This window comes from Ruegeria sp. A4, assembly GCF_056543025.1.
Map to the genome: position 1 here is coordinate 343,242 of NZ_JBQGAW010000002.1, position 111,092 is coordinate 454,333.

Below are 111,092 nucleotides of genomic sequence, written 5' to 3' on the forward strand. Positions count from 1 at the left end.
ATTGCGGTGAAAGGCGGTGTCGAAACAGGCGATCTGAACCGCATTCGGAAAACGTTCCATCGCGGCCCTTGCTCCGGCCAGATTGTGCGGCTGATGCAAAGGCGCGAACGGCGACAGCTTGTCCAGCTCTTGAATAGACGCCTTGGTCAATGGCACCGGAGCGTCGATGTCAGGTCCACCATGGACAACACGATGCCCGACCGCAGTCACGTCGCTGTTTGGAAATGAGCGCGCAAGCAGGTTCAAAACCCAGTCCAGCGCTGTGGCGTGATCGCGTATTTCTCCGGCGGTGCCGCTGGCAAGGACACTTCCGTCGGAAGACTTTGCCTTGACAAGCGGCTCTGGCTCTCCAATCCGCTCGACCGCGCCGGTGCACACCATGATCGGATCGTCATCGGTCAGCTCGAACAGACCAAATTTCATGGAAGACGATCCAGCGTTCAGTGTCACGACATGTGTCATGCGGGTGCTCCGGTGCGCGGTAAGGAAAAGGCTTCGTGCAGTGCCGCCACGGCACAGGACGCCAGCCGGGCTTTGTCGTCATCGGCGCGGCTGGTCAAAATGATCGGAGCTTTGGCCCCCATGACCAGACCGGCCCCTTCTGCATTGGCGATATAGGTCAGCTGCTTGGCCATCATGTTCCCGGCATCCAGATTTGGCACCACCAGAATATCGGTTTTGCCCGCGACATCCGACACAATCCCCTTGGAACGCGCAGCCGCAAGGCTGACGGCATTGTCCATGGCAAGGGGTCCGTCAACAAGCCCGCCCGTGATCTGACCGCGTTCCGCCATTTTCGACAGCAAAGCCGCGTCAACCGAGGATCGGATCGCCGGATTGACGGTTTCGATGGCAGACAGAACACCCGCTCTGGGGTTTTCGATCCCCAGAGACAGGGCCAGGTCGATTGCGTTCTGGACAATATCAATCTTGGTTTCCAGGTCCGGCTCGATATTGATCGCTGCATCCGTCACCAACAAAGGTCTGGGTTGTCCGGGCACGTCCATGAGAAAGACATGGGTAAAGCGGCGGCCGGTGCGCAGGCCGTTTTCACGCCTGAGCGCAGCCTTCAGCAATTCATCCGTATGCAGATGCCCTTTCATCAGCGCTTTCGCTCGACCTTCTGCAGCCAGATCGACCGCTGCATGGGCCGCATTGACGTGATCGCTCTGCGGTATGATTTCAATCCCATTCAACGACGCTCCGATTTCGGCGGCCGCGTTCGCGATTTTGTCCGGGTCACCGATCAGAATGGGTGTGATGATCGTCTCATGTGCGGCCAGCAGCGCCCCACCCAAGGCGTTGGGCTCTTCCGGGGCCACAACGGCAGTCGGCATGGGCGGCAGCGGGCGCACCTTTTCCAGCATGGCATCAAAGTGACGATGACGTTTCACCACCAGCCCGGGCAGATCCAACTCGGCGAACACCATCTCTTTCTCCGGCGCGATCACGACGGCCTGCCCGCTCACGATCACGGCACCGTCCGATGGGCGCGTAACGACCGTGTCAAAGACAACTTCCCGGTTCGGTCGCTTTTCCAGTACGGTGACTTTGGATACCAGCTCATCACCGGCATGCGCCCTTTCCACAAAATCAAATCGCTGCGATTTATAGAGCGTCCCTGCCCCCGGCAGAACGTTCCCCAAAACGGCCGAGATCAGGGCCCCCACGAACATGGCAGGGGCAACCGCTTCGTTGACGTGGTCGCCATCGCCGTCTTCGCTGGCCAGATGAAGCGGATTGTGGTTACCGGAATTGTTGGCGAACACATAGAAATCATCGACCGAGCACGTGCGGGCCAGCTCGGCAGTATCACCGACCTGAAGCTTGTTGTAAGGCTTGTTGTGGTACTGCATGAACTATCGTTTCCATTTCGATCCGATTGGCGGCGCTGCGAACTCTCTTGCTGATACCCAGTTCAGCGCGCAATGAAAACAACGCATGCCAGCTGCCCGTATCGGTCTGCACGCTATTTCCAGCGGGTAACGCCTTCATGTCGTTACGCCCGGATAATGTGCAGATTGCAGATCAGGCGCGCCGCTTTCCGCCGCCGCCCTGTTTGCGCATCGAAAGCCCGATCCGTTTTCTGGGTACATCCACCTCGACAACGCGCACTTTCACGACTTGCCCGGCCTTGACGACCTCGTGCGGGTCCTTGACGAAGCGGTCGGCCAACTGGCTGACGTGAACCAGACCGTCCTGATGAACGCCCACATCCACAAAGGCCCCAAAGGCCGCCACGTTTGTCACGGTGCCCTCAAGAACCATTCCGGGCTTCAGATCAGTTATCTCTTCGATGCCATCCGCGAAAGTGGCCGTGACAAAGCTGGGCCGGGGGTCTCGTCCGGGTTTCTCAAGCTCGGCAAAGATATCCAGAACCGTGGGCAGGCCGAAATCTTCGGTTACGAATTGTTGTGCCCGCAAGCCTTTCAAGGCCCTCTCATGGCCCATGATGTGCCTGATATCCCGCCCGCAGGCCGACACGACGCGGCGGGCGACTTCATAGGCTTCGGGGTGCACCGACGACGCATCAAGCGGTTCGGCGCCGTCCCTTATGCGAAGAAACCCGGCGCATTGCTCAAAAGCACGCGGACCCAGCCCGGCAACGGACAACAGGTCCTTGCGTGATTGGAACGGCCCGTTCAGATCGCGATGGGCGACGATGGCTTCGGCTTGCGCGGCGCCCAGCCCCGACACGCGCGCAAGCAAAGGTGCAGAGGCCGTGTTCAGGTCAACCCCGACCGCGTTCACGACATCCTCGATCGCGGAATCCAGGGATTGCGACAGGCGGTGCTGGTCAACGTCATGCTGATATTGCCCGACGCCGATGGATTTCGGTTCGATTTTGACCAGTTCTGCCAAAGGGTCCTGCAATCGCCGGGCGATGGACACCGCCCCACGCAGCGAAACGTCCAGATCGGGAAACTCTCGTGCTGCCAGCTCCGACGCGGAATAGACCGAAGCCCCCGCTTCGGACACTACCACCTTGGTCGGTGCTTTTACCGCCTTGGGGAGCAGAGCCAGCGTATCCGCAACCAACCGTTCGGTTTCGCGGCTCGCTGTTCCGTTTCCGATTGCGATCAGTTCGATCTGATGGGCCGAGATCAGATTCAGGATGGCAGCCTGCGCGCCGCGCAAATCGTTTTTGGGTTGAAAGGGATACAGCGTGTCAGTGGCCACGACCTTGCCCGTTGCGTCAACCACCGCCGCTTTCACGCCGGTGCGGATGCCGGGATCAAGACCCAAAGTGGCCTTGGCACCCGCCGGAGCAGCAAACAGCAAGTCCTTGAGGTTGCGTGAAAAGACCTGAATTGCCTCATCCTGTGCCCGACTGCGCAGTTCGGCCATCAGTTCGACCATCATCGACAGCGAAAGCTTGACTCGCCATGTCCACCCGGCAACCTTGCGCAACCAGGCATCACCCGGTCCTTGGCCACGGGTCTGCAAATGCGCGGCCACGATGGATTCGGCCCGAGCTGCCCCGAACTCTGGTTCCGGCGCGATATCAAGTGAAACAATGTCCTCTTTTGACGCCCGCAGCATTGCCAATGCCCTATGCGACGGAACATCCGCCCATCGTTCGGAATGGTCAAAATAATCACTGAACTTGGCGCCTTCCTTTTCTTTCCCGTCGACAACCCTTGCACTGAGCAGCGCCTCGCGCTGCATGAAGGCCCGCAACTCACCCAGCAGGGTCGCATTTTCCGTCAATCGTTCAGTCAGAATGTCCCGCGCGCCGTTCAGCGCGTCACGAGGGGTGGCAACGGCCTCGCTCAGGAATGCCCCGGCCAGTGTTTCCGGGTCCGCATCGCGATCGGCCAGAATGGCTTCGACCAGGGGTTCCAGCCCGTTTTCACGCGCGATCATCGCCTTGGTGCGCCGCTTGGGCTTGTAAGGAAGATAGATGTCTTCCAGCTGTGCCTTGGTTTCTGCCCGAGCTATCGATTTATTCAGATCTTCGGTCAGCTTCCCCTGTTCTTTTATCGACTTCAGGATGGTTTCCCGCCGTGCCTCAAGCTCACGCAGATAGGTCAAACGCTCGGACAGAAGGCGCAATTGGGTGTCGTCCAACCCACCGGTTGCTTCTTTCCGATAGCGGGCGACAAAGGGAACCGTGGCCCCGTCATCCAATAGATTGATCGCAGCACCGACCTGATCGGGACGTGCATTGATCTCGGTGGCTATGGTGCGGGCGATACGGTCCAAGGGGGCCTCCTGAAACGGCAATGGAAGGGCTTCTTAACCAGCCGTTTCAGCAAGGGAAAGTCCCATGTGCCGGTCCGTCGAAAAGCATCGGCAAGCAGCGACTGTTTTCGCGGCTATTCGACATGTCTGAGCCATTGGACGAAAACACGAGCCTGCAAGGGCCTCAGCCCCACGGCATCAGCCCGCAATACCCTGTGCGCGCGCCTACATTGTGCGCCATTTGCGCCAGCGTCGTTAGGTCAAAGACCGGCAGTTTCAGGTCTTCCTGAATGCGTTTTGCATAAGGCGGAAGATCCGTGCATTCCAATACCACAGAGCGTATTTCAGGTGTTTCGCGCTTCAGCCTGCGTGCAGCGTCCAGCACTTCGGCCTCGATCAGATCTGTGTCCATACGGGTGCGCGCGTTGCGCAGGATGACTTCGGCAAACTCACTGGTGTGTTCCAGACCCTGTACGGCCACCGGAACGCCCCCCGCTCCAACGCCTTCAAAATGGCGTTGCGTCAGCGCTGACGAATCCGCTGTAATCACCCCGACCGGTGCGCTGGCCCCGGTCATGTGAAAGGCCAACGGCACCTGTATCAGGCTCGAAGCGAAGACAGGCACCGATACGGCCGCGGCCAGCTCTTTTTGGAACAGGGCGAGAAACCCGCAACTTCCGGTGATGGCGCGCACGCCTTCAGCCTCAAGCCGTTGCGCGCCTTTTATGAATGGGTTCAGCAGATCAGGCGTCGGATTGTGCAGCAGCGTTGGCACCGTGACGCCATCTATCATCTCGTACAGCACCGGGAACGGCAGGCTGGAAGGGTTCTTGATATGACCGGGAGGTTTCGGAAAATAGCTTTCCAGACACAAAACCCCGATAGCGGCTCCGCAAATATTCTGTCCACCCTGGTAGATCGGCATGATGGGGTAATCCTTCTTCGAAACGGTGGTTGTTGCGCGTCAAAATCGCGACAAGGCGAATGAATCCAATGGGATGTTGAGGCGTTGCCCCGACACCAGGTCAGCCACCAGCTCACCTGTTTTGGGGGCCATCATCAAACCGTAATGGGAATGACCAAAGGCGGTGAACAGGCCCTTGTGTCCTTCAACCGGACCGATCGCAGGCAAACTGTCGGGAAAAGACGGGCGTCGGCCCATCCAGAACTGTGTATCCGAGGTGTTCAGATCCGGCATCATTGCGCGGGCCTGTGCGGTCAGAAGCGACTGTTTGCGTGGATCCGGCGGCGCGTCGATGCTGCCGAATTCGGCCGTGCCGGCCACACGCAGACCGTCCTGCATTGAACTGGCCACCACCTTGGCGTCCACGTCCATCACCGAGTTTCGCAGGCTGGCAGAGGGGGTCGGGAATTGGACATGGTATCCACGCTCGGCCACCAGTGGCACGGGCAAACCCAAAGGTTTCAGCAACCCGGCAGACCAAACCCCGGCGGCCAGCACGACAGTATCGGCGTGAAGCGCGCCGGCCGGCGAGGTCAAATGCCATTGTCCGTCTTCCATGCGCTTTAGTTCTTTGACTTCTGTCCGCACGAACTCGGCGCCTTGTTGACGGGCCTTGTCGGCCAAAACCGCACCGACCCGGCCAGGAGACATGACCCGCGCCTGTCCCTTGATCAGGATCGCAGCCTTGAAATCTCGGGATAACGCAGGTTCGATCCGGCGCAATTCCGGTCCGTCGATCCGCTCTAGATGTCCGCCTTTTTCCTGCCGGATCAGATATCCCAATTCTTTCAGGTCAGCCTGATCGGGGTTGCGAAACGCGTGGATATAGTTGGAATCAACAATAAGGTCTTCGCGCCCGGTATTTTGCAGATGTCTTCGGTACAGATCTATCGACGGGCGGCACAGCACCTCCATTGCGTCCGAGATATTGCGTACGGATTTCACGCTTGAATTCTTCAGGAACCTCAGGCCCCAGGGTATCATCCTTGGCCAGAACGCAGGTCTGACGGTCAACGCGCTTTTCGGGTCCAACAGCATCCCGGGGATCGTTTTCCAGATACCCGGCGTGGCCTGTGGAATGACCGACCAAGGCGAGACGACACCGGCATTGCCGAACGATGTCTCCTGCCCCGGGTCTCCACGGTCGATCAGACGCACGGCAATACCGCGCTCCTGCAACGAAAGCGCACAGCACAGACCGACGATCCCGGCGCCGATGATGGTCACTTGTTCGGGCATGTCAGACCGTTGCTTGAATTCGGCTGCGGGCGATCACCTGTGTGACGATGACAGGAGACGCCACCGCCAATGCGATCAGGTCAGCCGTCAGCGTGGGCGCCACGAAGATAATCCCGGCAATGGCCATCAGGATGCGCGACACGAGGTTGAGTGGCTGCAACCAATACCCCACGACCGCTGCCGAAAGGGCGATGACGCCGGCAATACAGCTGGCGGCGGTATAGGTGAATTCCCAAAGATCGAACCCGGTGGAAGACACGAACAGCAAAACCGGCGCATAAACGAACGCCATTGGCGCGATGACCTTGCCCAGTCCCAGCGTAAAGGCGGACAGCCCGGTGCGGAACGGGTTGGAATTCGCAATCGCTGCCGCCGCATAGGCCGACGTACAGACCGGAGGTGTGATCTCGGAGACCACGCCGTAATACAGCACGAACAGATGGCTGGCGATGGGTGGAACCCCCAACTGCGCCAGCGCAGGCTGCGCGACCGAGACGAGCATGATGTACAGCGCCGTGGTCGGGATGCCGGCACCCATCAGGATGCAGACGATGGCAATGAAGACCAGCGAGATGAACAATTGCAGGTCTTCCATCGCAAACAGTTGGAAACTGCCGAACGAGATCATGTTGTACAGATCGGATGCCAGATTGCCCGCGCCCTGCGTAACCATGAAGCCGATGCGAAAGCCGATGCCAGTGGTGTTGATGACACCCACCACGATACCCACTGCGGCGGCAGCGGCCCCCACGGCCAGCGAGTACTTTACCCCAAGTTCGACTGCGGCCAACATCTCGGGCACTTCGATCCGTTTCTGGGGGTTCAGCGTGGCAATCACCGACAATCCGCACAGAATCGCGGTCATGGACAGGTCGAACCCACCGTCGGAGAACTTCCAAAGCACGAACGCAAGAAACGCCGCTGCATAGATCAGTGTTGGCGGCTGCTTGATCCGTGACATGCCCGCAATCACCGCCAGCGATATGCCGCAGAAGGCCGACATGAAGGGCGTGTATCCAGTGAACAAAACCACCAGCAATCCGATCAGAGGCACAATATTGGCCCAGCCCTCGGCCCAGACGGCCTTGAGCTGTGGCAATTGCTCTTTCGCCAGGCCTTGCAGGTTCAGCTTGCGCGCCATCAGGTGCACCACGGCAAAGACACCGACATAGTGCAGGATCGCCGGAAAGATCGCTGCGATCACGATTGTGGTATAGGGCACCTCGAGGAACTCGGCCATGATGAAGGCCGCAGCGCCCATGATGGGCGGAGTGATCTGACCACCGGCCGAAGACGCGGCCTCGACCCCGCCTGCAAAGTGACCGGGGTATCCAAGGCGCTTCATGTTGGGAATTGTCAGCGCGCCGGTCGAAACGGTGTTGGCCACCGAAGAGCCCGAGATCGTGCCGAAGAAGGCCGAGGATACCACCGACACTTTTGCCGGACCGCCCGTATAACGGCCCGCCAAAATCGTTGCGTTGTCAATGAAAAGCTGTCCCAACCCCGTTCGCTGAGCGATCACGCCGAACAGGACAAAGTGGAACACGATGGTCGAAACGACCCAAAGCGTCACGCCATAGATTCCTTCCTGCGGGAAGTACATCGACGATACGAAGGTTTTGAAGTTCACGCCCGGATGTTGCAACAATCCGGGAAAATAGGGACCCATCAGCGCGTATGAGATGAATACGCAGATGATCAGCGGCAGCACCCAACCAAGCGTACGGCGCGCAATGTCCAATACCAGAAGGATGATGATGACACCCAGGATCACATCATAGCTGTTTGGATTGCCCATGCGAAAGGTTTGTTCCTCGATCCCCAGGAACGGGATGCCGCGCCAGGCGAAACCCACGTAAAGTGCGGCGATGATGCCAAGCGCCATGAACACCAGATCATAAAGAGGGACGTTGCCGATGCGGAAGCGACTGACTTTGAGTGCATAGAGGCTTTTGGCCCCGACAATCGGGATCGTGGCGTAGACCAGAATGAACAGCAGAGCCAGATAGATGCCCATATGCCAGTGGTCGGCAGGCAGACCGAACCCAGCCGTGAAGAATTCGTAGAATGCAAAGATCAGGGCGACGACACGCAACACCTTGCCTGCCGTGGGCGTGACCTGCCGGACAGCGGCGCCTTCGTCGAACTGTTCTTCGATGGCCGCCAGTTCCTCGGCCGTCAGTTCGTGGTCATCAAGTTTCTGGGTCTCGGACATTATGGCCCCCCGATTTCGCATAATTCCAGAGTGCGGTGCCCCAAGAAGGGGCACCGACGACAGGTTTCAGTCAGGTGTGGTTATTGAAGAAGACCGGCTTCTTTATAGAATTTCTCGGCACCCGGATGCAGCGGAACACCCAGCGCCTCGACGCCGTCGAGCGCAGTGTCAGGCGTGATCTGCTTGCCCTTTGCGTGGCCGTTGTCCAGCAGCTTGCGCGTGTTGTCGTTCCACAGGGCCTTGGTCAGCTGATAGACCAGATCTTCGGACAGATCCGATGAAACAACCAGCATCGCGCTTACCGCGGGGGTCTTGGTTTCGGAATCGATGCCCTCATATACACCGCCCGGGATAGCGGACGGGATATAGGCAGGAATGATCTCGTTGATCTTTGCCAAATCTTCATCGCTGAAGGAATGCAGGTTCATGCCCTTGGTCGAAGACAGCTGCACCATTGCGGCAACCGGCCATCCTGCTGCGTAGAAATAGGCGTCCAGTTGGCCATCGGCCAGACGTTCGGCACTCTGGCTGTTGTTCAACTCGGCCTCATCCATGTTGTCACGGTTGACGCCCCAGGCTTCCAGCATTTGCAACACGGCCACCTGCGTGCCGGAACCAGCCTGAGCAATACCAACGCGCTTGCCTTTGAGATCACTCAGATCGTTGATCGTCTGGCCTGCGGGAAGAACCAGGTGCAGGTCTTCCGGGAACAGGTTTGCGACGATGCGCAGTTTCGGGTGGGGCTTGCCTTCAAACTTGCCCTCACCCAGATACATCGAACGGGTTACATCTGCCGCGGCCAGGCCGGCCTCAAGCTCGCCGTTTTGCACGGCGGCATTGTTGAAGACTGACGCCGTTGTCGACTGTGCAATCGCGATCAACCCGGGCACGCCGCATTGGCCGCCCTCTTCGCAGGGGCGTGAGCCCGGAGGGGCCGAAATTCCGTTGGCGATGGTGCCGCCGATCGGGAAATACGTGCCGCCTGCACCGCCGGTGCCGATGCGGAAAAAGGTTGGGTCCTGTGCAAGCGCCGGTGCAGCCAATGCACCCGCCAAAGCCAAACCCGTCAGGCATTTCATCAATCTCATCGTAAGCTCCCAGTTGTGGATCATTGGATTCGGTTTGTTCGAATTCTGATCCGTTCAGCCTATGGAGTTTTAGCATAAATACAAATTTGTTATATTTAACAAAACGAAAGTTTAGCTTATATATTAGACATGAACCTTGCTCAATTGACCGTTTTTCGTGAGGTGATGGAAACCGGGTCCATCTCTCAAACCGCAAAGAAGCTGAACCGGACACAGCCCGCGATCAGCCTGGCAATCAAGAACCTGGAAAGAAGTCTTGGACTGACCCTGTTCGAACGAAAAGGCCGGCGTCTGATCCCAGTGCCAGAGGCGCATTACCTGTTGGCCGAGACCACCGGAATACTGGACAGATTATCTACGGTTTCCAGCACGATGCACGGGCTTCTTAAAGGAAGTTCGGGCAATCTGAACATTGCGGCAATGCCGGGGCCGTCCATTTTTGCCTTCCCGAATTTCATCAGCCGTTCCGTTGGCGGGAACCCGGACATCCGGGTTACGCTGTCAACCCGCAGTTCGCCCCAGATTATGGAACTTGCAGGCACTCAGAACATTGATTTCGGGTTTGCTGATTTCGAACACCCGGTCGGAAAGAAGCCGCAATTCACGGCAGAGATCATCAGCGGAGACTGCTTTTGCGCAATGGATCGGGACAATCCGCTGGCGCAAGAAAAGGCCGTGACGATTTCGGATCTCGATGATGTGCCAATGGGTGGACTTTACGACACCCACCCTTTTCAGAAGAAAGTGCAACGCGCTTTTCAGATGGTCGCCGCCACTTACAAACCAAGTGTGACGTGCCAGTATTTTCTTCCGCTCATTCCGTTTGTTGGATCGGGGCAGTGCTGCTCGATTGTCGATCCGTTGACCGTTGCAACCGAACGGAAGCTGAATATCTCGCATGGCCGTGTGGTATTCCTGCCTTTCAAGGACCCTCTCAGATATGAATACGCCATCCTGTCGCCGGATCACCGCCCCCCGTCGCAATTGTCGCTTAAAATAAAAGCGGGGTGGAAGGCGGAAGTTGTGTCGATGCTGGATCAGACCAACGCCAACCCGCGGACGGAAGACTTCTGAAAGACACCCGACCGCACTGCGAAATGGGTCACAACCGGAAGAACTCAGATGCCGCGCGCAACAGAGGCCTCCAGCGTCGATTTGAGCAGTTGCGGATCTATCGGTTTGTAAAACAGCGGCAGATTTGCTTGTTTGCACTGCTGGACAAGCTCTTGTGATCGATTGGCTGAGATAATACAGCCGGGCAAATGCCCGAATTCATCCGTCAGGGCGCGCATGGCGTCCGTGCCTGTTTTTCCGTTGTTCAATTGATAGTCGGCAACGACAAAGTCTGGCAAGATGCCAATTTCGCGCAGAAGGCCAATCGCTTCGCTTTCGCTTTCGCATTCCAGAACCTCGACGCCCCAGGATTCGATGGTCATGGTCAACGCCCCGCGCAGGTTTTCATCGTTTTCGATCAACAGGGCGACGGTGTTGCCCAGCACATTCGAGTTTGGTTTTTGTACCACTGAGGAGCAGAGAGAAACCTCTGGTTTCGCCCGGGCCAAAGGTATTTCGACCGAAAACCCCGTGCCCTTTCCAACTTCGGAAAACAGGTGGATGGGGTGTTGAAGCAATCCGCAGGCCCGCTCGACAATCGCAAGACCCAACCCCATGCCTTCGGCGGCGCTGGCATCTGAATGCAAACGCTGAAATTCCTGAAACACGATATCTCTTTGATCTGATGCTATGCCGATGCCCGTGTCCCAGACTTCCAAAGCAATTGCGTTCTTGCGATGCCTGACACCAACAAGAACTTTCCCGGTCTCGGTATACCGGATCGCGTTTGACAGCAGATTCTGCAATATACGCCGAAGGTAACTGGCATCGCTTGTGACCAGAGCCTTTGTGTCAACAAAACGCAGTTTCAGACCTTTGGCCTGGGCGACGGGATTGAATGCGTCTTCCATCTGCAAGAAAAGCTCGCCCACCGACACCGTGGACAGATGCGCCTTGGCCCGCCCGGAATCCAGCTTTGAGATGTCCAGCAGGGCTTCGAGAATGTGTTCGACACTGTTCAGGGCGCTTTCTGCTTTTGCTGCAACGGTCTGCGCGGTGTCAGTGTCCAAACCGCTGCCCAGTGACGCAACATAGAGCTTTGCAGCAGACAGAGGTTGCAACAGGTCATGGCTGGCGGCGGCCACAAAACGCGATTTTGACGCGTTCGCCCGTTCAGCCTCGTTCAGCGCGTCCGCAAGTTCCATTGTGCGTGACGCCACACGTTGTTCCAAAAGTTCCTTGGCTTCATACAAGGCCTGCGCAGACCTCCGTTCCGCAGTTACATCGGTAAAGGAAATCACAAAGCCCCGATCGGGCATTTCCTGGGCAAAGACCGACAGGATTTTCGATCGCCCCCGATGCATCTGGAACTGAAGAGGGCGGCGATAGGTTGGTCGGCTGACCCAATCCAGCAGATCCGCCTCGGTTATGCCTTTCTGAAAGCTGATGTTGTCGCCCAAGCGATTAGACAGGGTTTCAAACCGCGTGCCCATCTGAAACTGAGTGATCGGTATTGCCAAAAGCTCGCTTGCGCGGGTGTTCCACCCGATCATGCGGTGCTTGTTGTCAAAGATGCAGACGCCCTGATCGATATGTTCAAGCGTAGCGCGGATCAGCCGCGCCTTATCGTCAAGAATGCGATCCCTTTCTTGCCGTTCGATCCGCATGATGTCTGTTACGTCAGTTTGCAGGATCACGGTGCCCCCGTCTGGGGTGCGGTGTTCTGACACTTGCGTCCACCGATTGCCCGAAAGACGAACATTGAACACCACGTGATCATCTGCGTGACGATCCAGGCGGCTTCTGGCCCAATCCTCTGGGGTCATTGTCTCCGGCAAGGACAGGAACCCGGATTGGCTGACCAGTTCCACGTAGTCGGCAAAGCGCAAGCCGGGGTTCAGCTGTTCCTGAATGTCGGGCATATGCATCCCGAACCGGCTGTTGCACAGCACCAGTTCTTCGTCACGATTGAACAGGGCAAAGCCTTCCTGCACAGTTTCGATCGCATTTGCCAAATCTGCGCGCGCTGCTTCGGTTTCCTTGTTGGCCTGCGCCAACCTGGCGTTGGAGTCATTCAGAAGCTCAAGCGCGCGCTCAAGGTCATCCGTTCGGGCGCGGACCTCTTGTTCAAGCACCGCCGCCCGTTGGAACTGAGCATAAGCCGCGCCAGAGGCATTGGTGGATTCTTCGACCCGCCGCATCAGGGCTTCGGCGATTTTCCTAAGCTTCTCGTTCTGACGACCAAGTGAGTCCGAGGGGTCTGTGAGATGCTCGATCATACCTTACTCTTTCTCGGGCGGGTATATCGCCACGCCGGTCAGGGTCTGGTTCACATGGATCGAATTGAATTGCTCTCCATAGGTCGAGAAACCGACCACGTTATGGCGGGACAGGATGTCCGAGATCGCGCGCGTCTTCTGCTTTTGATGGGCCTCCAGCCGACGAAGGATGCAGTCACAACCCAGAATGGTGTCGGGTTGCTGCTTCTCGGTCAACAGGCTGATTTCTTCCTGTAGATGTTCAACCATGTCCCGAGGTTCTGCCAGCGTCAGGACCAAGCCTTCGTCAATCGCCGAAAAAAAGACGAGATCGCCATTTCCCGCCACCTGCTGGATCGCGCGGACATGGTGTTGCCCGCCTATTTGCACAACGACGGGATGGGCTGCGAATGTGAATGTGGTGAGCTGTTCAGGGTCTTTCCCGAGAATACGGGCGTATTCGCGGGCAGCGGGTTCGGCATTGATTTCCTGAACGATGCGTTTTGCCGGGTCTGCCTTGGTCACGACCATGCGATGGGCGGTGGGCAGAAGGTGATCGGTCTTGAACACCTTGATCGGACACCGCGTGCGAACCTGCGTGAGCACGGCTGCGTTGCTTCTTGCCTGCCCCTGATACAGAACATATGTGCGCCCGAATTTGGTTCCATCCCCCGCCGAACCGCCGAACAATGGCACCGGCCCCAGCCCCACAGCCAATTCCGACGCCAGTTCATCTTCTTTTGTCGACAGCCCGTCAATCATCAGGAACGTGAATTCATGGCTCCAGTCGGGTGCGTTCGCCATCATCGCATTTCTGTTGTGGATCATCTCTTTGATGATGCTGTCGGAATCGAATTCGTTCAGATCCGGAACAAGAACCGTGCGTATGTCGAAATGGGATTGCGGCAGGCCGATCGCGACGATCTGATCATCGCAATACCCACTATCCGCCAGCTCTCCGGCGGTGGTGCAACCAACAATCGGGGTCGGCGCAAAGGCGCGTTCGGCATCCGCGATCACCACGGATGCATCGGCGTTCGGGCTGACAAAAAGAATGACAAGCGCAAGTGGGTCATCACCCAACTGACGTCTGAGTGTCTCGATCGACTGCCCGGTGTCGTGTCGTACAAAAGCCGTTTTGACGATGCCTGGCGTACGGGCCCGGGCTGTCGCCCGCCCGACTGCTTGGTCCATCGTGCCTCCTCCCTAAAAGCGCGACGATGACGTGAGAGTATGACGCTTAGCCTTGGTCTTGCAAGACACTGGCAAAGGACGCTTTCTTGACGATCAGAACCGCCTGCGTACGACTTTGAACACCCAGTTTTCGCATTATTGCCGTCACATGCGCTTTGACCGTCGTTTCCGCAATCGACAAGTCATAGGCGATTTGCTTGTTCAGTTTACCTTCGCAGATCAGTTGCAGGATGCGCGCCTGCTGATTTGTCAGTGTCGCCAGTCGCTTTACGGCTTCGCCGTGTTCGTCCTCTTCCTCTGTGTCAATCAAAACGCAGCCCTCCGGCACGAAAACGTCACCGGCATGCACTGTTTCGAATGCAGTGCGGAACACGTCGCGCTGGCTGTGCTTGGGGACATAGCCTGATGCGCCGGCCCGTATCACCTTGCTGACAACGCGGTTGTCCGTCAGCGACGACACCACGATCACCGGTGCGCTTGCGGCAGCCTTCAAGCGGATCAGACCTTCCAGGCCGTCCACATCCGGCAAATTGAGATCCAGCATGACCGCATCGGGTTTCAGCCCTTTTGCCAGCAGATCCAACGCGACCTCCAGCCGGTCTGCCGTATGGACTTCCCGGATCTGAGCCACACTTTGCAGGGTCATCGACAAGGCGTCGCAAAACAATGGATGGTCATCAACGATCAGCACGTTTTCGAAATCACTGCGCGCGGCGGACTCAGCAAGCATTTGGTATAGCCTTTTGCATTCAAATGGTCTCCAGCCTAACCAATCCTAGCAACGAATGAAAACCACGCATACTGGCGGAAGGTCGTATAGCACCGCGCACCCCGGATCAGGATCAGAAGCGTGTGACATGTTCTGTAACTGAACCGGATCAGCCCGCCGTTCTCTTGCCCGGGTTGCAGGCTGCCCGGCGATGCCCGAGCATGTCAGGAACGACCAAGTATTCTCCTCCGTCTTGGTCGCCCAGCGAAGTGAATGCACTATCCGACGTCCTGGATATCAGAACTGCTGGCGACCTGAGCCAATATCAGTCGCGTTTCAATTTTCGGTTACGCAGCTATGATGCTGGTGTTTCCAAATCAGCGATGTCGCAGGAAGGGCGTATCGCGGAAATCTTCAAACGTCGCGGCCTTACACATTCACCCCCTGCCCTGCGGTGACTACACCCAAGGTCTTATAGGCAAGGCTGCGAACACCGCGTAGCGTAACAAAAATATACTTGGAGAAGTGACATGGAACTCAATGACAGCCGCGTCATCGCCGCGCCGCGATCCAAAGTCTGGGCCTCGCTCTTGTCGGCTGAAGTTCTGAAGGAATGCGTGCCGGGATGTCAGGAGATGACAGGCTCGATCGAAGACGGGTTCGAGGCCACCGTCGTGCAAAAAGTAGGCCCGGTCAAAGCGACGTTCAAAGGCTCTGTAACCCTTTCTGATCTCGTGGAGCTTGAAAGCGTGAAGTTATCGGGTGAAGGTAAGGGAGGAGCCGCCGGATTTGCCAAAGGCGCGGCCGACGTCACCTTGTCGGATGCCCCCGAAGGCACATTGCTGACCTACGCGGTAGATGCACGCGTCGGTGGCAAACTGGCTCAGTTGGGGGGGCGCGTGATCGATGGGGTTGCCAGAAAAATGGCCGACCAGTTCTTTGAGAACTTTCAGAATGCGGTCGAACCTCAGGATGCGCCCGAGCCCGAAACCTCGGAAGAAGGCGAGACCGGGGAAGAAAAGAAAGGTTGGATCAAGCGCGTGTTAGGCGGTTGATCCTTTGGAATTCAGGGAGGAGAAAGTCATGAAAATTTCCATGACCGTGAACGGCAAAGCCGTAAGCGGAGACGTCGAGGGCCGGACATTGCTGTCCGGTTTCCTGCGCGATCATCTGTCTTTGACGGGCACGCATGTGGGGTGCGACACTGCGCAATGCGGCGCTTGCGTGGTGCATGTGAATGGCGAAGCGGTGAAATCGTGCAACATGCTGGCTGCCGAAGCAGATGGGGCTGATGTCGGCACGATCGAAGGCCAGGCAACAGCGGATGGGTCGTTGAACGTGATCCAGCAGGCGTTTCAGGATCACCACGGTCTGCAATGCGGATTCTGCACTCCGGGCATGGTGATGAGCGCCGCCGCGCTGCTGAAAGACAACCCGCGCCCGACCGAAGCCGAAATCCGGAAGTATCTGGAGGGCAACCTGTGCCGCTGTACCGGGTATCACAACATCGTCAAAGCGATCATGGCCGCATCCGGCCAGGACGTGGGCAGCATCGCTGCGGAATGATGCCGCTGCGGGCGTCGGAAGCACGCCCGTGGGATGAGTGAGGGATGCAGCAGCATCCGTTTATGGGAGGAGAACAAGCAATGCCCAAAGACAGTGGCATCGGAGCCAGTTCCAAGCGGCGCGAGGACGTACGCTTTCTGACCGGAGCAGGCAATTATACCGACGACATCAACGTGCATGGCCAGGCCTATGTGCATTTTCTGCGGTCCGACATCGCGCATGGCCGGATCAAATCCGTGGACACTTCGGCGGCCGAAGGCATGCCGGGCGTGGTCAAGGTGTTTACCGGCAAGGATTTCGAAGGCGTGGGCGGTATGCCCTGCGGCTGGGAAGTCACCGACAAGCACGGCGCGCCGATGCAAGAGCCGCCGCACCCCATTCTGGCGCAAGGCAAAGTGCGTCATGTGGGCGACCCGATCGCAGCCGTTGTGGCCGACAGTCTTGAGCAGGCCCGCGACGCGGCTGAGGCCATCGAAGTGGATATCGAGGAACTGCCCGCGGTGATCGACATGAAGGCAGCCGCGCAGGATGGCGCGACGCTGGTCCATGACGATCTGAAGAACAACATCTGCTATGACTGGCAGCTGGGTGAGGCGGACGATGCCAAGGTGAACGAGGTGTTTGCCAACGCCGCTCATGTCACCACGCTGGAGCTTGTGAACAACCGTCTGGTCGCCAACCCGATGGAACCGCGCGTGGCCGTGGCGGAATACAGCCGGGGCACGGATGAGTATACGCTTTATACCACGTCGCAGAACCCGCATGTGATCCGGCTGCTGATGTGCGCCTTCGTGCTCGGCCTGCCCGAGCACAAGGTCCGCGTCGTGGCGCCGGATGTGGGCGGCGGTTTCGGCACCAAGATTTTCCACTATGCGGAAGAGGCATTCTGTACCTTTGCCGCCAAGGCCTGCAACCGCCCGGTCAAGTGGACGGCCAGCCGGTCCGAGGCGTTCATGTCGGATGCACAGGGCCGCGACCATGTCAGCAAGATCGAGCTGGCGCTGGATGCCGACAACAATTTCGTCGGCCTGCGCACCAACACATACGCCAATCTGGGCGCGTATCTGTCGACGTTTTCCAGCTCGGTCCCGACCTGGCTGCACGGGACGCTGATGGCGGGCAACTACAAGACGCCGGTCATTCAGGTGAACGTGAAGGCAATGTTCACCAATACGGTGCCGGTGGACGCCTATCGCGGCGCAGGCCGCCCCGAGGCGACGTACCAGCTGGAACGTGTGATCGACAAAGCCGCGCGCGAACTGGGTGCCGATCCGATCGCCCTGCGTCGACAGAACTTCATCACGCAGTTCCCCTACGACACGCCGGTGGCGCTGACCTATGACACCGGGGACTACAACGGAACGATGGACAAGCTTGAGGCCGCCGCCGATCTGGCAGGTTTTGCAGCGCGGCGCGCGCAAAGTGAAGCCAACGGCAAGCTTCGGGGTTTGGGCATCAACTGCTATATCGAGGCCTGCGGCATCGCGCCTTCCAACATTGTCGGAATGCTCGGGGCCCGAGCGGGCCTCTATGATGCAGCAACTGTTCGGGTTAATGCGACAGGCTCCATCAGCGTCATGGTCGGCGCGCACAGCCATGGACAGGGACACGAGACGGCCTTTCCGCAGGTGGTGGCCGACATGATCGGTATCGACGAGTCGATGGTCGAGATCGTGCATGGCGACACTTCGAAGATTCCGTTCGGCATGGGCACCTATGGCTCGCGCTCGCTGGCGGTCTGTGGCTCGGCTATGGTCAAGGCGACCGAAAAGGTGATCGACAAGGCCAAGAAGATCGCCGCCCACCTGCTGGAGGCATCCGAGGCCGATATCGAGCTCAAGGACGGTCAGTTCAGCGTTGCGGGTACTGATAAGTCAGTGGCCTGGGGCGATGTGACCCTGACGGCCTATGTCCCGCACAACTATCCGCTGGAAGTGGAGCCCGGATTGGAGGAAACCGCTTTCTATGACCCGGCCAATTTTACCTTCCCGGCAGGCGCCTATGCCTGCGAGGTCGAGGTCGATCCGGAAACCGGTCAGGTCAGTATCGAGAAATTCACTGCGGCGGATGATTTCGGCAACATCATCAATCCAATGATCGTGGATGGTCAGGTCCATGGCGGTATCGGTCAGGGCATCGGGCAGGCGCTGCTTGAGAACTGTGCCTATGACGAAAACGGCCAGCTGCTGAGTGCGTCCTTCATGGACTATGCGATGCCGCGTGCGGATGACGTGCCATTCTACGGCGTAGATCATTCCAGCCAGACGCCATGTACGCACAATCCCCTGGGCGTAAAGGGCTGTGGCGAAGCCGGTGCGATCGGGTCGCCACCTGCGGTCGTCAACGCGGTTCTTGACGCGCTGAATTCGGGCGGCAAGGCGGTGGACCATATCGACATGCCGGTCAGCCCGTCGCGCGTCTGGGCGGCGATGAACAGCTGAGTGGAGAGGTTGGTGTGCGAGGGGCCAGCCCCTCGCGCTCCCCGGGATATTTACAGCCAGATGAAGGGCGGTTCCGCGCCTTTCGGAAAGGAAGAGCGAAATGTACAATTTCGAGTTTGAGAAACCCTCGACCATTGCTGATGCGGTTGCTGCACTGGCCGCCGAGGATGCGCAGGCGTTGGGGGGCGGACAGACGCTGATCCCAACATTGAAGCAACGGTTGGCGGCCCCGTCCAAGTTGGTGTCGGTCAGCGGAATTCCCGAGATGCAAGGCGTTTGCATCGAGGATGACGGATCGGTGTCGATCGGTGGCGCGACGCCCCACGCTGTCGTCGCCCGCGAGGCCGCAGGGTCGTATCCAGCGCTTGCAGCGCTGGCCGGTCAGATTGGCGATCCGGCAGTCCGCAACCGCGGGACGATTGGCGGCTCGGTTGCCAACAATGACCCTGCGGCCTGCTATCCGGCAGGCGTATTGGGATCAGGGGCGACTATCGTGACCAATACGCGCCAGATTGCCGCCGATGACTTTTTCCAGGGAATGTTCACGACAGCACTGGATGAGGGTGAAATCATCACATCAATCCGTTTCCCGGTACCGCAAGCCGCGAGCTACCGGAAATTCCTTCAGCCAGCGTCGCGTTTTGCGCTTGTTGGGGTCTACCTGGCTCGCTTTGCGGACGGCGTACGCGTCGCGGTTACCGGCGCGAGCGAGGACGGCGTTTTCCGGTGGTCCGAGGCTGAACAGGCGCTGAACAAGGAGTTTCGCCCTGATGCCCTTATGGACCTGCGTGTAAACCCGGCAAACATGATTGCGGATCTGCATGGGAGCAAGGCGTATCGGGCGCATCTTGTTTCGGTCATGACCAAACGCGCGGTTGAAGACTGCTTGTAAAGAATTGGTCGGGAAAATCGAAAAGTCCCGGTGTTAACCGGGGCTTTTTATCCTTGCAGCGTCACCACTTTCCCATTGGGGCGTACACAGATCGCGATGCGCTCGCCGGCTGCCCGCGCAAGGGTCGCTGCTATTTCAGCCTCAGAAGCATGACAGAATGCCGTTGAAAGCGCGTCTGCCGTTGTAGCATCCGGTGCCTGGACACTGACCGTTGACCAAAGCGGAGCGTTTTCGCCCATCGGGTCGATTACGTGAGCACTGCCGGACCGCAGACGCATGGCGCCGGGACTGGACGTAGCGATAGCGCGGTCTTTCAAATGCGTGACTTCGACAGGTCCGTACACTGGCTCCGAGACACCCAGCAGCCACTGATGGCTACTTGCATAATACTCTCCGATATTGACCAAAACCTTGCCCCACCCAGCCTTGCGCAAGGCGCGAACGACCAGATCGGTGGCGAAACTTTGAGCGATGCCGTTCAAGGTAAGCGCTAGTCCTTGCCCATAGCACTAAGGCGGCCCTGCAACCTAAGTTGCAACCGCAAGGAAATCGAACTTGGCGGGTGTAGCTGGCGGGTGATTCGGCCCTCGCCGGTCCGGTGTGCAAAATGTCACCACGTCAGCCAAGGGCGACGGACGTACGGGGTATTCGGCCGATCGACAGGGGGCAGGTTTGGTTCGCCGATCAGTGCGGCTTTGGCCTCGGGGTGATATTGGGGTTTTTCACGTCAAAGGCGACGCTTTGCCAAATAAGAACAGGCCGCCCAGATGGGGCGGCCTGACCAGGTTTTATTTCTTTTGCCTACGCGTTACTCGGCTGCCTGCGTGCTGCTGGCAGAGTGCTTGTCACGCTGACTGTCGCGGAACAGCGCCTTGGCCAGCGATACGCACATCAGGCCCATCACCATGGTGAACGGAAGCGCACCGATGATCATGGCATTGCGCAGCGCGTCCATAGGGTTGTTTTCACCCGCCGCCAGGATCAGCGCACCGATCACTGCCGTCAGGATCACACCCCAGATGATGCGGTGCTTGATACCGGTTTCCTGGCTACCACCTGACATGATGGTGTTCATCACCAGAATACCCGAGTCCGCCGAGGTCACCAGGAAGGTCATGATCAGGATCACGCACATGACGTTCAGCATGGACAATAGCCCACCGTCGATCATGTAGGACAGTGTGGTGAACAGCTTGTTGGTGTTCGATGCACCGATGATCGCACCTTCTGCCGCGCCTGCCAGTTCCAGATCGATCGCTGTGCCGCCGAGAACGGTCATCCAGGCAAAACACACCAGCGCAGGTGCGAACACGCAGCCCAAGATGAACTCGCGAACGGTGCGACCTTTGGAGATGCGCGCCAGGAACAGACCCACGAACGGCGAGAACGCGATCCACCATGCCCAATAGAAGGTGGTCCAGCCTGCCTGCCAGCCGAATTGACGACCTTGCTCACCCGCAGCATAAGCGGCGGCCAACGTCGCTTCGTCCAACTCGGCTGCTGCGCCTTCCAGACCGCTTTTGAAGCCGTCGAAGCTGCCCCAGGCGTTGGTCGCGCCTGCCATCAGGTCTGCGGCATGTGCTTGCGCCTCGGCCGGCAGGGCCGCTGCGAATGCTTCGGCCGACAGCGGGCCATAGGCGTTGAAGCTGAGCGACAGGAAGTGCAGGATATAATCGACCATGGCAGTACCATAAGTGGTCATGGCAAAGACAAACGAGCCGAAGACCACGAAAGTGCCCAGCAAGATGATCGACAGCACCAGATTCAGGTTGGACAGGTACTTAACACCCCGGCCAACACCGGATACCGCCGAAATAATCGACAGGCCCATGATGACGACCAAGCCTGAAATCAGACCAACCTTGCTGGGGGTCGGCACCTCGCCGCCCAAATCCATGATCCACTGCATGCCGGTGATCGCATAAAGTCCGTCGATGAACTGGCTGACGCCATAACCGATGGTTACGGAAACGCCGAGGATCGTCGCGACAACGCCCAAAACGTCGACCACGTGGCCGAAAAAGCCGTTGACGAAACGGCCAAACAGCGGAGTCAACGCCGAGCGGATCGTCAGAGGCATGTCGCGTGTGTAAGCGTAGTAAGCCAACGACAGACCGGTCACAACGTAGATCGCCCAGGCGTGGAAGCCATAGTGCAGGAAAGTGAAGCGGTAAGCCGATTGCAATGCCTCAGGTGTGTTACCTTCGACCGCGCCGGAAACGACAACCGGGTTAGATCCCCAAAGGCCCAGCGGTTCTGCTGTGGCGAAAACCATGAGCCCCACACCAAGACCGGCACCGAACATCATGGAGAACCATGAGAAGTTCGAAAACTCGGGCTTTTCCCCCGGCGTTCCCATGATCCGACGACCCGTGGACGGAATGATCGCAACAACGGCCAGGAAGAAGAAGAAAAAACCGACAATGACGATGTAGAAGCTGTTGAAGACCTCCAGCAACTGGCTGTTCAGGCTGCCCAATGTGCTGTTTGCATTCGCTGGGAAAACCAGGGCCCACAGGACCAGCCCGACCATGATGGCCTTGCTGATCAGGGCAATTGGGACGCTGTAGTTTTCATAGAATCCGGAATCAGCCGTTTCTATTTCAACGTCCGTGAAAGGTTCGGGTATCGACATATCGCGCGTTCCTCCTCGAGTGTGTCGTTCTTGTTCTTCTGAAAAAAGTTCTGGAAAACATCGCGTTGCACAACGTGGACAATCATGCACGATGCACAAACCGATGGTGAGTTGTGTTCAGCCCAAACTTGGGCTTGCAGTAATTACGCGTGCTCCCATTACGTCTCTTACTGCAAATTTCCTCCCGATTACTTGCTGCCTGCTGTCATCACCGGTCCTGGTGATAAGTCAGCCTGAGGTTGAATAACGTCGCAGCATCCAAAGTGGTTGTTGGGTTTCCAGTTTCGAAAAACCTATAGCAAGGGTGAGATGTTCTAACTTGAGAATCCGACACTTCGATCACATGAAGCGACCACCGAATTCACTCGATTGCGATGTTAGCGAGAACACTACGGCGCCATGATTTGTTGTGACAACTGCGTCTTTCACAGCTTCAGAACCAGTTTATCGGACTTGGCCCGCGAAACGCAGGTGCACAGGAATTCGTGGCTCTCCTGCTCTTGCGGTGTAAGTATTCCGTCGCGGTGATCGACCTGCCCTGACACTACGTCAACAATGCATGACCCGCACAACCCTTCAGAGCAGCCGAAATCGACCTGCACGCCGTTGCTTTGCAATACTTCGAGAATGGTTTCCTCCTTTCCGACCGGGTAGACCGCGCCGGTTGACTGAATTTCGATCTGAAATTCCGCGTTTGGGTCGTGGTCAATGTCAGAGGCGGGTGCAAATCGTTCAAAATGGATTGCCCCGCCACGCAAGGATGCACCTGCTTCCAAAACAGCATTCAGCATCGGTTCAGGTCCGCAGGTATACACATCCGCACCGACGGGCATCGATTGCATGACCGATGCCAGATCAAACCTGCCGTCTGTGTCATCGCAATGCAAATGATACCATTCCTCCAGCCCAAGGGCCCTGAACTGCGCGTCCATCGCTGCAAATTCTCTTGATCTTACAAGGTAGTAGACCCGAAAATCCTGCCCGCGATTCATCAGTTCCCGCGCCATTGCAATCAGCGGAGTCGCCCCGATGCCGCCTGCGATCAACGTGACATGCCGATCGTGGTTTTCGAGTTTGAAGTGATTCCGCGGCCCGCCGATTTCGACCATCGCCCCTTCTTGAAGCGCGTGCATGGCCACCGAGCCGCCACGCCCTTCATCTTCGCGTTTGACGGCGACATTGATTACACGGCCGTCCTGACTCCAATTCCACAGTGAATACTGCCGCACCAGATCGTCGGCCAGATGGATATCGACATGTGCGCCGGGTTGAAGGCTTGTGAAGCGGCCGTTTTCGATTTCAAAGCAAAAATCGGACGTGTCCGGGCTCAGCCGTGTTTTGCGCACGAGGCGGGCAACTTGTGTATCCATCACACATCCTGTTCGTTCTCGGTCGACTTTGGTCCTGTACCCGATCGCAAACAGCAGGAAAAAACATAGATTTCAATTGCAAAATTTCTCACATTCGGATGAATTAAACTCACCTCTACCTTTTGAGCAACGCAGCAACCATGTCACGACGCCACTATAATCTTCCACCACTCACGACTTTGTCGGCCTTCGAGGCCGCCGCGCGGCATCTCAGCTTCAAAGAAGCGGCCGGCGAACTGTCGGTTACGCCGGGCGCTGTCAGCCACCAGATAAAAGCGCTGGAAAGTGAATTGGGTTCGGCGCTGTTCGTCAGAAAGCACAGGGGCGTGGAACTGACCGAGGATGGCCGGGACCTGTTCGAGGTGCTCGGTTCGTCGTTCCGGCAGATATCGAAGGTGCTTGAAAAGATTCGCAGCGGTGATTCAGAAAATCCGGTGACGGTCGGGTCCACGACCGCTGTCGCGGCGTTGTGGCTTTCTCCGTCGGTCATCCGGTTCTGGCAAGACTACCCGCACGTAAAAGTGAACCAGATGGCGCAAGACAAGCCATTCTCGGACAGACCGGATATCGACTTTTTCATCCGTTACGGTCGTGACGTGAACTCGCAGCTGAACCATACTAAACTGTACCGTGATACTCTGACGCCGGTCTGTAGCCCCGAGATGGCCATGGAACTGAAGGGGGCAAGCCTTGAAGACCTGGTCGAACGTCGCCTGATCCACCTTGAAACGCAGGACAACACCTGGACCACTTGGCCGTCTTGGTTTCACGACCTCGGATATACCGGAGTTGTACCGGTGCAGTCGCGCGTAAACAGCTATGCGTTGGCGTTGCAGTTGGCCCGGAAAGGGGCCGGGCTTGCATTGGGGTGGAAACGCTTGATCCAGCCCATGCTGACATCAGGAAAACTTGTTGCGCTGGAAGAATTCAACCTCCCTGCCCCGAACAACTTTTACCTCGTCGGTCGCCCGGACGACCAACTGACAGAAGGTGCCCTGGCGCTGAAAAACTGGTTGCTGGATGAATTGTCCGGGGGTTCGGTTTAGTCTGCCTCAATCGGCCATGAGGTTTTTTGATATTGAATGAAGCCGGCTCGACCGGCCAATGGGAGTAACGTTCAACACATTCCGAATTACTCAGGAGCAACCGATGAACAAGCATTCAGCGCTTTCGTCTGTTCTGACCCCGGTAAACACCGCCAAGGGCCTGCCGAACGAGCATTATATCGATCCCGATGTCTTCGCCGAGGAACGGCAGGCGGTCCTGTTCGCGAACTGGTCGGGCATCGGTTTTGGCAAGGACATTCCCGAAGCGGGAGATGCCTTTCCGATCGACTTCCTCGGTGTGCCGCTTCTGATGGTGCGCGACCGTGACGGGCAGATCGGCGTTTTCCAGAACACCTGCCGCCATCGCGGAATGATTTTGGTCGACAAGCCGCAGAAAATCCGCGGCGCGATCCGTTGCCCTTATCACAGCTGGTGTTACGGCCTGAATGGCGAGCTGCGCACTGCGCCGCATGTCGGTGGCCCCGGACAGAACACGCATGAAGATCTGGACTTTGCTGAACTGGGCCTGATCCGCATACGTTCCTATGTCTGGCGCGACGTTGTCTTCGTGAATCTGGATGGCAACGCCCCGGAGTTCGAAGAGGTCCATCGCGAATTGATGGAACGCTGGAAAGATTTTGAACAGCCCATGTATCATGGCGGTGCCGGCGCGTCTGTCCGGCTCGAGCTGGAGTCGAACTGGAAACTGGCGGTCGAAAATTTCTGCGAAAGCTATCACCTGCCCTGGGTTCACCCGGGTCTCAACAGCTATTCGCGTCTGGAAGACCACTACAACATCAATGAACTGGGCAAGTATTCGGGTCAGGGCACCTACGTCTATCGGCAGTTTGAAGGTCAGAACGGCGAAAAACTGGGTGACTTCCAGAATCTGAGCGAAAAGTGGAACGAAGGGGCGGAATACATCGTCGTGTACCCGAACACCTTGCTGGGTGTTCAACGCGACCATGGATTTGCCTTCATCATCGATCCGATCACGCATGAGCGGTCGAACGAAAGGATCGAGCTATACTACGCCAAAAAACCGGAAGACGCACCCGAGCACGAAGCGTTGCGCGCAAAGAACGCGCAGCTTTGGAAAACCGTATTCGAAGAGGATGTGTTCGTGGTCGAGGGCATGCAGAAAGGCCGTCATGGTGTCAAATTCGACGGCGGCCGTTTCTCGCCCGCGATGGATGGCCCAACGCATTGTTTCCACCACTGGGTGGCCACTCAGATCGAAAAAGCCCGTGCCGAGGCATAGGCGGCTTTCCGGCCGGATCATGGGCTGAGGACGCCACGGATGCGCCCTGCTCGGTCATTTGCAATCAGGAACATCGCAGATGCAGGCGATGTTCCGCGATCGCGCAAAGACGCGTGCGGATGCGTGTGATGGGTTCATCACGTGCCGGTCCGCATCGTTGACGGCGCTGGGAAATCAGGATTCAGGCGCGATAAGGTAGAAAGCGTATGATTGCGTACAGACCAACTCACTTCGCGTTTCCGGTAAGAGGCTGACCTTGGATCTGCAAGAACTCGACAAGCACCTGTTGCAGGCTCATGCGGATAATGATGTGCCTGCGCTGATCCGGCTCTACCACGAGGCAGCCGACCGGGCCGAGCAAAATCAGGATCTCGACGCCGCTTGTTTTTACCTTACACATGCGTTTGTGTTCGCGCTGGAATACGGCGCGCCCGAAGCGGATGAGTTGAACCGAAAACTATACGAACGCGGTCGCGCCCATCGTTTGGTGTTCTGACGAAATCGGTGTAGTTGGGGTATCGTGCTGGCAAAGAGACAAAGCATGACCCATTTCACCTTTCTGTGCCTCGAAGATTTTCCGCTTGCTGCCCTGTCCATGGCCATCGACCCGCTGCGCGTGGCCAATGAGATCAGCCGCAGCGATGGTCTTGGCTGGACTGTCGTTTCGGAAGATGGACAACAGATCATGTCCAGCTCACGCCTCAGCATCAACCCTGACAAGGCATTGTCCGAGGTGGAGGAAACCGACGTCGTGCTGGTCTTTGCCGGGGCCTCAGCCCGGTTGAAGGATCGCAAGGCTTCGGGCGGAGCGCTGCGACGGCTTTTGTCCCGTGGCGCGCGGATCGGTTCGGTCAGCGGCTCACTTTTTGCGCTGGCGGAAGAAAAGTTCTTCGATGGTTACAGCTGTAGCGCGCATTTCTGCTATACCGCTGCTTTGAAAGAACAATTCGACAGGGTGAACCTGTGCGAAACGCTCTATACGATAGATCGCAACCGAATGTCCTTTGCCGGGACTTCAGCGGTTTTTGAGTTCATGCTGGGCGTGATTTCGGACGAGGTGTCCGATGCGGTTGCCGTCGAAACGGCCTGCTGGTTCCAATACGCGACTTTGCGTGATGCCGATACGTTGCAGGTTTTGCCGGGCTACAGCAAAAATCAGACCCGCAATGCCCTGCCGCGCCCGGTTCGGCGGGCCATCGAGTTGTTTGCAAACAACATCGAAAACAAGATCTCGATCGAGCAGGTTTCGAAACGCGTTGGCATGTCCATCCGGCAATTGGAGCGGCATTTCAAGAAGGAAACCGGGATCAGCCCCGGCGGCTACTATCGCAGGCTGCGACTGGACGCGGCGCGGCAGAAACTGCTTTACACCGACCAGCCTTTGCAGGAAATCGCGCTTTCGGTCGGGTATGACAGCGCCAGTTCGTTTTCAAGCAACTATCGGCGCGAATTCGGTCTGCCGCCGACTCAGGAGCGCAAGGACCGAAGCCGCGGCGCCAGACACGCGGCATTGTCCTTTGGGCACCGTCCTTCACAGGGCCCTGGCCACCTCGATCAGCATATGGTGAACTGAAATCGCATAGCTGCGTGGCGCGTAGATCGAAAAATCCGTTCCCGCTTCATTGCAGCGCAGCAGGCACCCCACATGGTGGATCGCGGTGCGGTTGAAGGCTCCGGCCGGCATCTGCTCGACATCCAGAACGGTCAGACGTTGCAGCAAGCCTGTGGCGCCCTGCCCGGTCATGTCGATGCGTGTGAACGCGTCCGACTGATCGGTCACTGACGCTATGCCGGCCAGTTCGGTTTCCAAACGCCTGGCCAGCGCCAACGGGCCTGCAAAAGCTTCTTCGCACAGGTACTGATCCGGGCCCAGCCAGTGCAGGCTGCTGGTTTCGCCCTTTTCCCACCGCCCCGCCTCAGGCACCGGGGTTCCGCAAACGGTTTGAAGTTTGGCTTTGACGGTTTCCTCCTGTCCCAGCCGGGCCGAGACGGATGCCAGCGCCACATCTTCCCGTTCCTGAAAGGTCAGAGTTCCGACCACGTCCCGTTTGGGTTCACTGCCGCCAATGGCGGTCTTGGCAACAAAATCACGCACGGAGCCGTTCTCCTTCGGGGTCAACGAAATGCGCGCTGACAAGCGTCGCTTTGATGTTGGTGTCATCCACCGGGCTGACAATCTGCACGGTGTCGCCCAATCGCTGCGTCCCGCGTTTTACAAAGGCCAGGCCGATGCTGCTGGACAGGTGCGGCGAATAGGCAGCCGATGTGACATAGCCCAGATCGTTTTCCGGCAGGTGTGGCGCATCCTCGTCGAACACATGGCCACCGGCCAGCACGGTATCGGCATTGTTGACCGGCTGAATGCCGACCAAAGCCAGGCCATCCGGATCGGTCAGTGCTTCGCGTGCGCTGAGCGTCGCACCGATACTGTCTTTCTGGGTTGAGACCATGCGCCCCATGCCCAGATTGTGGGCGCTGGTGGTTCCGTTCAGTTCGTTTCCGGTGGCATGGCCCTTTTCAATCCGCAGAACGCCAAGCGCTTCGGTGCCATACGGCGTTACGCCAAAGGGCTCTCCAAGCGCCATCAGATGTCGGATCAGCGCGTCACCGTACCTGGTAGGCACAGCCAGCTCATAGGCCAGTTCGCCCGAGAACGAGATGCGGAACAGCCGCGCCGGGATCCCCCCGGCAATGGTCACCGTGCCACACGCCATAAAGGGAAAACCTTCGTTGCTGATGTCATGGCCGTCATCAACGACCTTTTGCAGCAACTCACGGGATTTCGGGCCCGCTATGGCATATTGTGCCCAGGCGTCGGTGGTCGAGATCATCTGCACATCCATGTCCGGAAACAGGCATTGATGCACGAACTCCATGTGGCGATAGACTCCAACCGCGTTTGCGGTAGTGGTGGTGACCACAAAGTGATCCTCGGCAAGGCGGGCGGCGGTGCCGTCATCCATGGCTATGCCGTCTTCGCGCAGCATCAGGCCATAGCGGGTTTTGCCCACCGGCAGTTTGGCAAAGCCGTTGCAATAGATCTTGTTGAGGAATTCCGCGGCATCCGCGCCCTGGACGTCGATTTTGCCCAGCGTGGTCACGTCGCAGACGCCGACACCGCTGCGTACAGCCAGAACCTCGCGATCCACGGATTCGCGCCAATGGGTCTCACCAGCCTTGGGGAACCATTGCGCACGCAGCCAGGGGCCCACCTCGACGAATACCGCGCCCTGTTCTTGGGCCCATTGGTGGCTGGGCGTCAGTCGCGTAGGTTTGAATTCTTTTCCGACCGAGCGCCCGGCCCAGGCCCCCATCGCCACGGGCGTGTACGGTGGCCGGAAGATGGTCGTGCCGGTTTCGGGAATGCTCTTGCCGGTGATCTCGGCCATCACGGCCAGCGCGCCGACATTCGCGGTTTTGCCCTGATCCGTCGCCATGCCAAGGGTGGTATAGCGTTTCAGATGCTCGACACTGCGAAAGCCTTCCTGTTCGGCCAGTTTGACATCCTTGACGGTCACGTCATTCTGGAAATCCAGCCAGGCGCGGCCTTTGCCGGGCACATGCCACAACGGGGTGATACGGATCTCATCATCCTCGGCTTTCGGCAGGTCGACCGGACAGGCCCTGATCCCCAGCCCGTCAAGCGCCGCAAGTGCCGCATTGGTGCCCGAGGCGATCGCCCCGTGGCTGGTCAGGTTGCCCGCGGCGGCACCGGCGACACTCATACCCTTGGGCAGTTCGACAGGTGGGATGAAGGCTGCAAGCGGTTCGAACCATTGCGGGCGGCCGCGCTGATGGCATGTCAGTTGCACATTCGGATTCCACCCACCCGAAACGCCCAGACCACTTACTTCGATGGGGCGGGTCTGACCATCGGCCATCTGCACGGTGATCGATTTCAGCCCCAGACGGCCCTGCGTGTTCGTGACCTGCGCCCCGGCCAGCAATTCACATTCGGCAATGCGTGGTGCATCGTGGCGCGGGTCGATCACGGCAACAACTTTGATCCCGGCTTTGATCAAATCCTGTGCGGCGCGGTGTCCTTCGTCATTGTTTGTGAAGATCGCCACGCGCTGGCCCGGTGTCACAGCCCAGCGGTTTGCATAGGCCCGCATCGCGCCCGCCAGCATTATGCCCGGTCGGTCGTTGTTTTCGAAAGCAATCGGACGTTCGGTAGAGCCGGCACAAAGCACCGTGTGCTTCGCGTAGATGCGCCACAGAATCTGGCGTGGTTTCCCCGCCTCGGGCACCGCAAGGTGATCCGAGACCCGCTCAAGCGCGCCGTGAATGCCGTGATCATAGGTGCCGAACACGGTGGTGCGCGTCAGAAGGCGCACATTGTCCATCGACGCCAGTTCTCCCAGTGTCTGCGCGACCCAATCGGCATTCGAAATGCCCTCGAACCGGTCACAGTCAGACAACAGACGCCCACCCATCCGGCTGTCTTCGTCCGCCAGAATGACCCGCGCGCCAGACCGCGCCGCCGTCAACGCCGCGATCAGGCCGGAAGGACCGGCGCCGATAACCAGGACATCGCAATGCAAATAGCCCTTGTCGTAGATATCCGGGTCGGCCTCCTGCGTCAGGCTGCCCAGACCGGCCGCCTTGCGGATCATCGGTTCATAGAGCTTTTCCCAGAACGCCTTGGGCCACATGAAGGTCTTGTAATAGAAACCCGCCGTCAAAAAGGGCGAAAGCCGATCATTGATCGACAGCGCATCGAAGGCGAGCGAGGGCCAGCGGTTCTGCGATGTCGCCTCGAGCCCATCGAACAGTTCGACCGTGGTCGCGCGTGTGTTGGGCTCCTGCCGGTTGCCTGTGCGCAGCTCGACCAGCGCGTTGGGCTCTTCCGAGCCCGAGGCCAGCACACCGCGTGGACGGTGGTATTTGAACGAACGGCCAACCAACCGCACGTCATTGGCCAGCAGCGCCGAGGCCAGCGTATCACCCTGATAGCCTTCGTAGGATTTGCCATCGAAGGTAAAGCGCAGCTTTTTGGACCGGTCGATCAGACCGCCCTGCAAACGATTGTTCTGGGTCATTTTCCCCGTCCCGTCTTGCGGGCTACATCCCGCGCCAGTTCTGTTGCCAGAATTTCATGGGTCAGCGTGTCGCGTGTCACAACCAGCCACGAGCGGTCGCCCTGCTCGTGAAACCACAGCTCTCGGTGGGTTCCTGCCGGGTTCTCGCGCAGGTAGACATAGTCGTGAAACTCGGCGGCGGCCGTGTCGGATTGCCAGTCGGGCCGATTGATCAGGCTCGCGTCGCCCAGATAGGTGAATTCGGACGCGTCTCGCGGGCCAAGCAGTGGATGATTGATGATCATGTGCGGGCCTCCTCAGTGCAGGTTGGGCTGTGCGCCCACACCTTTTTCGTCAATCATCCGGCCGGTTCTGAACCGGTCCAGCCGATAGGCAGTTGCAACGTCATGCGGTCGGTCGGTGGCCATCAGATGCGCGAAACAAAAACCAGATGCTGGCGTTGCCTTGAAACCGCCGTAGCACCAGCCACCATTGAAATAGAGCCCTTCAATTCCGGTGTGATCTATGAACGGCGAACCATCCATCGACATATCCATCACGCCGCCCCACATCCGCAGCAGGCGCGCGCGACCGATCATCGGCATCAGGGACATGCCGCCTTCGGCCACGTCCTCGACCACGGGCAGGTTGCCGCGTTGCGCATAGGTGTTGTAGCCATCGATATCGCCGCCAAAGACCAGACCGCCCTTGTCCGATTGGCTGACATAGAAATGACCGGCGCCATAAGTGATCACTCCGTCAAGCACCGGTTTCAGCCCTTCGGTCACAAAGGCCTGGAGCACGTGGCTTTCGATCGGCAGGCGCATCCCCGCCTGTGCCATCACGCGCCCGGAAGACCCGGCAACCGCCACGCCCACCTTCTTGGCGCCGATGTAACCCCGTGTGGTTTCAACGCCCAGCAGTTTTCCGTTTTCGATGCGGAACCCGGTGACTTCGCAATTCTGGATGATGTCGACCCCCCGTTGATCCGCGGCACGGGCATAGCCCCAAGCGACACCGTCATGACGCGCCGTACCACCGCGGCGATGCAACAGACCGCCCTTGATCGGAAAGCGCGCATCGTCAAAGTTCAGGAACGGATACATCGCACGAACGCCCTCTGCATCCAGCAGTTCCGCCCCAGAGCCGGTGAACATCATCGCGTTGCCACGACGACGATACGCGTCACGCTGCGCGTCCGTATGACAGAGGTTCAGAATACCGCGCTGACTGACCATCGCATTGTAGTTCAGGTCCTGTTCAAGATTTTCCCACAGTTTCAACGACAGCTCATAGAATGGCTGGTTGCCATCCAACAGGTAATTGGCGCGAATGATCGTTGTATTGCGCCCGACGTTGCCGCCACCGATCCAGCCTTTTTCCAGAACCGCCACCCTGGCGGCGTTGTGTTCCTTGGCCAGATAATATGCCGTCGCAAGGCCGTGACCGCCGCCGCCGATCACGATGAAATCATAGCTTGATTGAGGCTCGGGATCGCGCCAAGCCGGTGTCCAGCCCCGGTGCCCTTTCAAAACCTGCCGCATGATCGCGAGTGCCGAATACCGCATGAATATGTGTCCTTAACCCTCAGTGCGCCGAAGCATCATGTGCTGCCGGGAAAGCCCCAGTCACGACGTAATCCGTCACGGAGTTTATCGGTTGCGACAATTTTCAGGCCGGTGTTGGGATTGATTGGCGCGCGATCTGGCAGTTTTCCGGGTGCCCTCCATGACCGCGGCGTTGAGGTTGCAGGATAAAAAGCAACGCACCTGTTGCGGGGATCAGAACCTCAACAATTCAATCGTATGCCCGGCGGGCAGGTCTTCGATCTCGGCCGGTATGATCGCCAAACCGTCTGCCTGCGCCAGCAAGGCAACACGGCCACTGTAGGAGGGCGCCATCAGACGTACATTGGGAAGGCCACGAGGCGAGGTGCCGTCAATCTGGACCGGACGATATTCCTGCCGACCCGCGCGACGTTGCACGGGTTCGGCCAGCACGGCCTGAACAGGTATCTGAGGTCTGTGGCACAAGCCTGCGCGCCGCGCCATCATCTGCGACCCGATTATCTGCCATGTCACATAGGCTGACACCGGGTTGCCGGGCAGACCAACGTAAAGAGCGCGCCCGCGCCGCCCGAACATGACCGGTTTACCGGGCTTCATCGCCACTTTCATGACATCGGTTTCGCCGCCGATCGCGGCGAAAAGCCGGGGCATGTGATCTTCATCCCCCACCGACACGCCCCCGGTCGTGACGATGAGGTCCGAGGCATCGCATGCCTCGCGCAGAACCTGTTCCAGGCGGGTCGAGTCATCCTCGACCGGTCCCCGGTCGGTCAGTTCGATCCAGGGTTTTTGCAACAGCGCCAGCAGCATATAACGGTTCGAGTTGTAGATTTGGCCGGGGCCGAGGGGTTCGCCCGGTTGACGCAGCTCGCTGCCTGTCGAAAAGATCGTGACCTTCAGTTTTCGAAACACCAGGACGTCGCCATACCCGGCGGATGCCAGCGCGGCCATCTCGCGCGGTCCAATTTCACAGCGGCGTCGCAGGATCGGCCCCCCCGCACAAAGATCTTCCCCCGCGCGCCGGATATGCTGGCCGGGTTTCGGGCGGCGGCTGAAGCGAATCCTGTCGATCAGAAGATCGCAATCTTCCTGCATCAGCACGGCATCGAGTTCAGGCGGCACCGGAGCGCCCGTGAAAATGCGCAAAGCACTGCCTTCGGGGGCATCATGGTCGCCGCAGTCACCCGCGGCCACGCGCCCGGCGATGGGCAGCTCGAACACCGGCCCGTCACCCAGATCACCGGTGCGGACGGCATAGCCATCCATGGCCGAGTTGTCGAAGGCAGGCATATCGACCTTGCTGGCGCAATCCTCGGCCAGAACCCGGCCTATAGCCTGTTCCAGCGGCAGAATCTCGGTTTCGGCAACAGGATCGGCGACGGAAAGACCGCGCTCAAGGGCGTCGTCTACAGTCAGATACATGTGGGCGTGGCGGTCACAGGCACATCCATCAGCCATTTTGAGTCTCCGAAAATAAAAAGCGTTCTGCAAATCCCGGCTGTTCGTCCGGATCGGGATTGGGCAGGTCGGCCTTGAATTTTTCCAAATCCCAGCTGGGATCAGCAACGACCGGCAGCGTACCCATGCCATATCGACCATGCGCGGCGCGACCCATGCCGTCATCAGCTTCTTGCTCGGACGACAAATCCGGCTCGGGTTGGCCGCAAAGCTCAAACACGCGCGCGCAGTCAGAGTTCATGCCATGGGTGGACGTTACGGTGGGCAGCCCCGCCAACCTCTCGAAGCCCACGGTATCCCTGGCAGGGGTTGGTGCAGATAGCGTCAGCCAAGTGTTCATCCGTCCCTCCGGAGCTCAGGCCGCCCGGCGGGACCCCCCCGCAGGTCAGCCGAAACGCTGATCATCACCGGCAAAAGGACGCGATGGTTTTTGTCGCACGGTCCGGCCAGAAATTCCTGGCCAATGGACAGCAAGGCGGGTTTACTGTCATTGACATAGGTCATGATCCGCGTTCGGGCGCCCCATCAGGAAGGGCACATTGCCGCCTCTGTCGATTCCACAGGTATTGAAATCGCAACCGCAGCGCTGCGCTGGCCCTTTGGTCGGTTTCGAAAGGAAAAAGGCCGGCTTGGTCGCGAAAAAGTCGACAAGTGCAGGTGTCGGGGTCTTTTTCAGCAGATCTCGGCCGAATGCCAGACGTTCTTGACCGTCATGTAATTCTCAAGGCCTTCGGTTCCGCCTTCCCGACCATAGCCACTGGATTTCACGCCCCCAAAGGGCGTTTCCGGCATCGATGCTTCAAGCGTGTTGATCGACAGATTGCCGACCTCGACCTCGTCAATCAGACGGTCGATGTAATCCGCCCGATTGGTGAAAGCGTACCCCGCCAACCCGTAGGGAACTGAATTCGCCAGAGCGATCGCCTCATCCAGCGAAGCCACCGGGTTGATCACCGCAACCGGTCCAAACGGCTCTTCGCGCATGATCCGCGCCGCTTCAGGAACGTTCAATAACACCGTGGGTTCAAAGAAATATCCCCGCTCACTAAGCCGCGATCCGCCTGTGGCAAGCGTTGCCCCCTGTGCCACTGCGTCTTCAACCAGCTCGGACAAGGCTGGAACGCGCCGGTCGTTGGCCGTTGGGCCCATTTCAACGGTTGCTTCAAGCCCATTGCCGACGACCGTGGCCTTGGCCCTTGCAACAAACCCGGCCGCATAGGCGTCAAAAATACTCTCATGCGCGAAGAAACGGGTTGGCGAAGTGCAGACCTGACCGGTATTGCGCATTTTGCGGACCGCGCCTGAAACGGCCGCCGATTGCACATCCGTATCTTCGCAAACGATGACCGGCGCATGGCCGCCCAACTCCATGAGCACTCGGGTGTCGTGTTGGGCCGCCAAAGTGGTCAAATGACGCCCGACGGTTGTCGATCCGGTGAAGGCCACCAGGCGAACGGGGTCCTGCGGGATCAGATGGCCGGATATCTCGGATGGTTCACCGAACACCAAATTCAGAACCCCTGCTGGCAGACCGGCATCTTCGAATGCTTTTGCTATGTGCAAAGCGCCGGCAGGCGTTTCTTCTGCCGCTTTCAGGATCACCGAACACCCCGAGGCCAAAGCACCGGCGATTTTCCGGGCAGGTTGGCTCATGGGGAAGTTCCACGGCGAAAATGCCGCGACAACGCCGACAGGCTGGTGATGAACTGCGAATTTGTGACCCTGCGCCGCCGGAATGATCCTGCCATAGGTCCGCATCGCCTCGCCCGCATCCCATTCAAAGAACTCGGCGCCGCGAATGACCTCCAGCCGGGCCTGCTTCAGAGGCTTGCCATGTTCCAGAGTAATGGAATGCGCGATTTCTTCCTGCCGCTGACGCATGAGGGCTGCCGCCCGCAGGATCGTATCCGCGCGTTCCCGCGGCGATGTGCGGCGCCACAGTCTAAATCCTTCGACGGCCGCTTGTAGCGCGTCGTCCAGGTCTTTCACCGATGCGCAAGGCAATCGCCCGAGTTCTTCCTCGGTTGCCGGGTTGACAACCGGGATATTGCGCCCGGTTTTTCGCCACGTGCCGCCAATGAACAGCCTGAGCTCTGGATACATGAAACCGGCGCCTCCATTTGCCTTGATTTTTGATCGCGCGATGCCTCGCATGAGTTCAAGCGCATTGCGCGAATACGGATATCAAATTGGCGAATATCTGGTCTGTCTGCTCTGCGCCGCCCGATGCAGCGCCGTTTTGAAAGCGCGCCCCGCAGGCGACAGATCGTCGTCGGCACGGAAGGACACTCCAATCGGCCCCTGTCCGAACGGAACCTCCCAGGCGAGCTGGGCAAGATGGTTGTTTTCGATGTCCTGGACGACGACCTCGGCAGGCATAAGGCCGATCAGGTCGCGGGATTGCAGAAGCGCCCGGTTCGTCAGGTAGGACACGGATTCAATGGCCACCGGTGGCACATATTGCTGCTGGCCGACGAAAAAATGATCCGCCTGACGTCGCAACGTGGTCTCTTGCGGGGGAAGAATCCAGCCAAACGGCTTGGTTTGCGCAAAGGTCACGGCGTCCCGCCCTGCCAGCGGGTGTTGAGGGCCGACAATGGCCAATATCCGATCCTCGAACAGTTTTTCCTGTCGAATCTTGTCGCGATGCCGGTGCGACGGCAGGCGTCCTACAACCATGTCGATCTCACCCGACAGCAGCCGGGGCATGAGCACCTCGTTGGTCCCTTCACTGATCTTGACTGCAACGTTCGGGCGGTCTTCCAGCAGCAGTTCAATGGCGGCGGGTAGCAGGCTGGTTGACGCCGCAAGCAACGTGCCCACCACGACACGGCCGGAATTTCCTTCGTTCAGATCATCCAGTTCCTGCGCGGCATTGGAAACCTGAGCAAATATCAGCTTCCCGTGACGTATGAGAGTTTCGCCAAAAACCGTTGGCACAACGCCTCGGTTGGTGCGCGTGAACAGCTTGACTTCGAAATCCAGTTCAAGATCCTGAATCATCTTGGTTGCCGCTGGCTGAGATATTCCCAGCTCACGCGCGGCATTCTGAATGTTCCCATGCGCGCCCACCGCAACCAGCAGGCGCAGCTGCCGCAGCTTCAGGCGGGTCAAGGCGCGGTCAACGATGCGAGAGTGACGCCCAACCATGGCTACAGCACAATCGGCTTGCAAAGCTGATCCAGCTTGGACAGCACGCTCATGGCCGCAAGCGCCGAGCTTCGCGGGTTGTCGGGCAGCGCGGTGCCGCTGATCCGGAACTGAAACGTGCCGAAATCGCCTTCGGCCTCGACCTCGTGAATGTTCTTGTGGATCGTCGGATCGGCGATCAGACGAACCTGTGTGCTATCGAACCCCACACCCGCCAAGGCGACGGCGGCGGCGACATTTGCGTTCTTGGGGTAAGCCAGCGCCGCCTCGCGCGCGGAACCCTGAAAATGGGTTTCAGCCGCGGTGATATTGCCGAGGTCAAGACTGTGTTCGGCAAGGGATCCCTTCCATCCCGCCGGCGGCTTGCGCCCCACATATGTGACGGACTTGAGCGGCCCGACCGCTGCGGCGCCGAGACAGTCCAGCCCGCCTATGGCACCGCTTGCCAGATGCAGCCGCGCCCCGCCCTTTCGCGCGGCCCTGTCCAGCCGGTCACTGACCTGCTGATCCGCAAGTGCGCCGGCAGAGACACTGATGATATCCAGCCCTCGTGCCAGAATGTCCGGACCCAAACCGGCCAATGCCTCGTGCCCCGCGCAATCCAGAACCATTTCGATTCCGGCCGGCAGGTCATCAACCGAACCGACTGACTTGGGCGATTTTGGATCAACGCGGTGTGGTCTGACCAGAATGGCTGCCAACTCATGCCCATGTTCTGGCAACATGCGCTGCACAAACTGCGCGATTGCGCCGGTTCCGATGACTGCGATCTTCATGTCTGGACCCTAGACCAGCATTGAAAAAATCTGAATTGGTAAGTTGGTGGTATATTTTTTTCAGATATCCATTTCCCTGAAATGACACTGGACCGACCCGCCTGGTGTGTTTTGTTCCTGTTGAAGCCACGGGGACCACGTTGGAAATGAAATACTCAAAACACGACGCGAAGGCCTATGCCCGCGAACATATGACTGGGATATGGGCAGCGGCGCTGAACCCGTTCAATGATGACCTGTCTCTGGATGAATCGGGACTGCGCGCCAACATCCGCCATTGGATCGACGATCTGGACATCCAGGGCCTTTTCGTCGCCGGCAAACAGGGCGAGTTCTTTTCGATGAGCATCGAAGAGCGCAAGCGCAACTTCGAAATTGCCGTTGACGAATGCGCAGGCAAAGCCGGTGTAATCGTCTCGGTCTCGGACCAGAACATGAATACGGCCTTGGACCTGGCGCATCACGCCCAGAATTGCGGCGCGGATTACATCGTTCTGCACGCGCCGGTTCTGAGCTTTATGCAGGATCGCGGAGAGGTTTTGTACCAGTACTACAAGCGTTTTTGTGACGAACTGGATATCGGCATCGCCATGTGGAGCCATCCAGACAGCGGCTATTTGATGCAACCCGAAGAATGCGCCCGCATTGCGGATTTACCCAATATCGTTGCGATAAAATACTCGGTCCCGCGCGAGATGTACGTGAAGCTGACCCATATGGTGGGCGACAGGATCCATGTCTCGACCTCGGCTGAACATGAGTGGCTGGACAACATATTGGAACTGGACTGGAAGCTGTATCTCTGCTCGTCCCCGCCCTATCAGCTGCAAAGCAAGGTCGATCAGCGAATGAACGAATACACGCGTCTGGCCTTTGCGGGAAAGGCCGATGAAGCGCGGCGTGTCTTTGACAGTCTGAACCCTGTCCGCGACGCGATGAAACGCGCGCGTCCTGCGGGCAAACCCACTGCATTCGGAAAGCACTGGCAAGAGTTGCTGGGTCAAGTCGGTGGCCGTGTACGCCCGCCGATGCTGGAACTGACCGACGCGGAAAAAGCGATCATTCGCAAAGCGTTCGACGAATGCGGGCTGCGCGTCTGAGCTGGGTGAGGCCCGGCAGTATAAGGAAATCGGATAGCGAGATGCTGATAATTTCTTTGCGGTCATGGAAAAACGCGCCAAACTTTCCGAGATAGGGAGTGGGACATGTCAAAACTGAAAGCGTTCAACTTTAAGGCCTGGATCGACGAGCATCGCCATCTGCTCAAACCGCCCGTAGGGAATCGTCAGGTTTGGGAAGACGCCGATCTGATGGTCACTGTTGTGGGTGGTCCGAACAAGCGAACCGATTACCACGATGACCCGGTGGAAGAATTCTTCTACCAGCTTGAAGGCGACATGGTGCTGAAAATCTATGACGGAGAGGAGTTCTATGATGTTCCGATCCGAGAAGGCGAGGTTTTTCTGCTGCCTCCGCATGTACGCCACTCGCCACAGCGCCCTCAGGAAGGCTCGATCGGGCTTGTGATTGAACCCAAGCGCCAGACCGGAGAGCTGGACGCCATCGAATGGTATTGCTTTGAATGCGGATCACTGGTGCATCGAGCGGAAATGCAGCTAAAGTCCATCGTTGATGACCTGCCTCCGGTTTATCAGAAGTTCTATGCCTCGGAACAAGACCGCACCTGCCCCAATTGTCAGGCTGTGCACCCGGGAAAGGAACCGCCCGAGGGCTGGGTCACGTTGTAAAACAAGATCAAACAGGGGAAGTAATGAGACATTTTGCAAAAATCGCCGCCTCTGCGGCTGCGTTGGCATTGGCGTCCGTGGCCGCTCACGCCGAAGAGTTTCGGTTGGGTCTGATCACGCCGCCACCGCATATCTGGACCAAAGCCGCCGAGGCGTTTGGGGCCGAGTTGAATGAGGCCAGCGGTGGCGCACATTCGGTATCGGTCTTCCCGGCCCGCCAGTTGGGGAACGAGGCCGAAATGCTGCAACAATTGCAGACCGGCGCGTTGGACATGGCTTTCATGACGGTGGCCGAAGTATCCAACCGCGCGCCCGAGTTGGGGGCATTCTATGCGCCCTATCTGGCAGATGATATTGGACACGCGGGGCGCATCCTGCGATCCGGTACGGCCAAATCCATGCTGGAACCCTTGCCGGGGCAGGTTGGTGTCGTTGGACTGGGATATGGGATGGCCGGATTGCGCCAGATCGTCAGCCGGGGCGAGGTTTCCTCCGCCCAAGATCTGTCGGGCCTGAAGCTTCGCATCACGCCCTTCACACCGATCCTGGATTTCTACAACGCGGTGGGTGCTGCACCCACGCCCATGCCCTTGCCTGCCGTCTATGATGCGCTGGCCAATGGTCAGGTCGACGCCATCGACATGGACGCCGAGCTGATCTGGGTTCTGAAATATTACGAACACGCCGACACGATCGTGCAGTCGGATCACATGATGTTCCCGATGGTCGGGCTGGTATCGGCCAAGGTCTGGGCTGGTTTGTCCGAAGAAGACCGAGCAATGATCGCGGAACTCATGGCCAAGCATGTCGACAGCACCATTGATGCCTACGTTGAAAACGATGCCAAATGGCTGGAGCAGATCGAGGGCACTGGCAAAGCCTACAAAAAGGTCGATGCCTCGTTCTTTGGCGACGCCATCGAAGAGTGGAACGGGATCTGGTCTCAGAAGACCTCTTCCCTTGACGCTTTACGGCAGACTGCGGCAGAAACAAAATAACGAAAACGGCATGACGAAAGGGGCGCGGCTCGATCCTGCGCCCTTTTTCACGGGAGAACAGCGATGTTGTATCGGCTGTCGGCAGGCTTGGCGCGGGTCGAGTTGTGGTGCGCTGCCTTTCTGGCAGTCTGCATTACGGTTCTGATTTTGTTGAATGTCGTGACGCGAACGGCGGGCAACGCCCTGTTCTGGGTTGATGAGCTGGCGATCTACGCGATGGTCTGGATGACCTTTCTGGGCGCGTCTTCCGCATTGCACCATCGCAGTTCGGTGTCGATCTCCATCGTTTCCGACAATGTGCCCGAACGCGCGAAACGATTGATCCGCAAGGGTGTGGACGTGGTCGTGTTTGCATTTTCCCTTGCGATGCTGTGGTTCTGCTGGCGCTGGTTCCTTCCGCTGGACATCGCCAGCAGCGGATTTGACGTGGCGGCGTTTCAAGGTCAGACATTCAATTTCATCTACGCCGAGCCAACGCTGACCCTGGGCCTGCCAAAGTATCTGTTCTGGTTGGTGATGTGGCTTTTCGCACTGGGCGCGACGCTGCATTCCACCATGCATCTGCTGAGCCCCCCGGGCAAAGGGGCACAGCCATGAGCCCAATCGTCTTTCTCGCCACTCTACTTCTGTCCGTGCCCGTGGCGATCGTGCTGGCGATCACGGCCATCTGGTACATCTGGGAAAGCGGCAACACGGTTCTTTACGACAGCTTCGCGCAGAAAATGTTCGGCGGTCTTGAGAATTACGGCCTGCTGGCAATTCCTCTGTTCATGTTGACCGGAGAATTGATGAACGAAGGCGGCATGACCCGGCGCCTGGTCGCGCTGGCCCGGGTGTTTGTCGGCGGGTTTCGCGGCGGGCTGGCCTATATCAACTTGCTGGCAAACATGTTCATGGCGGCCATCATCGGGTCTGCGACGGCGCAGATCGCGGTGATGTCGCGCGCCATGGTCCCCGCGATGGAGGAGGAGGGCTATGACAAGGGTTTCGCCGCTGCCACGACGGCCGCAGGCGGGCTGCTGGCTCCGGTCATCCCGCCGTCGATGATGTTTGTCATCTTCGGGGTTCTGGCTCAGATCCCGATTGGTGACATGTTCATTGCAGGAATCCTGCCCGGTTTGATCCTTGCCGGGGCGTTTGCATCGGTCATCACCCTGATCGGGTGGTGGCAGAACTTTCCGAAAGGGCATTGGATGACGCGTACCCAAGCCGTCCAGGCCTTGATCAGCGCGGCCCCTGCCCTGCTGATCCCGATGTCGATCATAGGCGGCATTCTGTTCGGGATCGCCACACCGACCGAATCCGCCGCAATCGCGTCCCTGATCGCGTTTCTGGTGGGTTGGTTGGTTTACGGGGACCTGAAGCCGAGCAACCTGGCACAGATGTTCAAACGCACGGCGGCAAACGCCTCGATGATCCTGTTCATGATCGCGGCCGCCAGCGTGTTCGGCTGGGTCATCATCTATGAGGAAATACCACAGCAACTGGCTGGGTTGATCACCTCGATCACTTCGGACCCGTTCGTGTTCCTGCTGATCGTGAATCTGGCGCTTTTGCTGGTTGGAATGGTGATCGATGGCATCGCCGCGATCATCCTGATCACTCCGATCCTGCTGCCGATTGCAACCGGTTCATACGATATCAGCCCCTATCAGTTCGGCATTGTTGCCTGCCTGAACCTTGTGCTTGGGCTGCTGACGCCCCCGGTCGGGATCGGATTGTACATCGCCTCATCCATGAGCGGCACATCGCCCGGTTCGATCCTGAAATCGCTTTGGCCTTTCCTGATCGCGGTAACTTTGGTGTTGCTTCTGCTCAGCTATTACCCAAGCCTGTCAACGCTGCTGATCTGAACCAGATGCGTTTGCAGGCGTATTCCGTCGCAGACATGGCGCCGGAAATCTCGCTCTACTTAACGGCGCCCGTCAGCTAAGCTGGTCTGAACATGCCAACTGGTCACAAAAAGGACAATCATGCTGCTCGACACTCCGATCTGCGATTTCGGTTGGAACGCCCCGGACTTCACGCTCAAAGACCCGAACGGTCGGGCCTTCAAGATGTCCGATCACCTGCAAAACGGGTTGCTGATCGCCTTCATCTGCAATCATTGCCCCTATGTCAAAACGATCACGGACCGGCTTGCCCAGGACACGGACCTGCTGATGTCCAAGGGTATCGGCGTGTTGGCGGTCATGTCGAACGACTATCGCGATTACGCCGAAGATTCGCCGCTGAACATGTTGGAATTCGCACGGCAGAACGGCTTCAACTTTCCATATCTCGTGGACGAAGATCAATCCGTAGGAAAGGCTTATGGTGCTGTCTGCACTCCGGATTTCTTCGGATTGAATGCGGACGGAAAGTTGCAGTACCGGGGCCGTCTGGACAATCTGGGTCGCGGCCAGACAGGCAAGCGCGAACCAGAATTGGTCAATGCGATGCTGCAAATTGCCGAGACCGGGCAAGGCCCCCAAGATCAGACACCATCAATGGGATGTTCGATCAAATGGACCCGAGGCTAGGCCATGGGGATCACGTCACTGGATCATGTCAACCTGCGCACCACGCGTTTGGACGAGATGATCGAATGGTACTGCAACGTGCTGGGGATGCGGATCGGGCCACGCCCGCCCTTCCCTTTTCCCGGAGCCTGGCTTTATGTCGAAGAAAACGCCTTTGTGCATCTGGTCGGTGTCGAGGCCGAGGCCACGGGTTCGGACGCAGACCTGAAGCTTGAGCATTTCGCTTTTTCGGCGACAGGGTTGGATCGGTTCGAAGCGCATCTCAAAACAAATGGCGTCTCCTATCGCCGTGTGGAACTGACAGCGATCGACACCGTTCAGTTGAACGTCTGGGATCCGGACGGCAATCACATACACATCGATTTTCGGACCGACGAATAGAGATGGCAGGCTCCGATACCGTTTCGCGCAATGAAATTTCCTCACCCTTACATTGAACACTTGACCGGAATTCGCGGGTCGTCCTTGATAGAGTGGTGTTTTCCCGGACTGCGCCCGGGGCTGGTCCTTTCAACCAGAGGGAAATGGGGAATGCTTGGATCGGCCTGGTCGCGGCCATGCATGGTGGTCAAATGGCTGACATAGATGAATGGCTGATCCGAAACGGCTTGTCCAAATATGTCGACGCCTTCTCCCGGCACGAGGTCGAACTGGGTGATCTGCCGGAACTGAGCGACGATGACCTTGTCACGATCGGCCTGCCCCTTGGACCCAGACGCCGCTTTCTGAAAGCAATACGGGATGAAACCGGGCAGCCTGCGGGATCACATCGCGCGCATCAAGAACCCAACATCATTGCAGAGCGCAGACAGCTGACGGTCATGTTCATCGATCTTGTTGGATCGACGGCGATATCGCAAAAGCTGGATCCTGAAGATCTGGCCGAGGTTCTGAGGCTGTTCAAAGAGACCTGCGCCGCTGCGGTCGCCGCTTTTGACGGGCATATCGCCAGTTACTATGGCGACGGCATCATGGTGTTTTTTGGCTTTCCGCATGCGCATGAAGACGACCCGGAACGCGCCATTCATGCAGGTCTTAGGATCGTTCGCGAAATTCCGGAAATCCGCACGCATGCACATCTTGAAGTCCGCATAGGGATCGCGACCGGCCTGGTTGTCGTCGGTGACCTGCGGGGAGAGAAGATGTTCGAGGATGGAACCGCCATGGGCGAGACCCCGAACCTTGCCGCACGGCTTCAATCGATGGCTGATCCGGGGACAATGATCGTCGCGCCGACGACACGGGAGTTGGCGGGTGATGCGTTCGAATATGTGCGCCGTGGTACGTTTCAGTTGAAAGGCTTTGCCAAAGAGGTCGAAGCCTGGCAGGTCACCGGCACGCGCCAGACTCTCAGCCGTTTTCTTGCGGCAGACGACGCCCGGATGAGTTCATTGGTCGGGCGCGCGCAGGAGCATGAAACCCTTCAAAGCAAGTGGAAGCTGGCCCGTCAGGGTCAAGGTCAGGTGGTGCTGGTCTCGGGCGAGGCGGGCATAGGAAAATCCAGGCTGATCGAAGAGCTTCGCCGCACGATCCCGGACGCAAAACACCGACAGCTTCGATTTCAGTGTTCGCCCTTTCATGACGCAAGCGCGTTGTACCCGATCATTCGCCAGCTTGAAAACGCGGCCGAACTGCGGGCCGGTGACAGTGCGGACGAAAAATTGAACAAGATCCACGGCGTTCTGGGTGATCCTTCTGAAGGGTCTCTGAAACTGGCTGCGGCACTGTTGTCGGTCCCGTTTGAAGACAGCCTTGGCCCGCTGGACTTGACCCCTGAGCAGATCATGAAGCAGACGCTGGACATGCTGGTCAATCATGTGATCGGCCTGGCGCAGGAAACCCCAACCCTGTTGCTGTTTGAAGATGCACATTGGATCGATCCAACGACAAAGACTCTGCTTGATCAGCTTGTAACCCGAATAGAGAACGCGCGCCTGCTGATGGTCATGAGCTATCGGATAGGCTTTGATACGGACTGGCCACAATCGCACAACCTGATGCACGTCGCGCTTCAACAACTGGATTTCGCGCAGGTCAAAGAGATCGTGAACGACGTTGCCAAGGGCAAGACCGTCCCGGACGAAGTTCACCACCTGATTGCTGCCAGATCCAACGGCGTCCCGCTGTTCGTAGAAGAGGTGACGAAGGATCTGCTGGAATCCGATCTTCTGACCGAACGCGCCGACGCCTATACGATCGACCGGTCCACGCCATCACCCACTGTGCCGAAGACACTGCATGATGCCTTGATGGCTCGTCTCGATCGTCTGAGCTCGGCCAAGGAAGTGGCACAGATCGGCGCTGTCATTGGCCCGCAATTCTCTTATCCGATGATTGCAAGTGTGTCCCGTTTTGATGAACGGGCGTTGCGATCCGGTCTGGATTTGCTTGTGGATGCCGGGATCGTGATCGTTTCAGACTCAGAGCCCGAGGAGACGTTCAGTTACCGTCACGCTCTCATTCGCGACACCGCTTACAACAGCCTGCTGAAACGCGAGAGGCGAACGCTGCATGCGCGTGTGGTCCAAGCACTGAACTCTGCCTCGTTGCACGAAAACTCTGCCGGTCCGGAAATTCTGGCTCATCACTACACGATGGCAGATATGCCGGACGAAGCGATAGAACACTGGTATCTGGCCGGACAACGTGCCGTTGAACGCTCGGCCGGGATTGAAGCAGCCACTCAGCTGGGGCGTGCGTTGGCGTTGCTTGAACAGCAGGAAGACTCGGTTGACCGCGACCGCATGGAAACCAAGATCCAGACATTGCGGGCCGGCGTTCTGCGCTCGACCGCTGGCATCGCGGCCGATGAAACAGGGGCGGTGTATGCCCGGATCCGCGACCTGTGCAATCGGCTGGGCGAAACCGAACAATTGTTCCCTGTGCTCAATGGTCTCTATGCGTATCATCTGGTCCGCGGCGAATACGACTTGGCCAGGGACGTCGCGGCGCAGTTGCTGGACCTGTCCAAGCTGACCGACGAAACGCATCACATAATGATTGCCCACCGGGCCATGGGTGCCGTCTTGTTGCATATCGGGCAGCAGGACGCCGCCTATGCACATCTGCGACAAGCGCTGCGCTTGTATGATTCTCAGCAGCACAGCCGTCTTGCCTATGTCTACGGCACGGATCATGCCGCCATTACATCCTGCTTCCTGAGCATGACGGTTTGGTTGCGCGGAGAACCGGACCGCGCGCTCGAGATTCAGCATCAGGCGATCTCGGCGGCGCAGAAACTCAATCACGCTCATAGCCTGGCACAGACGCTGACATATCTGTGTATGCTGCACCTGTTGCGGCGTGAACCTGAACAGGTTTACGACGTGGCCGCGCGTCTTGAGGAACTGGCGACCAAACACACCTTCCCCTTCATGACACTGACGGCGAATGTCTGGCGGTGTTGGGCGGACACACAGATCAAGCCAGGCCCGGAAACGATCCGAGCAATGCGCGACGCGTCCGAAGCCTGGTGGGCCAGCGGGGCCGGAAACTACAAGCCGGTGTTCCTGACGGCCCTTGCCGAAGCGTCATTGAAAGCGAACGACCCGAAGGCGGCTCAGCGCCTGCTGGATGAAGCCCGTGAACAGCAGGTTCTGACCAATGAAGCCTGGGCTCAGCCCGAGACGGATCGGATACAGGCGTTGGTGCGGTCCACGGACAGTGCCGCAGATGATCTGTTTACGGAGGCTCTGGAAACCGCACGCAAACAGCAGGCAAGAATGTTCGAACTGCGCACAGCGGTGGATTACGTGCAAACTTGCGACCGCTTTGGCTGCACGCCGGCCTCGCCGCCTGATCTTGGAAAGATTTTGGCCACGATCGTTGGCGGCGCGCAGACCCGCGATGTCGCGCAGGCCATGTCTTTGCTCAATCAATCGAAAGTGTCATAGGGTACTGACCCGGCCAGTTCGGCGGACAACACCTTTGCGTTCATCCTGTTGCCCTGTAGGACCACAGGCGCAATGCTGCGCTGTTTCAACTCGGTTGCAACTCGTCCTGATATCCGAACAACGCAGGTTGACCACCCGTGTGCAGCAGAACAACTTTCTGGCCTTTTTCGATGGCACCTTGTTCAAGCAGCCCAAGAAGCCCTGCAAAGGTTTTGGCGGAATAAACAGGGTCAAGAAAAATGCCCTCGGAGCGCGCCATCAGGGTCAACGCCTCGCGGGTTGCGGGGCCGATCCGCCCATATCCGGGTGCCAAGGCGCCGTCCCAGGTATAGATGTCTTCCATGACCAAAGCAGGGTCGAAACCCATCATGGTCGCCAATCGCCCCAGGACCTTTTGCAGACGCGCGTGCTGCTGGTTCTGATCGCGACGCACGCATATGCCGTAGACAGGCGCAGTCTGTCCGACCAAACGCAATCCGGCCAGAAACCCGCCATGGGTTGCCCCGCTTCCCGACGGCACCACCGCGGCGTCGAAATCGCTGGTCTGAGTATGCAACTCGGCCGCCCCCGCCACATAGCCCAATGCCCCCAGCGGAGGGTGATCTATGCCCAGATGGATCACGTATGGCTTCCGACCCATGGCAACCAGTTCCTCGGCGCGTTCGTGAAGAGCGCCGTCCGCGCCCGCCTCGTCCTCACCCTTGGGATAGCCAATATGTTCCGCCCCCAGAAGCTGTGCCAGAAGAACATTCCCGGATCGATGGTAGTATTCGCCCATATTCGTCACGCGGTCTTCCAATTGAAGAACGGATGACATTCCCAGCTTTGCCGCCGCAGCTGCCGCGGTGCGCACGAAATTGGATTGCACGGCACCTGTGATCAGGATGGTGTCCGCCCGCTGCCTCAGCGCCTCACCCATATAAAATTCCAGCTGGCGGGTCTTGTTTCCGCCGAAGCTGAGCCCGGTTAGGTCGTCGCGCTTGATCCACAGGTCCAGCCCCAGTTGGTCAGAAAGACGCTCAAGCCGTTCGACCGGTGTGACCGATGTCATCAACCTTGCGCGGGAATAGTTTGAAAGCGCTGCGTCTATCATGGACCAGGTGCCCCTTCATTTTCATGCAAAAGACTCGTGCCGATGGATGGCACTGCTGATCAGGATAGTGAGGTTTAGGAAAGCGTGGAAGACAGCCGGTCACGCGCAAAAGCGCCCGACTGAAGCCCCCGTTGGAGCTGGCCAGTTTCGGATAACGGGTTTTCCGTGAATTTGCAGCGCCGAAGGGTCCGGCCGCCGGTGATCAATCACCTCTCGCTGGTGTCGCTTTCGGCGTAGTTGCGCAAATCGTCCATGTCGGCGATATCCGCGTGGTTCCTGTTGATCTTGACGCCAACGGGTTTCAACCGCGAAAACGCGCGGCTCAGGCTTTCGGGCTTCATCCCAAGACGTCCGGCGATAAGCATCTTGTCGTAAGGCAGTTCCACCTCGCAGCGACCGGAATCGCGATCGCACAGGTTCAACAGAAACTCTGCGACGCGTTGCGCCCCGGTTTGCGCCTTCAATTGTTCCAGCTGCGCCACCAGAGCATGCAGATGCGTGAACGTCGCAGCCAGAATTGAAACGCCGATTTCCGGGTCTTCCTTCATGAGTGACAGCAGCACCGGGCTGGGAATGTGCATCACTTCACAGGCTGAGACGGCTTCGGCGGACACGGGATACGGCACGTTGCGCAGCGCAACGGCCTCACCAAAGCTTTCTCCGCGGGTGAAAACGCTCACCACCGCTTCCGCCCCGGTCGGAGAGATACGGAACAGCTTGACCCAACCCGCCAGCACGACGTGCACGGCCTTGGCTTCTTCCTCTTGCAGAAAGATCGTCTCGCCACGGTCATATTGCCGCCAAATCGCTTGCCGCAGCAAAGTATCCACATGCTGATCCGGCAGGCTGCGCAGAAGCAGAGACTGCCGCGCAATCGCCTTTTGTGCCTCGTGTGACATGAAGGCACTCCCTTCTTCATCCAGTCCGGGCGATGGCCCGGGATATCATCCCCAATGCCCTGCTATGCCAAAGCCGGCGTGGCAGTGCCAGTCTTTTTCTTGACGATCAACTTGACAATTGTCATGTCACGGGGCCCGTCGCTGCCCTAGGGTCGGTTCGCAGCCAGTTATCCGGGGAGCATGTCAGATGGATTTCGAGCGATTTTTCAGCCAGAGCCTCGACGCTTTGAAAGATGAAGGAAACTATCGGGTTTTCATCGACTTGCAGCGACGTTGCGGAGCCTTCCCGAACGCTCGCCAGACCGATGGTTCGATCCAGCGGGATGTGCGTATCTGGTGCTCGAATGACTACCTTGGAATGGGGCAACACCCTGCGGTCATCAACGCCATGCACGATGCGCTGGAGCGTTGTGGCGCCGGTGCGGGCGGAACGCGCAACATTTCGGGCACGACGCATGACCACGTTCTGCTCGAGGCAGAGTTGGCAGATCTCCATGGCAAAGAGGCCGCTTTGCTGTTCACCTCGGGCTATGTGTCAAACTGGGCCGCTCTGGGAACGCTGGCTGCGAAGATCCCCGGTCTGATCGTTTTCTCTGATGCGCTGAACCATGCCTCGATGATCGAAGGCATCCGCCACTCACGGGCGCAGAAAGTGATCTGGAAACATAACGATCTTGCGGATCTGGAGGCCAAACTGGCCGCCGCCGACCCTGACGCGCCCAAGATGATCGCCTTTGAATCCGTCTATTCCATGGATGGTGATATCGCGCCGATCAAGGAAATCTGCGACCTGGCCGACAAATACGGCGCGATGACATATCTGGACGAAGTTCACGCCGTCGGCCTCTATGGCCCGCGCGGCGGTGGCATTGCCGAGCGTGAGGGCCTGATGGATCGCCTGACCGTGATCGAAGGCACGCTGGGCAAGGCCTTCGGCGTGGTCGGCGGCTACATCGCAGCCTCGGCCGCGCTGTGCGATTTTGTTCGCAGCTTTGCCAGCGGCTTCATCTTCACCACGGCCCTGCCACCTTCGATCGCGGCCGGTGCGGCCGCATCTATCCGGCATCTGAAGCAGTCAAGCGCCGAGCGTGATCTGCAAAAGGCCCGTGTGGATCAGGTGCGCGCCCGTCTGGATGCGGAAGGGATACCGCATCTGCCGAACCCCAGCCATATCATCCCGGTGATGGTGGGCGACCCGGTGAAGTGCAAATTCATCTCGGATACGCTACTTGAAGAATTCGGCATCTACATCCAGCCGATCAACTATCCTACTGTCCCCAAGGGCACCGAACGTTTGCGGATCACGCCGTCGCCGGTCCACACAGATGAGGATATCGATCATCTGGTGGGTGCCTTGTCGGCGCTCTGGCAACGTTGTCAGATCGCGCGGATCCCACAGGCCGCTCAGTAATCAGAACCCCCCTTTGCTTGATTTATGCCGCCTCTTGGGGCGGCATTTTTTTGCCTCAGACCAGATAGAGCGCAAAAACAACTACGGAAAATCCGGTCAACACCATGGTGAACCCACGCAGCCAGCTTTGGCTGTTCTCCAAATCCAGGTAGTGTTTCAGGATCACGCGGGCCTTGATCAGCGCCAGCAACAGGATACCGCCAGCGATGATCGCGGTTGGTGCCCCAATCAAGGTCAGCAGCGCGGATCCCACGCTGAGGGCCAAAAGCCCAAGCCAAGCCTGGGTCAGAGAGTTCGGCGACCTCTGGTGAGAACTGTTGGTCAAAGATGAAGGTTGGGCCATCCGACTATCCCAGCAGATAGATCACTGGAAACAGCATGATCCAGACCAGGTCCACCATGTGCCAGAACTGCGCGCCCGCTTCGACGCTACTGGGGTCGTCGCGCCAGGCCACCAGCAACAGAATTCCAACCCCGGCCAGCACATGCGCGGCATGAAAGCCGGTCAGCATGTAGTAGAACAGAAAGAATGGATGCGTTTCGTATCCTATCCCCTGAGACGCCTTGTCGGCGTATTCCGCACCCTTGATGATCAGGAACACGACACCCAGAACCGCGGCAAGGATCAGTGCCAAACGGGCCCGAAAACGTTGCATGTTCCGCCGCCAATGCAGCGCCTGCGCGGCCAGATAGCCGGATGTCACCAATACCGCCGTGTTCAATGCCGCACCCGTGCGATGCAGATGCGACTGCGCCTCGGCAAAACCTGCCGAATCGGTCAGGCGTACCCCCATGAAGGCGATCATCCCCGCGCCAAAGACCAGCAGTTCCGAAATGATCAGAACCCACATCAGGAACTCGCCCGGCAGTTCGTCGATCAGAGAGGCATCACTCATGCGCCGACCAACTGGCGATAGATCTGCGGCAGGGCCATGGTCAGGCGATGCGGATCTGGAATGACGGCGAAACCGCCCTGCCCGAACATGCGCGGAAACCAGCTTTTGCCGGTTTTATCGATGGTGACGCCGAACACCGACTGTCCGACCCGGCGCGCCTCGCGTATGGCCATGCAGGTATCTTCGATGCCGTGGCGCCCCTCGTAGTGATCCAGGTCGTTTGGCTTGCCGTCGGTGATGACCAGCAGCAATCGGCGCTTGCGGGACTGGCTGGCCAGATCTGCGGAACAGTGCCGGATTGCCGCGCCCAACCTTGTATAATGTCCCGGGCGCAGCGACGCGATGCGCTGTTCTACTTTGGTTCCCATCGGTTCGTCGAACCGTTTGCAACGCTGCATATACACGCGCTGACGCTTGAGGGAGCTGAACGCATGAATGGCGAAATCGTCACCGCAAGCGTTCAGGCCCCAGGCCAAGGCCGCCAGCGCCTCGCGTTCGATATCGATCACGGCGCGGCCTGTGACCGCGCTTTCGGTGGATCGGCTGACATCCAGCAGGATCGACACCGCCAGATCGCGGGCCTCGGGGCGGGATTGCATCCAGACGCGTTCCGTCCCTTCACCATTTGCGCAGCGGTCAACCTGCGCCCGAACGGCGGCTTCCATATCCAGCTGATCCCCGTCCAGATGGCCCCGGGTCATCACGCGCCCCGGGCGCAGCGCCTCGAATTGGCGCTTTACGGCGCGAATGCGGCGCGCAGTGGCCGGATCCTTGCCGAACTCGGCAGCATCGCCGCGGATATCGGCATCCGAAAGCAGAACGTTCACATGATCCGGCAGGTATTGACCTGTCCGCACGTCCCATTCGGGATATAGAATACGGCCTGACAGGCGTTCGCGGTTGACGTCTTCGGGTGCCAGATCAAGGTGAAGCTTCAACCTGGTAGGCGGCGCCTTTGAAATCTGGCCAAGACCGATCTCTTCCTGATCGTCAGCCGCCTTCTTGGCGTTGTCGGGATCGTCGTCATCGATGCGACGATTGATATTCAGAAACTCGGCCCAACTGAGGATGGCTTCGAACTTGTGCAGAATGAAACTGTCGCTGCGCTCGGCCTGATCCGATTTGCGGCGCCGGGCACGGTGTGTCTTTTCGCCGGATTCCTCTGGCGGGCCTTCGGTATCGGGGTTTTCAACCTCGTTGTGTTCCGAGAACCCAACTGCCCGCAACTCCGGCCACAGGGGAACCGGACGCATCGGCTGATAGCCGCGCGGGGCGATCAGATCGTCGTCAAGTGCCAGAAGGTGCTCGGCCTGATCCGACAGGGGCTTGGGATCGCCCAGCATATGAAGGATCAGTTCTTCAACCGCGGCCTCGGCAGGCGGCAGGCTGGGGATGTCGCGCTGATACAGCACGCCCTTGCACAGCTCGGTATACAGCGGACGCAAGCCAGGCGCATCGTCCAGAGTCGCCTCGACCATGTGCCGGGCGGCGATCAAGGCACGCAGGTCGGCACGCAGTGGATCATCTTCGTCAATTCGGGTTCCGGCATGGGCCGCGGCGGCGGCCAACCAGACATAGAGCGCGCCGTTTGCCTCGCGTGCGGGGAATACGGCCAGACGGTCGGGCAGACGCAAAACCTCTCCGTCGAACGAGGCGCGCGGCATCAATTCCACTTCGGTTGCAAGTTTGCGGCGCCAACTCAGGCGGTGGCGCGAAACCTCGGGTGAGACCGGGCGCAATTCAACGCCCGGACTACCCCCAAGCCCCCGAAAGAGGACTGCCAGCCGCCCCGCGACCTCGGAAAGGTCGACCGCGGCTCCAACATGCACCTGGGGTGCATCGAGGCGGCTGGCAAGGGTGTGCCACAGTTTCCCGATGGTTTCTTCGGGTTCCCATGGCTCAAAGTCGATCCTGACCATCGCCGGCCTCACCCAAAGACGGCGGTGACAAGATCGAGGAGCCCGCGTTTGATATCCTCGTCATCGGTCAGAGGTTCGATCATGGCGGCAAGGATGGCGCGGTCGGTGGACATGCCCTGCGCGATCAGCGTCGCGGCATAGACGACCAGCCGGGTGGACACGCCTTCCTCGAGGTCCTGACCCTTGAGCCCGCGCAGCTTGCCCGCCAGCCGCACCAGCGGCTTGCAGCGTTCCAGCGGCAGGCCGCTTTCCTGCGCGACCACTTCGGCTTCCATCTGAGGTGAGGGAAAGTCGAATTCCAGCGAGATGAACCGCTGCCGGGTCGAGGGTTTGAGGGTCTTCAGGATATTCTGATAGCCGGGGTTGTAGGACGCCACCAGCATGAAACCGGGCGCGGCCTCAAGCTCTTCGCCGGTGCGGTCGATCGGCAGGATGCGCCGGTCGTCGGTCAGCGGGTGCAGTACGACAGTCACGTCCTTGCGGGCCTCGACCACCTCATCCAGATAGCAGATCGCGCCTTCGCGCACCGCGCGGGTCAGGGGGCCATCGACCCAGACGGTTTCTCCGCCTTTCAACAGGTAGCGGCCAATCAGGTCGGCGGCGGCCAGATCGTCGTGGCAAGCCACGGTATAAAGCGGGCGGCCAAGTTTCGCGGCCATATGGGCCACAAAGCGGGTCTTGCCGCAGCCCGTCGGGCCTTTCAGCAGAACCGGCAGGTCGTTTTTGTAAGCGGCGGTGAAGACATCGCATTCATCGCCCTGGGGCAGGTAGAAGGGGGCGTTTGCCGCCCCCTCTTTCAGGTTCATGGAGCCATCCATATCCATCACTCCGCAGGGGTTTCAGCTGCGCCGGGTTCGATGACCTCTTTGCGGGGAACCCAGATCGAATAGATGAACAGCAGCGCCCCAAGGACAACGACCAGACCAGAGCCAAGACGCATCCAGTAGAAGATCGCGATCTGGTCCTGTACGTCCATGAAGTAGTCTCCGACCACGCGCTGCATATGTGTCTGCACGGTGCCGCCGAAGGTCAACACGAAGGTCATGAAGACCATGCCGCTGGTCATCAGCCAGAACGAGCCCATGTTTAGAACCTGATTGTAGGGATCACGGTTCTTCAGGATCGGCATCGCATAGCTGAAGATCGCAAGGTTGAGGCAGACATAGGCGCCGTAGAAGGCCAGGTGGCCGTGGGCTGCGGTGATCTGCGTGCCGTGGGTGTAATAGTTCACCCCGTGCAGCGTGTGCAGGAAGCCCCAGACACCGGCGCCGAAGAACGCCAGAGTGGCACAGCCCAGCGACCACAGCAGCGCGGCCTTGTTGGGGTGGTCACGACGGCCCTTCCAGACCATGACGAAGGCAAAGGCCATCATCGCAAAGAACGGGATCACCTCGAGGCTCGAGAAGATCGACCCGATCCACTGCCAGTATGCAGGCGTACCGATCCAGTAATAGTGGTGACCCGTGCCAAGGATGCCCGAGAACAGCGCGGCGGCGACGATGACGTATAGCCATTTTTCGACCACCTCACGGTCCACACCGGTCAGCTTCAGCATCAGATAGGCCAGGATCGAGGCCATGATCAGCTCCCACACACCTTCGACCCACAGGTGGACGACATACCACCAGTATTGCTTGTCCAGCGACAGGTTGCCCGGGTTGTAGAAGGCGAACAGGAACAGCAGCGCCAGACCCCAAAGGCCCAGAAGCAGGATGTTGGTGATCGCGGTCTTCTTGCCTTTCAGAACGGTCATCGACACGTTGTAAAGGAAGATCAATGCAGCCACGACGATACCGGCCTTGACCCATTTGGGTTGCTCAAGGAACTCGCGCCCCTCTTTGCCCAGCAGCCAGTTGCCTTCGAACAGGTTGAAGACATAGGTGACGACCACGCCCAACGTGCCGACAACAAGGATGATCAGTTGCAGATAGGCAAGCTTGGGCGAGTGGATCTCGCGCTCGGCTTCTTCCGGGATCAGGAAGTAGGCCGCACCAAAGAAACCCAGGATCAGCCAGACGATCAGAGAGTTGGTGTGCAGCATCCGCACGATGTTGAACGGCAGAAGCTCACTCAGGAAATTGGGGAATACATAGATGAAACCGGCCAGAAGGCCGCCGATCACCTGTATCGCGAACAACGCCATAGCTACCGCAAAGTAGGCATAGGCGATTTTTTGGGATTCGTATTTCATTGTTTCGTTCCCTTTCTCAGCCTGCTTCGTTGGGCGGCCAGCCCTGCGCGTCGATGTTGTCCGTCCAGATCAGGAAGTTGGTCAGGTCACGGAGTTCTTCGTCGCTGAGGTTGAAATTGGGCATTTGCCGACGACCGGGAATGCCGGTCGGTTGTGCTTCCATCCAGCCCTTGAGGGATTCAAAGGCTGATTCCGGGTCGTCCAGCACGCCCCAGCGGGTCATCACGTTGCCGACTTCCGGAGCAAAGTAAGCCCCTTCACCCAGAATCGAATGACAGTTCACACACGCGTGTTTTTCCCAGACATGCTTGCCCCGGACCACACTGTCATCCAGTTTTGCGGCATTTTCGGAATTGACGATATACCAGTGGGAATGGGCCGAAAGGGCCAGAAAGATGAGAATGAAGAACAGTGACCCGCCATAAAAAATATTGCGGGCCATGCTCTTTGTCATGACGTCTCGCATTGCGCTCTCCTTTGCGCAGATTAGCTAGTGTCTGCAACATGACGGGCGGGACGCGGGAGTGCCTTAACGAAAGTCAAGACTTCTCAAGTATGCTCTGGAACGAGGTCGGATGCCTGACAAACAGCAAGAACCACGAAAAAGCCTGGGGTTCGCCTTGATATCTGAACCAATCGTGAGGAATGTCGCGTCGACATTTTAGTATAGCGGAGTTATCCAAGCGCTTGAGAGAACAAGTGTAAATTCCGTGTCAAAGAGTGATGGGTTAAAATGGCAAACTATTCCTATATCGGTTATACGCCCGGCGTAATCACGGTGAATACGATTGGGCCGGATACGGTTACATTGGATGTCAATTTTGATCCTGACACGGATCGTCGTTTGTTCAGCGTGACAGACGCAGCCGGTGGATTTATTCAAAACGGCGGCGGACCACCCATTGTCGATACTGGCGATGTTTTCAACGGTGACCGCTTCGACAACGAAGACGGCGATGATCTGACGCAAACCGGCACCATCACCACCCTTGATGGCTCGACCACCTTTCTAAGTGGCCCAATTTACCTGGAAGAATCCTATATTCTGTCCAAACCAGGCGGGGGTACGATTACAGTTTATCGTGTGGAAGTTGACGGAACTTTGGGTGGTTACATAACCTCTGAACCCCTTGTGCCCGGCACGACATACTCGATGAACATCGTGAATGTTACGCCGACCAATGCTCCTGACACAACTGATCCGACCACTATCATTGACGTGCCGTGCTTCGTAGCCGGAACGTTGATAATGACTCCAGAAGGTCCGAGGCCCATCGAGGATTTGAAGGTGGGTGACGTGGTCGTCACCGCCGACAACGGACCGCAACACATACGCTGGATCGGCACGCGACATCTGGATCAGGCGGCGCTTCGCGCCCGTCCCAGGCTGAAGCCCATCCGGATCGAGGCCGGGTCACTGGGCGATCACTTGCCCCAGCGTGATCTTTTCGTGTCACCGCAACACCGTATGCTGGTCCGGTCGCCGATTGCCGTCAGAATGTTCGACGCCGAAGAGGTTCTTGTTCCTGCTCACATTCTTGTCGGCGTGCCCGGCATTTCAATCGTTGATGACACTCGTGCCGTGACCTATGTCCATCTTTTGTTCGACCGTCACGAGATCATCTATGCGGAAGGCGCACCTTCCGAAAGCCTGCTCACCGGTGCGCAGGCCTTGTCCAGTGTTCACCCGGACGCACGGGCGGAAATTCTTGAATTGTTCCCTGAATTAGATCAGCGCAATTACGTTCCGCTGGCCGCACGACGGATACCGGAAAAAGGGAAACGCGCTCGTGCCTTGGTCCATCGTCATATCAAGAACGCGCGGCCTCTGGTCGCTGAACGATAGGCGCCGCTTGAACCGGCCTCAGGTCTGTTGCACGGCGCGGGGGCCGGTCAGGGCAGGCCACATGGCAAACAGATACAGCCCCATTGCCGCGATCCAAAATCCATCCGCTGTCAGCATCGCCGTCATGTACCCTCCTGCCATGTCGGATCCCAGCCAACGCACAAGCGCTGCAACCGCCATCAAGCCATAGGCAATCGCCATGGGCTTTGGCGCGACAAGGGGACGACCGCTGTGGCCCAAGGCGGCGCGGCTCATTACGGCAAGGGTCATGCCACCAACGCAACCAATGCCCAGAACGTGGAGCGCGCCGATCTCATTTCCCATCCCGATGGCCGCCAACCCCCAGAGAATCAGACCCAGCGCCAGCATCCCGAGACCCAGATGCAGCGCGACAAGGATCGGTTGACGCAAGGCCCAGCCTGTTCTCCAACGCGCCATGCGCATCAGTTGAACACTGCCCATCACCAAAGCAACGGCCCCCGCTACAGGCCCGACATCAAGTGCAAGCACAAGCAGGGGCAGCAACAGCGCCAGAATCATCGTCGCCCTGTCCAGCCTGGCCACGGATACCGGCCACGATGCTTCGGGTTGACCCGCTCTTTTCATGGCATTGCGTGTAAAAGCCGGCGTAATCCGGCCACCCAGGATCGCGATCATCGAACACAAGGTCAAAAGCCCGGCCCGAATGCCGGTATTCAGCGTATCCACCGTGACCCCCATCCATTCCAAATGAACCATAACGTTCGAGGCCAACATCAGAACCAGAAGATACAGAAACACCATATTCTGGGGCTTGGACCGACGAACCAGTTGACTGGCAATCTTCAGCGCCAGAATGGGAACAAAGCTCAGGTCCACGACTGCGACGAACAAGGGTGGCAACACTCCGGAAAACCAGACCGCCAGACGCCCGGCCATCCAGATCAATGCGACAAGCGTGATAAAGCGGGCCCGCGCCTCGGGCGCACCGGTCCAGTTCGGCACGGCGGTCAGAAAAAACCCCCCCAAGGCGGCCGTTGCATACCCAAAAATCATCTCATGCGCGTGCCACATCACCGGGGGCATCGCGTAACTCTGTTCCATGTAGGGCATCAGTCCGTCGAGCGACGCCAACCATACGCCCCACGCGACTCCTGCAAACATACCGTAAAGACCCGCCGAAAGAAAAAAGACCCGGAACCCTTCACTGAAAACACGCGCGATTACAGCTGTCATGCCTGCTCTCCATAGCTTTTCCCGCCGTTGAACAATGTGTAGTGCCCGCATGACCCGGCGCCCTTAACCAAAATCAAGACTGGGCTTAAACATGTGTGAGAAACACAAGATTTATTGGGGGTTTTGATCTGTGTTTTCTTTCCAAAGTGCTTTGTCTGCACCCTTGCCGTTGACTTTGGTCAAGGATGACATCCACGTGATGTTTCACTCTCGACACCGCCTCACCACGCATATGGAGAGTGATCATGTCACTTGGAATCAGCTACAACAAACCCGGCCGCGCCTTCGGGGTCGGATTGGCAATGTTGTTGGGCAGCGTCGCTGCTCCGACCTTCGCCGAAGAGCCAACTTTGAGCGAAGAAGCCTTTGAATCGTCTAAACAGCTCTATTTCGAACAATGCGCAGGCTGCCACGGCGTATTGCGCAAAGGTGCCACGGGTAAAAACCTGGAACCGCATTGGAAGAAGACCGCAGCCGACGGCACTGTAACCGAAGGCGGCACCTTGCAACTGGGGCAGGAACGCCTTGAAAAGATTATCGCCTGGGGTACCGAAGGCGGCATGAACAACTTCTCGGACATCATGACCGAGCAGGAAATCAAGGATATGGCGACCTACATCATGATGGAGCCGCCAAAACCACCTGAAATGTCGCTGGAACAGATGATGGCGACGCGTAAGGTCTATGTCGAAGAAGAGGACTATCCGACCGAGCCGCTGCACGGCCGCAACTGGGAAAACTTCTTTGTCGTCATCGAACGTGACGTAGGCAAGGTGGCCGTGATCGACGGCGACACCAAAGAGGTGCTGACCCACATCCCCACTGGCTACGCAGTGCACGTTCTGAAAGCGTCCGAACACCACAGCCTGACCGAGCCAGAACACCCCGGCCGCTTCTGGTACACAATGGGTCGCGACGGCAAGATGACCAAAATCGACCTTTGGCAGACGCCGGACAAGATGTTGGTATCCGAAGTCAAGATTGCATATGACGCCCGTGACGTCGCCGTTTCCGGCGATGGTAAATACGTCATCGGTGGTGGCTACTGGCCGCCGCACTTTGCTATCGTTGACGCGAAGACCATGGAACCGGTGAAGGTCGTATCGACCCGCGGCGTGAACGTCGACGGTGAGTATGTGGAAGAAGCCCGTGTGGCAGCCATCTACACCACTCCGAATGAACCCACCTGGATCGTTGCCGTGAAAGAACTGGGACAGTTGTGGCAGGTCGATTACACCGATCTGGACAACCTTCGGATCGACAAGATCGACAGCGCCAAGTTCCTGCATGACGGGTTCTTCGATCCGACAGGCCGGTATTTCCAGATCGCCGCAAACGCGTCGAACAAGATGGTGGTTGTCGATACCGAAACCCACAAGCTTGAGGCGATGATCGATACAGCCGCGCTGCCGCACCCTGGTCCGGGCGCCAACTGGGTCGACCCGAACTGTGGACCTGTGGCGGGCACAACCCACCTTGGTGTCGGTACCGTGACCGTTTGGGGCAACGATCCTGAAAACCGTCCGGATGACGCCTGGAAAGTTTGCTACGAAGTGGAAACCGACGGCCCCGGCCTGTTCGTTCGCACCCACCCGAACTCGGATTACATCTGGGCTGACCAGACCAAGCATCCGGAACCGGAAGTGCAGCAATCCGTGCAGGTCATTTCGAAAGAAACCGGCGAAATCGTGAAGACGATCCAGATCACTGAAGACGAAGGCAGCGCCGCTGTTCACTTCGAATTCAACGCTGACGGTACCGAGGTCTGGGTTTCCAAGTGGAACCTGTCGGACTCGAAGGAACCCAATGGTCAGATCGTGATCTTCGACGCGAAGACGCTGGAAGAAATCGGCCGCATCGATGGGCTTTATGCCCCGACCGGCAAGTTCAACGTCTACAACCGGTCGAACCACGTCACCTGACGAGGTCAGGACGACCACAGGAAAGGGCGGGCCCCTCGCCCGCCCTTTCCTTGTTTGAGTCATCAGCCAAACTCACCGGCCTGCCACCAAGGGCCAGACAATACAGCCAAAACGGAGCCCGGATATGACCTCCGAACCGGAAAAGAAAAAACCGATCTGGCGCCGGTATTTCCTATGGGGAATGCCTGTGGCCGGTATCGCCGGGGCCTTTGCCGCCGGCATCATCTTCTGGGGCGGGTTCAACACCGCAATGGAAGCCACAAACACCAAGGAATTCTGCATCTCATGTCACGAGATGCGAGATTTTGTTTACGAAGAATATACCGGCACGATCCATGACGTGAACCGGTCGGGTGTGGGGGCTGTCTGTTCCGACTGCCACGTTCCCAAAGACTGGACCCATAAGATGATCCGTAAGATCAAGGCGTCCAAAGAGCTGTATGGCAAGATGGTCGGTACCATCAACACCCGTGAAAAGTTCGAGGCCAAACGTGTACATCTGGCCATGAACGAATGGGAGCGGATGAAGGCCACAGACTCGCGCGAATGCCGCAACTGTCACGATTTCGAATCGATGATGCCCGAATTTCAGAAACCTCGCGCCCGTCAGCAGCACCTCAATGCGATGACTGTCGGACAGACCTGTATCGACTGCCACAAGGGGATTGCACACTCGGATGCACGCGACCGGGCGGACGAAGAGTATCTGGAAAAGCTTGAAGCACCGAACCCGGACTTCATCCGGCCCATCCCTCCGGAATATTTGGCCAGTCTCGAAAAGATCGAAGCCAAAGAGGCCGCTGAAGCAGAAGCGGAAAAAGCCGCCAAAAAGGCTCAGCAAGAGGCCGTTCAGGCCCAGATCGCAGCGGCTGTTGACGCTGCTTTGGAAGAAGAACGTGCGAAAACCTCCGGTGAAGACGCCGCGGCGCCCTCTGGCGGAGCAAGCGACGTTGGGTCCAACATCGACTGGAACGCAGTGGCCGCAGCGGATCTGAAACTGTTCTACCCCGGGCAGGCCTCGTTTGAATGGGTCCAGAACGGCAAGTTCCATGGTGGCGCGCGCCCCCTGACGAAAGGCGGGGATCAGTGTACCACCTGTCACGCCAAGGAACTGGACACCATAGGCAACAAGATCGTTGCGGGTGGAGATCTGGAACCGACTCCGATCCCGGGCAAACGCGGTGTCATCGACGCAACCGTTCAGGCGGCGCATGACGACGAAAACCTGTACATTCGCCTGCAATGGCCGGACGCGGGTCACAACCCTGCCCCGTTCGTCGATGGCGGCAAGATGGACCCGGACAACCAGATCAAGGTTGCCATGATGATTACCGGCACTGGTATCGAGCTGGGCGATCAGGTGGGATGCTGGGCTTCGTGCCACGCCGACAACACCTATATGCCCTTTGCGCCCGAAGCGGATGCGATCGCGGCAAATGCGGATGTTGCCGGTCGCCTCGATGCCACGGACACCATTACCAAATACATCAGCGAAAGCCGCACGGATGTTGAGGTCAAAGGTCGCCGTGGTAAGGCCCTGGGGGGCTGGGACAAGCTGAAAGCCGAGGAACAGATCGAGCAGTATCTGGCCGACGGCACCTATCTTGACCTGATGCGTGTCTACGCCGACGGAAGCGCCACCAATGGCTATCTGTTGGAGCAGCGCGTGGTCAATGATGGTGAAATCGCCGCATCGGCCGAACTGTCCGGTGGCATGTGGACCGTGGTGTTTACGCGCCCCTTGAATTCCGGCGCGCCCGGTGATGTGCCATTGGAGGCAGGCAAGACCTATACCGTTGGCTTTGCCATCCACGACGATTTTACCGCCGCAAGGTTCCACCACGTGACGCTGAATACCAGCCTGGCGCTGGATGATGACAGCGCGTTCATCAACGTGGTCAAACAATGACGGATCGGGGCCGGGTCAACCGGCCCCGGCCACTCTTGGAAAGGAGTCATGGACCATGAAACCCCAACGCCTTCTTCCCGCGCTGCTGCTTCTGGCCGCGCCCGCCTGGGCGAACGAAACCGCCGAAATCTGCGCCGAGGCCGAAGAGCGCTATGTCGAGTTGTTCGGTCAGCCTTCGTCGGCCGTCGAAGACGCCGAAGTGGTGCTGATGTACAAATACAATTTTTGCCCATCCGAATTGACCGTGAAGGCAGGCACAACTGTCCGATGGGTGAATGTCGACAAACGCACCAGCCATTCCGTTCTGTTGAAGGATGGCAGCCAACCTGAAAGTGATCGCCTGTTCCCCGAGGAATCGGTTGAACTGACCCTTCTCACGCCCGGCCCACAGGACTATCTGTGCGGCCCGCATTGGGAGACACAGAACATGATCGGAATGATCACCGTCGAACCCTGAAACAAGACACAATACAGGCAAGATGAAGGAGCGTGGGCGCAAATCCCGCGCTCCTTAACTTATGTCAAGGAGGTTGGTTTTCGATTGGGCCAATCTTCCCCCATGACACGCCCGGCTCACCCAGCAACGTCTTGCAAAGGCAACGGATCTGCTTGGAGTACCGGGTCTCGAAGACTTTCAGACCAAGCGAGTTTGCACATGAGCGGTAAGGTTTTTCTGATTGGCGCAGGCCCCGGCGACCCCGAGCTGATGACCCTGCGCGCACTGCGGATGCTGCAAGAAGCGGATGTCGTGGTTTATGACCGGCTGGTGTCCGCCGACATTCTGAACTTGCACGCGGAAGGCGCCAGGCTGATCCCTGTCGGCAAGGCCCCCAAATGCCACACCGTTCCGCAGGACCGCATCAACGAAATACTGCTTGAAGAAGCCAGCGCAGGTCACACGGTCGCCCGGCTGAAAGGCGGCGACCCCATGATCTTTGGCCGCGGTTCGGAAGAGGCTGCCTATCTGATGGCCCGCGGTGTCGCTGTCGAATACGCACCGGGCATCACGGCGGCCCAGGGGGCGTCTTGTTCGACGGGTGTGCCGCTGACCCATCGCGGGCTGGCGACCTCGGTTCAATATGTCACCGGACATCGGCAGGCCGACAAAGTGCTGGATCTGGACTGGAAACGTCTTGCCGATCCGGACTCGACACTGGTGGTCTATATGGGCGTCGCCAATATCGGTCAGATCGCCATGGGGTTGATGACCGAGAACCTGGCAGGCTCGACACCAGTTCTGGCGGTGGGCAAGGCCACGACACCTGATGAGCGTCGTCTTGTGTCACGACTTGACCAGTTGGCCACGGATGTGCGTGCAGCCGACCTGAAGGCGCCGACGCTGTTTATCATTGGCAAGGTGGTTTCGCTTTATGCCGAACGGCCTGTAGCCGAGCTTCCGGAACAGGCCCATGGCTAAGCTGGGAAGACGAGATCAGGGGATTGTCCCAACATGCACCGACAGATCGCCGGGTCGCTCGGGGTGGGCGGCGCGAACCTGTCTGACCATTGCGGTTCTGGCCGCGACCTCTGCTTTCGCGGCGGATGTCATCGATCCCGATACCCTGAAAAGACTTGTGCATCAGGATTGCGGTTCCTGTCACGGCCTGTCCCTGAAGGGCGGCCTTGGCCCCGATCTGCGCAGTGAGACACTTGAACACTACGACGCGGATGTTTTGACCAGCGTCATCCTTGACGGCATCCCCGACACCGCGATGCCCCCGTGGCGGCCCCTGATCAGTGAAGAAGAGGCCGAATGGATCGCCCGTTACCTGCTGGAACAGGAGGCACAATGAAACACTTCATTCTTGGCCTTGCAGCCACATTGATGATGACCACAGCGCAGGCTGAACCGACCGCGACAGGCGACCTTGGTCTGGTCATCGAACGCGCCAAGGGCTCGGTTCTGCTGGTGGATCAATCCGACCGTGCAGCTCTGGCCCGGATCGAGGGATTGGGTGATCTGTCGCATGCGTCTTTGGTCTATTCGCCTGATGAACGGTATGCCTATGTGTTTGGCCGCGACGGCGGGCTGACCAAGATCGACATCGTGACCCGCCAGATCGTGAACCGCGTCGTGCAGGCCGGCAACGCCATCGGCGGGGCGATTTCGGACGACGGCAAGCTTGTGGCGGTGTCGAATTACGAACCCGGTGGCGTGCGCGTATTCGATGCGGACACGCTTGAGATGATCGCGGACATCCCGACCGACAGCAAAACCATCGGCCTGGTCGATGCGCCCGGTCGGCGGTTCGTTTTCACGATGTGGGACACTGGGGAAACCTGGATTGCCGATTTCGCAAAAGGCGCACCAGAGATCACCAAGATCCCGGACATGGGCAAGAACCCCTATGACGCGCTGATCACTGCCAATGGCCGCACCTATATCACCGGTCTGTTTGGCGAGGACGGCCTGACCGCGCTGGATCTGTGGGCCGAAACCCCCGAACCGATCCGGGTTCTACCCGATTACGGGCGTGGTCAGGAAGAAATGCCGGTCTACAAGATGCCTCATCTGGAAGGCTGGGCGCTGACGGGCCGCGAGTTCGTTTTGCCCGCTGTCGGCCATCACGAGGTTCTGTGGATCGACGCCGACACTCTGACCGAAACGGGACAGACCAAAACCCACGGGCAACCGGTCTTTGCCATGGCCCGTCCCGATGGGCGGCAGGTCTGGGTGAATTTCGCCCACCCGCTGAATGACACCATTCAGGTGATCGACAGTGTCAGCAAACAGATCATCCACGAATTCAAGCCCGGCCCCGCAGTCTTGCACATGGAGTTCACGCCACGCGGGCATGAAGTCTGGATCAGCGTGCGCGATGCCAACAAGGTCATGGTCTACGACACGCACAGTTTTGAAAAACTGCGCGAGATCGACGCGGACAGCCCGTCCGGCATCTTCTTCACCGCCCGTGCGCACAGAACGGGGCTGTAACCGATGCGACATATCACGGACCCGATCGACCGCCGCCTGCTGGACGAATTTCAGCGCGACTTCCCGATCACCGATAGACCGTTCCAGATGCTGGGTAACGCACTCGGGCTGGACGAAGCCGAAGTCATTCATCGCTTGTCCCGGATGCGCGCAACAGGCCGCATTACACGGGTTGGCGCCACCATCACGCCCGGCGCGGTGACGGCCAGCACCCTGGCTTCCGTGGCGGCTCCGGAAGATCGGTTGGAGGAGGTCGCCGCCCTGATCGATGCCGAACCCGGCGTGAATCACAATTATCAACGCGAAGACGCGTGGAACCTGTGGTTTGTCGCGACCGGGCCGGACCGCGCGCATGTCAACGATACCCTTGCGCGGATCAGTCGATCCACCGGATTGCAGGTGCTGGACCTGCGGCTGGTGCGCCCTTTCAACGTGGATCTTGGTTTTCGCATGACTGGCGGAGCCAAAAACGTGCCCTCGGCACGAAAGGTCGATGCATCCGTCATGCGCGAGGGCGATCGTTGCCTGCTACAGTCTCTGAGTTCCGGGCTGTCTTTGGTGTCAGAACCCTATGCCGCTCTGGCTCGTTCGCTGAAACGGGATGTCACCGACGTGATGGAGCGGATCGAAGCCCTGCATGCCGCCGGAATAATCTCGCGGCTCGGCGTCATTGTGCGTCACCGGGCGCTTGGCTGGTCGGCCAATGCGATGGTGGTCTGGGACCTGCCGGCAGAACAGATTGAAACCGCTGGGCCAGCCTTGGCAGCCTTCCCGGGAGTGACCCTGTGCTATGAGCGGAATCCGGTTCCCGATGTCTGGCCATATCGCCTGTATTCCATGATCCATGCCCGCACACGGAGTGAAGCTTTGGATGTTCTGGCCGGGGCGATTGCCTTGCCCGAATTGGCCGGAGCGCGACACAAGGTCCTGTTCTCAACCCGCTGTTTCAAGCAGACCGGCGCGTTGATTCAGGCAAAGGAGGTCGCCGCATGACGTTGGACCAAACGGATCGTGCGATCCTGAATCGTATGCAAGAGGATCTGCCGCTTACTTCGCACCCTTACGCAACCGTCGCCGCAGAGCTTGGCCTGTCCGAGGCGGAATTGCTGTCGCGTCTGAGCCGCATGAAAGATGACCGCGTCATCACGCGCTTCGGTCCGTTTTTCGACGCCGCGGCCATGGGTGGGGCTTTCTGCCTTTGCGCAATGGCCGTTCCAGCCGAAGAATTCGAAACCGTCCTGACCAAAGTCAATGCACATCCCGAGGTGGCACATAACTATGAACGCACGCACCGGCTGAACATGTGGTTCGTGCTGGCCACCGAAACACCCGAGGGGATCGAGGCCACCGCCGATGCCATCGAACGGGAAACGGGGATCAGTGTTCTCCGTTTCCCCAAACTTCAGGAATTTTTCATCGGCTTCCGGGTGGCGGCATGATCGACGCAACAGACAGACAAATCATCGAGTCGCTTCAGGGGGGACTGCCCCTGGTGGCCGCGCCCTATGCGCGGGTCGCTGCCGATCTGGGCCTGACCGAGGCCACCCTGCTGGACCGGCTGGCCGCGCTGAAGGCGCGCGGGGTGATCCGACGGATCGCCGCAGCCCCCAATCATTACAAGCTGGGCATGACGTCGAACGGCATGACCGTCTGGAACGTGCAGGATGACCTGATCACCGAACTGGGCGCTCATATCGGGGCACTGCCCTTCGTCACCCATTGTTATGAACGGCCCCGTGCCCTGCCCGACTGGCCCTACAACCTGTTCGCCATGGTTCATGGCAGCACGCCCGACGAGGTCGAAGACAAACGCGGCCAGATCGCCGCGATTCTGGGATCGGCCTGCCGCGGCAGCGACATCCTTTATTCCACGCGCATCCTGAAAAAGACCGGACTGCGCCTGAAACAGAAAGGCTGAAACATGTTCCGCCTGACCGAATACATGCATCAGCTGGTCAAGCCGACTCCGGTGCGCAAACGGCGCCCCGGCCCGGTAAAGCCGGTTGTGATCTGGAATCTGACGCGGCGCTGCAACCTGAAGTGCCGCCATTGCTACACCGTCTCGGCGGATGTCGCGTTCCCGGGTGAGCTCAGCCATGAGCAAGCCATGGTAACCCTTGAGGATCTGGGCCAGTTTCGCGTCCCGGCCCTGATCCTCTCGGGTGGGGAACCGTTGGATCGGTTCGATTTCTTCGACATTGCAAAACGCGCCCGTGATCTGGTGCCAATGCTGGCCTTGTCGACCAACGGGACCCGGATCCATGACGAAACCGCCGATATGATAGCGGATGTGGGCTTCAACTATGTCGGCATCTCGCTGGACGGGATCGGAGCGACGAATGACTGGTTTCGTGGCGTCGAGGGCGCTTTTGCGGACGCCCTGCGCGGTGTGCGAGAGTGTAAAAAGCGCGGCATCAAGGTTGGTCTGCGGTTCTGCCTGACCGAAGGCACGCAACATCACTTGCCTGACTTGCTGAGCCTTTGTGATGATGAAGGTGTCGACAAGTTCTACCTGTCGCATCTTGTCTATGCGGGGCGCGGCGACAAGAACCGGGGCGAAGATGCCGCGCATCAGCGCACGCGCAAAGGCCTGGATCTGTTGCTGGAACGCGCCTGGGAAGCCGCATCGGGCGGTCGTCCGCTGGATATCGTGACCGGGAACAATGACGCTGATGCCGGATATTTCCTGAACTGGATTCGCACGCATTTCGACGCCGACAAGGCTGCACATGTGCGTGCGCACCTGGCCGCGTGGGGTGGAAACTCAAGTGGTTTGGGTGTTGCCAATATCGACAATCTCGGCCGGGTCCATCCGGACACTTACTGGTCTGACTACACGGTGGGCAACGTAAAGACCAAATCGTTTTCCGAACTCTGGACCAGCGATGATCCGATGCTTGCCATGCTACGCACCCGCCCACGCCCGCTGAAGGGGCGTTGCGGAGCCTGCGAACTCAAAGACGTGTGCGGCGGCAATACCCGCATCCGCGCCCTGCAATTGACCGGTGATCCCTGGGCCGAGGATCCAGCCTGTTACCTGTCCAACCAGGAAATCGGTGTGGATGATGCAGGGGAACGCCTTCAGGTCACACCGTTTCGGGGGAAAAGCCATGATCCGGCGCATCAGTTCTTTTGACACCGTAAGTGCGAGGTTTTCAACCGCTGCGCCTGTGGCGCGTGCGGGAACCTCCGGCGGGAGTATTTTTGAAAAGATGAAGATTGGGGCATTATGCTCGATCCTGGGTGCGGGTGTCGCCTGGGCCGACGCGCCTTCGGACTATGCGGAGCATTGCGCCTCATGCCATGGCGAGAACCGTCTGGGCGGTGTTGGCCCCGCGCTGATCCCTGAAACGCTCAAACGCATGCGGGGTCCCCGGGTTGCCGCGGTAATCGCGGAAGGGCGCGCGGCGACACAGATGCCGGCCTTCTCGCACGAGCTGGATGCCCTGCAAATCGAAGAGCTGGCCGGTTGGTTGAAATCGCCGTTGGAATCCGACCCCGAATGGGACGAGGCCCAGATACTGGCCAGCCGGACGCTGGACGAGGACTATGTACCGGTGGATGCGCCCGTCTGGGACAGCGACCCGATGAACATCACCTTGGTGGTGGAAACCGGCGATCACCATGTCAGCGTTCTGGACGGCGACACGTTCGAGGTTCTGGACCGGTTCGAAACCCCCTTCGCCGTGCATGGCGGCCCCAAGTTCAGCCCGGATGGGCGGTATGTCTTCATCATGTCGCGCGACGGGTGGGTCCAGAAGTACGACATCTGGGCGCTGAAACAGGTGGGCCGTGTGCGTGCCGGGCTGAACAGCCGCAATATTGCAATGTCGGGCGATGGCAAATGGGTAGCCGTGGCGAATTACCTGCCCAACAGCCTGACGGTATTGTCCACCGAAGACCTTTCCGTCGCAAAGGTCATCGAGGTCAAAAGCAAGAAGGGCCTGCCGAGCCGCGTCTCTGCCGTCTATCAGGCCCCGCCGCGCGAGAGCTTTGTTCTGGCGCTGAAGGATGTGCCCGAGATTTGGGAAGTGTTCTACGGCGCCAATCCCCCGCAATCCGGGCTTGGTCATGATTTCCGTATCGAAGGCCAGTTCAAGAACCCTGATCCTTTCCCTGTGCGCAAGATCACCACAGCTGACTATCTGGACGATTTCTTTTTCGACCAGAGTTATGAATATGTCATGGGGGCGTCCCGCGATGGCAAGGGCGGGCAAGTGATTGATCTGGTGATCGGGTACAAGGTGGCCGATCTGGATTTGCCCGGAATGCCGCATCTGGGCTCGGGGATCACATGGAAACACGGCGATACGACCGTGATGGCCACGCCGCACCTGACAGATGGCGCCGTGTCGGTGATCGACATGGAAAGCTGGGAAACCGTCAAACGGATCAAGACCGAGGGCCCCGGGTTCTTCATGCGCAGCCATGAGAACTCGCCTTATGTCTGGGCCGATGTTTTCTTTGGCCCAAACAAGGACGCAATGCATGTCATCGACAAGCAAAGCCTTGAAATCGTAAAGACCCTGCGCCCCGCTCCCGGAAAAACCGTGGCCCATGTCGAGTTCACCAGAGATGGCAGCCACGCGCTGGTTTCGATCTGGGAAGATGACGGCGCGGTGATCGTTTATGACGCGCAGACGCTGGAAGAAATCCGCCGCCTGCCGATGCGCAAACCTTCGGGGAAATACAATGTCTGGAACAAGATCACCTTCTCGGAAGGAACCAGCCACTGAGGGGAAATGGCCGGTTTGGAAACTGGCCATTCTGCTGTATCCGGCCACGGCGTTGACCGTGGCCATCAACCTGTTTTTGCTCGGGCTTATCCTGCACAGCGTCGGGTTCGGCGCAATTGAACCGGTGCCGGCGATCCTCTGGTCGATTCCGCTGGGCATTCCTGCGGCATGGCTGGCCGGTCGGTGGCTGCGCGGATTGATGGACGAGGCCGACGGGTAGGTGCAAATTTTCAGGCACCTGACCTAAGTCAAGTCTTCGCCTGGAAGAATCCCCTAAGTTTTTGAAAAGAACGCCGAGCTGGATTCTCAATGCCTACCGTCCGCCCCCCGCATAGCCTGTTTGATCGCGTGTCCCGCGCGGTGTGCGGTTTGGTGGGTATTTTCCTGTTGCTTTTGCAGATGCTTGGCCCGGTGCTGGCGAGTCCCGGGGACAGCATGTGGATCGAGATCTGCTCGGAGGCAGGGGCGGTCTGGGTTGAAGTAGACCTTGAGGAAGGCACTGACGACCCGACCGCGCCTTGCCCGAAATGCGCCGATTGCGCGCTGTGCGCGGTGACAACGGCAGCACCGCTGCCGGATCTGCCGCTGCTGATGCAATCCGAAAATGTACGGATAGTACCCGCTGCAATCGGGGATCTGTGCATTTTGTACAACTCAAGGCGACTGTGGCCCGAAACCCGAGGGCCCCCGTTCGCGACCCAAGAAGAATTTGAACGCGCCCTGCGCGCGTCCGTGGCGTCCACCCTAGCAATCGGAGGTGCGCCGTGGTCGTAAGTCGCGCAATCCATTTCCTGCTGGCTTTCGCTCTGTCCTGCCTGATGGCGATCAGCGCCCATGCCGACAGCCTGGCCAGTTTCCTGCCCGACATCGAACCTGCCGATCTGGCCCCCGGCGCCGATGCCTTTGGCCCGGTGCGCAATGACGTCAAGGTCGCCCCCGTCCTGAAGGGCGGCGAGACCGTTGCCTGGGCATTCCTGACCTCGGACTTTGTTGGCACGACGGGTTATTCCGGCAAACCGATCCACGTCGTTGCCGCCATCGACAACGATGCTGTGTTGACCGGAGTGCAACTGGTCAAGCACTCGGAACCCATCGTGCTGATCGGCATCCCCAATTCCCGCATGGTTGAATTGACCGAAGGCTATGCGGGCCTGGACCTGAAGGTTGAAGCCGAAACCGGGGGTGAGGGGCACGACCTCGACATCATCTCGGGCGCGACGGTCACGATCATGGTGATCGACGACAGCCTTGTGCGTGGCGGTATCAAGGTGGCGCGTGCATTGGGTCTGGGCGGCCTGTCGCCGTTGCAGGCCGACGGGCCAAAGCGCGAAGTCGATATGGCGCAGAATGCGGTCTATGATTGGTCGACCCTTTCGGGTGACGGCTCGATCCGGCGGCTGACGCTGGATGTCGGGCAGGTCAATGCCGCCTTCGAGGCCACCGGAGACCAGCGCGCGATCAAGCGCCCGGAACCGGGCGAACCGGATGACACTTTCATCGACATGCATATGGCGCTTGTCTCGGTTCCGTCGATCGGCAAGTCACTGCTGGGCGATGCCGAGTACCAGAACCTTGTGAACTGGTTGGACGAGGGCGAACAGGCCATTCTGGTGCTGGGGCGCGGTGCCTACAGCTTCAAGGGGTCAGGCTATGTGCGCGGCGGGATTTTCGATCGGATCCAGTTGATCCAGGGCGACAACTCGGTCCGTTTTTTCGACAAACAGCAAGTACGCCTTGGCAAGGTTGCAGCCCCGGATGCACCCAGTTTCACGGAGCTGGACATCTTCAAGATCCCCGCCGATGCCGAGTTCGACCCGACCGAGCCGTTCCGCCTGCAACTGCTGGTACAGCGTGCCGTGGGTGCTGTCGAGAAAACCTTTCTGACATTCGATCTGGGCTACAAACTGCCCGACCGTTACCTGCTGCCCGTCGCAGCCCCAAAGATTGTCGACGATGCGACCGGCGAAGCCGCCGCCAAGGCTGCCCTGTGGCAGCGCATCTGGAAGGATCGCACCGTCGAAATCGCCGTTCTTGGCGTCATGCTGCTGGTCCTGACCGCGACGTTCTTCTTCCAGTTCCACGCGACGATGAATGCGCGGGTCTTCTACTGGTTCCGCATCGGCTACCTGACAATGACCCTGTTTTTCATCGGCTGGTACGCCAACGCGCAGCTGAGCGTGGTGAACCTGATGGCACTGGCAGGCAGCCTGCGCACAGGATTCTCGTGGGATGCGTTCCTGCTGGACCCGCTGGTGTTCATCCAATGGTTCGCCGTCGCCGCCGCACTGTTGTTTTGGGGTCGCGGGGCCTATTGCGGATGGCTGTGCCCGTTCGGCGCGTTGCAGGAATTGACCAACAAAATCGCGCGCGCCCTGAAAGTGCCGCAATGGACGCTGCCCTGGGGTCTGAACGAACGCCTGTGGCCCGCGAAATACATGATCTTTCTGGGTCTTTTCGGGCTCAGCTTCATCTCGATCCCGTTGGCCGAGAAATATGCCGAGGTCGAGCCGTTCAAAACGGCGATCATTCTGAAATTCATGCGCGACTGGCCTTTCGTGGTCTTTGCGCTGGCCCTGCTGGGGATCGGGCTGTTCATCGAACGGTTCTATTGCCGCTATCTCTGCCCGCTGGGCGGAGCACTGGCGATCCCTGCCCGTATTCGCATGTTCGACTGGCTGCGCCGCTACAAGGATTGCGGCACGCCCTGTCAGACCTGCGCCAATGAATGCCCCGTTCAGGCGATCCACCCCACCGGTGAGATCAATCCGAACGAGTGCGTCACCTGCCTGCATTGTCAGGTGCTCTACCAGTCCGAGGACAAATGTCCCGTCGTTATCCGCCAGCTGAAACGGCGGGCCAAGACAGGATCGGTCCAGATGAAGACCCCGCTCGGACAACCACCGGCGAACCATCCGAACGCCAAACCGCAAACCGTTTCCTAAAAGGAGGAACGAACATGTCGGAACATGACAACAAACTAACCGTCACACGCCGTGGGATGCTGGGTGCAACAGCAACCGGTGCCGTGCTGGCCGGGACCGGTCTGGGCTCGACCCTGATGACCGCGAAACAGGCGAGCGCCGCGGCCAATGCCAATCTCGAACCGGGCGAACTGGACGAGTATTACGGTTTCTGGTCCTCGGGTCAGACCGGCGAGCTGCGCATTCTGGGCTTTCCGTCCATGCGCGAGCTGATGCGGGTGCCGGTGTTCAACCGCTGCTCGGCCACGGGCTGGGGTCAGACCAACGAGTCACTGAAGATCATGACCGAAGGGTTGCTGCCTGAAACCAAGGAGTTTCTCGCCAAGCGTGGCATGAAGACCTATGACAACGGCGACCTTCACCACCCGCACATGTCGTTCACCGACGGCACCTATGACGGCCGCTATCTGTTCATGAACGACAAGGCCAACACCCGCGTCGCGCGTGTCCGCTGTGACGTGATGAAATGCGACAAGATCACCGAGATCCCTAACGCCAAGGCGATCCACGGTCTGCGTCCGCAGAAATTCCCGCGCACCGGCTATGTCTTTGCCAATGGTGAAGATGAAACACCGCTGGTCAACGATGGCAGCGTGCTGGACGATCCGTCGCAATACGTGAACATCTTCACCGCGCTGGACGGCGACACCATGGAAGTGGCGTGGCAGGTGATCGTGTCGGGCAACCTCGACAACACCGACTGCGACTATCAGGGCAAATACGCCTTCTCGACCTCGTACAACTCGGAAATGGGCATGAACCTGGCCGAGATGACCGAGAACGAGCTGGACCACGTCGTCGTCTTCAACATCGCCGAGATCGAAAAAGGCATCGAAGCCGGCGATTATCAGGAGCTGAAAGGCGTAAAGGTTCTGGACGGGCGCAAGGGTCAGAACAAGAAATACACCCGTTACATCCCGATCCCGAACTCTCCGCACGGCATCAACACCGCGCCAGACGGCAAGCACGTCTGCATCAACGGCAAGCTGTCGCCGACCGTCTCGATCATGGACGTCACCAAGCTGGACGCCCTGTTCGAAAGCGATGCCGATCCGCGGTCGTGCATTGTGGGTGAGCCTCAGCTGGGTCTTGGCCCGCTTCACACCGCCTACGACGGTCAAGGCAACGCGTTCACCACGCTGTTCCTGGACAGCCAAATCGTGAAGTGGAACATCGAAAAGGCAATCGAAGCCTACGGTGGTGCCGATGTGGACCCGATCATCTCGAAGGTCGACGTGCACTATCAGCCGGGCCACAACTCGACCTCCATGGGTGAAACCAAGGATGCCGACGGTAAGTGGCTGATTTCGTTGAACAAGTTCTCGAAAGACCGGTTCCTGAACGTTGGTCCGCTGAAGCCCGAGAACGAGCAGCTGATCGACATCTCGTCCGACGAGATGAAGGTGGTCCACGATGGCCCGACCTTTGCCGAGCCGCATGACTCGATCATCGTTCGCAGCGACATCGTCAACCCGGTCAACGTCTGGGATCGCAACGACGTCACTTGGGAAGACGCCCGCAAACAGGCCGAAGCCGATGGCATCGATCTGGAAGAAGGTGCCGAAGAACCGATCCGGGACGGCAACAAGGTACGCGTCTACATGACCTCGCAGGCGCCGACCTTCAGCCTTGAGAAGTTCACCGTCAAACAGGGCGACGAGGTCACGATCTACGTCACCAACCTGGATGATGTGGACGATGTGACCCACGGCTTCTGCCTGGGCAATTACGGCATCGCGATGGAGGTCGCGCCGCAGGCCACCGCCTCAGTCACCTTCACCGCCGACCGTCCGGGCGTGCACTGGTTCTATTGCCAGTGGTTCTGCCATGCGCTGCACATGGAAATGCGCGGCCGGATGCTGGTCGAACCGCAAGGAGCCTGACCCATGCGCTGGCCCCTGGTCATACCGCTCCTGCTCGGCTCGCCCCTTTGGGCGGCGGATTGGGATGTGCCCAACCGGGCGGGGGCCATCAATGAAATACTGGCTCAGGCGGCGGATGGAGACACCCTCCGCCTGAGCCCCGGTGTTTACGCCGAACATCTGGTTCTGGACCGGCCCGTCACCATCGACGGGCTGGGACAGGCCACCATTGACGGGCAAGGCACCGGCAGCGTCATCACCGTGACCGGCCCGGGCGTGACCCTGCGCGGCCTGACAGTGATCGGCTCGGGTTCAAGCCATGACGGGATCGACAGCGGCATCCAGCTGACCAAGACGGCCCGCGCGCCGGTGGTCGAAGACAATGTGCTGCTGGGCAATCTTTACGGCATCGACATTCATGGCGCCAAGGACAGCATCGTGCGCGGCAACCGGATCGAAGGACGTCAGGACCAGCGGATGAATGACCGTGGCAATGGCGTTTATGTCTGGAATGCACCCGGTGCGCGGGTTGAGGACAATGATATCCGCTATGGGCGCGACGGGATCTTCGTGAACTCGTCCAAGAAGAACACCTTTACCGGCAACCTGTTCCGCGATCTGCGCTTTGCCGTGCATTACATGTATGCCGACAATTCGGTGGTCAGCAACAATGTCTCGATCGGCAACGATCTGGGCTATGCGGTGATGTTCACGACCAATGTGAAGGTCGCAGACAACGTCTCGATCGGTGACCGTGAACATGGCGTGATGCTGAACTATGCCAACAAGAGTCAGATCACCGGAAACGTGGTGATCGGTGCCAAGGAAAAGTGCACCTTCCTTTATAACTCCAACAAGAACGAATTCACCGACAACTGGTTCCAGGGATGCGGCATCGGCATCCACTTCACCGCCGGCAGCGAACGCAACCGCATCGTTGGCAATTCCTTCATCGGCAACCGGACACAGGTGAAATACGTCTCGACCAAATGGGTCGAGTGGTCCGAAGACGGGCGCGGCAACTACTGGTCCGATTTTGCCGCCTATGATGTGGATGGCAACGGCATCGCCGATGCCCCCTATCGCCCCAATGACTCGATGGACCATGTGCTGTGGACCCAACCCGCAGCCAAACTGCTGCTCGGCTCTCCTGCCGTGCAGCTGGTGCGCTGGTCGCAATCCGCCTTTCCGGCACTGTTGCCCGGTGGCGTGATGGACAGCAATCCATTGATGCAACCCCTTGAACCCCCAGCTATGGAAAAGGTGCCTCATGACGGATAAGGCCCTGATTATTGACCATGTCAGCAAGGACCGGGGCAAAACCCGCGTTCTTGACGATATCACCCTGTCACTTGCCCCAGGTCAGCGCGTTGCGCTGCTGGGCCATAACGGCGCTGGCAAGTCGACCCTGATCAAATCCATCCTTGGCCTGACGCCGATCCAAGGCGGAGCCATCCGGATCGGAGACGCCACCCCCGGCAGCGCCCAGGCGCGGCGGGAAACGGCCTATCTGCCCGAGGCGGTATCCTTCCACCCGGCCCTGACCGGGCGCGAGCAACTGACCCTGTTTGCGAAATTGTCCGGCACCAGGGCGGATGTGGCCGGTCTGCTGGAGCGCGTAGGTCTGAGCGATGCCCTGGACCGCCGGATCGGCACCTATTCCAAAGGCATGCGGCAACGTCTGGGTCTGGCACAGGTTCTGCTGGGTCAGCCGAAAGTGGCTTTGCTGGATGAACCCACCAGTGGGTTGGACCCGATCTCGCGCCAGGATCTCTATGCCATCATCGACGAGCTGGCCGCGCAGGGCACCGCCGTTCTGATCGCCAGCCACGCGCTGACCGAGGTCGAGGCCCGCACCGACCGCATCGCAATCATGCGCAAAGGCCGGATGGTCGCGGATGACACCCTGGCCAACCTGTCGGCCCTTGCAGGCCTGCCGATCCGTCTGAAAGTACGTGCAAGCGCCAACGCCGACGTGCTGGCCGCCGAACTGGGCGGCAACCGGATCAACGGCGCTTCGGTCGAGCTGCTGTGTTCCCCCGCTGACAAGATGGAGGCCCTGCGCCGGATCGCCGGATTGGGCGATGCCGTGGCGGATGTGGAAATGACCCCGCCCAAGCTGGAAGACCTCTATCGCCACTATGCACAGGAGGAGAGGCCATGACCCGCTTCCTCGCCATCACCCGTACCGAAATGCTGATCCTGCGCCGCAATCGCTGGCTGCTGGTGGCGACTCTGATCATGGTGCTGTTCGCACTGGCGCTGACCTTTGCGGGCAGTGCGCCAACCGGAACGCTGGGCGTTGACATGCTGACCGTTTCGGTTGCGTCGATGACCACGCTGTCGGTTTACCTCGCGCCCCTTCTGGCGCTGATGATCTCGTTCGACGCCATCGCCGGAGACGTGGACCGGGGCAGCCTGTCGCTGCTGTTGTCCTACCCTGCGGGGCGCGGAGAAATCCTGTTGGGCAAGTTCACCGCACATCTGGCCGCGCTGGCCTTTGCCATGACGGTCGGTTTCGGTACCGCCGGCGCGGTGGCGGCCTTCTTTGGTGGTGCCGGGCCGGAAAGCCTGATGGCGTTGGTCCGTCTCATCCTCACATCCATCCTTCTGGGCGCCGTGTTTCTGGCGCTGGGATACCTGCTGTCTGCCCTGGCTAAGGGGGCCACGGCGGCGGCAGGTCTGTCGGCCGGGCTCTGGCTGGTTTTTGTTGTCCTCTATGATCTGGGCCTGTTGGGGGCTGTCGTCATGGACAAGGGCGGCACCTTTACCCAATCCGTCTTTCCATGGGTGATGGTGGCCAACCCGGCCGACGCATTCCGTCTGTGGAACATCGCCGCGACGGAAGGCGTTGCAATGGCGTCCGGCATGACCGGGGCGGCACAGGCCTTGCCCGTCTGGGCCGCGCCTGCATCGCTGCTGATCTGGCCGGTGATCGGCTTTGCCCTGGCGCGGCTGGCATTCCGGAGGGTCGAGCCATGAAACCCCTCGTCCTGATCGCCTTGATCGCGTTGGCGGCCTGCAAGGAAGACCTGGCCGAGGCCCCCGATCCGGTGGATCTGACCCCGGACGCGCTGAGCTATTTCTGCCAGATGAACATCGCCGAACATGGCGGCCCCAAGGGGCAGATCCATCTGGAAGGATATCCCGCACCGCTGTTCTTTGCGCAGGTGCGCGACATGGTGGCATACCTCAAAAGCCCTGAACGTGATGCCGACATCACAGCCGTCTATGTCAGTGACATGGGCATTGCGCCAAGCTGGCGGCAGCCGGGTATCTCGAACTGGATCGCCGCGGATGGCGCGACCTTTGTCGTCGGCGCCAATGTGGCAGGTGGCATGGGTGCGCGCGAAGTGGTGCCTTTTGCCGATCCTGCCGATGCCCAGGCATTCATTGAGATTTACGGCGGAACGGCACTGAGCCTGCCGGACATCCCGGATACCGAAGTGCTTGGCCCTGTCGATCTTGAACTGTCGTTGGAGACCCCCGTATGACCGCTTTGTCGCGCCGCCGATTTCTGATCATCTCAGCCGCCTGTGCTGCGGCCACACCGCTTGCGGCCTCGGACGCGCGCTGGCACGGAACCGCGCTGGGTGCTGCCGCCAGCTTGCGCCTGGTGGGCCTGACGGACGCCGAAGCCGCACCCATCATGGCCGCCATGGAGACCGAGATCGCCCGGCTGGAAGACATCTTCAGCCTGTATCGTCCGCAATCGCAGCTCAGCCGGTTGAACCGCGATGGTTTGCTGACGGCGCCCGCTCCTGAATTGTTGGACGTGCTAAGCCTCAGCACAGCGCTGCATCAGGCATCGGGTGGCGCATTTGATCCGAGCATTCAACCCGTGTGGGCGGCATTGGCTGCGGGCGCGCGCCCGGGCGATCTGGTTGAAGTTCAGCCGGCAATAGGCTGGGAAAAAGTAGTTTTCGACGCCTCGGCCATTCGTTTGCCGGTGCCCGGAAAATCCGCACTGACGTTGAACGGTATAGCACAGGGCGCGATCACCGATCGGATCGCCAACCTGCTGCGTGCTCATGGCCTGCGTGATGTTCTGGTCAATATGGGAGAGGTTGCCGCCCTGGGTGCGCGTGGTGACGGTGCGCCCTGGAAAGTTGGATTGGCGGCGCCGGACCAAACGGTTCTGAAGCGGATTGAATTGAGCGATCGGGCAGTGGCGACATCTTCGACGCTGGCGACTCAGATCAGCCAGGGAGTTGGACACATCATTACCTTGGATGGGCCTTCAAGCCGCGACAGGACCGTTTCGGTTTCTGCCCCGAAAGCGGCAATTGCGGATGGGTTGTCCACTGCACTTTGCGCGGCATCCGCCGGCAGAGGCAAAGAGATCCTGGACTTCTTCCCCGACGCCCGTATCGAATTGAACGTTTAATGAAGAATTACAAATCTCGGACCGAACAAAAAAAATCCTAAAAAGTATGATATAGGTCAATTCGTGCGCTGCTTAAGGCAGCTAGGAAGTAAGGACGCGAACCTATCAATCCAATTTCGAGTCGCCAGCTATGAGCCAGATGACCAGCAGACGCGCTTTTCTAAGCGCGCGTGTCCTGCGTGAGGACCCAGATGCGATCCGTCCGCCGGGTGCGGTTGCAACTGGCTTCAGCGATCTATGCACGCGTTGCGAAGACTGCGCCGCGGCGTGTCCTGAAGACATCATCACATTCGACGATGCCGGTTTCCCCGTTCTTGACCTGTCCGCAGGCGGTTGCACCCTGTGTGGTGACTGCGCTGACATTTGTCCGACCCCGGCGTTGCTGTCGGAACGTGTTGCCGAATGGCCATGGCGCGCACGAATCGATGACACAAGCTGCCTGTCGACGAACGGCGTAAGCTGCCGCCTGTGTCAGGACAATTGCGAACAGGATGCCATCCGCTTTCGCCTGCAACTGGGCGGACGCGCGGAACCGGCGCTTGAAACAGAAACCTGCATCGGCTGCGGTAGTTGTTCCGCCGCCTGCCCCGCCGGGGCGATCGTGATGCACCGCCCCGCCCCACAACACCCGGAGGTGACCCAATGAACATCTGTGGCTGTCTGGTCCACATCGCCCCCGATTACACCGATGCCGCACGCGCGGCGATGGCCGAAACCCAGGGCGTCGAGCTTCATGCCGAAGCCGAGGACGGCCGTTTCGTAGTTGTTGTCGAGGATACGGCCGACAGGCTAGCCTCGGACACCATCATGGATCTGCACCAGATCCCCGGAGTGATCTCACTGTCACTGACTTATCACCATTTCGAAGATCTCGCGGAGACGGCTCCGCGTCCTGATGCTCCAAGCCAACCGTCCAGCAGGAGGCCCATGCAATGACCATCTCTGAATCCCGTCGTACATTTCTGAAAGCGTCCGCAGCGGCAGCCACTGCCTCGGCTGCGGGCATTCCCATGGCCGCAGGTCAGGCCAACGCCCAGGTCGGCGCGCCCGATATTCGCTGGGACAAGGCTGCTTGCCGGTTCTGCGGTACAGGCTGTTCGGTTCTGGTGGGCACCAAGGACGGCCGCGTGGTGGCCACGCAAGGCGACCCGGACGCACCGGTGAACCGGGGCCTGAACTGTATCAAGGGCTATTTCCTGTCCAAGATCATGTACGGCAAAGACCGCCTGACCACACCGCTTTTGCGCAAGACCAACGGCGAATACGACAAAAATGGCGAGTTCGAACCGGTCAGCTGGGATGAAGCCTTTGATGTGATGGCCGCCAAATGGAAAGAGGCCCTTGCCAAGAAGGGCCCGACCAGCGTGGGGATGTTCGGTTCGGGGCAGTGGACGGTCTGGGAAGGCTATGCCGCCGCCAAGATGATGAAGGCCGGGTTCCGGTCGAACAACATTGATCCCAATGCGCGTCACTGCATGGCCTCGGCCGTGGTTGGTTTCATGCGCACTTTCGGCATTGATGAGCCGATGGGGTGCTATGACGACCTTGAGCACGCCGATACTTTCGTGCTGTGGGGATCGAACATGGCCGAGATGCACCCGATCCTGTGGTCGCGCCTGACCGACACCCGCCTGACGAAGCCGGGTTGCGAAGTGCATGTGCTGTCGACTTTCGAGCACCGCTCGTTCGAGCTGGCCGATAATGGCATGGTCTTTGCACCGCAAACCGATCTGGCGATCCTGAACTATATCGCGAACTACATCATCCAGAATGGCGCGGTGAACGAAGAGTTCGTCAAGAACCACGTCAACATCACCAAAACCGCCACCGATATCGGTTACGGCCTGCGAGACGACAACGCCCTGCAACAAGAGGCTGAAAACCCGAACTCGGGCAAGTTGGAGCCGATCAGCTTCGAGGAATATGCCGAAGCCGTTTCGAAATACACGCTGGAATACACCTCGGAACTGTCCGGTGTTCCGGCTGACAAGCTGGAGCGTCTGGCCAAGCAATATGCCGACCCCAACCGCAAGGTGATGAGCCTGTGGACCATGGGCTTCAACCAACATACCCGCGGGTCCTGGGTGAACTCGCTGATGTACAACGTGCACCTGCTGGTGGGCAAGATTTCGGAACCCGGCAACTCGCCCTTCTCGCTGACCGGTCAGCCGTCGGCCTGCGGTACCGCGCGCGAGGTAGGCACCTTTGCGCACCGCCTGCCCGCCGACATGGTGGTGATGAACGACAAGCACCGCGAGATCTGCGAAACCGCATGGAACGTGCCCGCCGGCACCATTCCTGACAAGCCCGGTTTCCACGCCGTGCTGCAACACCGCAAGCTGAAGGATGGCGACCTGAATGCTTATTGGGTTCAGTGCACCAACAACATGCAGGCTGCGCCGAACATCAACGAGGAGGGCTATCCCGGCTATCGCAACCCGGAAAACTTCATCACTGTTTCAGACCCCTACCCGACGGTCACTGCGGTTTCCGCCGACCTGATCCTGCCCACCGCCATGTGGGTCGAGAAGGAAGGCGCCTATGGCAACGCCGAGCGCCGCACCCAGTTCTGGCGGCAACAGGTAAAGGCCCCGGGCGAGGCCAAATCGGACCTTTGGCAGGTGATGGAGTTCTCGAAGCGCTTCACCGTCGAAGAGGTCTGGGGCGAAGAATTGCTGGCCACCATGCCCGAGCATCGTGGCAAGACCATGTATGACGTCCTGTTTGCAAATGGCAGCGTCGACAAGTTCCCGCTATCGGAAACCGCCGAAGGCTTTGACAACGACGAATCCGAGCATTTCGGCTTTTACGTGCAGAAAGGTCTGTTCGAAGAGTACGCCAACTTCGGGCGCGGCCATGCGCATGATCTGGCACCATTCGAAACCTATCACCAGGCCCGCGGTCTGCGCTGGCCGGTCGTGGATGGCAAGGAAACGCTCTATCGTTTCCGCGAAGGCTATGACCCCTACGTGTCCGAGGGTGCCGGCGTGGAATTCTATGGCCACAAGGATGGCAAGGCCAAGATCATCTTCGCGCCATACGAGCCCGCAGCAGAGGAGCCGGATGCAGAATTCGATCTGTGGCTGTGCACCGGTCGCGTGCTGGAACACTGGCATTCAGGGTCGATGACACGCCGGGTGCCGGAACTGCACCGCGCCTATCCCGCTGCCGTGGTCTACATGCACCCGCAGGACGCAAAGGATCGGGGTTTGCGCCGGGGTCAGGAGATTGTTCTGTCGACCCGCCGCGGCGAGGTTACCAGCCGTGTCGAAACCCGGGGTCGGAACAAGGTGCCACGCGGTTTGGTCTTTATGCCGTGGTTCGATGAGCACCAGCTGACCAACAAGCTGACGCTGGACGCAACCTGCCCACTGTCGAAAGAGACCGACTTCAAGAAGTGCGCCTGCAAGGTTGAGCGCGCGTAACCAGCAAGGATCATACGGGGCGTTCCCATGTCTCTTGTCGATAAACCCCTTTCGCCGCAGCGGCGCCGGTTCCTGCAGGACTCGGCGCGGGCGGCAGGCGGCTGCGTGGTCGCCGGATCGTTGCTGGCCTATCTGGCCCGCGACGCCCGCGCCCTGCCCGCCGATGCCTTGCGCCCGCCCGGCGCATTGCCCGAGAAGGAGTTCCTGTCGGCCTGCATCCGTTGCGGTTTATGCGTGCTGGACTGCCCGTACGATACCCTGAAACTGGCCGAGCTCGGCTCGGATGCGGTGGCGACGGGAACGCCATTCTTCACCGCCCGGTATGTTCCCTGCGAAATGTGCGACGACATTCCGTGTGTCGCCGCGTGTCCAACAGGGGCGCTGGATCCCGGGCTGGAGAATATCGACGATGCCGAGATGGGTGTTGCCGTTCTGGTCGATCAGGAAAACTGTCTGAACTTCCTCGGTCTGCGCTGCGACGTCTGCTATCGCGTCTGCCCCGTCATTGACGAGGCGATCACTTTGGAGACGGCGCACAATACCCGGTCGGGTCATCATGCCTTGTTCATTCCAACCGTTCATGCCGAACGCTGTACCGGCTGCGGCATGTGCGAGAAAAGCTGTGTTCTGCCCGAGGCCGCGATCAAGGTTCTGCCGGCCCGGCTGGCGCGCGGCAGTTCGGCCGAGCATTACCGCAAGGGTTGGGAGGAAAAGGCCGCCAAAGGCGCGCCGGTGGTCGAGGGGATCATCGATCTGCCGGATCGTTTGCCCGGACCGGGAACCGACAATCTTGCCGCGCCCGGCGGTTTTGCCCCTGAATATGATCTGCCGGGGGTGGGGCAATGAGTACTCGCACGCACATGCCCGTCGGTCAGGAGGCCGTTGAAGGCAAAGGCTGGATCGGGGCGCATCGCTTTTTGCTGATGCGCCGCGCAAGCCAGCTGTTCTTTCTGTTTCTGTTTCTGCTGGGCCCGTGGTTCGGCATCTGGATTGTCGAGGGCAATTTGGCAGGGTCACTGACTCTGGGCGTGTTGCCGTTGACCGATCCGTTCATCCTGTTGCAAAGCTTGGTTGCAGGTCATTGGCCCGAAATGACCGCGCTAATTGGTGGGCTGATCGTTCTGGTGGTCTATGCCCTGATTGGTGGCCGTGTCTATTGTTCCTGGGTCTGCCCCATAAACCCGGTGACAGACGCGGCCAACTGGGTGCACCGCAAACTGGACCTGCCGAAAGGCTGGCAACCCAAGCGCGGCACCCGGCTGTGGATTCTGGCAACCGTGCTGCTGGCCTCGGGCCTGAGCGGCGTGATCGCTTGGGAGCTGGTCAACCCGATCACCATGCTGCATCGCGGGCTGGTATTCGGCATGGGCTTTGTCTGGGCCATGATTGCGGCCATCTTCGTGTTTGACGTTTTCGTCTCACGCCATGGCTGGTGCGGCCATCTGTGCCCCGTGGGCGCGTTCTACGGGCTGATCGGGTCGAAAAGCCTGCTGCGGGTCAGTGCCGCCAATCGCACGGCCTGTGATGACTGTATGGATTGTTATGCGGTCTGTCCTGAAAATCAGGTGATCTCACCCGCGCTGAAAGGCAAGCCGGGAAGCTCGCCCCTGATCCTGTCACCCGACTGCACAAACTGCGGACGCTGCATCGATGTCTGCGCAGTCGACGTCTTCAACTTTACTCACCGGTTCGACGACCATGTCGTTCAACCTTCCGATCCAGTTGCCGCGCCTGAGCCGCGCGCTGCCAGACCTATCTAGGGGAGTGCCAAGATGAAAAGATCAATCGTTACAGGCGGAATTGCCCTTCTACCCGTAGTGTTGCTGAGCGGATGGGCCTTTGCCCAGTCCGCTCAAGTCGAAACCCTGCGGGGCGCGGACGTAGACGAGCCGATCCCTTTGGATCAGATTCACAAAAATGTCGAAGGACGGATGCAACGTAATTATCGCCAGCAGCCACCGCTGATTCCGCATTCGATCGAGCAATATCAGATTGATGTGCGCACCAATCAGTGCCTGTCCTGCCATGACTGGTCCAAGGCAGGTGAGCGTAACGCACCGACCCTTTCAATGACACACTATCTGGATCGCGAAGGCCGCGAATTGGACCGCGTCGCCGGGACCCGTTATTTCTGCAACCAATGTCACGTTCCGCAGGCGGACGCGCCGCCGCTTGTTGAAAACGTGTTCCAGCCCTCGACCGGCAACTGATCCAAAACAAGATTGAAAGGAGTACCGACATGGCAGACTCCCCCGAAAAACGCGGCTTTCTGGGTCGCCTTTGGAACGCGATCTGGACGCCGGCGGTAATGTTCAGCTCGGGCTTTCTGATCCTTGCCGGATTTCTGGCCGGTATCCTGTTCTGGGGCGGATTTCACTGGACCCTGGAACTGACCAACACCGAAGAGTTCTGCGTCTCGTGTCACACGATGGAAACGAACCTGGGTGAGTATCGCGAGACGATCCACTACAACAACCACTCCGGCGTGCGTGCGATCTGCTCAGACTGCCACGTTCCGGATGAATGGAACCACAAGATCAAAGCCAAGATCATGGCCGTGAAGGACGTCTATCATGAACTGGCGGGCACCATCAGCACACCCGAGAAATACGAGGATCACCGCCTGGCGATGGCCTCGGCCGTCTGGAAGAAAATGAAGGCGTCTGACAGCCGCGAGTGCCGCAACTGTCACAACTTTGACTACATGGACTTCACCATTCAGGAAACCCGCGCCGCGTCTGAACACCAACGCGCCATCGACAATGGTATGACCTGTATCGATTGCCACCAGGGTATCGCCCACAGCCTGCCACCCAACTATTTGGAAACATACGAAAAGGTGACTGCTGCACTGGAAGATGAAGTTGTGCAGGAGCACGCTGCCGCGGGTGACGACATCCGCGATTTCCTGAACAACAACTCGAATTGATGTGGGGGCAGAGATGTTAGAGTTACTTGGAACCATCGGTGGCAACGTCCTGAGCTTGCCCGGCATACTTGGTCTGGCGTTGGGCATGATGACCCGCAAGCTGTGGCTGGGCGCGGCATTGGGCGGCGCAGTCGGTGTATTCGAGACGTTGGTTTTCGCAGGCTTCCGGTTTGCGCATGTAGAGCCACTGGAACTGATCATCGCTATTGTGGTCGGCGTCTGTGCAGGAAGCCTCGGCACTGCCATTCGCATCAAGGGCGCAACAGCCTGAAACACAGCCGGTTTCACCGTTTCGGTGGAACCGGCTTGTTACGTCGGGCCGGGCAGTGTCGTCACCAAGTCAATGACTGTCTTCATGTGATTTCACGCCGGCGATCACCAATTCCGCATTTCCGGGTAAGGACTGAAAGGATGCGGGCAATGTGCGATCGGTGATGAGCACGTCCTTTTCGGTCAATCTGGGCAGGCGCAACGCCGGGCCGGTCTGGGCCTCGTTGAATTTTGTGGAATCAACCGCCATGAAGGTCTGGTCAGCAATATCAGACATCGCCCGGGCCATATCAGCTTCGCATTGATCATAGACCATGAAGCCCTTGCTGGGATGCACCAGTGACGCCGACAATATGGCCGTCCGAGCCGAGAACCCTGCAATGACGTCATAGGCGGCCCGGTCGAAAGCAGCACCGTCGTGGTTGCGCAACTGCGTCCCCGCCATGAAGACCCTGTTGCCCTCTTCCATCGACAACGTGGCGGCGATGAAGGCCGAGTTTGTCACCACTGTGAGGTTTTTGCGCGCGCGAAGTGCCTGAGCAATGAAGCCCGAGGTCGAACCCGTGTCGATGGCAATGGCCGAACCGTCCGGTATCCGCGCCGCAACGGCGTCGGCAATCGCGACTTTGGCGGCGCGGTTCTGCGCCATGCGGGCCAGAAACGGAGGATCCAGCACATTTTGAGTGCTGACCAATGCACCATGCACCTTGGACAGGCTGCCGTTGGCGACCATCGGCTTCACGATTCGCCTTACGGTCTGGTCCGACACTTTGAGAATGCGCGCCAGCTCAATGACCGAAATTCGCCCATGCAGGTTTACCGTGCTGAGGATGTCTTGCTCGTATTTCGACATGAAGCGCCGCGATATTTGTTGATTTCATCAGGTTACTTGCAAGGTTGACGCTGTTCAAGCGACTTAATTCAACACATTTCAAACATTTTTGTTGCTTTTTGTTGCTTTGCGACTTTTGATGACGACATGTCATTTGAAATGGGTGGACGCATGACAACGCATTCGGTCAGACATCTCATCATTGGCGGGGGCATCATCGGATGCTCCATCGCGTATCACCTCGCACGGTCCGGTGAGACGGATGTTGTTCTTCTGGAAAGGGCGTCCCTGACCGAGGGGGCCACCTGGCATGCGGCGGGCCTTGTCGGGCAGTTGCGGTCATCGCGCAACACGACGCGGATGCTGAAACGGTCCGTGGCGCTGTATGATCGTCTGGCCGAAGAAACCGGGATGGAATTCGACTGGAAGAAAGTCGGAAGCCTGCGCCTGGCGGCAAGCAAAGAGCGGCTTCTGGAAGCAAAGCGCCTGGCGACAATGGCCCGCAGCTTTGATCTGGAGATGGAAATAATCTCGGCCGCCGAAGCCAAGGCGCTTTTCCCCTATGTCGACGCGAAAGGGTTGGAGGGCGCGGCTTTTATCCCGTCGGACGGTCATGTCGATCCCGCAGGCTTGTGTCAGGCAATCGCATCCGGCGCCCGGATGCACGGTGCCCGGATCCGCCAATCCGTAGAGGTCACCGATTTTGAAATCCATAACGATCGCATCACCAAAGTGATGACATCTGAAGGGGATTATGAAGCGGACACCGTCGTTCTGGCCGCAGGAATGTGGAGTCGCGAACTGGCCGCGAAACTCGGGGTCGTTGTCCCGGCCTGCGCTGTCGAGCATCAATACATCGTAACAGAACCCCTGCCCGACCCCGATCTTGTAAAACGCCTGCCAACCCTGCGGGATCCCGAGCGGCTGGTGTATTACAAACCGGATGCAGGCGGGAGGCTTGTGATCGGCGGGTATGAGGACAACACGCTGCCATTCGGCGACAGGGGTATTCCGGGCGCGTTTGTCCGGCAGCTTTTGCCCGACAACCTGGAGCGGTTTGCCCCCCTTGCCGAACTGGCAGGCCAGGTTACGCCGGTCGTCAACACGGTTGGAATCCGGCAGGTGATCAACGGCCCAATCCCATATTCCGCAGATGGCGATTTTGTCATGGGATGGGCGCCTGAACTGCGAAACTTGATGCTGGCGACCGGATTTCTGTACGGCATCGCGGCAGGTGGTGGCGCAGGAGAGATGATCGCCGAGTGGATTGTCGAAGGCCGCCCGAGCCTTGATCTGTGGCCTCTGGACGTGCGCCGGTTCAGTCCGCATCACGCCACGCGCGCCTTCATGTATCCTCGCGCGGTCGAGCATTACGCGCATCACTACAAGATGCGATATCCGGGGCAGGAAGCGGAAACGGCCAGAGACCTGCGCCTGTCGCCCCTGCATGAGCGGCTGAAACAACATGGCGCGGTGTTCGGATCAAAAAATGGCTGGGAGCGGCCGCTCTGGTTCGCTCCGGCCGGTGTAGAGCCGGTGGATCGGTTGGATTTCCTGTCACCGGGTTGGAAAACCTATGCCGAACAGGAACACAAGGCCGCGCGCGACGGGGTCGTTCTGATCGATCAAACCAGTTTCTCAAAGTTCGAACTGATCGGCCCCGGCGCACTGGAAGCCCTTCAAAACCTTGCCGTTTCAAATATGGACAAGCCGGATGGCACGGTGATCTACACCCAATTGTGCAATGATCGCGGAGGGGTTGAAGCCGATATCACCGTCACCCGATTGGGGCGGGACCATTTTTACATCGTCACCGGGTCCGGATTCGGCGTGCATGACGCGGATTGGATCCGACGTCACCTGCCCCGCGACAGGCGCGCGCAGCTGGTCGAAATGACGTCGGCACGCGCCGTCATCAACATTTGCGGCCCCAAGGCGCGGGATGTGATGCAGGCCGTCGCGGAAGAAGACGTCTCGAACCTTGCATTTCCCTTTGCAACGGCCCGAGAGATCACCTTGGGAACGACAAAGGTCCGCGCGATCCGCATAGGTTACGTCGGAGAGCTGGGATGGGAGCTGCATATCCCGACCGAGTTTGCCCTGCATGTCTATGACCTGCTTTGGCAGGCCGGTCAAAGCCATGGCATCCGCGACATCGGCTACCGCACCATCGAATCCTTGCGGCTGGAAAAAGGGTATCTCTACTGGAGCGCCGACATCACCCCCGACTATTCGCCAATCGAGGCGGGCCTTGGCGCGCGGGTCCATCTGAAATCCAAACAGGGCTTCATCGGGCGACCGTTGCTGGAGGCGCAGAAAGCGACCGGTACTGACCGGCAGCTCTGTACGTTCATCACCGATGAGCGGCTGCCGATCACCGGAGGAGAGACCATACTGCATTCCGGCAAAACAGTCTCGCTGGCGTGCAGTGGTGGCTATGGGTTTACCGTCGGCAAGACCATCCTCTACGGTTATCTGCCTGCGGGATTGGCTGGTGGGTCAGAATTCGAAGTGGAGGTGTTCGGAGAGCGTCACCCCATCCAGCGTGTGGACGGGCCGCTTTACGACCCGGCAAACAGCCGTTTGAAAGCCTGAGGGAGAGAGCGATGCAAAACGAGCCGAAACTTGAGATCATGCAGGCCCTTCGCAACGTGGCGGGGTTTGACACCCTTGCCGAGGCGGACCTTCGCACCTACCGGCTGGGCGGGTTGACCAATCTGGTTTACCGCGTCGAAGGCGGGCCGAGGACGGTGATCGTGCGCATCCCCGGCGAGGGCACCGAAGCCTATATCGACCGCGCGGTCGAAATCCACAATGCGCAGGTGGCCGCAAAAGCCGGGGTCGGCCCCGAAGTTCTGTGGGCAGACGCGTCATCCGGCGTGATGATCAGTGATTGCGTGCCCGACATCGTCACGATGACACCCGAGATGTTTGCGACGCGCCCCGGGTCTGCCGCCCGCGCGGGAAAGGCGCTGAGGCAGCTTCACGATGCCCCCGAGCCGTTCAAGTTTCGGTTCGAGCTGTTTTCGATGATCAACGACTACATGAAGGTACTTGCAGACAAAAACGCGACCCTGCCGGACGGATACGCGGACGTCGTGGCCGAGGCGGCCCCGATCCGCGAGGTGTTGCGGGACAAACCCGGGACATTGGTCCCGAGCCATTGCGACCCTCTGTGCGAGAATTTTCTGGATGACGGCCAGCGCATGTGGATCGTGGACTACGAGTATTCAGGCATGAACGATGCCCTTTGGGATCTGGGTGATCTGTCGGTCGAAGCCGGGCTGACCGACGAACAGGAGCTGGACATGTTGACCGCCTATTTCGACGGCCCGCCGAGCGAGGCTCAGATCGGGCGCATGGTGATCTACAAAGCCATGTGCGACCTGCTGTGGACGCTGTGGGGATTGATCCAGCATGCGGATGAAAACCCCGCCGAAGATTTCTGGGCCTATGCCACGAACCGGTTCGAGCGGTGCAAGTCCCTGATGCTGGCCTCGTCCTTTGCGGTCCATGTAAAAGCCGTGGCCGAGGAATAGGGTTTCATCCACAGCCAGATCCACCCTGGATACCGGATGATTCCTGACTTATCTCAGATCTTTGAGCCGCTTTCCCTGATACCTGTATCCCAATGAAGAACGGGCGGGCATGACACGGGATGCGCCCGGAGCGTAAGTGTATCTGTTCGAAGCACATTTGCGCGCGTCGGCCCTTTGCTGGTGCCGGGGTTGAGTCTGCTTTTCTGCCCGATACCTCATCAGGACCACGGCACTTTTGTACCTCTGTCAGCCTTGACGTGGCGTCAGGGATAAGCCGGTATATCCGGTCGTTCGGTCGCCCTAAAATCTTGCCAATAAAGTCAACTTGAGACTTGAACCTTATGATTTTTCAGGAAAAGCACGTGACGCTGTGGTAATTTAGACGTATAGCGGCCAATCAATGTAACAAGTTAACAGTGCTGCCTTTTCCTGCTATGGATTCAGTATGAATTCCTCTCTATTTTTGGATTATACATATTCATTATGTATATGTATTAAGGGGAAAACAGGGGGACAGTTATGGAAGGAGTCGCAAGACAATGACGCGAGTCCTTGAGGCATCACCACGCATTTCAAAAGTCCTTCATCTGGCAGATCTGAATGACTATGCCACTCTGTTTCAGAGAGAGGGCGTTGACGATGACATTCTGGACGAATTGACTGATCCGGAACTGCGTGATCTGGGGTTGACGGTTGGTGAAAGGAAGCGCTTTCGAAAGGCGCAGGCCAGGCTGAAATCGCAGGAAGCATCGAAGCGGGCCGAAGTCCAGTCCAAGGCCGAGCGCCGGCAACTGACTTTGGTTTTCTGCGATCTTGTGGGGTCGACCCGGCTGGCACAGCGATATGATCCGGAAGACCTGATGCAGATCATGAACCTGTATCTGGACACGGCGATCGGCACCCTGAAACAGCACGGCTGCCATCTGGCCTATCGGCAGGGCGATGGCATCATGGTGTATTTCGGATACCCGAAGGCCATGGAAGATGATGCCGAACGGGCCGTACGAGCCGTATTGGAGACCATCGAGGCCGTTCAGAACCTTGAAAACGAGTTTGGAGAAAAGCTCGACCTGCGGGCAGGCATTGCGACCGGCATGGTTGTCGTGGGCGTTGTTTCTTCGAAAAGCCTGGGGTCCCAGGACTTTCTGGTGGGTGAAACAGCGAATCTTGCATCCCGCCTTCAGGGGCTGGCCGAACCAGGTGAAGTGATCATTTCTTCAGAGACCTGGAGGCTGACCCAGGGTGCCTTTGAATTCGAGCCACGTGGCAGCCACGAGCTTAAAGGCTTTGACAATCAGCGCAAAGTGTATCGCGTGGTGTCGGAGATCATGTCCACCAGCCGGTTCGACGCGCGGGTGGGTCAATCCGCGGTCGATCTTGTCGCCCGGCATGATGATCTTTCAACCCTGACCCGGCTTTGGAGCGAAGCGCAGGAAGGCTCGGGCCGGCTGGCGCTTGTCGGGGGGGCTGCGGGAATCGGCAAGTCGAGGCTGATCAAGTCATTGTCTGAAACAATCGGGGTCAAACCCTTTACGTTGCAGTGCATCCCGCACCTGACCAGTCTTCCGCTGCACCCGATTGTCGGAGAATTGAGGCGCGTTTCCGGCGACAAATCAAATGACAGTATCCGGGCAGCGATTTCGGACTTCGTGCAATCGGCCTCTCGACTGAGTGACGCGGACTTGCCCGTTCTTCTGGATCTGGCAGGTATCGAGACCGACGCCCCGTCAGAATCCGACCCGTTGAAGAAGGCGCGCAAATCTCTTGACGTGATGCTGCGCAGTCTCGGCAGCCTGTGTGACAGGCGCGGCACGTTGTTGTTGGTGGTCGAAGACGTTCACTGGGCCGATGCGACCACGTTGGATGTACTGGATGCGCTTGCATCCGCCTTGAGCAACTTTCCGGTATTGGTGGTTCTGTCGCACCGACCTGAATACGAACCCCCGGAACACTTCGAAAGCCGAGCCGCGCGCATTGATCTTTCTCCGCTCGGCAATACCGAGGCATCCGAACTGGTTCGGCGCGTGGCCGAGCCGTACAGCCTGCCTGTCATCCTGATCAGGCAGATCATAGAGAAGGCGGATGGCGTGCCGCTGTATATCGAAGAAATGACCAAGGCGGTTCTGGACCAGCTGCCCCAGGATGCCCCGATCAACGCCGAAGTTCTGGATGCGCTGAGCGTCCCGGCCACCCTTCAGGACTCGCTAATGTCGCGTCTTGACCGGATGGAACATGCCAAACCAGTCGCCCAACTCGGATCGGTCATCGGGCGCAGTTTCACCGCTCAGATGATCCACGCGGTGGCGCATGAAGACATGGATGTGGAAAGCGCCCTCATGCAGCTTATGGCGGCTGGCGTCGTGCTGATCACCAGCGATTCAGGGTCGGCCACATACACGTTCAACCACGCGCTGGTTCAGGATACGGCCTATAATTCGTTGCTGCGGGAAGACCGACAGAAGGTACATCTGAAAATCGCCCGGGCCTTGCTGGACGGTCACAGAGCATTCGGCAGCCCGGCCCCCGATACCGTCGCGCATCACTGCGATCTTGGCGGGTTGAAGGATGAAGCTGTCACGAATTGGGTAACGGCAGGTGAACTGGCGTTGTCCCGACTGGCGAACCTGCCCGCGATCTCCGCTTTCCGGGCCGCCCTGCGCAACATCGGAACCATGAAGGCCAACACGGATCGCGACGGTTTCGAGCTTCGCGTTCAGATGAACATTCTGCCCGCCTATATGGCGATCTACGGGTGGTCGTCCGATCAGGTCGGCGAAACTGCCGCCCGGGCGATGGAACTGGCCCAGTCTTTGGGCGACGGCGAGACGCTTTTTGCCGCAACTTTCTGCCGTTGGACCCATTTCTTTGTTGCCGGTCAGATGAACCGAGCGATGGAAATGGGACAGGCGCTGGACATGATGGCCGGCATGTCCGAAGACCCCGTCGCCAATGTGCTGGCGGCGCGGGCGCTGAGCTTTACGCATTACTTTCGCGGGGAATTTGCGGAATGCGAACAACAGCTGGAGCGCGCGTTCGCCCTGATCACACCCGAGCTGGATATGGCCATGATGCCCATGACCCAGTCTTCCACGGCCGCGTCATTGCTGGCCATTCAGGGATGCCTGCTGTGGCAGCAAGGAAAGTTCGAAAAAGCCGAGGCCGCGCGTCTGGAATCCATCGAGGTCAGCAGAGCGCTGAACCACGCACCCAACCTTGTCTACGTCATGGGCGCTTGCAGCATGTTCCTGCCCTATGCGGGGGAATGGGACCGGCTCGACGTGACGATGAAAGAAGCCAGAAAAGTCGCGGATGAGGAAGGGTTTCTTTACCTTCACGCGATGCAGGACATCTATATGGGCCTCGCGCAGGCCGGAAAGGGCGACATCGCAGGTGTTCCGGAACGCATCGAGACATGCATGAACCTGATTTCCAAATCTGGTGGGAACTTTACTTTTCCTCAGAATCAGATTGTTCTGTCTGAGTTGATGATTGATCACGGAGATGTTGATCAGGCTTTGGACCGGCTGGAAACCGTTTGCATTCCCGGCTGGGAGCGCGGCGAGACGTTGAACAAACCTGAATATCACCGTGTGCGGGCAAAGGCTTTTGCCGCAAAGGGGGACTTGGACGCTGCAATCAGCGAGGCGGAAAAAGCGCTTTCGCTTGCCCGGGATTGCCGTGGCGTTGTTCAGGAGCAGCGGGCCCGCGATCTGCTGGACAGATTGAAAGAAGCAAAATGAACAAGATTGACTGCCCCGCCGAATTGGGCAGCAGCACCGAGAGGGATTTGCAATGACCGATGCATTGGATTGGAATGAAGATCAGTGGAGCGCCGTGAAAAAGGCCGTCCATGACGAGGCGCTTCGCGCCCGGGTGGCCGCCAGTTTCCTGCCCCTGTACGGACCGCTGCCCGCTGACACGCAGTCCGTCCCGCTGAACAAGCTGGATCTGGTGGACAATTCATCTGGTGCATCCAAAGAACGTCTTGACGTGAACGATTATGATACGCTGCGCCTTACCACCGTATCGGTGAACGTGTACCTGAAAGGCGCACAGGTGGCTGATCCGGAACTGACGGCGGCTCAGATCATGTTCCGCCGAGCGGCCGCCGTTGTGGCACGGGTAGAGGATGACATCATTTTCAACGGTCAACCCGGCACCGGACAGGCCCCCAAACACGCTGGCGGCGCGCCCGACTCGTTGCCGCAGATCTATACGATCAGCGGCGGTGGCAAATATCCGGGATTACTTGAAGCGGGCGAAGGCAAAACCAAATCCACGACCAAAAAGAACTATAGCGGAACCGATGTTTTCGAGGCCGTCGTCGAGGGCATCAGCACGCTAGAAACGCATGGCTATCTGGGCCCCTATGCCTGTGTGATGGGCAACGGTCTGTTCCGTGCGGTCACGACCCCGCTGCCGAATTCGATGGTACTGCCACGTGACAGCATTCTCCCGTTCCTGGACGGGCCGTTGCTGCGTTCCAGCACCCTGCCCCCGGACAAGGCAGTGCTTGTGTCCCTGCTGGGTGCACCGGTGGAAATCGTCGTGCCCTCGGATATCGCCGTGAAGTATCTGCAAACCTCTGCCGAGGGCGAGCACGTCTTCCGCGTGCAGCAGAAGTTCCATCTCAGGATCAAGGAAGCTAAGGCCGTCCGCACCATAACCTGTTGACCGGAGATCGGGTCGTGCGCGAGTTTTCAGATCGGGGCGTGACGCTGCGTTGGTCCGAGGCGATCAACGCAGACGGTCTCAGTCGGGTGTTGGTGGAAGCCGGCCCATCCGTGTCGTCGCATGACACGCTACGTCTGATCTGTTCGGAAGATGGCGGCCCCGAGCGTGCCATTCGCGGGTGGCCCTTGTTGCGGGACCCGCAAACAGGGTTTCAACAATTCGCAGCCATTCTTCCGTCGGTCAAACAGGAAAAAACTTTGTCCTGGCGTCCGGTGCTGACGTCGGGAGGGCGCGAGTTTGACCCCGGGCCCGAAAAGGCAATTGAACCTGCCGCACCGGAACCGGCAAAAACCGCAGTGGCGCCGCCGGTACTGGAACATGTCGCCAAATTTGTGGTGCCGTTCGAAAGCAGCTTTCACCCCTCGGGCGAGACACCGGACGGGATTTGGCTGCATTTCGCCATCAAAGAAGGGGGCACCGTCGAAGGCCCGCATCTGAAAGGGGTGATCGAACCGATCGGAGGAGACTGGATGCGCGTTCGGCCCGATGGTGTGGGGCTGCTTCATGCAAAGGCACTTATAAGACCGTCCATCGGACAAGCTCCGATCCTGTTCGAAGATACGGGTGTGTGTGACTTCGGCCCGGACGGATATGCGGCATTGTCCAAGGGTAATCTGCCCGCTTCGGCTCCGGTACGGCTTGCACCGCGTTACCTGACCTCGAATCCGCATTTCAGCTGGATGAATCGGGTGCAGGGTTTTGGCATTGGCGAAGCCAGCCTGTCAGACATAACCCTGCGCTTTGACGTCTATTCCGCGAAAGGAATTTCCGATGCCTGACAAGGTTGTCATTCTTGGGGGAGGCGTGGCTGGCATGAGCGCCGCGCACGAACTGATTGAACGCGGGTTCGAGGTAGAAGTCCACGAACGCCAGCTGATCCCCGGCGGCAAAGCCCGCAGCATTCCCGTGATGAAGGGTGAAGGGGATCATGGCTCGAAAGCCAAACACATAAAGGCGCTGGAAAAATGGGCCGAGATGGATGGGGCCAATTATCCGCCCGGCGTGAAACGCCCCTGGCTGCCCGGTGAACATGGGTTCAGGTTCTTTCCGAACTTTTATCGGCATATCACCGACACGATGGCCCGCACGCCGTATTACGACAAGGGCACATGCTTTGACAATCTGGTCCCGACCACGCAAGTTCTGGTCAGCCAGTTCGACAAGCCCGGCATCATTGTCCCGGAACGGTTCCCCCGCACGCTCAAGGATGTTGCGGATGCCTTCAAGACCATTGCCTTCGCGCTTTCGCCGAGGGACCAGATTGCGTATGAGGATGTCGAACATTTTGTTGCCTGCATGTGGCGGATCGCGACGTCCTGCAAGGAACGCCGGTTTGACGAATACGAACGGATCGGATGGTGGGATTTCATCGGCGCGCAGGACCGTTCGGAAGCCTATCAGAAGTTCCTTGCCATCGGCCTGACCCGTTCGTTGGTGGCCGCCAAGGCCACGACGGCAAGCACGAAGACAGTGGGGGACATTGCGGTTCAGCTTCAGCTGGGTATCGCCACGCCCGAACCCCACTGCAACAGGCTGCTGAACGGGCCCACCAATCTTGTCTGGATTCAACCGTGGCTGGATTACCTGACAAGCAAGGGGGTCGTGTACAATTTTGACTCCAAAGTCACCGGAATCGAGTGCCGGAACGGCAAGATCGTCGGCGCAACAGTCGAACAGGATGGCGAAGAAAAGCAGGTCACGGGGGATTGGTTCATCAGCGCCATGCCGATTGAACGCATGGCACCGCTTGTGACCCCGGAAATGATGGCGGTTGACCCCGCACTTGCCAAATTGCCTTTGCTGGCCGATGACGTGCAATGGATGAACGGCATTCAGTTCTATCTCACCAAGGATGTCGCGCTGACCCACGGCCACGTCATTTTCATCGACAGCCCATGGGCTTTGACGGCTGTGTCGCAAAAACAGTTCTGGCCGGGGATCAACTTCGAAAACTGGGCCGAAGGAAAGACCAAAGGCCTGCTGTCAATCGATATCTCCGAATGGGACAAGCCGGGGCTGAACGGAAAAACCGCGCGCGATTGCAGCCGGGAAGAGATCGCAAAAGAGGTTTGGGAACAGCTCAAGCGCAGCATCAACGTGGATGGCCAGACCATTCTGCGGGACGAGGATATGCATTACTGGTTCCTCGATCCTGATATCGTTCAAGACCCGAACGACCCCAAGCGTCAAAGCAATGTCGAACCCTTGTTGGTCAACCGTATCAACAGCTGGCGCTTGCGCCCGGATGCGGCCACGCTCATCCCGAATTTCTTCCTGGCATCGGATTACGTCCGCACTTTTACCGACCTTGCCACGATGGAAGGGGCGAACGAGGCCGCGCGTCGGGCCGTCAACGCCATTCTTCAACGCAGTGGATCGGATGCCGAGCCCTGCCAGATCTGGGACCTGCATGAACCCGACATCCTGAAACCGCTGCGCGCCTATGATTACGCCCGCTATCAGGCTGGCCTTCCGTGGGACAACCGGTTCGCGGTTGCGGTCGAAGCCGCGCTGAAAATGGGTCAGGACACGGCAGGAGTTGATCGTGGCGGTGATGGCCCTCTTGCCGCCATAGGGGAACCGGCGGCGGAATATTCAAAACCCGGCGGCATCACCGAGGAGCCAGCCATTGCCGAAGCGCTTCGAATGATCTGCCCCCCGAAAGAGCTGTTCGACCTCATCGCGAATTACGAGCCCACCGCGGATCTGCCGATCCCGGGGGATGAGCTGGCGGAAGATGTCGCGTATGATCTGGGTAGGGACAGCGGTCAATCAGGTGCCTTGTCCAGGGCGTTGCCAATTTCTGACGAACCGCTTTCTGCGTTTGGCGGCGGTCCGGAACGATCCGGCGCGCGGGAAGACAAAAGTCACGTGATCATCACCCAGAAGGGCTGAGCCTGTGAAATCCGGAACCGCGCATTTGGATCCTGCGGCGAAACAGGATTTTTTGAAAACCCTGACCTTCTACGGGGATCAGGCGCGCGAAACGCTTTTGGGCCTGTTGCCGACGGGTGAGCCTCAGGCCTATCTGTATGGTCCGATGCGCGACTACATCGAAACCTCGGGCAAGGGCTTGAGGCCCGCCCTGCTGTTGGCGACATGCGAAGCCTTCGGCGGAAACAGCGAAAATGCTAGGGTCTCGGCCGCGGTTCTAGAGCTGCTGCACAACGCTTTTCTGATCCACGACGACATCGAAGATCAAAGCGATTTCCGGCGCGGGCGCGAATGTATGCACAAGCGGCTTGGGGTTCCCCTGGCAATCAATACCGGCGACGGGATGCAATCGCTTGCCCTGCGTCTGCTGCGTCAGAACCTGGGTCCGTTGGGCCCGGAAACCGGTATGCGCGTGGTGGATGAGTTCGACCATCTGTTGCAGCAATCCATCGAAGGTCAGGCGCTGGAGCTTGGCTGGATCCGCGACAACCGTTTGAACGTCGATGCATCAGATTATCTGAGGATGTGTCTGAAAAAGACCTGCTGGTACAGTTTCATTCACCCGATGCGCATCGGGGCCCTGATTGCGCGGCCACATGATGTCGCGTCCGGCGCGCTGAATCTGGATGATTTCAACGCCTTCGGCTTTTTCCTAGGTGCAGCGTTTCAGATTCAGGACGACGTCTTGAATCTCGTCGGCTCACAGGACAGTTACGGCAAGGAAATCGGCGGCGACATCTATGAAGGCAAACGCACGCTGATGCTGGGCCAGCTTGGCCTGAAGGCGGAAGAGCCTGAACAGGCACGGTTGGCCGAGATGTTGTCAAACCCACGCGATGCCCGGTCGACGCAAGATGTCGCCTGGGTGCTGGAGCGCATGAGCCATTACGGCAGCATCCGCTATGCGCAGGACGCAGCGAATGATCTGCTGGCCGCGGCCCGTAATGAGTTCGCGCGGGTGTTCGCGGGCACAGAAGACGGGCCGCGCGCGTTTCTGGGACAGTTCATGGACTATCTGGTGACCCGTCAGGTCTGAGCGCCCGCCACCTCGAAAATCACCACAACCGAGGTCTGGTCCGTTCCGGTACAGGCGATCCGACCGTGATATTCACCGGGTTCGGAGAGGTCGGGTATAGTCACCGCAACAGCAACATCCGTTGCTTCCCCCGGTTCAAGCTGGATTTGTGGCGGGATCACACTGATGCGGTTGGCCGGCAGAATGTCGCCGTTCGGATTGGTCAGATCGCCCGGTTCGAACTGCATCTGAACAGGGGCCGCGCCTTCGGGTGCTTCAAAGGACAGCAGAATGGTGGCGGTGCTGCCGGGGTGACAGGATTTGCGACACCTGAACGGACCGTCCAGATGTTGCCGCGGGCCCCGCTCTGTTTCGAGCACGCGGCGCGCAATATCGGAAATCGGTTGATCGTCGAGCTGCGGCGCAATCGGGCTGACCGCCCGAGATGCACTAACATATGGTTTTCGTTCGAAATACGGCATGCCTAACTGTGCACGTGCCGTGCGGATCAGTAAATGGTAAATTCACGCTCTACGATCATGGTAAACGTCTGCCTATTTCCCTTTCCAGACCGGGTCTCTTTTCTCGGCAAAGGCGCGCGCGCCTTCCAGCTGATCTTCGCTGGCATAGAGAACGTCCACGGTTCTGAGCTGACGCTTGGTGATGCGGTTCATGGCATCCTGAAACTTGGCATCTTCGGCATCGCGTACGATTTCCTTGATCGCGGCATAAACCAGGGGCGGTCCCGAGGCCAACAGCCGGGCCAGTTCCCAGGCGCGGTCCATCAGTTGATCCGAGGTGACGATCTCGTTCACCAACCCCCAGCGATTGGCTTCCTCGGCGTCGAACCAACGGCCCGTAAGCAGCAACTCCATCGCGATGTGGTAAGGGATGCGCTTGGGCAGTTTGACGCTGGCCGCATCCGCGACAGTCCCCGAGCGGATTTCCGGCAGGGCGAACGTGGCGTGATCGGCGGCAAGGATCATGTCGGCTGACAAGGCCAGCTCCAGCCCGCCGCCACAGGCGATGCCGTTGACGGCCGCGATCACGGGTTTGTTCAGGTCGCGCAGCTCTTGCAAGCCGCCGAACCCTCCGACGCCATAATCCCCGTCTACCGCATCCCCGTCGGCCGCTGCTTTCAGGTCCCAGCCCGGGCAAAAGAACTTCTCTCCGCCGCCCGTCAGAATGGCCACGCGCAGCTCTGGATCGTCGCGAAACGCGGCGAACACCTCACCCATCCTGCGGCTGGTGACAAGATCGATGGCGTTGGCCTTGGGCCGGTCCAGCGTCACCTCAAGGATCGCTCCGTCGCGGCGGGTTTTGATCGGGTCCATATCTCAGGCCTTTCTTATCAGTGCATCCACGGCAACGGCCTTGTCCGGCGTGCACAGGAGCGGGTTAATCTCGACCTCGCCAAGCGTGTCGGCATTTTGCATGACATAGGCCTGAACGGCCTCGACTGCGGCGATGATTGCATCCATATCAGCCGCCCGTTGGCCGCGATAGCCTGCCAGAATCGGGGCGGTTTTCAATTTGCCAAGCGCGGCACGGATGTCCTCGGGCGTGCTTGGCACCAGCACCGACGCCGTGTCGCGCAGGATTTCGGTCAGCACGCCCCCCGCCCCCAATGTCAGGACAAACCCATGCGCCGGGTCACGGACGACACCGACCAGCAATTCGGCAACGGTTCCGGTGATCATCTCTTCGATCAGGATGCTATCTGTGCCAATTTCGGCTGCGACATCGGCCACATCTTCGGCCTTGATGCCCAGCCGAACGGCGCCGTATTCGGACTTATGCGCAAGCCCAACTCCTTTCACTGCAAAGGGTGCTTCCATGTCCTGCGCGGCCGAATGGGCCTCTGCCGGGCCGCAAACCGTGCGGCTTTGCGGAACTTGCAGGCCGCATTCGGCCAGCGCCCGTTTCGATTCGCCTTCGGTCAGGGTTTGGGTCGCCTCAGCCGTTCCAGGCAACCAGACAGGATGCGCGGACGGGGGCGAAATCTGACCCGCAGCGCGCGTGGCCGCCAGTGCTTCGCGCAATCCCATGAATGGAACGACACCACCGGCCATCAGCTCTTGCGCGACGTCTTCAGGCAGAAGTTCAGGCAGCGTCGCAACAATCGCAAACCGGGCGCCGGTTTCAGCACGCACTTTCAACGCAGCTCGGGTCGCGCAACTCCAGTCGGTCGGATCCGTCGTCGGATAGTCGACGATCGAGAACGTCAGGTCGATGTCGTCACCCGTCATGCCCGACCAGGCCTGTGCCATCGCCTCTTCGTCGCGCCAGATATACGTGTGATAATCCAGCGGGTTGTTCACCGCGACCATAGGGCCAAGCGCGTCACGCAAGCGCGCCCTTTTGTCATCGCTCAACTGCGGGAAACTCAGGCCCGTACCAACCGCCATATCCGCGATCAGGCTCGCCTCACCCCCTGAACAACTGATCGAAGCGATGCGGCCACCCGGCAGCGGCCCATAGCAGTGCAACAGTTTCAGCGTCTCAAGAAAGTCCGGCAACGCGGATAGACGCGGAATGCCCAGCCGGTCCAGAAGGGCCTGCGCGCCCGCATCGCTGCCCGCAAGAGACGCAGTGTGCGAGACCGTCGCGGCCTGTGCCTGTTCCGACGCACCCACTTTCAGGGCGACCAGCGGGATGCCCTTTGAATAAGCCTTGGCGGCCAGCGCCTCCCATTCCCGGATGTCCTTGAACCCTTCGATATGCAGACCCACGGCGGTGACGCGCGGATCATCGATCAAGGCCGAGGCGATTTCGGCCTGGCTGGTCTGGGCCATGTTTCCGCAGGCCATCATGTAGGCAATCGGCAACCCACGTTTCTGCATGGTCAGGTTGATCGAGATGTTCGAGCTTTGCGTCAGGATCGCCACGCCCTTGCCCACAGGGGTGGCCCCGTGCTGGTCCGGCCACAACAGCGCCCCATCCAACGCGTTGATGAAGCCATAGCAGTTCGGGCCAAGAATGGGCATGTCAACGGCTGCAGCAATCAGTTGATCCTGCAAGTCCCCGCCGGTGTCATCTTCGGCAACGGCCTCGGAAAAGCCCGATGCAAAGCACACCGCCCCACCTGCGCCCATACTGGACAGGACACGAACGGCCTCGATGGTGGCGTGGCGGTTGATACCGATGAAAACCGCATCCGGGGCTTCGGGCAGGTCCTCGATGTGGCCGAAAACCCTGTGGCCCGCAATTTCCGACGCTTTGGGATGCACCGGCCAGATATGACCGGCATAGCCCATGCGTTCGGATTGCAGAACAACCTGCTGACACCACGCGCCGCCACCGATGACGGCGATGGATTTCGGGCGCAGCAGCCGGGTCAGGTCTTTGTTCATGGTCAGGCGCCCAAGGGACGAAGAAGATCGCGGCTGATGATGTGGCGCTGAATTTCGCTGGTGCCGTCCCAGATGCGCTCGACCCGGGCATCGCGCCAGAACCGTTCGATCGGGAAATCGTCCATCAAACCCATCCCCCCGAAGATTTGCAGCGTGGTATCCGTCACCCTCGCCAGCGTTTCCGAGGCATAGAGCTTGGCCGAGGCAATCTCGCGGTTTGATGGCAGGTTTTGATCCAGACGCCACGCTGCCGCGAGTGTCAGCCAATCGGCGGCGTCGATCTCGGTGATCATGTCGGCGATCTGGAAACCGACGCCCTGAAACTTGCCGATGGGCTGGCCGAACTGCTTGCGCTCGGCCGCATAGTTCAGCGCATAGTCAAAGCAGCGCCGCGCGCGACCGACCGAAAACGCCGCCACCGTCAGGCGGGTTGCGTAAAGCCATTCGTTCATCACGGCAAAGCCGCCATCAACCTCGCCTAGGACCTGTGCGTCGGGCAGTCGGCAGTTGTCGAAATACAGGATATAGTTCTTGTAGCCCTTGTGGCTGACCGAGTTGTAGCCCTCGCGCACTTCAAACCCCGGAGTACCGCGATCCACCAGGAAAGTGGTGATGCGTTTCTTCGGGCCCTTGGGAGTTTCGTCCACGCCGGTCGCGATGAAGACGATGAAGAAATCCGCGTGTTCCGCGCCCGAGATGAAATGTTTCGATCCGTTGACAACCCAGTCGCCGCCATCGCGCACCGCCTGGCATTTCATACCACGCACATCCGAACCCGCATCCGGTTCGGTCATCGCCAGAGCGTCCATCTTGTCGCCACGTACGGCAGGCAGAAGATACCGTTCGCGCTGCTCGTCGTTGCAGGCCATCAGGATGTTCTGCGGGCGCCCAAAGAAATGCGTCAGCGCCATTGACCCGCGGCCAAGCTCGCGCTCGACCAAGGTGAAATCCAGATGAGACAGACCTGCGCCGCCGACTTCCTCGGGGAAGTTGCAGGCATAAAAGCCCAGATCTATACATTTCTGCTTGATCTGCTCACCCAGCTCAGGAGGCACGGTTCCCGAGCGCTCGACCGCGTCTTCATGCGGGTAGATTTCGTTTTCAACAAAGCTTCGGACCGTCGAGACGATCATGTCCTGTTCTTCTGTCAGACCAAACTGCATGGCGCGTGTTCCCTGGATCGGTGGTTGACCAACCAAACGCCATCGCTCATGGTCTCGGCATGCAGAGTTGATATAAAATCATGCCAAATTCGAAAATTTTGACGCGACAATACAACATCCTGCTCTTCAACGGGTTTTCGAACCATTGCCTTGCAAACATGGTCGAACCGCTCAGGGCTGCGAACAACCTGTCGAGGCAGGTTTTGTATTCATGGCGTTTCTGTTCCATTGACGGAGACCCCGTGCAAAGTTCCAGCGGCCTTGTCGTTACACCGAATGGTCCAATCTCTGACCAGCAAGGCGACGTTCTGGTAGTCATGCCGTCTTATGGATATCGCAAGCTGGACACGCGATCGACCACACGCAACGTGCTGGCTGCAGCCCGAAAACACCGGCAAGTGGCAGGGTTGGATACCGGCAGCTGGCTGCTGGCCCGGGCCGGTTTGCTGGATGAGCACCGGGCAACCATTCACTGGGACGAACTTTCCCGGTTCGAAGAAAGCTTTCCGGCCGTGGATGCGGTGCAGGAACGTTTTGTCATCGATGGCAACAGGCTGACCTGTTCCGGGGCGATGGCCGCGTTCGATCTGGCCTCGGCCCTTATCCGCAGGGATCACGGCCCCCTTTTGTCCATGGAAGTCGGGCATCTTCTGATGAGCCGAAATGGGCAGGATCATTACCCTTTGCCTCTCAAGTCCGAAGACACTTTGGTCAATCGCGCACTGGCTGTCATGCAGGCGAACCTTGAAACACCGCTTTCTATCAGGGAACTGGCGCGCAAGATCGGGTGTTCGCAAAAGCGGATCGAAATGCGCGTTCAGGCGGAGCTCAAGACCACGCCGCAGGCGCTGTACCGCCGACTGAGGCTGAACCTTGCACGCAATCTGGCAGAAGATACCGAGCAGTCCATCGCCGAAATCGCCGGTCGTTGCGGATATGAAAACGCCAGCGCCATGACCCGGGCATTCAAGGCAGAATTTGGCCTGACCCCGACGGCGTTTCGCCACCGAAGCCTGTCTGACGGCTGAATGGGGTGCGCATGGCGATGCCCGCTTTTCTGGAAAACCAAAGAACCCTGGGGGCTATTCCAGCGAAACCCACAGCACCTTGGCGTCTTCTTCGCTGGTCGAAATACACCCATGCCCCATTCCACTGTCATAATAAAGCGAGTCACCGGCCTTCATTGGCAAAGGGCGGTAATGTTCAGAAACGAAGATGAGTTCACCGCTGAGCACAAACATGAATTCTTCTCCGGAATGTCGGATCCACGTCTCGAACTCCGACAGGTCACGCGCCTTGATTGTCGCGATATAGGGCAGCATTCGCTTGCTGGTCAGTTCGGGGCAAAGCAGTTCATGCAGGTAAGTGGGCGTATCCTTGATTTCCCCCTCGCCTTTCGGAGTGAAATCACGGCGGCCTGAAATGCCGGATTGACCCGACTGAAGAAACAACTGCGGGGTGCTCATATCCAGGGCCTGTGTCAGACGCCGTACAATGTCAAAGCTTGGCTTCGTCTGGTTGTTTTCGATTTTGGACAGCGTCGAGCGCCCGATACCCGCAGCGCGGCCGGCTTCTTCCAGAGTCCACCCTTTCGCGCGCCGCGCATCGCGGATGGAGCGGCCCAGAGCCTCTCCTTCATCCAGAAGTTCCTGTCCGGAAACATCATTTCGGCTTTCGTCGCCCATTGAATTCCCCCTGTTTTATCAAAGGTTACATGCCTCCCAATATATACGCAACTTCTTGAATAAGAGATTTTTGTTGCCTAAAGCGCATTATTTCCCCTATAGGAAACAAAGTTTCGCACTGAGGATTCGGGGCAAAAGGAGGAGACTATGTTCAAAACGTCGCTGATTGAGGCAGATCCCGTCATTGCCGCGTCCATTTCGCGCGAGGGTGAACGCCAGGCGGAACAGATCGAGTTGATCGCCTCGGAGAACATTGTCTCGAAGGCCGTGATCGAAGCGCAGGGTTCGGTCTTGACCAACAAATATGCCGAAGGCTATCCGGGCCGCCGCTATTATGGCGGCTGCGAATATGTCGATGAGGTCGAAGTCGAGGCGATCGAACGCCTCAAGAAACTGTTTGGCTGTGAATATGCCAACGTTCAGCCCCATTCCGGCGCACAGGCCAACGGGGCCGTCAAGCTGGCGCTGCTGAACCCGGGCGATACCATTCTTGGCATGTCGCTGGATGCAGGTGGCCATCTGACCCACGGTGCGAAACCGGCGCAGTCCGGCAAATGGTTCCGGCCCGTGCAGTACGGCCTGACCGATGCAGGGTTGATCGATTATGATCAGGTCGCCGAATTGGCGCGGGCGGAAAAGCCCAGGCTGATCATCGCAGGTGCGTCCGCCTACTCGCAAAAGATCGACTTTGCCAGATTCCGTGAAATCGCGGACGAGGTTGGCGCATGGCTGCTGGCCGATATGGCTCATATTGCCGGATTGGTGGCGACCGGCCTGCACCCCTCGCCTGTAGGACACGCACATGTCGTGACCTCGACCACGCACAAAACACTGCGCGGGCCTCGTGGCGGCATCATCCTGACCAATGACGAGGCGCTGGCGAAAAAGATCAACTCGGCCGTATTCCCAGGCCTGCAGGGTGGCCCGCTGATGCACGTCATCGCAGGCAAGGCGGTGGCCTTTGGCGAGGCACTGAAACCCGAATTCAAGGAATACATGCAGCGTGTCGTTGACAGCGCATCGGCCTTGGCAAGCGTCATGATGGCGCGCGGATGTGACATCGTTTCCGGCGGCACCCAGAACCACCTGATGCTGGTCGATCTGCGCCCGATCGGCGTAACCGGCAAGGACGCCGAGGCGGCGCTCGAGCGGGCCGGCTTTACCTGCAACAAGAACAGCGTTCCCGGAGATCCGGAAAAACCCACCATCACCAGCGGCATCCGTCTTGGCACCGCCGCCGGGTGCAGCCGTGGCTTTGGCCCGGAAGAGTTCAGGCAGATCGGCCATCTGATCGGTGATGTTCTGGAGGCGCTCGCGAAGTCTCCTGACGGTGACGAAACCGTCGAAAAGGAAACCCGCAAACAGGTTCGCGCACTTTGCGCAAGCTACCCGATCTACTGAAAGTGCGCGAAATGAATACCTATGACCTCATCGTTATCGGGGGCGGACCGGGCGGCTATGTTGCCGCGATCCGCGCGGCTCAGCTGGGGCTGAAAGTGGCCTGTGTCGAAGGGCGCGGCGCACTGGGCGGTACCTGTCTGAACGTGGGGTGCATCCCCTCCAAAGCGTTGCTGACCTCCTCGGCCAAATATGCCGAGCTTGCACATCTCTCCTCCCATGGCATTGCGGTCGAGGGGGCCAGCATCGACGTCAGTGCGATGATGGGGCGCAAGGACAAGATCGTCGGTGATCTGACCAAGGGCATCGCGTTCCTGTTCAAGAAGAACGGCGTCGATCTGATCGAAGGCTGGGCCAGCATCCCGGCCACTGGTCAAGTCAAGGTCGGCGACAGCGTATACGAAGCAAAGAACATCCTGATCGCGACCGGATCCGAGCCGACCTCACTGCCGGGGATCGAGATTGATGAGCAGGATGTGCTCAGTTCGACCGGTGCAATCGCGTTGCAGAGCGTTCCGGATCATCTGGTGGTGATCGGTGCAGGTGTCATCGGTCTGGAACTTGGGCAGGTCTGGGCGCGTCTGGGCGCCAAGGTCACCGTGGTCGAATATCTGGATCGCGTTTTGCCCGGCATCGATGGCGAGATCGCCAAGCTGGCGCAGCGGGCGCTGTCCAAACGCGGTTTGAAGTTCCAACTGGGCCGAGCCCTCAAATCGGTTGAGAAGACCACGGCTGGCCTGACTCTGACCGTAGACCGCGTCGGCAAGGACAAGCACGAGGTGATCGAGGCCGACAAGGTTCTGATCGCTGTGGGCCGTCGCCCGGTGACGCGCGGGCTTGGGCTGGAAGAGCTGGGCGTGGCCGTGAACCCGCGCGGCTTCATCGAAGTCGACAGCACGTTCCAGACGTCGGTGCCCGGGATCTATGCCATTGGTGACTGTGTTCCTGGCCCGATGCTGGCCCACAAGGCCGAAGAGGACGGCTTTGCCTGTGTCGAGATGCTGGCCGGCGAAGCCGGTCATGTCGATTACAACACCGTGCCGGGTGTGGTCTACACCGATCCCGAAGTGGCCTCGGTTGGTCAGACCGAAGAGGCCCTGAAAGACGCGGGCGTCGAATATGTTGTCGGCAAGTTTGCCTTCATGGCCAATTCGCGGGCGCGTTCGACGGGTGAAACAGATGGCGCGGTCAAGGTTCTGGCCGGTTCCGACGGCAAGATCCTCGGAGCCCATATCTGCGGTGCCCATGGCGGCGATCTGATCGCCGAGCTGGTACTGGCCATGACCAAAAGCGCGACCGTCGCCGAGGTTGCGGCAACCTGTCATGCGCACCCGGCGATGGGCGAGGCGGTCAAGGAAGCCTGCCTCGATGCCATGGGCCGCGCAATCCACGCGTAAGTGAGGACAGCCAGATGACCATCCAGCTTCGACCACGTCACCCGGAAAAGGCCAAGAAGGCCGACAGTGTCATCCCGCGCAAACCGAAATGGATTCGCAAGAAGAAGATCGAAAGCGCCGCGTATTACGAAACCCGGCTTCTGATGCGGGATCACGATCTGGCAACGGTTTGCGAAGAAGCGGCCTGCCCCAATATCGGAGAGTGCTGGTCCAAACGGCACGCCACCATGATGATCATGGGCGAGATCTGCACGCGGGGCTGTTCGTTCTGCAATGTGGCCACCGGCCGCCCCGATGCGCTGGACGCGTTCGAACCCGGCCGGGTTGCGGCAGCGGTCAAGAAACTGGGCCTGCGCCACGTGGTGATCACGTCGGTTGATCGCGATGATCTGGCCGACGGCGGGGCCGAGCATATCGCCCAGACAATCCGCGCCGTACGCCATCAGAACCCCGGCACCACTGTCGAGGTTCTGACCCCCGACTTCCTGGGCAAGGGCGACGCCGCAAAAATCGTCTTTGACGCAGCGCCGGACGTGTTCAACCACAACCTGGAAACCGTCCCGCACCTGTATCCGACGGTTCGCCCCGGCGCGCGCTATTATGCCTCGCTTCGGCTGTTGGACGATGCCAAACGCTCGAACCCCGAGATTTTCACCAAGTCGGGTCTGATGGTCGGGCTGGGTGAAACTCTGAACGACGTGCGTCAGGTGATGGATGATCTGCGCGCGGCCAATGTCGATTTTCTGACAGTCGGGCAGTATCTGCAACCGACACCGAAACATCATCCGATTGACCGGTTCTGGTCGCCGGAAGAATTCGCCCAACTGGAACAGATCGCCCGTTCTAAGGGCTTTTTGCACGTGTCAGCCACGCCGCTGACCCGTTCATCGTTCCATGCCGACGAAGATTTCACTGCTCTCAAGCAGGCCCGCCAGCGGGCCATCGCGACCGGGGCATAAACCAAACGCAAATGGGAGGGAAACCATGGAAGCGTTAAATTCAATCGTAGGGGCCATCAATGGCGTCGTGTGGGGGCCGATGATGCTGGTCCTCATCCTCGGCGTTGGCTTCTTCCTGCAGGTCGGGCTGAAATTCATGCCGATCCTGCGCATTGGCACAGGCTTCAGCCTGTTGTTCAAAGGCCGTGAAGGGCAGGGCGAAGGGCAGATCAGCCCGTTCAACGCACTGATGACTTCGCTGTCGGCGACCATCGGTACAGGTAACATCGCCGGTGTGGCCACTGCTGTCTTCCTGGGCGGTCCAGGCGCCTTGTTCTGGATGTGGATGACCGCCCTGGTGGGCATGGCCACTAAATATGCCGAAGCCGTCTGTGCCGTAAAATATCGCGAGAAAGACGAACTGGGCAACTATGTCGGCGGCCCGATGTACTACATCAAGAACGGTCTTGGTGCGAAATGGGCCTGGCTGGGCGTGGCTTTTGCTTTGTTCGGCGCGGTTGCTGCCTTCGGCATCGGCAACGGTGTGCAAGCCAACGGTGTTGCTCAGGTGCTGGAAGCCAATTTTGGCCTGAACACCTCTGTCACTGGCGTTGTTCTGATGGTTCTGACCGCAGCCGTTATCCTGGGTGGTATCACCCGCATCGGTGCGGTTGCTGGTAAGCTGGTCCCCTTCATGGCCGTTGCCTATATTATCGCGGGCCTGCTGGTTCTTCTCATCAACATCGGCAACATCGGACATGCGCTGTCGCTGGTCTTTACCTATGCGTTCACCCCGTCCGCCGCCGAAGGTGGTTTCGCAGGTGCAGCCGTCTGGGCCGCCATCCGCTTCGGCGTGGCACGTGGTGTGTTCTCGAACGAGGCCGGTCTGGGTTCGGCCCCGATCGCGCACGCCGCTGCCGAGACCAAAGGTCCCGTCAACCAGGGTCTGATCGCGATGCTGGGTACGTTCATCGATACCATCATCGTCTGCTCGATCACCGGTCTGGCCATCATCGCTTCGGGGGCATGGACATCGGGTGAATCCGGTGCGGCGCTGACCAGCCACGCGTTCGAACTGTCGCTGCCGGGTATCGGCGGGTATCTGATCGCCATCGCTCTGTCGATCTTTGCCTTCACCACCATCCTCGGCTGGTCGTTCTACGGCGAGAAATGTGTCGAGTTCCTGCTGGGTGTGAAATCCCTGATGCCCTACCGCGTTCTGTGGATCGTGATGATCTATTTCGGCGCAACCGCGGATCTGGGCTTCATCTGGCTGCTGGCCGATACGCTGAACGCCATGATGGCCATCCCGAACCTGATCGCCCTGGCGCTGCTGAGCCCGATCGTCTTCAAACTGACGAAAGAGTTCTTCGCCTCGGGCGGCAAGTCCGAAGAGCCGGGTGGCACACCTGCCGAATAAGCTCGGCCCCACCAAAACGGGGGGCCATCCCGGCCCCCCGCCTTTGAAACCGAATTCAATATCTCGAGGAGAGACGTGATGGCCACGAAAATTCTGCTGCCCATTGATCACACCGACGACCGCTCGTGGAAACTGGCCCTGCCGGTCGCTTTGGAACAGGCAAAATTCTACGGTGCCGAACTGCATGCGGTTGCCGTCATCCCCGAGATCATCCAGCTGCCGAACCTGCCCGCCAACTATGGTGCCGGCGCAAAGGACCACGTGCGGGGTGCGGTTCAGGCGATTCTGGATCATGCCAAGGCTTCCGACGTGCCGGTCCATGTCGAAGAAGGCAGTGTTTACCGCGAAATCCTGAAGCTTGCCTACAAGGAAGGCTTTGATCTGATCGTCATGGCATCGACCAAGGGCGATTTCCCGAACTACGAGATTGGCCCGAACCTGGCCCGTGTCGTGCGCAATGCGCATTGCACCGTCATGGTCGTCCGCGACCAGTCCCGCTGATTGAAAGGTTGAAGAAATGACCACACCGAAGCGCACGCCTCTCCACTCTTTGCACGTCGAGCTTGGCGGCAAGATGGTTGATTTTGCTGGTTGGGAGATGCCTGTTC

At 59.0% G+C, this 111,092-nt stretch carries 97 protein-coding genes and 1 pseudogene (1 of these 98 only partly in view); 61 read left to right on the forward strand and 37 right to left on the reverse strand.

What is annotated here, in order from left to right:
* From ACR0E2_RS10815 to ACR0E2_RS10845, 7 genes are all read right to left on the reverse strand, one after another.
* Positions 1-462: the 5' portion of an acetate/propionate family kinase gene (locus tag ACR0E2_RS10815; protein WP_480446410.1), read on the reverse strand. The gene continues 735 nt to the left of window position 1, outside the view; 462 of the gene's 1,197 nt are visible here — the first part of the coding sequence; the start codon lies at positions 460-462; the stop codon falls past the left edge of the window.
* A complete protein-coding gene (locus ACR0E2_RS10820; protein ID WP_480446411.1) occupies positions 459-1,856 on the reverse strand; it encodes a bifunctional enoyl-CoA hydratase/phosphate acetyltransferase in 1,398 nt (465 codons plus the stop codon). Before ACR0E2_RS10820 ends, ACR0E2_RS10815 begins: the two co-directional genes overlap by 4 nt.
* Before the next feature lie 172 nt (positions 1,857-2,028).
* Positions 2,029-4,206 (reverse strand): Tex family protein, encoded by a 2,178-nt coding sequence (locus tag ACR0E2_RS10825; protein ID WP_480446412.1) that lies wholly within the window; start codon positions 4,204-4,206, stop codon positions 2,029-2,031.
* A gap of 163 nt (positions 4,207-4,369) precedes the next feature.
* Positions 4,370-5,110, reverse strand: coding sequence for an aspartate/glutamate racemase family protein (locus tag ACR0E2_RS10830; RefSeq protein WP_480446413.1), 741 nt, complete (start codon positions 5,108-5,110; stop codon positions 4,370-4,372).
* Positions 5,111-5,149: 39 nt separating this feature from the next.
* A complete protein-coding gene (locus tag ACR0E2_RS10835; protein ID WP_480446414.1) occupies positions 5,150-6,388 on the reverse strand; it encodes an NAD(P)/FAD-dependent oxidoreductase in 1,239 nt (412 codons plus the stop codon).
* 1 nt (position 6,389) lies between these two features.
* Complete coding sequence (locus ACR0E2_RS10840) at positions 6,390-8,603, reverse strand: TRAP transporter permease (protein ID WP_224856921.1); 2,214 nt, start codon at positions 8,601-8,603, stop codon at positions 6,390-6,392.
* A gap of 80 nt (positions 8,604-8,683) precedes the next feature.
* Entirely contained in the window at positions 8,684-9,691 is a 1,008-nt protein-coding gene (locus ACR0E2_RS10845) for a TAXI family TRAP transporter solute-binding subunit (RefSeq protein WP_171119318.1), read from the reverse strand.
* A gap of 129 nt (positions 9,692-9,820) precedes the next feature.
* On the opposite strand from ACR0E2_RS10845, the gene ACR0E2_RS10850 reads away from it, so the two are divergent.
* Positions 9,821-10,765 (forward strand): LysR family transcriptional regulator, encoded by a 945-nt coding sequence (locus tag ACR0E2_RS10850; RefSeq protein WP_480446415.1) that lies wholly within the window; start codon positions 9,821-9,823, stop codon positions 10,763-10,765.
* A gap of 44 nt (positions 10,766-10,809) precedes the next feature.
* Here ACR0E2_RS10850 and ACR0E2_RS10855 read toward each other — a convergent pair whose 3' ends face one another.
* Genes ACR0E2_RS10855 through ACR0E2_RS10865 form a run of 3 tightly spaced genes read right to left on the reverse strand, consistent with a single transcriptional unit; the run spans position 10,810 to position 14,926 of the window.
* Positions 10,810-13,023 carry a hybrid sensor histidine kinase/response regulator gene (locus ACR0E2_RS10855; RefSeq protein WP_480446416.1) on the reverse strand — a complete coding sequence of 738 codons (2,214 nt, stop codon included), beginning with the start codon at positions 13,021-13,023 and terminating at the stop codon, positions 10,810-10,812.
* A gap of 3 nt (positions 13,024-13,026) precedes the next feature.
* The gene (locus tag ACR0E2_RS10860; protein ID WP_480446417.1) at positions 13,027-14,196 is read right to left on the reverse strand and encodes an FIST N-terminal domain-containing protein; all 1,170 of its coding nucleotides are present in this window, start codon (positions 14,194-14,196) and stop codon (positions 13,027-13,029) included.
* 46 nt (positions 14,197-14,242) lie between these two features.
* Positions 14,243-14,926, reverse strand: coding sequence for a response regulator (locus tag ACR0E2_RS10865; RefSeq protein WP_171228807.1), 684 nt, complete (start codon positions 14,924-14,926; stop codon positions 14,243-14,245).
* 200 nt (positions 14,927-15,126) lie between these two features.
* On the opposite strand from ACR0E2_RS10865, the gene ACR0E2_RS10870 reads away from it, so the two are divergent.
* From ACR0E2_RS10870 to ACR0E2_RS10890, 5 genes are all read left to right on the forward strand, one after another.
* On the forward strand, positions 15,127-15,363 hold the full coding sequence (locus ACR0E2_RS10870) for a hypothetical protein (RefSeq protein WP_480446418.1): 237 nt from the start codon (positions 15,127-15,129) through the stop codon (positions 15,361-15,363).
* 72 nt (positions 15,364-15,435) lie between these two features.
* Positions 15,436-15,960, forward strand: coding sequence for an SRPBCC family protein (locus ACR0E2_RS10875; protein ID WP_171228808.1), 525 nt, complete (start codon positions 15,436-15,438; stop codon positions 15,958-15,960).
* A gap of 28 nt (positions 15,961-15,988) precedes the next feature.
* Complete coding sequence (locus ACR0E2_RS10880; protein WP_171228809.1) at positions 15,989-16,471, forward strand: (2Fe-2S)-binding protein; 483 nt, start codon at positions 15,989-15,991, stop codon at positions 16,469-16,471.
* Between the two features lie 80 nt (positions 16,472-16,551).
* Entirely contained in the window at positions 16,552-18,912 is a 2,361-nt protein-coding gene (locus tag ACR0E2_RS10885; protein ID WP_480446419.1) for a xanthine dehydrogenase family protein molybdopterin-binding subunit, read from the forward strand.
* A gap of 100 nt (positions 18,913-19,012) precedes the next feature.
* A complete protein-coding gene (locus tag ACR0E2_RS10890) occupies positions 19,013-19,804 on the forward strand; it encodes an FAD binding domain-containing protein (RefSeq protein WP_480446420.1) in 792 nt (263 codons plus the stop codon).
* Positions 19,805-19,851: 47 nt separating this feature from the next.
* On the opposite strand, the pseudogene ACR0E2_RS10895 reads toward ACR0E2_RS10890, so the two are convergent.
* From ACR0E2_RS10895 to ACR0E2_RS10905, 3 genes and pseudogenes are all read right to left on the reverse strand, one after another.
* A pseudogene (locus ACR0E2_RS10895) lies at positions 19,852-20,292 on the reverse strand (FAD:protein FMN transferase); the annotation flags it as partial.
* A 320-nt stretch (positions 20,293-20,612) separates the two neighbouring features.
* Positions 20,613-22,439 carry a BCCT family transporter gene (locus ACR0E2_RS10900; protein WP_480446421.1) on the reverse strand — a complete coding sequence of 609 codons (1,827 nt, stop codon included), beginning with the start codon at positions 22,437-22,439 and terminating at the stop codon, positions 20,613-20,615.
* 425 nt (positions 22,440-22,864) lie between these two features.
* Positions 22,865-23,809 carry a PDR/VanB family oxidoreductase gene (locus ACR0E2_RS10905; RefSeq protein WP_480446422.1) on the reverse strand — a complete coding sequence of 315 codons (945 nt, stop codon included), beginning with the start codon at positions 23,807-23,809 and terminating at the stop codon, positions 22,865-22,867.
* Between the two features lie 140 nt (positions 23,810-23,949).
* On the opposite strand from ACR0E2_RS10905, the gene ACR0E2_RS10910 reads away from it, so the two are divergent.
* The 4 genes from ACR0E2_RS10910 to ACR0E2_RS10925 all read left to right on the forward strand — a co-directional run bounded on the left by ACR0E2_RS10910 (position 23,950) and on the right by ACR0E2_RS10925 (position 27,689).
* A complete protein-coding gene (locus ACR0E2_RS10910; protein WP_480446423.1) occupies positions 23,950-24,855 on the forward strand; it encodes a LysR substrate-binding domain-containing protein in 906 nt (301 codons plus the stop codon).
* 103 nt (positions 24,856-24,958) lie between these two features.
* Positions 24,959-26,116, forward strand: coding sequence for an aromatic ring-hydroxylating oxygenase subunit alpha (locus ACR0E2_RS10915; protein WP_480446424.1), 1,158 nt, complete (start codon positions 24,959-24,961; stop codon positions 26,114-26,116).
* 256 nt (positions 26,117-26,372) lie between these two features.
* Positions 26,373-26,612 (forward strand): hypothetical protein, encoded by a 240-nt coding sequence (locus ACR0E2_RS10920; RefSeq protein WP_171119331.1) that lies wholly within the window; start codon positions 26,373-26,375, stop codon positions 26,610-26,612.
* 45 nt (positions 26,613-26,657) lie between these two features.
* Positions 26,658-27,689, forward strand: a complete 1,032-nt coding sequence (locus ACR0E2_RS10925; RefSeq protein WP_480446425.1) for a GlxA family transcriptional regulator — start codon at positions 26,658-26,660, stop codon at positions 27,687-27,689.
* Here ACR0E2_RS10925 and ACR0E2_RS10930 read toward each other — a convergent pair.
* From ACR0E2_RS10930 to ACR0E2_RS10970, 9 genes are all read right to left on the reverse strand, one after another.
* Entirely contained in the window at positions 27,648-28,211 is a 564-nt protein-coding gene (locus ACR0E2_RS10930; RefSeq protein ID WP_480446426.1) for a sarcosine oxidase subunit gamma, read from the reverse strand. The two genes, ACR0E2_RS10925 and ACR0E2_RS10930, sit on opposite strands and share 42 nt — an antisense overlap.
* A complete protein-coding gene (locus ACR0E2_RS10935; protein WP_480446427.1) occupies positions 28,204-31,158 on the reverse strand; it encodes a sarcosine oxidase subunit alpha family protein in 2,955 nt (984 codons plus the stop codon). The genes ACR0E2_RS10930 and ACR0E2_RS10935 overlap by 8 nt, the downstream gene beginning before the upstream one ends.
* Positions 31,155-31,442: a sarcosine oxidase subunit delta gene (locus ACR0E2_RS10940; RefSeq protein ID WP_171364392.1), complete on the reverse strand. Its 288-nt coding sequence runs from the start codon at positions 31,440-31,442 to the stop codon at positions 31,155-31,157. Before ACR0E2_RS10940 ends, ACR0E2_RS10935 begins: the two co-directional genes overlap by 4 nt.
* A gap of 12 nt (positions 31,443-31,454) precedes the next feature.
* The gene (locus ACR0E2_RS10945; RefSeq protein WP_152460340.1) at positions 31,455-32,705 is read right to left on the reverse strand and encodes a sarcosine oxidase subunit beta family protein; all 1,251 of its coding nucleotides are present in this window, start codon (positions 32,703-32,705) and stop codon (positions 31,455-31,457) included.
* 213 nt (positions 32,706-32,918) lie between these two features.
* Positions 32,919-34,163 carry a molybdopterin molybdotransferase MoeA gene (locus ACR0E2_RS10950; RefSeq protein ID WP_480446428.1) on the reverse strand — a complete coding sequence of 415 codons (1,245 nt, stop codon included), beginning with the start codon at positions 34,161-34,163 and terminating at the stop codon, positions 32,919-32,921.
* A complete protein-coding gene (locus ACR0E2_RS10955) occupies positions 34,156-34,503 on the reverse strand; it encodes a hypothetical protein (RefSeq protein WP_171228819.1) in 348 nt (115 codons plus the stop codon). The genes ACR0E2_RS10950 and ACR0E2_RS10955 overlap by 8 nt, the downstream gene beginning before the upstream one ends.
* A 332-nt stretch (positions 34,504-34,835) precedes the next feature.
* Positions 34,836-36,266: an NAD-dependent succinate-semialdehyde dehydrogenase gene (locus ACR0E2_RS10960; RefSeq protein ID WP_480446429.1), complete on the reverse strand. Its 1,431-nt coding sequence runs from the start codon at positions 36,264-36,266 to the stop codon at positions 34,836-34,838.
* Between the two features lie 81 nt (positions 36,267-36,347).
* Entirely contained in the window at positions 36,348-37,313 is a 966-nt protein-coding gene (locus tag ACR0E2_RS10965) for a LysR substrate-binding domain-containing protein (RefSeq protein ID WP_480446430.1), read from the reverse strand.
* 2 nt (positions 37,314-37,315) lie between these two features.
* The gene (locus tag ACR0E2_RS10970; RefSeq protein WP_480446431.1) at positions 37,316-38,089 is read right to left on the reverse strand and encodes an aspartate dehydrogenase; all 774 of its coding nucleotides are present in this window, start codon (positions 38,087-38,089) and stop codon (positions 37,316-37,318) included.
* Positions 38,090-38,235: 146 nt separating this feature from the next.
* On the opposite strand from ACR0E2_RS10970, the gene ACR0E2_RS10975 reads away from it, so the two are divergent.
* The 8 genes from ACR0E2_RS10975 to ACR0E2_RS11010 all read left to right on the forward strand — a co-directional run bounded on the left by ACR0E2_RS10975 (position 38,236) and on the right by ACR0E2_RS11010 (position 47,250).
* A complete protein-coding gene (locus ACR0E2_RS10975) occupies positions 38,236-39,189 on the forward strand; it encodes a dihydrodipicolinate synthase family protein (RefSeq protein WP_480446432.1) in 954 nt (317 codons plus the stop codon).
* A gap of 105 nt (positions 39,190-39,294) precedes the next feature.
* Positions 39,295-39,837, forward strand: a complete 543-nt coding sequence (locus ACR0E2_RS10980; protein ID WP_152460347.1) for a 3-hydroxyanthranilate 3,4-dioxygenase — start codon at positions 39,295-39,297, stop codon at positions 39,835-39,837.
* 23 nt (positions 39,838-39,860) lie between these two features.
* Positions 39,861-40,835 (forward strand): TRAP transporter substrate-binding protein, encoded by a 975-nt coding sequence (locus ACR0E2_RS10985; protein WP_480446433.1) that lies wholly within the window; start codon positions 39,861-39,863, stop codon positions 40,833-40,835.
* A 63-nt stretch (positions 40,836-40,898) separates the two neighbouring features.
* A complete protein-coding gene (locus ACR0E2_RS10990; protein ID WP_152460349.1) occupies positions 40,899-41,432 on the forward strand; it encodes a TRAP transporter small permease in 534 nt (177 codons plus the stop codon).
* Positions 41,429-42,688 carry a TRAP transporter large permease gene (locus ACR0E2_RS10995; protein WP_480446434.1) on the forward strand — a complete coding sequence of 420 codons (1,260 nt, stop codon included), beginning with the start codon at positions 41,429-41,431 and terminating at the stop codon, positions 42,686-42,688. The genes ACR0E2_RS10990 and ACR0E2_RS10995 overlap by 4 nt, the downstream gene beginning before the upstream one ends.
* A gap of 120 nt (positions 42,689-42,808) precedes the next feature.
* Complete coding sequence (locus ACR0E2_RS11000; RefSeq protein WP_480446435.1) at positions 42,809-43,357, forward strand: thioredoxin family protein; 549 nt, start codon at positions 42,809-42,811, stop codon at positions 43,355-43,357.
* Positions 43,358-43,360: 3 nt separating this feature from the next.
* A complete protein-coding gene (locus ACR0E2_RS11005) occupies positions 43,361-43,738 on the forward strand; it encodes a VOC family protein (RefSeq protein ID WP_480446436.1) in 378 nt (125 codons plus the stop codon).
* 191 nt (positions 43,739-43,929) lie between these two features.
* Complete coding sequence (locus ACR0E2_RS11010; RefSeq protein WP_480446437.1) at positions 43,930-47,250, forward strand: ATP-binding protein; 3,321 nt, start codon at positions 43,930-43,932, stop codon at positions 47,248-47,250.
* A gap of 85 nt (positions 47,251-47,335) precedes the next feature.
* Here ACR0E2_RS11010 and ACR0E2_RS11015 read toward each other — a convergent pair whose 3' ends face one another.
* Together ACR0E2_RS11015 and ACR0E2_RS11020 are read right to left on the reverse strand one after the other, a co-directional pair.
* On the reverse strand, positions 47,336-48,343 hold the full coding sequence (locus ACR0E2_RS11015) for a D-cysteine desulfhydrase family protein (protein WP_480446438.1): 1,008 nt from the start codon (positions 48,341-48,343) through the stop codon (positions 47,336-47,338).
* A gap of 206 nt (positions 48,344-48,549) precedes the next feature.
* Positions 48,550-49,242 (reverse strand): Crp/Fnr family transcriptional regulator, encoded by a 693-nt coding sequence (locus tag ACR0E2_RS11020; RefSeq protein ID WP_152460355.1) that lies wholly within the window; start codon positions 49,240-49,242, stop codon positions 48,550-48,552.
* Positions 49,243-49,429: 187 nt separating this feature from the next.
* Here ACR0E2_RS11020 and hemA point away from each other — a divergent pair, with 187 nt between their 5' ends.
* Positions 49,430-50,653 (forward strand): 5-aminolevulinate synthase, encoded by a 1,224-nt coding sequence (gene hemA, locus ACR0E2_RS11025; RefSeq protein ID WP_171169751.1) that lies wholly within the window; start codon positions 49,430-49,432, stop codon positions 50,651-50,653.
* Between the two features lie 55 nt (positions 50,654-50,708).
* Here hemA and ACR0E2_RS11030 read toward each other — a convergent pair whose 3' ends face one another.
* From ACR0E2_RS11030 to ACR0E2_RS11055, 6 genes are read right to left on the reverse strand one after another with little or no spacing between them, the layout of a single operon-like run.
* Positions 50,709-50,978 (reverse strand): cytochrome C oxidase subunit IV family protein, encoded by a 270-nt coding sequence (locus ACR0E2_RS11030; RefSeq protein WP_480446439.1) that lies wholly within the window; start codon positions 50,976-50,978, stop codon positions 50,709-50,711.
* Between the two features lie 22 nt (positions 50,979-51,000).
* Entirely contained in the window at positions 51,001-51,549 is a 549-nt protein-coding gene (locus tag ACR0E2_RS11035; RefSeq protein ID WP_480446440.1) for a cytochrome c oxidase subunit 3, read from the reverse strand.
* Positions 51,546-53,468, reverse strand: coding sequence for a nitric oxide reductase activation protein NorD (locus ACR0E2_RS11040; RefSeq protein ID WP_480446441.1), 1,923 nt, complete (start codon positions 53,466-53,468; stop codon positions 51,546-51,548). Before ACR0E2_RS11040 ends, ACR0E2_RS11035 begins: the two co-directional genes overlap by 4 nt.
* Before the next feature lie 8 nt (positions 53,469-53,476).
* The gene (locus ACR0E2_RS11045) at positions 53,477-54,286 is read right to left on the reverse strand and encodes a CbbQ/NirQ/NorQ/GpvN family protein (protein ID WP_371419757.1); all 810 of its coding nucleotides are present in this window, start codon (positions 54,284-54,286) and stop codon (positions 53,477-53,479) included.
* 5 nt (positions 54,287-54,291) lie between these two features.
* Entirely contained in the window at positions 54,292-55,659 is a 1,368-nt protein-coding gene (locus tag ACR0E2_RS11050) for a cbb3-type cytochrome c oxidase subunit I (protein WP_152460361.1), read from the reverse strand.
* A gap of 16 nt (positions 55,660-55,675) precedes the next feature.
* A complete protein-coding gene (locus tag ACR0E2_RS11055) occupies positions 55,676-56,125 on the reverse strand; it encodes a c-type cytochrome (protein ID WP_152460362.1) in 450 nt (149 codons plus the stop codon).
* A gap of 267 nt (positions 56,126-56,392) precedes the next feature.
* Here ACR0E2_RS11055 and ACR0E2_RS11060 point away from each other — a divergent pair, with 267 nt between their 5' ends.
* Positions 56,393-57,505: a Hint domain-containing protein gene (locus ACR0E2_RS11060; RefSeq protein ID WP_480446442.1), complete on the forward strand. Its 1,113-nt coding sequence runs from the start codon at positions 56,393-56,395 to the stop codon at positions 57,503-57,505.
* 18 nt (positions 57,506-57,523) lie between these two features.
* Here ACR0E2_RS11060 and ACR0E2_RS11065 read toward each other — a convergent pair whose 3' ends face one another.
* Positions 57,524-58,720, reverse strand: coding sequence for an NnrS family protein (locus ACR0E2_RS11065; RefSeq protein WP_480446443.1), 1,197 nt, complete (start codon positions 58,718-58,720; stop codon positions 57,524-57,526).
* 245 nt (positions 58,721-58,965) lie between these two features.
* Here ACR0E2_RS11065 and ACR0E2_RS11070 point away from each other — a divergent pair, with 245 nt between their 5' ends.
* The 28 genes from ACR0E2_RS11070 to ACR0E2_RS11205 all read left to right on the forward strand — a co-directional run bounded on the left by ACR0E2_RS11070 (position 58,966) and on the right by ACR0E2_RS11205 (position 86,077).
* Positions 58,966-60,642 carry a cytochrome D1 domain-containing protein gene (locus tag ACR0E2_RS11070; protein WP_171119354.1) on the forward strand — a complete coding sequence of 559 codons (1,677 nt, stop codon included), beginning with the start codon at positions 58,966-58,968 and terminating at the stop codon, positions 60,640-60,642.
* 124 nt (positions 60,643-60,766) lie between these two features.
* Complete coding sequence (locus ACR0E2_RS11075) at positions 60,767-62,551, forward strand: NapC/NirT family cytochrome c (RefSeq protein ID WP_480446444.1); 1,785 nt, start codon at positions 60,767-60,769, stop codon at positions 62,549-62,551.
* 55 nt (positions 62,552-62,606) lie between these two features.
* Positions 62,607-63,008, forward strand: coding sequence for a cupredoxin domain-containing protein (locus ACR0E2_RS11080; protein ID WP_480446445.1), 402 nt, complete (start codon positions 62,607-62,609; stop codon positions 63,006-63,008).
* A gap of 198 nt (positions 63,009-63,206) precedes the next feature.
* On the forward strand, positions 63,207-63,968 hold the full coding sequence (gene cobA, locus ACR0E2_RS11085; protein WP_480446446.1) for a uroporphyrinogen-III C-methyltransferase: 762 nt from the start codon (positions 63,207-63,209) through the stop codon (positions 63,966-63,968).
* The gene (locus ACR0E2_RS11090) at positions 63,961-64,344 is read left to right on the forward strand and encodes a c-type cytochrome (protein ID WP_171119357.1); all 384 of its coding nucleotides are present in this window, start codon (positions 63,961-63,963) and stop codon (positions 64,342-64,344) included. The genes cobA and ACR0E2_RS11090 overlap by 8 nt, the downstream gene beginning before the upstream one ends.
* A complete protein-coding gene (locus tag ACR0E2_RS11095) occupies positions 64,341-65,486 on the forward strand; it encodes a cytochrome D1 domain-containing protein (protein WP_480446447.1) in 1,146 nt (381 codons plus the stop codon). Before ACR0E2_RS11090 ends, ACR0E2_RS11095 begins: the two co-directional genes overlap by 4 nt.
* Positions 65,487-65,489: 3 nt before the next feature.
* A complete protein-coding gene (gene ahbB / locus ACR0E2_RS11100) occupies positions 65,490-66,479 on the forward strand; it encodes a siroheme decarboxylase subunit beta (protein ID WP_480446448.1) in 990 nt (329 codons plus the stop codon).
* Positions 66,476-66,925: an Lrp/AsnC family transcriptional regulator gene (locus ACR0E2_RS11105; protein ID WP_480446449.1), complete on the forward strand. Its 450-nt coding sequence runs from the start codon at positions 66,476-66,478 to the stop codon at positions 66,923-66,925. The genes ahbB (ACR0E2_RS11100) and ACR0E2_RS11105 overlap by 4 nt, the downstream gene beginning before the upstream one ends.
* Entirely contained in the window at positions 66,922-67,404 is a 483-nt protein-coding gene (gene ahbB, locus ACR0E2_RS11110) for a siroheme decarboxylase subunit beta (RefSeq protein WP_480446450.1), read from the forward strand. Before ACR0E2_RS11105 ends, ahbB (ACR0E2_RS11110) begins: the two co-directional genes overlap by 4 nt.
* Before the next feature lie 3 nt (positions 67,405-67,407).
* Entirely contained in the window at positions 67,408-68,622 is a 1,215-nt protein-coding gene (gene nirJ / locus ACR0E2_RS11115) for a heme d1 biosynthesis radical SAM protein NirJ (protein WP_480446451.1), read from the forward strand.
* 76 nt (positions 68,623-68,698) lie between these two features.
* On the forward strand, positions 68,699-70,222 hold the full coding sequence (locus tag ACR0E2_RS11120; protein ID WP_480446452.1) for a cytochrome D1 domain-containing protein: 1,524 nt from the start codon (positions 68,699-68,701) through the stop codon (positions 70,220-70,222).
* On the forward strand, positions 70,179-70,442 hold the full coding sequence (locus ACR0E2_RS11125) for a hypothetical protein (protein ID WP_171169778.1): 264 nt from the start codon (positions 70,179-70,181) through the stop codon (positions 70,440-70,442). The genes ACR0E2_RS11120 and ACR0E2_RS11125 overlap by 44 nt, the downstream gene beginning before the upstream one ends.
* An 89-nt stretch (positions 70,443-70,531) precedes the next feature.
* Positions 70,532-70,996: a DUF2946 family protein gene (locus ACR0E2_RS11130; RefSeq protein WP_174831718.1), complete on the forward strand. Its 465-nt coding sequence runs from the start codon at positions 70,532-70,534 to the stop codon at positions 70,994-70,996.
* A gap of 44 nt (positions 70,997-71,040) precedes the next feature.
* A complete protein-coding gene (locus ACR0E2_RS11135; protein ID WP_480446478.1) occupies positions 71,041-73,164 on the forward strand; it encodes a 4Fe-4S binding protein in 2,124 nt (707 codons plus the stop codon).
* A 14-nt stretch (positions 73,165-73,178) separates the two neighbouring features.
* Positions 73,179-75,086, forward strand: a complete 1,908-nt coding sequence (nosZ, locus tag ACR0E2_RS11140; RefSeq protein WP_480446453.1) for a TAT-dependent nitrous-oxide reductase — start codon at positions 73,179-73,181, stop codon at positions 75,084-75,086.
* Positions 75,087-75,089: 3 nt separating this feature from the next.
* Entirely contained in the window at positions 75,090-76,346 is a 1,257-nt protein-coding gene (locus ACR0E2_RS11145) for a nitrous oxide reductase family maturation protein NosD (RefSeq protein ID WP_480446454.1), read from the forward strand.
* Positions 76,336-77,229 (forward strand): ABC transporter ATP-binding protein, encoded by an 894-nt coding sequence (locus ACR0E2_RS11150; RefSeq protein ID WP_480446455.1) that lies wholly within the window; start codon positions 76,336-76,338, stop codon positions 77,227-77,229. Before ACR0E2_RS11145 ends, ACR0E2_RS11150 begins: the two co-directional genes overlap by 11 nt.
* Complete coding sequence (locus ACR0E2_RS11155; RefSeq protein ID WP_171205203.1) at positions 77,226-78,047, forward strand: ABC transporter permease; 822 nt, start codon at positions 77,226-77,228, stop codon at positions 78,045-78,047. Before ACR0E2_RS11150 ends, ACR0E2_RS11155 begins: the two co-directional genes overlap by 4 nt.
* Positions 78,044-78,559: a nitrous oxide reductase accessory protein NosL gene (locus tag ACR0E2_RS11160; protein ID WP_171228847.1), complete on the forward strand. Its 516-nt coding sequence runs from the start codon at positions 78,044-78,046 to the stop codon at positions 78,557-78,559. Before ACR0E2_RS11155 ends, ACR0E2_RS11160 begins: the two co-directional genes overlap by 4 nt.
* A complete protein-coding gene (locus ACR0E2_RS11165) occupies positions 78,556-79,452 on the forward strand; it encodes an FAD:protein FMN transferase (RefSeq protein WP_480446456.1) in 897 nt (298 codons plus the stop codon). The genes ACR0E2_RS11160 and ACR0E2_RS11165 overlap by 4 nt, the downstream gene beginning before the upstream one ends.
* Before the next feature lie 139 nt (positions 79,453-79,591).
* Positions 79,592-80,098 carry a ferredoxin-type protein NapF gene (gene napF / locus ACR0E2_RS11170; RefSeq protein ID WP_254443854.1) on the forward strand — a complete coding sequence of 169 codons (507 nt, stop codon included), beginning with the start codon at positions 79,592-79,594 and terminating at the stop codon, positions 80,096-80,098.
* Complete coding sequence (locus ACR0E2_RS11175; RefSeq protein WP_152460384.1) at positions 80,095-80,388, forward strand: chaperone NapD; 294 nt, start codon at positions 80,095-80,097, stop codon at positions 80,386-80,388. The genes napF and ACR0E2_RS11175 overlap by 4 nt, the downstream gene beginning before the upstream one ends.
* Complete coding sequence (napA, locus tag ACR0E2_RS11180) at positions 80,385-82,877, forward strand: nitrate reductase catalytic subunit NapA (RefSeq protein WP_480446457.1); 2,493 nt, start codon at positions 80,385-80,387, stop codon at positions 82,875-82,877. Before ACR0E2_RS11175 ends, napA begins: the two co-directional genes overlap by 4 nt.
* Before the next feature lie 27 nt (positions 82,878-82,904).
* Positions 82,905-83,723: a ferredoxin-type protein NapG gene (gene napG, locus ACR0E2_RS11185; protein ID WP_480446458.1), complete on the forward strand. Its 819-nt coding sequence runs from the start codon at positions 82,905-82,907 to the stop codon at positions 83,721-83,723.
* Positions 83,720-84,637 carry a quinol dehydrogenase ferredoxin subunit NapH gene (napH, locus tag ACR0E2_RS11190; RefSeq protein WP_171232070.1) on the forward strand — a complete coding sequence of 306 codons (918 nt, stop codon included), beginning with the start codon at positions 83,720-83,722 and terminating at the stop codon, positions 84,635-84,637. The genes napG and napH overlap by 4 nt, the downstream gene beginning before the upstream one ends.
* Positions 84,638-84,649: 12 nt before the next feature.
* Complete coding sequence (locus ACR0E2_RS11195) at positions 84,650-85,087, forward strand: nitrate reductase cytochrome c-type subunit (protein WP_152460388.1); 438 nt, start codon at positions 84,650-84,652, stop codon at positions 85,085-85,087.
* A gap of 29 nt (positions 85,088-85,116) precedes the next feature.
* On the forward strand, positions 85,117-85,806 hold the full coding sequence (locus tag ACR0E2_RS11200; RefSeq protein ID WP_171330786.1) for a NapC/NirT family cytochrome c: 690 nt from the start codon (positions 85,117-85,119) through the stop codon (positions 85,804-85,806).
* Positions 85,807-85,819: 13 nt separating this feature from the next.
* Positions 85,820-86,077: a hypothetical protein gene (locus ACR0E2_RS11205; protein WP_152460390.1), complete on the forward strand. Its 258-nt coding sequence runs from the start codon at positions 85,820-85,822 to the stop codon at positions 86,075-86,077.
* A gap of 69 nt (positions 86,078-86,146) precedes the next feature.
* Here the strand turns inward: ACR0E2_RS11205 and ACR0E2_RS11210 are convergent, their stop codons facing one another.
* The gene (locus ACR0E2_RS11210) at positions 86,147-86,929 is read right to left on the reverse strand and encodes a DeoR/GlpR family DNA-binding transcription regulator (protein WP_171228855.1); all 783 of its coding nucleotides are present in this window, start codon (positions 86,927-86,929) and stop codon (positions 86,147-86,149) included.
* Between the two features lie 150 nt (positions 86,930-87,079).
* Here ACR0E2_RS11210 and ACR0E2_RS11215 point away from each other — a divergent pair, with 150 nt between their 5' ends.
* From ACR0E2_RS11215 to ACR0E2_RS11245, 7 genes are all read left to right on the forward strand, one after another.
* Entirely contained in the window at positions 87,080-89,503 is a 2,424-nt protein-coding gene (locus tag ACR0E2_RS11215; RefSeq protein WP_480446459.1) for a GcvT family protein, read from the forward strand.
* 11 nt (positions 89,504-89,514) lie between these two features.
* Complete coding sequence (locus tag ACR0E2_RS11220; RefSeq protein ID WP_480446460.1) at positions 89,515-90,447, forward strand: choline/ethanolamine kinase family protein; 933 nt, start codon at positions 89,515-89,517, stop codon at positions 90,445-90,447.
* Positions 90,448-90,986: 539 nt separating this feature from the next.
* On the forward strand, positions 90,987-94,187 hold the full coding sequence (locus ACR0E2_RS11225) for an adenylate/guanylate cyclase domain-containing protein (RefSeq protein ID WP_480446461.1): 3,201 nt from the start codon (positions 90,987-90,989) through the stop codon (positions 94,185-94,187).
* 52 nt (positions 94,188-94,239) lie between these two features.
* Positions 94,240-95,121, forward strand: a complete 882-nt coding sequence (locus ACR0E2_RS11230) for an encapsulin (protein ID WP_480446462.1) — start codon at positions 94,240-94,242, stop codon at positions 95,119-95,121.
* A gap of 14 nt (positions 95,122-95,135) precedes the next feature.
* Positions 95,136-95,960, forward strand: a complete 825-nt coding sequence (locus ACR0E2_RS11235) for a DUF3237 domain-containing protein (protein WP_480446463.1) — start codon at positions 95,136-95,138, stop codon at positions 95,958-95,960.
* A complete protein-coding gene (locus tag ACR0E2_RS11240) occupies positions 95,953-98,076 on the forward strand; it encodes a hydroxysqualene dehydroxylase (protein ID WP_480446464.1) in 2,124 nt (707 codons plus the stop codon). The genes ACR0E2_RS11235 and ACR0E2_RS11240 overlap by 8 nt, the downstream gene beginning before the upstream one ends.
* Before the next feature lie 52 nt (positions 98,077-98,128).
* Positions 98,129-99,151 (forward strand): polyprenyl synthetase family protein, encoded by a 1,023-nt coding sequence (locus ACR0E2_RS11245; RefSeq protein WP_480446465.1) that lies wholly within the window; start codon positions 98,129-98,131, stop codon positions 99,149-99,151.
* Here the strand turns inward: ACR0E2_RS11245 and ACR0E2_RS11250 are convergent.
* The 4 genes from ACR0E2_RS11250 to ACR0E2_RS11265 all read right to left on the reverse strand — a co-directional run bounded on the left by ACR0E2_RS11250 (position 99,142) and on the right by ACR0E2_RS11265 (position 103,646).
* Positions 99,142-99,612: a hypothetical protein gene (locus ACR0E2_RS11250; RefSeq protein WP_152460398.1), complete on the reverse strand. Its 471-nt coding sequence runs from the start codon at positions 99,610-99,612 to the stop codon at positions 99,142-99,144. The two genes, ACR0E2_RS11245 and ACR0E2_RS11250, sit on opposite strands and share 10 nt — an antisense overlap.
* Positions 99,613-99,684: 72 nt before the next feature.
* Positions 99,685-100,464: a carnitinyl-CoA dehydratase gene (locus tag ACR0E2_RS11255; RefSeq protein WP_480446466.1), complete on the reverse strand. Its 780-nt coding sequence runs from the start codon at positions 100,462-100,464 to the stop codon at positions 99,685-99,687.
* A 3-nt stretch (positions 100,465-100,467) separates the two neighbouring features.
* Positions 100,468-102,483, reverse strand: a complete 2,016-nt coding sequence (locus tag ACR0E2_RS11260) for an acetate--CoA ligase family protein (RefSeq protein WP_480446467.1) — start codon at positions 102,481-102,483, stop codon at positions 100,468-100,470.
* A gap of 2 nt (positions 102,484-102,485) precedes the next feature.
* Positions 102,486-103,646 (reverse strand): acyl-CoA dehydrogenase family protein, encoded by a 1,161-nt coding sequence (locus tag ACR0E2_RS11265; RefSeq protein WP_152460401.1) that lies wholly within the window; start codon positions 103,644-103,646, stop codon positions 102,486-102,488.
* Between the two features lie 80 nt (positions 103,647-103,726).
* On the opposite strand from ACR0E2_RS11265, the gene ACR0E2_RS11270 reads away from it, so the two are divergent.
* Positions 103,727-104,674 carry a GlxA family transcriptional regulator gene (locus ACR0E2_RS11270; protein ID WP_480446468.1) on the forward strand — a complete coding sequence of 316 codons (948 nt, stop codon included), beginning with the start codon at positions 103,727-103,729 and terminating at the stop codon, positions 104,672-104,674.
* Positions 104,675-104,728: 54 nt separating this feature from the next.
* On the opposite strand, the gene ACR0E2_RS11275 is transcribed toward ACR0E2_RS11270, so the two are convergent.
* Positions 104,729-105,331 carry a helix-turn-helix domain-containing protein gene (locus ACR0E2_RS11275; protein WP_480446469.1) on the reverse strand — a complete coding sequence of 201 codons (603 nt, stop codon included), beginning with the start codon at positions 105,329-105,331 and terminating at the stop codon, positions 104,729-104,731.
* Positions 105,332-105,478: 147 nt separating this feature from the next.
* Here ACR0E2_RS11275 and glyA point away from each other — a divergent pair, with 147 nt between their 5' ends.
* From glyA to ACR0E2_RS11300, 5 genes are all read left to right on the forward strand, one after another.
* A complete protein-coding gene (gene glyA, locus ACR0E2_RS11280; RefSeq protein WP_171119388.1) occupies positions 105,479-106,732 on the forward strand; it encodes a serine hydroxymethyltransferase in 1,254 nt (417 codons plus the stop codon).
* 11 nt (positions 106,733-106,743) lie between these two features.
* Positions 106,744-108,126: a dihydrolipoyl dehydrogenase gene (gene lpdA / locus ACR0E2_RS11285; RefSeq protein ID WP_480446470.1), complete on the forward strand. Its 1,383-nt coding sequence runs from the start codon at positions 106,744-106,746 to the stop codon at positions 108,124-108,126.
* A gap of 14 nt (positions 108,127-108,140) precedes the next feature.
* Entirely contained in the window at positions 108,141-109,085 is a 945-nt protein-coding gene (gene lipA, locus ACR0E2_RS11290) for a lipoyl synthase (RefSeq protein WP_480446471.1), read from the forward strand.
* A gap of 25 nt (positions 109,086-109,110) precedes the next feature.
* Complete coding sequence (locus tag ACR0E2_RS11295) at positions 109,111-110,484, forward strand: alanine/glycine:cation symporter family protein (RefSeq protein ID WP_171119391.1); 1,374 nt, start codon at positions 109,111-109,113, stop codon at positions 110,482-110,484.
* A gap of 78 nt (positions 110,485-110,562) precedes the next feature.
* Entirely contained in the window at positions 110,563-110,985 is a 423-nt protein-coding gene (locus ACR0E2_RS11300) for a universal stress protein (protein WP_171635830.1), read from the forward strand.
* Positions 110,986-111,092: the final 107 nt, after the last annotated feature.

Excerpts from the sequence above, each read along its gene's own strand:
- ACR0E2_RS10820 (WP_480446411.1), bottom strand. The coding sequence starts at position 1,856 with ATGCAGTACCACAACAAGCCTTACAACAAGCTTCAGGTCGGTGATACT.
- ACR0E2_RS10830 (WP_480446413.1), bottom strand. The coding sequence starts at position 5,110 with ATGCCGATCTACCAGGGTGGACAGAATATTTGCGGAGCCGCTATCGGG.
- ACR0E2_RS10835 (WP_480446414.1), bottom strand. The coding sequence starts at position 6,388 with ATGCCCGAACAAGTGACCATCATCGGCGCCGGGATCGTCGGTCTGTGC.
- ACR0E2_RS10840 (WP_224856921.1), bottom strand. The coding sequence starts at position 8,603 with ATGTCCGAGACCCAGAAACTTGATGACCACGAACTGACGGCCGAGGAA.
- ACR0E2_RS10845 (WP_171119318.1), bottom strand. The coding sequence starts at position 9,691 with ATGAGATTGATGAAATGCCTGACGGGTTTGGCTTTGGCGGGTGCATTG.
- ACR0E2_RS10850 (WP_480446415.1), top strand. The coding sequence starts at position 9,821 with ATGAACCTTGCTCAATTGACCGTTTTTCGTGAGGTGATGGAAACCGGG.
- ACR0E2_RS10855 (WP_480446416.1), bottom strand. The coding sequence starts at position 13,023 with ATGATCGAGCATCTCACAGACCCCTCGGACTCACTTGGTCGTCAGAAC.
- ACR0E2_RS10860 (WP_480446417.1), bottom strand. The coding sequence starts at position 14,196 with ATGGACCAAGCAGTCGGGCGGGCGACAGCCCGGGCCCGTACGCCAGGC.
- ACR0E2_RS10865 (WP_171228807.1), bottom strand. The coding sequence starts at position 14,926 with ATGCTTGCTGAGTCCGCCGCGCGCAGTGATTTCGAAAACGTGCTGATC.
- ACR0E2_RS10870 (WP_480446418.1), top strand. The coding sequence starts at position 15,127 with ATGTCAGGAACGACCAAGTATTCTCCTCCGTCTTGGTCGCCCAGCGAA.
- ACR0E2_RS10875 (WP_171228808.1), top strand. The coding sequence starts at position 15,436 with ATGGAACTCAATGACAGCCGCGTCATCGCCGCGCCGCGATCCAAAGTC.
- ACR0E2_RS10880 (WP_171228809.1), top strand. The coding sequence starts at position 15,989 with ATGAAAATTTCCATGACCGTGAACGGCAAAGCCGTAAGCGGAGACGTC.
- ACR0E2_RS10885 (WP_480446419.1), top strand. The coding sequence starts at position 16,552 with ATGCCCAAAGACAGTGGCATCGGAGCCAGTTCCAAGCGGCGCGAGGAC.
- ACR0E2_RS10890 (WP_480446420.1), top strand. The coding sequence starts at position 19,013 with ATGTACAATTTCGAGTTTGAGAAACCCTCGACCATTGCTGATGCGGTT.
- ACR0E2_RS10900 (WP_480446421.1), bottom strand. The coding sequence starts at position 22,439 with ATGTCGATACCCGAACCTTTCACGGACGTTGAAATAGAAACGGCTGAT.
- ACR0E2_RS10905 (WP_480446422.1), bottom strand. The coding sequence starts at position 23,809 with ATGGATACACAAGTTGCCCGCCTCGTGCGCAAAACACGGCTGAGCCCG.
- ACR0E2_RS10910 (WP_480446423.1), top strand. The coding sequence starts at position 23,950 with ATGTCACGACGCCACTATAATCTTCCACCACTCACGACTTTGTCGGCC.
- ACR0E2_RS10915 (WP_480446424.1), top strand. The coding sequence starts at position 24,959 with ATGAACAAGCATTCAGCGCTTTCGTCTGTTCTGACCCCGGTAAACACC.
- ACR0E2_RS10925 (WP_480446425.1), top strand. The coding sequence starts at position 26,658 with ATGACCCATTTCACCTTTCTGTGCCTCGAAGATTTTCCGCTTGCTGCC.
- ACR0E2_RS10935 (WP_480446427.1), bottom strand. The coding sequence starts at position 31,158 with ATGACCCAGAACAATCGTTTGCAGGGCGGTCTGATCGACCGGTCCAAA.
- ACR0E2_RS10940 (WP_171364392.1), bottom strand. The coding sequence starts at position 31,442 with ATGATCATCAATCATCCACTGCTTGGCCCGCGAGACGCGTCCGAATTC.
- ACR0E2_RS10945 (WP_152460340.1), bottom strand. The coding sequence starts at position 32,705 with ATGCGGTATTCGGCACTCGCGATCATGCGGCAGGTTTTGAAAGGGCAC.
- ACR0E2_RS10950 (WP_480446428.1), bottom strand. The coding sequence starts at position 34,163 with ATGGCTGATGGATGTGCCTGTGACCGCCACGCCCACATGTATCTGACT.
- ACR0E2_RS10955 (WP_171228819.1), bottom strand. The coding sequence starts at position 34,503 with ATGAACACTTGGCTGACGCTATCTGCACCAACCCCTGCCAGGGATACC.
- ACR0E2_RS10960 (WP_480446429.1), bottom strand. The coding sequence starts at position 36,266 with ATGTATCCAGAGCTCAGGCTGTTCATTGGCGGCACGTGGCGAAAAACC.
- ACR0E2_RS10965 (WP_480446430.1), bottom strand. The coding sequence starts at position 37,313 with ATGGTTGGGCGTCACTCTCGCATCGTTGACCGCGCCTTGACCCGCCTG.
- ACR0E2_RS10970 (WP_480446431.1), bottom strand. The coding sequence starts at position 38,089 with ATGAAGATCGCAGTCATCGGAACCGGCGCAATCGCGCAGTTTGTGCAG.
- ACR0E2_RS10975 (WP_480446432.1), top strand. The coding sequence starts at position 38,236 with ATGAAATACTCAAAACACGACGCGAAGGCCTATGCCCGCGAACATATG.
- ACR0E2_RS10980 (WP_152460347.1), top strand. The coding sequence starts at position 39,295 with ATGTCAAAACTGAAAGCGTTCAACTTTAAGGCCTGGATCGACGAGCAT.
- ACR0E2_RS10985 (WP_480446433.1), top strand. The coding sequence starts at position 39,861 with ATGAGACATTTTGCAAAAATCGCCGCCTCTGCGGCTGCGTTGGCATTG.
- ACR0E2_RS10990 (WP_152460349.1), top strand. The coding sequence starts at position 40,899 with ATGTTGTATCGGCTGTCGGCAGGCTTGGCGCGGGTCGAGTTGTGGTGC.
- ACR0E2_RS10995 (WP_480446434.1), top strand. The coding sequence starts at position 41,429 with ATGAGCCCAATCGTCTTTCTCGCCACTCTACTTCTGTCCGTGCCCGTG.
- ACR0E2_RS11000 (WP_480446435.1), top strand. The coding sequence starts at position 42,809 with ATGCTGCTCGACACTCCGATCTGCGATTTCGGTTGGAACGCCCCGGAC.
- ACR0E2_RS11005 (WP_480446436.1), top strand. The coding sequence starts at position 43,361 with ATGGGGATCACGTCACTGGATCATGTCAACCTGCGCACCACGCGTTTG.
- ACR0E2_RS11010 (WP_480446437.1), top strand. The coding sequence starts at position 43,930 with ATGGCTGACATAGATGAATGGCTGATCCGAAACGGCTTGTCCAAATAT.
- ACR0E2_RS11015 (WP_480446438.1), bottom strand. The coding sequence starts at position 48,343 with ATGATAGACGCAGCGCTTTCAAACTATTCCCGCGCAAGGTTGATGACA.
- ACR0E2_RS11020 (WP_152460355.1), bottom strand. The coding sequence starts at position 49,242 with ATGTCACACGAGGCACAAAAGGCGATTGCGCGGCAGTCTCTGCTTCTG.
- hemA (WP_171169751.1), top strand. The coding sequence starts at position 49,430 with ATGGATTTCGAGCGATTTTTCAGCCAGAGCCTCGACGCTTTGAAAGAT.
- ACR0E2_RS11035 (WP_480446440.1), bottom strand. The coding sequence starts at position 51,549 with ATGAGTGATGCCTCTCTGATCGACGAACTGCCGGGCGAGTTCCTGATG.
- ACR0E2_RS11040 (WP_480446441.1), bottom strand. The coding sequence starts at position 53,468 with ATGGTCAGGATCGACTTTGAGCCATGGGAACCCGAAGAAACCATCGGG.
- ACR0E2_RS11045 (WP_371419757.1), bottom strand. The coding sequence starts at position 54,286 with ATGGATGGCTCCATGAACCTGAAAGAGGGGGCGGCAAACGCCCCCTTC.
- ACR0E2_RS11050 (WP_152460361.1), bottom strand. The coding sequence starts at position 55,659 with ATGAAATACGAATCCCAAAAAATCGCCTATGCCTACTTTGCGGTAGCT.
- ACR0E2_RS11055 (WP_152460362.1), bottom strand. The coding sequence starts at position 56,125 with ATGCGAGACGTCATGACAAAGAGCATGGCCCGCAATATTTTTTATGGC.
- ACR0E2_RS11060 (WP_480446442.1), top strand. The coding sequence starts at position 56,393 with ATGGCAAACTATTCCTATATCGGTTATACGCCCGGCGTAATCACGGTG.
- ACR0E2_RS11065 (WP_480446443.1), bottom strand. The coding sequence starts at position 58,720 with ATGACAGCTGTAATCGCGCGTGTTTTCAGTGAAGGGTTCCGGGTCTTT.
- ACR0E2_RS11070 (WP_171119354.1), top strand. The coding sequence starts at position 58,966 with ATGTCACTTGGAATCAGCTACAACAAACCCGGCCGCGCCTTCGGGGTC.
- ACR0E2_RS11075 (WP_480446444.1), top strand. The coding sequence starts at position 60,767 with ATGACCTCCGAACCGGAAAAGAAAAAACCGATCTGGCGCCGGTATTTC.
- ACR0E2_RS11080 (WP_480446445.1), top strand. The coding sequence starts at position 62,607 with ATGAAACCCCAACGCCTTCTTCCCGCGCTGCTGCTTCTGGCCGCGCCC.
- cobA (WP_480446446.1), top strand. The coding sequence starts at position 63,207 with ATGAGCGGTAAGGTTTTTCTGATTGGCGCAGGCCCCGGCGACCCCGAG.
- ACR0E2_RS11090 (WP_171119357.1), top strand. The coding sequence starts at position 63,961 with ATGGCTAAGCTGGGAAGACGAGATCAGGGGATTGTCCCAACATGCACC.
- ACR0E2_RS11095 (WP_480446447.1), top strand. The coding sequence starts at position 64,341 with ATGAAACACTTCATTCTTGGCCTTGCAGCCACATTGATGATGACCACA.
- ahbB (WP_480446448.1), top strand. The coding sequence starts at position 65,490 with ATGCGACATATCACGGACCCGATCGACCGCCGCCTGCTGGACGAATTT.
- ACR0E2_RS11105 (WP_480446449.1), top strand. The coding sequence starts at position 66,476 with ATGACGTTGGACCAAACGGATCGTGCGATCCTGAATCGTATGCAAGAG.
- ahbB (WP_480446450.1), top strand. The coding sequence starts at position 66,922 with ATGATCGACGCAACAGACAGACAAATCATCGAGTCGCTTCAGGGGGGA.
- nirJ (WP_480446451.1), top strand. The coding sequence starts at position 67,408 with ATGTTCCGCCTGACCGAATACATGCATCAGCTGGTCAAGCCGACTCCG.
- ACR0E2_RS11120 (WP_480446452.1), top strand. The coding sequence starts at position 68,699 with ATGAAGATTGGGGCATTATGCTCGATCCTGGGTGCGGGTGTCGCCTGG.
- ACR0E2_RS11125 (WP_171169778.1), top strand. The coding sequence starts at position 70,179 with ATGTCTGGAACAAGATCACCTTCTCGGAAGGAACCAGCCACTGAGGGG.
- ACR0E2_RS11130 (WP_174831718.1), top strand. The coding sequence starts at position 70,532 with ATGCCTACCGTCCGCCCCCCGCATAGCCTGTTTGATCGCGTGTCCCGC.
- ACR0E2_RS11135 (WP_480446478.1), top strand. The coding sequence starts at position 71,041 with ATGGCGATCAGCGCCCATGCCGACAGCCTGGCCAGTTTCCTGCCCGAC.
- nosZ (WP_480446453.1), top strand. The coding sequence starts at position 73,179 with ATGTCGGAACATGACAACAAACTAACCGTCACACGCCGTGGGATGCTG.
- ACR0E2_RS11145 (WP_480446454.1), top strand. The coding sequence starts at position 75,090 with ATGCGCTGGCCCCTGGTCATACCGCTCCTGCTCGGCTCGCCCCTTTGG.
- ACR0E2_RS11150 (WP_480446455.1), top strand. The coding sequence starts at position 76,336 with ATGACGGATAAGGCCCTGATTATTGACCATGTCAGCAAGGACCGGGGC.
- ACR0E2_RS11155 (WP_171205203.1), top strand. The coding sequence starts at position 77,226 with ATGACCCGCTTCCTCGCCATCACCCGTACCGAAATGCTGATCCTGCGC.
- ACR0E2_RS11160 (WP_171228847.1), top strand. The coding sequence starts at position 78,044 with ATGAAACCCCTCGTCCTGATCGCCTTGATCGCGTTGGCGGCCTGCAAG.
- ACR0E2_RS11165 (WP_480446456.1), top strand. The coding sequence starts at position 78,556 with ATGACCGCTTTGTCGCGCCGCCGATTTCTGATCATCTCAGCCGCCTGT.
- napF (WP_254443854.1), top strand. The coding sequence starts at position 79,592 with ATGACCAGCAGACGCGCTTTTCTAAGCGCGCGTGTCCTGCGTGAGGAC.
- ACR0E2_RS11175 (WP_152460384.1), top strand. The coding sequence starts at position 80,095 with ATGAACATCTGTGGCTGTCTGGTCCACATCGCCCCCGATTACACCGAT.
- napA (WP_480446457.1), top strand. The coding sequence starts at position 80,385 with ATGACCATCTCTGAATCCCGTCGTACATTTCTGAAAGCGTCCGCAGCG.
- napG (WP_480446458.1), top strand. The coding sequence starts at position 82,905 with ATGTCTCTTGTCGATAAACCCCTTTCGCCGCAGCGGCGCCGGTTCCTG.
- napH (WP_171232070.1), top strand. The coding sequence starts at position 83,720 with ATGAGTACTCGCACGCACATGCCCGTCGGTCAGGAGGCCGTTGAAGGC.
- ACR0E2_RS11195 (WP_152460388.1), top strand. The coding sequence starts at position 84,650 with ATGAAAAGATCAATCGTTACAGGCGGAATTGCCCTTCTACCCGTAGTG.
- ACR0E2_RS11200 (WP_171330786.1), top strand. The coding sequence starts at position 85,117 with ATGGCAGACTCCCCCGAAAAACGCGGCTTTCTGGGTCGCCTTTGGAAC.
- ACR0E2_RS11205 (WP_152460390.1), top strand. The coding sequence starts at position 85,820 with ATGTTAGAGTTACTTGGAACCATCGGTGGCAACGTCCTGAGCTTGCCC.
- ACR0E2_RS11210 (WP_171228855.1), bottom strand. The coding sequence starts at position 86,929 with ATGTCGAAATACGAGCAAGACATCCTCAGCACGGTAAACCTGCATGGG.
- ACR0E2_RS11215 (WP_480446459.1), top strand. The coding sequence starts at position 87,080 with ATGACAACGCATTCGGTCAGACATCTCATCATTGGCGGGGGCATCATC.
- ACR0E2_RS11220 (WP_480446460.1), top strand. The coding sequence starts at position 89,515 with ATGCAAAACGAGCCGAAACTTGAGATCATGCAGGCCCTTCGCAACGTG.
- ACR0E2_RS11225 (WP_480446461.1), top strand. The coding sequence starts at position 90,987 with ATGACGCGAGTCCTTGAGGCATCACCACGCATTTCAAAAGTCCTTCAT.
- ACR0E2_RS11230 (WP_480446462.1), top strand. The coding sequence starts at position 94,240 with ATGACCGATGCATTGGATTGGAATGAAGATCAGTGGAGCGCCGTGAAA.
- ACR0E2_RS11240 (WP_480446464.1), top strand. The coding sequence starts at position 95,953 with ATGCCTGACAAGGTTGTCATTCTTGGGGGAGGCGTGGCTGGCATGAGC.
- ACR0E2_RS11250 (WP_152460398.1), bottom strand. The coding sequence starts at position 99,612 with ATGCCGTATTTCGAACGAAAACCATATGTTAGTGCATCTCGGGCGGTC.
- ACR0E2_RS11255 (WP_480446466.1), bottom strand. The coding sequence starts at position 100,464 with ATGGACCCGATCAAAACCCGCCGCGACGGAGCGATCCTTGAGGTGACG.
- ACR0E2_RS11260 (WP_480446467.1), bottom strand. The coding sequence starts at position 102,483 with ATGAACAAAGACCTGACCCGGCTGCTGCGCCCGAAATCCATCGCCGTC.
- ACR0E2_RS11265 (WP_152460401.1), bottom strand. The coding sequence starts at position 103,646 with ATGCAGTTTGGTCTGACAGAAGAACAGGACATGATCGTCTCGACGGTC.
- ACR0E2_RS11270 (WP_480446468.1), top strand. The coding sequence starts at position 103,727 with ATGCCAAATTCGAAAATTTTGACGCGACAATACAACATCCTGCTCTTC.
- ACR0E2_RS11275 (WP_480446469.1), bottom strand. The coding sequence starts at position 105,331 with ATGGGCGACGAAAGCCGAAATGATGTTTCCGGACAGGAACTTCTGGAT.
- glyA (WP_171119388.1), top strand. The coding sequence starts at position 105,479 with ATGTTCAAAACGTCGCTGATTGAGGCAGATCCCGTCATTGCCGCGTCC.
- lpdA (WP_480446470.1), top strand. The coding sequence starts at position 106,744 with ATGAATACCTATGACCTCATCGTTATCGGGGGCGGACCGGGCGGCTAT.
- lipA (WP_480446471.1), top strand. The coding sequence starts at position 108,141 with ATGACCATCCAGCTTCGACCACGTCACCCGGAAAAGGCCAAGAAGGCC.
- ACR0E2_RS11295 (WP_171119391.1), top strand. The coding sequence starts at position 109,111 with ATGGAAGCGTTAAATTCAATCGTAGGGGCCATCAATGGCGTCGTGTGG.
- ACR0E2_RS11300 (WP_171635830.1), top strand. The coding sequence starts at position 110,563 with ATGGCCACGAAAATTCTGCTGCCCATTGATCACACCGACGACCGCTCG.